Here is a 113,728-nt window from a genome sequence, read left to right on the forward strand (position 1 = left end):
CACCCCGCCTTTGGCCCATAATTGCGCTCGCTCAGCCCACTTGTCCAATGCGTCAGTTGAATAAGCTGTTTCGATATTATCATCGCCTTTTTGAAGTCGTGCATAGACAAAATCGGACGTCACATCAGCGATCTCCGGATATTCAAAATGCTCGGCATAAACGACGGCCACGTTCTTCTTGCGTGCCAAGGCAATGAAATCAGGATCGATAAAAGATGGATTGCGCACTTCAACCGCGTGCCGCAACGGCAAGCCCGCTTCCTTTCGGGGAAGAAGGTCGAGAAAAGCGCCGAAATCCTCAATATCAAACTTTTTTGTCGGCGCGAACTGCCAGATAAGCGGTCCTAAACGGTCACCAAGTTCTGCAAGTCCCGATTTGATAAATCGCTCCATGGACTCTCCAGCCTCCGCCAGCACCTTTCGATTGGTGACAAAACGATTTCCTTTAACGGAGAAAATGAAACCATCCGGCACCTGGCCAGCCCATTTGGCGAAGGTCTCCGGTTTTTGCGTGCCGTAATAGGTGCTGTTGATTTCTATCGTCTGGAGATGCTGTCCTGCATAATTAAGCTCCTTGGCCTTTGAAAGACCTTCCGGGTAGAAGGTCCCGCGCCAAGGTTCAAATATCCAGCCGCCGATGCCCGCCCGAATAGTTCCTGCAGTCATAGTTTCCTCCCTGACCGTATCCAGACCAACGCCACGACATCTCTGCAAGCAGCTATTCCGCCGCTGCTTGCACCCTATGTCCCGGACGGCGCCGCAAAAGCTCCTTCAGGAATTGACCCGTATAAGAACGCTCAACATCGACAATATCCTCAGGACGACCAACCGCCACGATTTCACCGCCGCCGTCGCCGCCTTCCGGACCAAGATCAATCACCCAATCAGCGGTCTTGATGACTTCGAGATTATGCTCGATCACGACCACCGTGTTGCCTTGATCTACAAGCTCATGCAAAACTTCAAGAAGCTTGGCTACATCATGGAAATGCAAGCCTGTTGTCGGCTCATCAAGAATATAAAGCGTTCTGCCAGTTGCCTTGCGGGACAGTTCCTTGGCGAGTTTGATTCGTTGCGCCTCACCGCCGGAAAGCGTGTTTGCCTGTTGCCCGACATGAATATAACCGAGGCCGACCTTCGCCAATGTTTGCAACTTATCGCGAACGGCAGGAACGGCGGCGAAAAACTCCGCGCCCTCTTCAACAGTCATATCGAGCACATCAGCGATTGATTTGCCCTTGAACAGAACTTCCAGCGTTTCGCGATTATAGCGCTTGCCATGGCATACGTCGCACGTGACATAGACATCCGGCAGGAAGTGCATCTCAATCTTGATGACGCCATCGCCCTGACAGGCTTCACAGCGCCCGCCTTTGACGTTGAACGAAAAACGACCCGGCTGATAGCCACGCGCCTTGGCTTCAGGCAAACCCGCAAACCAGTCACGGATTGGAGTAAACGCACCCGTATAAGTTGCCGGATTGGACCGGGGTGTACGTCCGATTGGCGATTGATCGATATCGATGACTTTGTCGAGGAATTCCAGACCATCAATATGGTCGTGCTCCGCAGGATGCTCGCGGGAGCCCATGATCCGGCGTGAGGCGGCCTTGAATAATGTCTCGATAAGGAAGGTGGATTTTCCGCCACCCGACACGCCGGTTACAGCGGTGAAAGTGCCAAGCGGAATTTCTGCCGAGACATTTTTCAGATTATTGCCACGCGCGCCGACAACTTTAATCCGTTTCTTATTGACCTTGCGGCGTTCTGCCGGCACGGCCACCTCGATTTCGCCTGACAAATATTTGCCGGTCAAGGATTTCGGGCTGGCCATAATGTCCGCTGGACTGCCTTCGGCGATTATCTGACCACCGTGAATACCGGCGGCCGGACCGATATCGACGACATAATCTGCGGTCAAAATCGCATCCTCGTCGTGCTCCACAACGATAACCGTATTTCCGAGATCCCGCAGATGACGCAAAGTCTTCAGCAACTGCTCATTGTCGCGTTGATGCAGGCCAATGGATGGCTCGTCCAGAACATAGAGAACACCCGTCAGACCGGAACCGATCTGCGATGCAAGGCGGATACGCTGGCTTTCACCACCGGAAAGAGTGCCCGAATTGCGTGAAAGCGCCAGGTAGTCCAGGCCGACATCATTCAGGAAGCGCAGACGCTCGCGAATTTCCTTAAGAATGCGCGCAGCGATTTCTGTCTGTTTCTCATTGAAGCTTTTATCAATATCGCTGAACCAGGCATCCGCATGACGAATGGATTTTTCAGTAATCTGGCCGATATGCAGACCGCCAATTTTTACCGCGAGAGCCTCGGGTTTCAGGCGGTAACCCTTGCAAGCGGGGCAGGGCGTGCCAGACATGAAACGTTCGATCTCTTCGCGCGACCATGCTGAATCCGTCTCTTTCCAGCGGCGTTCCAAATTGGGAATGACACCCTCGAAAGATTTTGTTGTGCGATATGATCGCAAACCATCATCATAGGAGAATGCAATTTCACGGCTGCCAGTGCCGTAAAGTATGGCTTCGCGCGCCTCTTCATTCAAATCACGCCAGCGATCTGCGAGCTTGAAACCATAGGCTTCGCCCAGCGCCTGCAATGTTTGGCTGTAATAAGGAGAACTCGATTTTGCCCAAGGCGCAATTGCACCATTCTTGAGCGTCAGAGCCTCATCAGGAATAATCATCGTCGGATCAATCGCTTTTTGAGTACCCAGGCCATCGCAGGTCGGGCAAGCACCGAAGGGATTATTGAACGAGAAAAGGCGTGGTTCAATTTCCGAAATGGTGAAGCCTGAAACAGGACAAGCGAATTTCTCCGAAAACATGATGCGTTCATGTGTTTCGTTCTTGGATTTATTGGCTGATTCACTCGAGGTTTCATCAGCAGGCAGCGGCTTATCCGCAAATTCTGCGACAGCGATACCATCTGCAAGCTTCAGGCAGGTCTCGAGGCTATCGGCAAGACGTGCGGAAATATCAGGTCGGACGACGATGCGGTCAACCACAACGTCGATATCATGCTTGTACTTCTTATCGAGTGCCGGAACATCGGCAATTTCATAAAAAATACCATCGACCTTCACGCGCTGAAAACCGCGTTTCTGCAGATCCGCAAGCTCCTTGCGATACTCCCCCTTACGCCCGCGTACTATGGGCGCAAGGATGAATAGACGGGCGCCTTCCTCGAGCGCCATGACACGATCCACCATTTGGCTGACGGTCTGGCTTTCGATAGGCAAGCCTGTTGCCGGTGAATAAGGGACACCGACACGCGCATAAAGCAGGCGCAAATAGTCGTAAATCTCGGTGACTGTACCCACAGTTGAGCGGGGGTTGCGGCTGGTTGTCTTTTGCTCAATCGAAATTGCTGGAGAAAGACCGTCAATTTGATCCACGTCTGGCTTCTGCATCATCTCCAGAAACTGCCGGGCATAGGCCGACAGGCTTTCGACATAGCGTCTTTGGCCTTCTGCATAGATCGTATCGAAGGCGAGCGAAGACTTGCCCGAACCGGAAAGGCCGGTCATGACAATCAGCTTGTCGCGCGGCAGATCAAGATCGATATTTTTCAAATTATGTTCGCGCGCGCCGCGAATGGAAATGTACTTCTGATCGCTCATGTCGGTTCGCCTTTAAGAGGGCATGCTGTTATGGGAAATTGTTCTTTAAGAGAACAGTTCCCATTATCTAGTGCTTCATGGATAATTTACGAGGCCGGACTTTATCAGCCATCCTGAATCACCATAGCCATGTTGACATTATTAGAGCAAGTGTTAGAACAAAGAAAGAACAAATAATATTGACAACGGCCTTCGCCATATCCGGATGTATACGGCTGCGAATTGATTGTAAAAGGACGCTTTGAGCTGAGATAGTCGGCTGCATGATCGAAAAATGTCTCCTGACAAATCTGGCAGGAGAGTGATCGCAGCAGACGATGCCGATACGAGGTGTATATTGTGGATAGTGGCAATCAATTGCCCGCCACACCCATGGCTTCTGTATGATAGGCAAAATTTAAAATTGGAATTTGTGGAGTTTTGAACATGGCAGGCAGTGTCAACAAGGTCATTTTGGTAGGAAATCTTGGCGCTGATCCAGAAGTCCGGCGGCTCGGTTCAGGCGATCCCGTCGTGAATCTACGCATTGCGACCTCGGAAAGCTGGCGCGACAAGAATAGCGGCGAACGTAAGGAAAAAACCGAGTGGCACAGCGTCGTCATTTTCAATGACAATCTCGCAAAAGTTGCCGAGCAGTACCTTAAGAAGGGTATGAAGGTTTATCTGGAAGGCGCGCTTCAGACCCGTAAATGGCAGGACCAGACGGGCAATGATCGTTATTCCACCGAAGTCGTACTGCAAAAATTCCGGGGTGAACTACAGATGCTGGATTCACGCGGAGAAGGTGCGGGAGCTGGCGGCGGTCGGTCCTTCGAGAGCAATTCCGGGCGCGGACAGATGAGCGACGATCGTGGCGGTTCCGACTTTGGCCGGTCCAATGCAGGCGGGTCCTCGAGCTCGAGCGGCGGTAATTTCTCACGCGATCTCGATGATGAAATCCCGTTCTGAGTTGAGTTCAAAAGACCGGACTTGATCGTATTCTCATTATTATGCAGGCATCGGGTAGTCCAAGACTGCCCGATGTTTGTTTTTAGATGAGAAAACAACTTCTCCTAGTTTCCGGAGCGCTTCACCATTGAAATAATGATTTCATAGAGCTCATCTTTTGCCTGAGCAGGAGCGATATCCTCGTTTACTGCAGCATTTGACAAGCCTTCTGCAGCTCCGAGCATTCCCCACAGCCCAGCCGATGAAACACCTTCTGCGCCGGTAAACGCATTTAACAGATGCCTGCACTTTTCTATGAACACGGCCTCGAAGTCGTGCTTTATCTTATCAAGTTCCGGCGAGCCTTTTAATGCGGCAGTGATACCGGGAATTTCGCGTCCCTGTGTAAGAACGCAATCAACATAAGACGAGGCGATCACTTTGGCGACGTCGGTGAGATTGGGTGCGGCACGCTCAAGCGCCGCATCCATTATAACGGTCTGACGCGCATCGAACTCTTTGAAAAGGGCCGCGAGAAGTCCTGGCCTTGTGCCGAAATGGTCATAGACAACGGGCTTTGTAACACCTGACAACTCAGCCAGGCGACCAAGCGTCAAAGCTTCCGTACCTTCGTCACGAATTAATTTCCATGAAACATCCAGTAATTGCCGCTGGCGCGCCTCGCGGGAAAGACGCTGGCGGGGAGATGTTTGAGATGAGGAGTTTTTTGAAATCGAGCTTGACATCACTATATACCAAAAGTAACTTACTAAAAGTATATAAGATTTCGGCCGGTTCCACAATCTCTAATCATGGAGTAATCGACATGCATGCGCTTATTGTTACATCGCATCCAGAATCCAAATCACTGACCAACAGCATCGCGTTAAAGATTGGCGAAGGCCTGTCGCAGAGCGGCTCCCATACATTTGAGATCGCAGACCTTGCCGCAGAGGGTTTTGATCCGCGATTTAGCCAGGCAGATATTGCTTCCCACAAACGACGTGCCAAGACGCCGCCGGATGTAGCGGCCGAGCAAGCGCGGATAGACCGGGCAGACAGTTTGGTACTCGTATTTCCGGTCTATTGGTGGTCAATGCCGGGCTTGCTCAAGGGCTGGATCGATCGTGTTTTCTCGAATGGTTGGGCATATGACGACAATTTCGAAGGGAAGTTATTGAAAAAGCTTGGCCATCTTCAAATCCATCTCGTCGGCATTGGTGGTGCAGATGCGAGGACTTATGAGAAGCATGGCTATGATATCGCTATGGAAAGACAGATCGATCACGGTATTTTCGATTATTGCGGGGCTCGTGTCATATCATCTACACGGCTGCTGGAGGCAGATTCGCGAGACCCGCTTCAACATTTCAATACTGCTCGCAATATTGGTGCGTCAATTTTCGATAAGCACATGCAGGTCAAGCCAACAGTGGCAGCCTGAAGCTGCTCACTGGGACCAATACATAACGCATTGCTGTCCGGCGTTTGACGCAATTGTCGCGGAAAGGCTGGTCTGTTAGACCAGTCGCGATAGTGCATCGGAGCCCGGTTATGACACAAGTCGAAACACCAGTTGCATCTCGTCATCGCCTCGTGATCGTCGGCGCAGGTTTTGGTGGTCTGGTCACAGTTCAAAACCTTCGCAATGTCGATATCGATGTGACGCTGATCGATCAGCGCAATCACCACCTGTTCCAGCCGCTGCTTTATCAAGTCGCAACCTCAACGCTGGCGACCTCCGAAATTGCCTGGCCGATCCGGCATCTTTTGCGCAAATTCAAGAATGTGAAGACACTGCTGGGAACAGTCGATGGGGTTGATACCGCCTCAAAAACTGTTTCGACGCTCGACGGCGAGGTGATTGCCTATGACACGCTCGTCTTGGCTACTGGTGCGCGGCACGCATATTTTGGTCACGATGACTGGGAACCCTATGCTCCCGGATTGAAGACGCTCGAAGATGCCACGATGATCCGCCGGCGTATTCTCACGGCATTTGAAAAAGCTGAACGCGAACCTGACCCGGCAAAGCGCCAGGAACTTCTCACATTCGTGATCATAGGCGGCGGACCAACCGGCGTGGAAATTGCCGGAACTTTGGCTGACTTGTCACGTGATACATTGAAGGGTGATTTTCGCGTGATTGATCCAGCCACAGCCCGCGTGGTGCTAATCGAAGGCGGTCCGCGTGTTCTCGGCGCATTTAACGAGGATCTTTCTGCCTATGCGCAACGGGCGCTCGAGAAGCTCGGCGTTATCGTGCATGTCGGCAATCCGGTAACCGAATGTCATGCAGACGGCGTCGAATTTGCAGGACATTCCCTGCGCGCAAAAACAATCATCTGGGCAGCAGGCGTTCAGGCGTCGCCAGCCGCCAAATGGTTGAATGCGCAGGCAGACCGGGCAGGGCGCCTTGCCGTTAATCCTGACCTGACCGCACCAGGTCACCCCGAAATCTTTGTCATTGGCGACACCGCAACGGTGGCAAATGGCGATAAGGGCACTGTTCCGGGAATAGCACCTGCGGCCAAGCAACAAGGTGCGCATGTTGCGAAAATCATCAAGGCGCGCCTTGCTGGCGATACTGCGACGAAGCCTTTCCGGTATCGACATTCAGGCGATCTGGCAACGATAGGCAAGCGGGCTGCGGTGACAGATTTCGGATTCATAAAGTTGAAGGGCTACCCCGCATGGTGGTTGTGGGGACTGGCGCACATCTATTTTTTGATAGGTGTGCGCAACCGGCTCGCCGTTGCGTTAAGCTGGCTATGGATATCGTTCACCGGCGCACGCAGTGCCCGCCTGATCACTCAGCGGGAAGCTGCGGAAGAAGACAAGCCGCTATAGTGGTTGGCTCGGGCTATTTGATCAGGTCGTAATGAACGTCTTGATGCCATCCGCAACGAACTGCACTGCCAGCGCGGCAAGGATCACGCCCAGCAAGCGTGTCAGGATCGAGCGTCCTGTTTCTCCCAAAAAACGATCAACACGTTCCGCAACGAAAAAGACGAGATAAGCCGAGGCAATACATACGAGAATAACGCCAATAAGGGCGATACGCGAAGCTGGAGTGGCCATCGTTCCGGCCAACAGGATCGTTGCCGATATGGCTCCGGGGCCTGCAATAAGTGGTATTGCCAAAGGAAAGGCTGCAATATTTCGAATGTGATCCTTGGTGATTGCGACGGCGGCGCTCTTTTCCTTGCGGTCCTGACGTTTTTCGAAAATCATTTCAAAGGCAATCCAGAACAAGAGCAGGCCACCGGCAATGCGGAAAGCTCCGAGCGTTATGCCGAAAAGCGCCAATATTTGCGCGCCTGCAATTGCAAAAACCGTGAGTACAATGAACGCTGTAAGGCTGGCGCGCAACGCAACCTGGCCGCGTTCCTTCCTGTTCATGCCCTGAGTAAGGGCGAGGAAAAGCGGAGCAAGCCCCGGCGGATCAATCGTTACCATGAGGGTAACGAGCGCATTTAGAATTGTGTCATATAATGCCACGATTTTGCTTTTCTTTTCTGATTAATGCCATGCAAGCCCATGGCTGTCCCCGCCTTAACTTACCGGATTTGCTGTTCAGCGTCGATAAAGATGAAAATCCTTATGCAACTTTTTCACTGCATGAGAAACTCCATTTTATGTTCTTGATTTTAAAGGGTTTTCATCTGTGCATTACCGACGTGTTAATTGGCATTTGGTTTGGAAAGCCGCTATAAGATCAAAGATTGATTCTATTCGAAAGATGAGTGCCTCGTGTCTGATTTAACTCCACCTCCTGGCCCAGAAGACGACAAGACCGGACCTGGCTCCGGTATTGAAGCCATTTCCATCATCGAGGAGATGCAGCGTTCCTATCTCGATTATGCAATGAGCGTGATCGTCAGCCGTGCGCTACCTGATGTGCGCGACGGCTTGAAGCCTGTTCATCGCCGTATTCTTCATGCGATGAATGAAATGGGCCTCTCCTGGAACAGGTCTTATCGTAAGTCCGCCGGTGTTGTCGGTGAAGTGATGGGTAAATACCATCCTCATGGCGATGCTTCGATTTATGATGCGCTTGTGCGCATGGCGCAGGATTGGTCGCTGCGCGACCCGCTCGTGGATGGGCAAGGAAACTTCGGTTCCATCGATGGCGATAGCCCGGCTGCGATGCGGTATACCGAATGCCGTCTTGAAAAAGTTACGGAGTCTTTGCTCTCCGATATCGACAAGGAAACTGTCGACTTCCAGGACAATTATGATGGCCGCGAACAGGAGCCAACGGTTCTGCCGGCGCGCTTCCCCAATCTGCTCGTCAATGGCTCCGGCGGTATTGCCGTTGGCATGGCGACAAACATACCCCCGCACAATCTGACTGAAGTCATCAATGGTTGCGTTGCCTTGATCGACAATCCGGCAATCGACCTGCCGGAAATGATGGAATATATCCCCGGTCCAGATTTCCCGACTGGCGGTTTGATCCTCGGCCGCTCCGGTATCATATCGGCCTATAGCACCGGGCGTGGTTCTATCTTGATGCGCGGCAAGGTTGCCATCGAGAGCATGCGCGGCGATCGCGAAGCGATCATCATTACCGAAGTGCCTTTTCAGGTGAACAAGGCGACGATGATCGAGAAGATGGCCGATCTTGTCCGTGAAAAGCGGATTGAAGGCATCTCGGACATCCGGGATGAGTCGGACCGTGACGGCTATCGCGTTGTGGTTGAGTTGAAGCGTGACGCGGTTGCCGATGTCATCGTGAACCAGCTTTACCGCTTTACCCCACTGCAATCCTCGTTTGGTGCCAATATGGTGGCATTGAATGGCGGCAAGCCCGGGCTTTTGAACCTGCTCGATATATTGCGCGCTTTTGTCAGCTTCCGCGAGGAAGTGGTCAGCCGCCGTACTAAATTCCTGCTGCGCAAGGCTCGCGACCGTGCACACGTATTGGTTGGTCTTGCCATTGCTGTGGCGAATATTGACGAAATCATCGCGCTCATCCGAAAAGCTCCAGATCCAGCGACTGCACGCGATCAGTTGATGGAGCGTCGTTGGCCAGCCAATGATGTTGCGCCTTTGATCACATTGATCGCCGATCCTCGTCACAAGTTGAATGATGACAGCACATATAATCTGTCAGAAGAGCAGGCCCGAGCCATTCTTGATCTGCGCTTGCAGAGGCTGACAGCTCTCGGACGCGATGAAATCGCTGATGAATTGAATAAGATCGGTGTTGAAATCGCCGATTATCTTGAAATTCTCGCCTCACGTACCCGCATCATGGGCATCGTCAAGGACGAACTTATCGCCATTCGTGATGAGTTTGGAACGCCCCGTCGCTCTGTGCTGACGGAGGGCGGCGCAGATATGGATGATGAAGACCTTATCGCCCGCGAAGATATGGTGGTTACGGTAAGTCACGCCGGATATATCAAGCGCGTGCCACTCGCCACCTATCGCGCCCAGCGTCGTGGTGGCAAAGGCCGCTCCGGTGTGTCGATGAAGGACGAAGATTTTGTAACACGGCTTTTCGTTGCCAATACGCACACGCCTATGCTGTTCTTCTCGTCACGCGGCATTGTCTATAAGGAAAAGGTCTGGCGCTTGCCAATTGGCACGCCGCAGTCACGCGGCAAGGCTTTGATCAACATGCTGCCGCTCGAACAGGGCGAACGCATTACAACGATCATGCCTCTGCCCGAGGATGAAGCCAGCTGGGCAAATCTCGATGTCATGTTCGCGACGACACGTGGCACGGTTCGTCGCAACAAGTTGTCAGACTTTGTTCAGGTCAATCGCAACGGTAAAATTGCGATGAAGCTGGAAGAAGAAGGCGATGAAATTCTCAGCGTCGATACATGCAACGAGTTTGACGACGTGCTGCTGACAGCCGCTGGCGGTCAGTGCATACGCTTCCCGGTAACCGATGTTCGTGTGTTTGTCGGTCGCAACTCCATTGGTGTGCGCGGTATTACCCTCGCACCGGGAGACAAGATCATTTCCATGGCAATTCTTGGCCATGTGGATGCAAGTCCGGCAGAGCGTTCGACTTACCTGAAGCAGGCGGCAGCGGAGCGCCGGGCGCAAGGTGCTGATGATGTTGAGGAAATCGCACTGGTCGGCGAAGAGGCAACTGAACTGACCAGCCTTTCGGCTGAACGCTATGCAGAACTTCGCGATCGTGAACAGACAGTGTTGACGGTCAGTGAGTTTGGATATGGCAAGCGCTCATCATCTTATGAGTTCCGCGTTTCGGGCCGCGGAGGCAAGGGGATTCGCGCCACCGATACGTCAAAGACGGATGAAATTGGTAAGCTGGTAGCTTTGTTCCCGATCGCAGCAGCGGATCAAATCTTGCTGGTTTCCGATCGCGGTCAGCTCATTCGGGTCCCCGTAAACGGCATTCGAATTGCCGGGCGGTCCACAAAGGGCGTCACTATTTTCAATACTGCCGATGGTGAAAAGGTCGTTTCAGTGGAGCGTATTTCTGAAACCGAGTCCGAAGACATTGAGGACGAGGGGACGGTCGGAGAAGAAGTGGTTACACCGACATCAGATCAGGGTGCCAACGAAGAATAATACGCGACAACCTAGTTATCGCGTATGTGATAAACACCAAAGCGGGAGGTTCTTAACGGAGCTTCCCGTTTTTTGTTTTCTTCAACAATCATAATGATAGCGGACACTACCATTGCAATCATCATGGCAATACTCAGAAGAATAAACATTGGTCTTTCCCTTCGGGATCATTACGGTTCATTTCATGGTTAACAACGCAGTAACTATGAAATGGTTTCACCATTTGGGTTCACGCATAGTTGAAAGGGGATGAATGCTTACTGATCTGCTTGTTCATTTCCTGTTCAGGGCAATTGGCTCGGGCCATTGAAACCCCTTGGCAAAACCGCTAGTAAGCGCTCATGACGATAGCAATCTATGCCGGATCATTCGATCCCATCACCAATGGCCATATGGATGTCTTGCAAGGATCGCTGAGACTTGCCGACGAAGTGTTCGTTGCCATAGGTATTCATCCGGGCAAGGCACCATTATTTTCGTTTGAAGAGCGAATGGACTTGATTAAACAGGTTGCTCTCGATGTACTGGGCAAGGATGGTGCCAGGATCAAGGTCGTAGCATTCGATGGACTGCTTATTGATGCTGCCCGCAAACACAAGGCTTCGCTGATGGTGCGGGGCCTGCGTGACGGCACTGATCTCGACTACGAAATGCAGATGGCTGGCATGAATGGCAAGATGGCACCGGAACTGCAAACTGTGTTTCTACCCGCTGATCCATCGGTCCGCACAATTACTGCCACATTGGTCCGCCAGATTGCGTCCATGGGCGGCGACGTCCGGCACTTTGTTCCCGCGCTTGTCGCTGATGCGCTCAAGACTAAATTCAAATCCTGATCTGGAGTCTTTCATGTCCGTATTCCGCACCGCATTGCTTGTTGCTGCCGTTACGTCTCTATCTTTTGCTACTGCAAACTCGAGTTGGGCTGACGATGCCAACACAATGACGATCAAACTCAAGGATGGTGACGTCAAAGTGGAGCTTCTTCCCAATCTTGCGCCAAAACATGTTGAGCAGATCAAGGCGCTCGCCAAAGAAGGTGCTTATAATAATGTCGTGTTCCACCGTGTGATTCCAGGTTTCATGGCCCAGACCGGTGATGTTCAGTATGGCAATACCGAAAAGGGATACAACCAGGCAGCTGCCGGTACTGGCGGTTCAACCCGCCCGGATATTCCAGCGGAATTCTCCAAGGAGCCGTTTGTTCGGGGCGTGGTGGGTATGGCCCGCTCGCAAAATCCAAACTCCGCAAACTCGCAGTTTTTCATCATGTTCACCGAATATCCATCGCTCAACGGCCAGTACACGGTCGTCGGCAAGGTGACGAGCGGCATGGAAGCGGTGGACAAAATCAAGAAGGGTTCTGAGGCGGATAATGGTTCTGTCGATAACCCCGACAAGATGCTCAAGGTCACAGTTGGCCAATAATTACTAACAAGGAGATTGCCTGAAATGGCTTATAAAGACCCAGAAAATACCATCCTGCTGGAAACAACAAAGGGTAATGTTGTTATCGAACTGTATCCAGATCTTGCTCCTGGACATGTCGAGCGCATCAAGGAATTGGCACGTGAAGGCGCTTATGATGGCGTTGTATTCCACCGCGTGATTGACGGTTTCATGGCGCAAACCGGCGATGTCAAGTTCGGCAAGCAGGGCGGCAGCTCGTTCAATCCATCGCGTGCCGGTATGGGCGGTTCGGATAAGCCAGACTTGAAGGCCGAATTCTCCAACGCCAATCATGGTCGTGGCGCTTGCTCGATGGCTCGTTCCCAGAACCCGAATTCAGCCAATTCGCAATTCTTCATCTGCTTTGATGATGCTGCTTTCCTCAATCGTCAGTATACGGTTTGGGGTCAGGTCATTGAAGGCATGGACAATGTAGACAAGATCAAGCGCGGCGAGCCAGTGCAGGATCCTGACTCAATCGTTTCCATGCGCGTCGCAGCCGACGCTGAATAAGGCATTGTCTATCTATCATGCGTGTTGATCTTTTCGATTTCGACCTGCCGGAAGACAACATTGCATTGAGACCAGCAGAGCCGCGCGATTCAGCGCGGCTTTTGCTTGTGAAGAATGATGGTTCCGAATTTCAGGACAGCAGCGTGCGCAACCTTGGGGATTTTCTTCGGGAAGGCGATGCTCTGGTATTCAATGATACCAAAGTGATACCCGCTCAACTTGAAGGGTTTCGTGAACGCGACGGCGTGAAAGCGCAAATAAGTGCAACGCTGCATATGCGGGTCGGGCCTGATCGCTGGAAGGCCTTTTTGCGCCCGGCAAAGCGCATCAAGCAAGGCGAGCGTATCGATTTCGGACATGGCAATAATGCCTGCCTGCTCGGTTCGTTACAAGCGACTGTCGCCGAAAAAGGTGATGCTGGCGAAGCATTGCTCGTGTTTGATTTCAGTGGCCCCGATCTTGATCAAGCCATTGCCGCGGTGGGGCACATTCCCTTGCCGCCTTATATTGCCTCCAAACGCGCGGAAGATGAGCGGGACCAGGCAGACTACCAGACTGTTTATGCCCGTGAAGAAGGCGCTGTTGCTGCCCCGACTGCCGGACTGCATTTTACCCCGGAGTTGCTGGCGGAACTGAAAACGCGCGGGATTGAAGAACATTTTGTCACTTTGCATGTTGGCGCGGGGACTTTTCTGCCGGTTAAAGCCGATGACACGGCCGATCATAAGATGCATGCAGAGATTGGCACGGTCGATGCGGCAACTGCAGAGGCATTGAATGCCGTAAGAGCGCGGGGCGGGCGTATTGTTGCTGTTGGCACGACATCATTACGCTTGCTTGAAAGTGCGACGGATGTTGACGGAACCATAAAGGCTTGGTCCGGGCCGACCGACATATTCATTACCCCCGGCTATCAGTTTCGTGCAGTGGACATGCTGATGACCAATTTTCACCTGCCGCGCTCGACCCTGTTCATGCTTGTTTCGGCATTCAGCGGGTTTGAACGCATGCATGCCGCTTATGACTATGCGATCAAAAACCGCTATCGCTTCTATTCCTATGGTGACGCAAGCCTGTTATGGCGATCGGCATCATGACAAGCGAAAACTTTGAATTCAAATTGATAGCAACTGACGGCAAAGCCCGGCGTGGTGAAATCACCATGCCGCGCGGTACCGTTCGTACACCTGCCTTCATGCCTGTTGGTACGGCGGGAACTGTCAAAGCCATGTATATGGATCAGGTGCGGGATCTCGGCGCCGATATTATTCTGGGCAATACCTATCATTTGATGCTGCGTCCGGGCGCGGAACGTGTCGCCAAACTCGGCGGGCTTCATGATTTCGCTCGTTGGCCCGGTCCCATTCTCACTGATTCCGGCGGTTTTCAGGTTATGTCGCTGGCGCAACTGCGCAAGCTTGACGAGAAGGGCGTTACCTTCCGGTCACATATAGATGGTCGCGCCTATGAAATGACACCTGAGCGCTCGATTGAAATTCAGGGATTGCTGGATTCAGATATTCAGATGCAGTTGGATGAGTGCGTTGCGCTGCCTTCCACGCCAAAAGATATTCAACGCGCCATGGAGCTTTCGTTGCGTTGGGCAGAACGATGCAAAATTGCGTTTGGTATTCAGCCGGGAAAGGCAATGTTTGGCATTGTGCAAGGTGGTGACGTACCGGATCTGCGTATTCGCTCGGCGCAAGCTCTCAAATCTATGGACTTGAAGGGCTATGCCGTAGGCGGGCTTGCGGTTGGCGAACCGCAGGAAGTCATGCTCGATATGCTGGACGTGACTTGCCCCGAGCTGCCATCAGAAAAGCCCCGCTACCTGATGGGTGTTGGCACACCTGACGATATTTTAAAGTCTGTTGCACGCGGTATCGATATGTTTGATTGCGTCATGCCAACACGGGCAGGGCGGCACGGGCTGGCCTTTACCCGGCGAGGTAAAGTCAATCTGCGCAATGCGCGCCACGCGGATGACCCCCGTCCGCTTGACGAAGAGTCGACGTGCCCGGCAGCACGGGATTATAGCCGCGCCTACCTTCACCATCTCGTCAAATCAGGTGAAGCGCTCGGTGGAATGTTGCTGACATGGAATAATCTTGCCTATTACCAGCAACTCATGCAGGGCGTGCGTAGTGCAATTGAAGCAACACGATTTGATGATTTTGTCGGTGAAACACAGGCTGCCTGGGCGACTGGCGACATTCCTGTTGTTTGATTAATCTGCTGATTGAAAGAGCAGTTTTAAACGATCGATTGTTGCGATCTGCTCATCATGGCTTAAACCCTCCATCTCAAAGAGTTTGAGGCTGCGCATGCCTTCAATGGTCAGAAATGCCATCAGTGCAAGCGTCGGATCGTCTGAATTTTCACGAATACGTTGAAATAGCTGCTTATTATAACGACGGATCGGATCAAGAAATGTCGGGTCATTGGCAATCGCTGCCAGAATGCCCGATGGCTCTTTTTCATTGCAGATAAATTGCGCCCTGAAAACCGCAATACAAGCGAGAATGACGCTATTCCTGCCGTGATTTCTGGCTGCCTCTTCTTTCTTTAATGATTCGTCAAACTCAGCCATATGTTGTTCAACAAGGGCTTCCAGCAGTTTTGCCTTGGTCGGGAAAGTGTAAAGAAGCCCTCCTTTTGAAAGTCCCGCTCTGCGTGCAACCGCATCAAGCGAAAGATTAACCGGCCCGATCTCCATAGTTATTTCGGCTGCTGCCTGGAGAATTTTATCTTTCGTGGAGAGCGTGTCCGCCTTCATTCTAAAACTTTCGTTGTAGTCAACCTGCCAACTGATATTGACAATACCGTCCAGACGGTACAGTACATTACATGTGGCAATCAAGTCCACACCACGTTAATGTCATATGACAGGCTGGCAGAAATTTTGCTGGCCATTGTTTTGTTTCGGAGCGGTTTCCCCCATGATTAAGCGCTACATAGTCCCCGTGATCGTTCTGATCCTGGTCGTATTGCTCGGTGTTGGATTGGTTGGATTCAATCTGTTCCGGGACAAGGCTATCAAAGATTTCTTCGCAACCATGCAGCAGCCAGCCGCTCCCGTATCAACTTATACCGTTGAGCCTGGCGTGTGGACGCCCAATATCGAAGCAATTGGTACAGTTAGCGCCATTCAGGGCGTCGAGTTGGCCGTAGAGGTGGCTGGTATCGTCAAGGATATTCCTTTCAAAGCCAACCAGATGATCGAGAAGGGTGAAGCTCTGTTGCAACTCGATGATGCCATCGAAAAGGCGGATATCGTTGCTGCGAAGGCACAGGATGTTCTGGCTGACCAGACGCTGGAGCGCGCACGTACGCTTAATACACGCGGCGTCGGTGCGGTTTCGAGCGTAGATGAAGCCCAGTCGGCCTCCTTGGCCAAGAAGGCAGAAATCGCCAAGTTGCAGGCCGTACTTGATCAAAAGCTCATCAAAGCTCCATTCAAGGGTACGGTTGGTATCCCTCGCATCGAACTTGGTCAGTATTTGTCGCCAGGCACGGTCGTTGTTTCGTTGCAGGACCTTAACACAATGCGTGTTGATTTTACTGTGCCGGAACAGTCGCTTGCCTCGATCAACATTGATCAACCGATCAAGCTCAATCTGACAGACAATGACGAAAGCTTCGATGGCGTTATTACCGCTATTGAACCACGTATCGACCCATCGACCCGGCTTGTATCTGTACGTGCCAAGGTTGAAAACTCGTCCGGCAAGCTTCGTCCCGGCCAGTTTGCTCAGGTTCGCGTAACGCTTCCCAAGGAAGAGAACGTTGTGACCTTGCCTCAGACAGCGCTCGTTTCCAGCTTGTATGGCGACTATGTGTTTGTTGTTCGTCCTGCTCCAGAAAAGCCAGCTGAAGGCACGGCTCCTGCAGACGCTGCAAAGTCTGACGAAGCAAAACCTGCAGACGCAGCAAAGCCGGCTGAGGGCGAGAAGAAAGAAGAAAAGCTCGTCGTAGCTCAGGTCTTCGTTACGCCCGGCCGTCGCTCTGGATTGGTGGTTGAAGTCACCAAGGGCCTGAAAAAGGGCGATATAGTTGTAACCGCAGGTCAAAACCGCTTGAGCCCCGGCGCTGCGGTGAAGATCGACAACTCCGTTAACCCAGCCAATACAACCGACGCAGGACTGCCAAAGAAATGAATTTTTCCGAGATATTCATTCGCCGTCCAGTCCTCTCGACGGTTGTAGCATTGATGATCATTCTGCTTGGCGCCCAGGGTCTCGTGAACTTGTCCGTTCGCGAATATCCGAAGGTCGAGGAAACGGTTATCACCATTTCAACAGCCTATCCGGGCGCGAGCGCGGATCTGATGCAGGGCTTTATTTCGTCGCCTATCGCAAAAGCGGTAACGACGACTGAAAACATCGACTATGTGACCTCGTCCTCGTCGCCATCGTCCAGTAAAGTTACTGTACAGATGAAGCTTGGCGCTGACCCCGATGCTGCGTTGACCGAAGTTATCTCCAAGGTCAATCAGGTTCGCGGCGATCTGCCAACGGAATCCGATGATCCGATCATCACAAAGGGAACAGGTCAGGACTTCGCGACGATGTATCTCGCCGTGCAGAACCCCAATATGACCAGTGAGCAGATCACTGAATATCTCGAACGCGTTATTCAACCGCGCATGTCGACGATTCAAGGTGTTGCTGACGCCCAGATTCTTGGTGGTCAGGTATTCTCGATGCGCGTCTGGATCGATCCGATCAAGCTTGCAGCACGCGGTACAACCGCAACGGAAGTTCTGACTGCGATCAATCAGTCGAACTTCCTGTCAGCTCCGGGCAAGGTGAAGAACCTTTATGTCGCTTCACCAATTACCCTGAAGACAACATTGCAGACGCCTGAAGCATTCGGCGCGATGCCGATCAAATCCGAAGGCGACAATATCGTGCGTCTGCGTGACGTTGCGCGCGTGGAATTGGGTGCGGTAAGCAAAGACACAGTCGTGACCTTCAATGGTTCCAGCGGTACATTCCTGGGCATTTTCCCGACACCGGCGGCCAATCCGATTGATATGACCGCCGCTGTTCGAGAAGAACTTCCGTCGATTCAACAGTCGCTTCCAGAAGGCATGACAATCACCATGCTTTATGATGCTACTGAGCAAATCAGCTCGTCCATCGAAGAAGTGTTGAAGACTGTTGTTGAAGCGGTGCTGATCGTTGTCGCGGTTATCTTGCTGTTCCTCGGCTCGTTCCGGTCGGTTATTATTCCGGTCGTAACTATCCCGATCTCGCTTGTCGGTGTGTGCTTCTTCCTTTTCCTGCTTGGCTATTCGATCAATCTTCTATCGCTTCTGGCGATGGTTCTTGCGATCGGGCTGGTGGTGGATGACGCGATTGTCGTTTTGGAGAATATTCATCGCCATATCGAAGAGGGGCTGAAACCAGTCGATGCCGCATTGCGCGGTATGAAGGAAATTACCGGCCCTATCATCGCTATGACTGTAACGCTTGCCGCTGTGTTCGCACCGCTAGGCTTTACGGGTGGTCTTACGGGTTCATTGTTCCGCGAATTTGCGTTTACGCTCGCAGGCTCGGTTATCATCTCCGGTGTGGCCGCTCTGACCGTATCTCCAATGATGTGCGCTCTCCTGCTTCGCGGCGGCAACCATAGCCGGTTCCAGCGGATCGTCGATAGTGCTTTTGGCTGGCTTGAAGGTGCATATGAACGGCGCGTTGCCGGGTCGCTGGGCTTCCGCCCGGTAACATTGTTTATTGTTATCGCACTTGTTGCCTTGACCGGCTTCCTCTTCACCAAGACGTCTTCTGAACTGGCTCCGGAAGAAGATTCCGGCGCTCTGTTCTCAATCGTCAACGCTCCGCAATATGCTACCTCTGCTTATACGAAGCTTTATGCCGATCAGATCGACAATCTGACCAAAGATTTGCCGGAGCTAAAAGCCCGCTTCAATATTCTTGGATTGGGAACGACAAATTCGGCATTTGCGATCTGGGTGTTCAAGGACTGGTCTGATCGTGACAAGTCGCAGAAGCAATTGCAGGAAGAGTTGCAAGGCCGTATTTCGCCTATAGCCGGCGCGGAGGCATTCATCTTCTCACCACCAACGCTTCCGGGTACAGGCGGTGGCTTGCCTATCTCGGTGGTCATTCAGTCAACGGGACCGGCTGACAAGGTCTTTGAAGTTGCCGAAGAGATCAAGAACAAGGCGCAGGCGTCTGGTCAGTTCATTATCGTCCAGAACTCGCTGTCATTCAACGCACCTCAAGTCACGATCACGATCGACCGTGACAGGGCTTCGGCCTTGGGCGTTCCCGTCAGCGAGATAGGTCAGACGCTCGGTTTGCTCGTTGGTGAGCCGAAAGTGTCGAAGTTTGATCGCGACTCCAACAGCTATGATATCTATCCGCAGGTCCCGCAGGATTTCCGGTCCAATCCGGATAAACTGGGACAGTACTTCGTCAGGAGTGCATCGGGAACAATGGTTCCTCTGTCTGCGGTTGTGAAAATCAGCGAGAATGCATCCCCAGCGGCTATCGAGCAGTTCAACCAACTCAATTCCGCGACCATCTCGGCATTGCCACTGCCTGGCGTGACGACCGGTCAGGGCCTGCAAACGGTTATCGACACTGCACGTCCATTGATGCCGGATGGGTTCTTCATGGATTATTCAGGCCAGTCTCGTCTTGAAATCGAACAGGGAAGCACAATCCTGATCGCATTTGCTTTGGCTGTGGTGGTTATCTATCTCGTGCTTGCGGCGCAGTTCGAAAGCTTCCGTGATCCGTTCATCATCATGATGTCGGTTCCCCTGTCGATCTTTGGTGCTATCGTACCGCTGAATCTCGGGCTGGGCACGCTGAACATCTATACGCAGGTTGGACTGATCACGCTCGTCGGGCTGATTACCAAGCATGGTATTTTGATGGTGGAGTTCGCCAATCAGCAACGTGAGCTTCATGGAATTTCGCGACATGACGCGATTATTCTGGCGGCAAAGACACGTCTTCGCCCGATCCTGATGACAACTGCAGCTATGGCCTTGGGCGTTATCCCATTGATCACGGCAACAGGCGCAGGTGCAGCCGCTCGTTACTCCATCGGTCTGGTAATCTTCTCCGGTATTTTGGTCGGGACGATCTTCACACTGTTTGTGGTGCCGATGTTCTACACCTTCATTTCCAGAAAGGATTTGAAGTCAGAGGCCGCCGACCCTGAGCCCACTGCGGCGGGCCACTACGGCAGAGTAAACCAATAAACAAAAAGGCCTCCGGACCAGATCGATCCGGAGGCCTTTTTTACGGTACAGTAATCAGGCGCGTTTAACGGCGCGGATGATTACAAGCAGGATAATCGCGCCAATTGCTGCAGCGATAATCTGTCCGATTATGCCCGCACCCAACGAGATGCCGAGCCTTGGAAACAAGAACCCTGCAATAAAAGCGCCGATCACGCCGACGACAAGGTCGCCGACGAGGCCAAAGCCACCGCCGCGAACCAGCATGCTGGCCAGCCAGCCAGCAATCAGTCCAACCAGTAGAAATACGAGAAGACCTTCTCCGCCCATATCAAGTTCTCCAATAACCGGTTTCACCACGATGGTTCGCAGGCCTGGATTCCTCAATCCATAATCGGCAAGAGAATCATCAAGACGAAGTTTACGCTGAGCCCGTGCTTTTGGATAACGAAACTTGATCGAGCCAAAACCGCTGCTTAGTCAACAGTTCCAACGACAGCTACACAATCACCCGGTTTGACCAAGCCTGGGAAGTGTCGAGCCGCAAGAACGCCGGTTATTCTAGCTCTTATTTCCGCAGGAGCAGCACCAGTGCGGCCAATCGGATAGATTTGAGCAATCAATTGCCCTTCCTGAACTGCTTCGCCAAGATCGACCATGGTTTCAATGAGGCCTGCATCCTCGGCAAATGAGAAGCAGTTTCCAGATGGCATGTCGAGCCAACGGGTCTCACGATGTTCAATTGCGCCGTGCAAAATGCCCGCATGCCGAAGAACATTTGCTGCGCCGCGCTTTGCTATCGCCACCGTTTCGGCGCGAGCCGTACCGCCACCACCAAGTTCAGTGGTGACAAACACCTTGCCCATTTCTTCCACGGTCGTGTCATACATTCCGACGGCATCGATCTCCAACATCCGCATGGACCATGGGGCGGAAAATGCCTTGACCGCATCAAAGCCTTTGGCCTCCTGGACCTTGTCAGGCAGAATATGAGCCGCAGCGAAAGGCACGAAATCAAGCGTCTTGCCGCCTGAATGGAAATCCAGGACCACGTCCGCACGCGGGAGCAATTCCCGAGTGAAGTAGTCGGCGATCTTCTGCGTTACCGTGCCATCCGGCTTCCCGGGATAGCTTCGGTTCATATTGCCTTTATCGATGGGCGATGTCCGCGTGCCAGCCTGAAATGCCGGATAGTTCATCGCGGGCACAATGATGACGGTGCCATTGATGGTATTGATGTCGAGTGTCCGGGCAAGATCGAACAGGGCTATCGGACCTTCATACTCGTCGCCGTGATTGCCGCCCGTTAGAAGTGCCGTCGGTCCATCTCCATTACGCAGAACTGCTATAGGGATCATGACAGATCCCCACGCAGAGTCGTCGCGGCTATAAGGCAATCTCAAGAAACCATGCTGTACACCCTGCTTGTCGAGATCAATGGTGGGCGTGACAGGTGAGGGCCGAAGTGTCTGTAACTGCATCGTAGCCTCAGTTTTTGACGATAAGCTTGCGCGGGAAGTTGGCGAGACATTCAACGCCGGTATCGGTGATCAAAATGCTCTCGGTGATCTCAAGCCCCATCGTCTCCAGCCAAAGTCCGGTCATGAAGTGAAATGTCATACCCGGTTCAAGCACCGTCTTATCGCCGGGACGCAGGCTCATGGTGCGTTCGCCCCAATCCGGTGGATAGGAAATCCCGATTGGATAGCCGGTACGATTGTCTTTCACGATGCCGTATTTCTTCAAGACACCAAAGAAGCCGTTGGCAATGTCTTCGCATGTATTACCGGGTTTTGCTGCCGCAAGACCTGCCTCCATCCCTTCAAGCGTGGCTTTTTCCGCATCCAGAAACTCCTGTGTCGGCTTGCCGAGAAACACTGTGCGGGAAAGCGGTACGTGATAACGGTTGTAGCAACCTGCAATCTCAAAGAATGTCCCTTCGCCAAGCTTCATTGGCTTGTCATCCCAGGTGAGGTGGGGTGCGGAAGCATCCGCACCGGAAGGAAGCAAAGGCACGATGGCGGGATAGTCGCCGCCAAACTCTGGCGTTCCGCGAATTCCAGCATCGTAAATCTCTGCCACCAGATCGCATTTACGCATTCCGGGCTCGATCTTATCGACGATACGTTGATGCATCAGTTCGACAATACGCCCAGCCTTGCGCATATAATCAATTTCGGTGGGACTTTTGACTGCGCGCTGCCAGTTCACCAATGCGGTTCCGTCGACGAAACGGGCATTGGGCAGATGTTTTTGCAACGAGCCATAGGCCGCGGCGGAAAACCAGTAATTGTCCATCTCGACGCCGATAGTGAGCTTGTCCCAACCGCGCTCCTCAATAATTTGCGACAGGAAGTCCATGGGATGGCGTTCTGTTGACTGAACGTAGTGGTCCGCATAACCAATGATGTTGTCATGGTTCAGATAGGCTGTGCGTTTGGCGCCATTCGCATCCTGCCCGCGACCATACCAGACAGGCTCTCCTTCAGGCGGCACAAGGACAGCCTGATGAACGTAAAACGACCAGCCATCATATCCGGTGAGCCACGCCATATTGGATGGATCGCTGCAGATCAAAAGATCGATTCCGCGTGCCTGCATTGCAGCGCGTGTCTTCTTCAATCGATCGGCAAACTCCTGCCTCGTAAACTTCAGGTTAGGTCCGGTCATTTCTATTTCCTCATGCTTGGGCAAAAGCCCCTTATAAACTTTCGAAACTGGTTCCAGCATTTGCGTGGGCTGCGCGTTCCCGTGCCAGCGTGGCGATGGCTGTGTCCTGCACGCCCGTGCCCGTCAGGTCAGCCAATGTGATTTGGGACGATGAGGCGCGGCCTTTTGCGGAACCGGCAATGACTGCCCCGAGCTCACCATATGCAGCGTCTGGACCTACTAAGCCGGCTTTGATTGCGTGATGCAGTTCGCCCAAAATGCGGGTCTGCTTGAGACTGTCAGCAATGTAGAGATCAGCCTTAGTTATGATGTCGGGAGCCAGCTCGTTCTTATGTTCGGCGTCTGACCCCATGGCGGTGACGTGTTGCCCGGCACGTAGCCAGGCAGCTTGCAGAAGGGGATCGGAGGAGGGGGTAGTCGTGACAATAATGTCTGCAAGAGCCGTCGCATGTTCCGGATCGGCAATCGCTTTAACCGGAAAACCAAATTCTTTGCTTGCGCTATCGGCAATCTGTTCGGCCTTGGCGTAATCTCTTGCCCAGAAACATGCCTTCTCGATAGGCCGAACGAGAGTGAGCGCCTTTAACTGTAACAGTGCCTGCACACCCGCACCGAAAATCGTCGCGACGGTAGAATCGGGGCGCGACAAATGCTTGGCTGCCACTGCACCGGCAGCGGCGGTACGAATATCGGTCAAATAGCCATTATCGAGAAGCAATGCTTCTACGAGCCCGGTTTTACTGCTCAGCAAAACCATCATTCCATTGACGCTCGGCAAACCAAGTTTTGGATTGTCAAAGAAACCGGGGCTGATCTTTATTGCAAAACTATCAATGCCCGGCACATAGGCGGTTTTGACATCAACTTCGCCCCGATGTTCGGGAATATCGAGGCGCAAAATAGGCGGCATGGCCACTGCTTTGGTTGCGAGTGCCTCAAAAGCATTTTCAACGCAGGCGACAGCGTCAAGATTCAACCAGATGATTTTGCGTAGTTCTGCTTCTGTCAGAATGATCATGCGGGGCATTGTTCTGCTCTTCCACTGGACTGATCAGCGCAGATGACACTCTTGTGCTGATTCATATCGACGTTGCGCCCGGATAAAATGACAATGATTGGCCCGTCCGCGCGCACTTTGCCTGAAAGCAACGCGCCAATACCGACAGCAGCGGCACCCTCTATCACCTCGCGCTCATGTTGATAGGCATGACGCATGCCCGCTGCGATTTCCGGCTCGGTCAGTAAAATTACATCGTCAAGAAGGTCACGAGCCATTGCGAAGGTGAAACGATTATCGAGGCCGATACCACCACCGAGCGAATCCGCCAGACTAGCGCTTTCCTCAACGAGCACGGGTCTGCCTGCTTTCAAACTTGCGTGCATAGCGGCGCCATTCTGCATGGAAACACCAATGACTTTTGCATTCGGCTGCTTCGACTTGATCGCACAGGCAACGCCGGAAGCCAGCCCGCCACCTGACAGAGGAACAAAGACCGTGTGAATATTTGGAACGTCTTCGGCCATCTCCAGTCCGAGCGTGCCTTGTCCTGCAATGACATGTGCATTGTCGAAAGGCGGCACCATCACCAAACCGTCTTGAAGAACCAAACGCTCGACTTCCTCTTGAGCGTCATCCTGCGATTTGCCGACAATATGTATCTCGGCACCAAGGCGGCGAATTTCATCAACCTTGTTCTGGGGAACGAGACGGGACATGCAGATAACAGCTCGCATGCCTTCCAGTCGCGCAGCATAGGCAAGTGCACGGCCATGATTTCCTGTTGACGCAGCAACAACGCCGCGCCGCTTTTCAGCCTCGGAAAGCTGGCTCAATGCATTGGTCGCGCCGCGTAATTTGAAGCTACCGGTTGTTTGCCGATGTTCAAGTTTCAGCCAGACGGGGACGCCCAGCTGTTGAGTAAGATATGCGGATTGAACTGTAGGTGTTCGCACGACTTTAGCCGCAATGGCATCATGCGCCCGTTCAATATCGTTTATGCTGACGAGGTTTGAAGCCATTTTCACCAGCTTGCCATGGGCTGAGCCATCAGGCTGCCGCGTTCAGGCTTAAACGAGTGATCACCGCATATACGCAGAGTTGCCCATGCGGTTGCAAGATTACTGGTCACAACTGGCTTGCCAATCGCTTGTTCGATTTCTGCCGCCACAACCGCTGCGCGAACGGCAGTACAAGATATGAACAGGGCATCCGCATCGCTGGAGATTGTTTCGCGTGCAGCCAAGATCAATGACTTTGTGCTGATCCTTGCCATCTCCCGGTCATCATCCAGTCCAAAGCAGCTGAAATTCGCAATCTCAAAGCCCTTGTCGCTGAAATAGCTCGCCATTGGAGTGCTGGTCTCAAGCGTGTAAGGCGTAAGAATGCTGATCCTTTTCGCATCGAACGCCTCCAACGCCTTAACGGCGGCCAATGTGGGCGTAACCACAGGCACGTTCGGTTTGGCCTGCCGAATGGCATGTTCAATTTCATCATCGCCAATGACCACAGAGGCTGATGTGCAGGAATAACAGATTGCATCAAGCTCTTCGTCGGGCAGGATCATCCATGCGCCTTCGCTCATCGGACGAAGCATACGCCGCAGATTTCCAGGTGTGGTTGGATTGGCATAGGGAATGCGTGACGTGTAAAGGCCAATATTGCTGCTGGCCACCATACGCTGAAAGTCCGGCTCGGTCGTGTGATCGGTGGCAAGAATGAGGAGGCCGACGCGCTTTGATAAAGGCCGATCATCAAAATCAAGATGCAAGTCCGTCTGGCGAATAGTCGGGAACGAGTCCATCTTTGTACTCCTCAATCGATCTTGCCATATCGGCGTTCCAGCCAACGCAGCCCGATTACAGAAACGACACTAATGACGAGGAAGAACGCACCAACCATCGTGATTGGTTCAATATATCTGTAATTGTAGTTGGCGATGCTGCGAGCCTGGTTCATCAACTCAAGTACCGTGATCGCTGAAAGCAGCGGGGTTTCCTTGAACATGGCGATGAAATAGTTAGCCAAAGCCGGGATCATCGGCGGCAATGCCTGCGGCATGATAATCTGGGTCCATGTCTGGAAAGGGCTAAGATTGCATGCCTTTGCCGCCTCCCATTGGCCGCGCGCCACATTATCAATGCCAGCGCGGTACACTTCAGCCGTGTATGTACCGTAATGCAGCCCGAGCCCGATGACACCTGCGACGAGCGGCGAAAGCGTAACCCCGAGGTCCGGCAACACGTAGAAAATGAAGTAGAGCTGCACCAGCAATGGCGTGCCGCGAATGAACTCGGCAATAAAACCCATTGGCATTGATATCAGCCGGTTGCTGGAACGGCGTATAATGGCAATAACAAGCCCAACAATCGCGGCCAGGACCGACCCGAGCAGGGTGGCAATAATGGTAATTTTCACGCCTTCGATCAGCGTTGGAAGAATTTGAACGACGAAAGCCCAATCCCATTCCATTTTCGCCTCCTATGACCTGATGCCGTCTAGGCCGCGCGTCAGGTAACGCTCGAGACCACGGATTGCGAGGGAGATGATGCTGGCGATAAGAAAGTACAGCACAAGGATCGTAAGAAACGGGACGAGTGTATTGCCGGTTTGCGCACGTACGACTTGGGCCTGAAATGTCATATCCGAAAGCGATATGAGCGATACGACAGCTGAAGCTTTTAAAAGCTCAATGGCATTATTACCAAATGTCGGAAGCATCAGGACGAATGCCTGCGGCAGGATGATTTTGCGCAGGCCCTGCCAGCGTGTCAGATTGAGCGCGATACAAGCCTCGTATTGCTCTTTACCAATGGACTTGACTGCTCCGCGAACTACTTCTGCGCCGTAAGCACCTACATTCAGGCCCAGCGCAAGCACGCCCGCCTGCAACGGCGTGAGCGAAAAGCCAAAGAGCGGCAGCACAAAATAGGCCCAGAATAATTGTACGAAAATCGACGTGCCACGAAAAAATTCAATATAGGCCGTCGCAAGCCAGCGAACGGGAGCGATGCGAGATAATCTCCCAAGCCCGGCGAGAAATGCCATTACCAATGCCAGCACTGAGCCCATCAGCGTCAGCTGAATGGTGACGATTGCGCCGTCGAGGATAAGTTGCAGATAGCCGGCCCATTGGCCCATCGCTTCGCCACCTTTGTAAGAGTAAAGGAAAGAGCCGCTTCACCTTTAAGCGAAGCGGCATTACTTGCGGCCTTATTTGGCGGCGCAAAGCTTTTCGCGATTGGTCGAGATGGCTGCCGCTGCCGAGAAACCATATGGCTCTATGATTTTGGCAAATTCGCCAGATGTCTTCATCTCGGCAAGAACCTTGTCAAACTCATCACGCAGAGCAGTGTCGCCCTTGCGGAAAGCTGCGCCATCGCAATAAACAGGAGCACCCTGTACCGGCGCAATGACTTCGATGTTCGGATCATTTGCCTTTTTGACCAGATCATTGATTGAAAGAACGGGCAGGGAATATGTATCGATGCGACCGTCCTGCAGCATTTTCAAACCGCTCTGGCCGTCCGGCACAACAATAACGCGCTCACGTGGTACGCCTGCTTCAAGAGCCAGGCGCTCTTCCGTACCGCCGCCCGGCGCGCCGATTGTAGCTTTCTCATCCTTGGCAATATCCGCATAGCTCTTGAAGCCTTTTGGATTGCCTTTTTTAACGAGGAATGCCTCGGCGTCACAAAGGATCGGTTCCGAATAGGACACTGCATTGCAGCGTTCTGGCTTCATGAAAAGACCAGCAGTAACAACATCATGACGGCCAGCCTGAAGACCGGGGATCATGGCGCCATACTCGGAAATTGAAGCAACGACATCGTTGACGCCGAGCTTTTTGAACACCGCACGAGCAACATCCGGACCGGCACCCGATACGCTGCCATCGGCCTTAACGGCCGTGAATGGCGGTTCATTTGCAATTGCAATGCGGGCAAAGCCTTGCGCTTTCAACTTGTCGAGCGCTTCGTCAGCCTTTGCCGGCATTGAAGAAACCAGAGCAGACAATGCTGCGGCTCCCAACAATGCACTGATCGTTTGTAGTTTCATCATGTTCCCAACTCCTTGGTTTTCTTTTTTGTAGGATCGCCGAGGGCCTGTTAGATGCGGTGACCTGCGGCGATGATCTTTTTCAGGAAGGCCTGTGTTCTTTCCTGCTTCGGATGTCTGAAAATTTCGTCCGGCTTGCCATCCTCGACAATTCGACCGCGATCAAAGAACAGAACGCGATCAGCAAAATCATGGGCAAAACCCATCTCGTGGGTAACGAGAAGCATTGTCATGTCTGTTTCGCGGCACAGACGCCAAAGCACGTTCAGCACTTCCTCCACGAGTTCTGGATCGAGGGCAGATGTAACTTCGTCAAACAACATGATCTTCGGTTGGAGGGCCAAAGCACGGGCAATTGCGACGCGCTGTTTTTGGCCACCGGAGAGCTGCGACGGCATGGATTTCGCCTTATCCGCAAGCCCAACCATGTCCAGCAATTCCATTGCGTGCTGCTCGGCATCTTTTTTCGCGACGCCCTTTGTCAGCATGGGCGCTAACGTCACATTATCGAGCACGCATTTGTGCGGGAACAGATTGAACAACTGAAAGACCATGCCAATCTTTTCGCGCATTTTGTGAAGATGCGCGTCATCCGCTGGTTGCAGCTTTCCGTTACGCTCCATCTGATAAAGATTGTCGCCGGCAACGCGGATCGTTCCGGAATCTATTCCCTCAAGCGTCATGAGGATGCGCAGGATCGTAGTCTTTCCCGAGCCCGATGGTCCAATGAGAGCGAGCTTTTCGCCCGGTGCTACACTGAATGACAGGTCGTTCAAAACTTTGAACGCACCAAAACTTTTACTGATGCCGTCAATCTCGATGATTGGTGCGGCTGCGGATGGTGGCATGCGTGTCTCCCTTCTGGTTGAGACAACCTCATGCGCTAACGATGGGAGACTTATGAAATCATGTCAATTGTTAAAATTAAATCATGACAATTTAACTGATCGTGATGAAAAATCAGGCAGTTTGGTCAAATAGCAAGGAGCAGATGTTCAAGGTCTCCACGAAGAAGATTGGCAACAACACCAAGTCCGGACCGCAGCTCCTGCTCAGTTGTTGAGCCGAGCGAGATCCGTACCGCCGGATGCCACGGATAATTTGAGATGCGGAAGGACGCGCCGGGGGCGATGGCAACTCCTTGCAGCCTTGCATGCGCCACAAAAGCTTCTTCAGTCCGCTCCCCAGTTAGAGGTAACCAGATGTGCAGGCTTTGCGGATGTGACAAGAAAGGAATGCCGCTTAAGACTTCGGCAGCAACGGAATGTCTGGCCCGCAGCGCCTCACGCTGCCAGTTGACCAATTCCATGGCCGTGCCGTCCGATACCCATCGGCTCGCAATTTCTGCAACGATCGGTGTGGCCATCCAGTTTGAAACAAGATGCCTATTGGCAACAGCAGCGACATAGCGATCAGGTGCCACCAAATAGCCGATCCGCAGACCAGGTATGACGATCTTGGTGAAACTGGTGAAATAGAGCGTTCGCTCTGGCGCAATTGATGCGATGGGAGGCGGACGATGCTCGACAAGCGGGCCCAGCACATCACTCTCGATGATCGCGATGTCATGCTTGCGGGCAATAGCCACCAGAGCATTTCGCCGCTCCAGGCCCATCAGTGTCCCGGTCGGATTGATAACCGAGGGCTGAACGAAAACTGCTTGGATACCGGTGACCCTGCAGCATTCGTCGAGCGATTCCGGAATAATGCCCTGATCATCGATGGCAAGGCCTTCAAGCGTAAGGCCAAGATAGGAGGCTAGCGGCGTCAATGTGTGATGCCCTATCCCTTCCGTCGCGACCTTCGAACCGGGTGGCGCTGCGCTCATCAAGGCGACCGTCATGGCAGCAGTCGCACCGTTTGTTACACTGATATTCCCAGGCGCCACCTCCAGCCCGCACGCGCGCAGCCATTCCACTGCGATGGTACGGTGGCGTGGGAAAACAACATTTGGCCGGAATGACAAAGCCGAACTTGGAGGCAGGGTTTCCGACAGCCACGCCAGGGCTTTTTTCATGCGCTCCAAATGCATTGGCTCGCATATGGGCTTCAAGATGGACAGATCGATAACCTCGCCAAGTCGTTCCGGCAGATAGGGAGGATCCGGCTCACGGCTGTTTTGACAGACGAATGTACCACGCCCGGTTTCACCCGAAATCAAATTGCGGCGAATCAATTCTTCATAGGCGCGACTGACAGTCTGTACCGAAAGTCGCAAATCATCGGCCATTCGTCGATGCGTTGGCAGACGGGCGCCACCTTCCAGTTTGCCATCAGCGATAGCACGTGCAATCTGTTCTGCCAGCGATAGATAGGCTGGACGGCGAAGGCTTGTCGGATCTGGTTGCCACAATGTCATGATTTATAAGTGATCGAAGTCAGTGCAATTGACAATCAAAAAATCACAACGTCATGATTATAACATGAATCCAACGGGCGTATCATGACCTCAATCAAGCTAGATCCAATCGATATACGCATCCTTGATGAAATCCAGCGGGAAGGCCGGATCACCAAGCTTGCACTGGCCGAACGGGTAGGAATATCTCCGACACCATGCTGGACACGCCTGCGCCGCCTGGAAAAGGCAGGTGTCATTACAGGGTATCATGCCCGTATCGCGTTGCGGCTTATCGCGCCCATTACGACCGTGCTCATGGAAGTTACTCTGGGTGCGCACAAACAAGCGGATTTCGAGCGGTTTGAACGCGCAATCAAAACGCTGCCAGAAGTGGTTGCCTGTTGGTCGGTCGGAGGAGGCGTCGATTACGTTCTCAAAGTCATGACTCGCGATATTGATGCATATCAGCGACTGGTGGATGACCTTTTGCAACGCGAAATCGGCATAGACCGGTATTTTACCTATATCGTGACCAAGACCGTCAAAGATGACGCGGTATTGCCTGTGGCTGAGTTGTTGACCGACGCGGATAATAGCTAGTCAATCTCTCTTTCAGTGTTACGAAATAAAGACAATCTCTCTTAACCCGGCGTCTCATATAGGCTGTCTCTCTTCCGATTTGTGCGACCCTTGCACCGAACAATTCCGGGAGAGTTGAATGTCCGCTCACTTTGCACGACCAGATCGCCATGCCGCACTTGATCGCCTGACCGACCGGCGCATGCTGCGCGAATTGGCCTATGTCGATGGCCATTGGACTGCAGGTGACGCAGGACAGACCTTTGAAGTTTCTGACCCTGCGACCGGTGCTGCTATAGCCTGGGTATCCAAGCTCAATGCGGATCAAACTTCGATTGCCGTTGATGCTGCCGTGAGAGCTTGGCCGGCTTGGCGGGCGCTTCTCCCTCAAGAGCGAACGGCAAGATTGCGGAAGTGGTACGAACTCATATTGGCTGCGAAGGATGATCTGGCTTTGATCATGACCCTTGAGCAGGGCAAGCCGCTCAGTGAATCGCGCGGCGAAATCGAGTATGCCGCCTCCTTTATCGAGTGGTATGCGGAAGAGGCCAAGCGCTTAAACGCCGAGAATGTAACAAGTCATCTTTCCGGCGCTGAGATGATTGTTCGCCGCGAAGCAATTGGCGTTGTCGGGATTGTTACGCCCTGGAACTTCCCATCAGCCATGCTGACGCGAAAGGCAGCAGCCGCCTTGGCCGCTGGTTGTACTGTCGTTGCGCATCCATCATCGGAAACGCCGCTTTCGGCGCTTGCTCTGGCAGAGCTTGCTGATCGTGCAGGTATTCCTGCTGGCGTTTTCAATATTGTCACAGGCGACGCTGCAACAGTGGTTGGACGCATGTGCGAAGACCCGCGCGTCCGGGCGTTAAGCTTCACCGGTTCAACAGAAATTGGCCGGCTTATCGCGGCGCAATGTGCGCCAACCATGAAAACTCTCGTGATGGAATTGGGCGGTCATGCACCGCTTATCGTGTTTGCCGATGCGGATATTGATCGCGCCGTAGACATCGCCATTGATGCAAAGTTCGCCACTTCGGGACAGGATTGTCTCGCTGCAAACCGGATTTACGTTGAGCGCCCAATACATGCGGCTTTTGCTGCAGCATTTGCCAGGCGGATTTCTAAGCTGAAGGTCGCTCCGGGACTGACTGAGGGCGTTGATATCGGTCCTCTGATGCATGAACGCGCTGTTCAAAAGGTTGAAGAGCAGGTTGAGGATGCCGTGGCACGAGGCGCGAAATGCGCTGTCGGCGGCAAGCGCCATCACGCCGGTGCATTATTTTATGAGCCCACGCTTCTTTTGAATGTACCAGAAGATGCACTGATCATGCGCGAAGAGACATTCGGCCCTGTGGCGGCTCTTGCCGTATTTGATACGGAAGAAGAGGTCGTTCAGCGCGCCAACGATACAGAATATGGCTTGGTTGCTTATGCCGTGACCAAGGATGGGGCGCGAATGCTGCGTCTTGGCCGTAGCCTCGAATATGGAATGGTCGCGATAAACCGGGTGAAAATCACCGGCGCGCCAATTCCCTTCGGGGGCATTAAACAGTCCGGGCTGGGGCGCGAAGGATCGCGGCACGGAATCGAGGCTTTCACAGAACTAAAATATCTCTGCATCGACACTCACTGATTTAGAAGAACAGGATAGTACCATGCTTGAACGCTCGAACGAATTGAACGCCTGGGATCGGGACCACTTCTTTCACCCGTCAACTCATATGGGCGCTCATGCGCGCGGTGAAACACCAACGCGTATTATCAAAAGCGGTGAGGGCGTTCATATTACCGATAGTACCGGTCGCACCAGTATTGATGCATTCGCGGGGCTTTACTGCGTCAATGTTGGCTATGGCCGAACCGAAATCGCCGACGCCATTGCAAAACAGGCTCACGAGCTCGCTTATTACCATGCCTATGTCGGGCATGGCACGGATGCATCAATAACACTTTCCAAGATGATCATTGATCGCGCGCCGGAAGGAATGAGCCGGGTCTATTTCGGGCTTTCCGGCTCTGACGCCAATGAAACCAACATCAAATTGATCTGGTACTACAACAATGTTCTGGGTCGTCCTGAAAAGAAGAAAATCATTTCCCGTTGGCGTGGCTATCATGGCTCGGGAATCATGACCGGCAGCCTGACAGGGCTTGAGCTTTTCCATAATGCCTTTGATCTGCCGCGTGCGCCAATTCTCCACACGGAAGCACCCTATTACTTCCGCCGCGAAGATCGTTCGATGAGCGAAGAGCAATTTTCGCAACATTGTGCCGACAAGCTGGAAGAGATGATCCTTGCAGAAGGACCGGAAACAGTCGCAGCCTTCATCGGTGAGCCAATTCTTGGGACAGGCGGCATTGTCCCGCCGCCAGCAGGTTACTGGGAAAAAATTCAGGCCGTACTCAACAACTACGACATTTTACTCGTAGCTGATGAAGTGGTTACCGGATTTGGCCGTTTGGGTACAATGTTCGGATCGGATCATTATGGCATTAAGCCCGATCTGATCACCATCGCGAAGGGGCTCACCTCAGCATATGCACCGCTCTCGGGCGTCATCGTTTCAGACAAGGTTTGGCAGGTACTGGTCAAGGGATCCGATATGCTTGGTGCAATCGGGCATGGTTGGACCTATTCAGCACATCCGATCTGCACTGCGGCTGGTATCGCCAATCTCGAACTTATCGACAAGCTCGATCTTGTGACAAATGCCGGTGAAACCGGTGCTTATTTCCGCAAGCAGTTGACTGAAGCCTTGGCAGAGAATGCCATCGTCGGTGAAGTGCGCGGTGACGGGATGCTCGCCGCCGTAGAATTTGTTGCTGACAAAGACGATAGGAAATTCTTTGACCCTGCATTGAAAGTCGGACCACGCATTGCGGCAGCTCTGGCTGAACTTGGCGTGCTTGGGCGGGCCATGCCGCAAGGCGATATTCTGGGCTTTGCACCACCATTATGTTTGACCCGGGACGAGGCTGATACGGTTGTCAATGCCGCGGCCAAAGCGGTCGAGTCGATTGCAAAAACGCTCTGAGGTTCACCATGAAAGAGCAAAACATTCCGCAGACCATGGCCGCTATACAACTCATTGGCCATGGCGGGCTCGACAAGCTGATTTACAATGAGAACACGCCGGTTCCTACACCTGCGCCGGGCGAGGTTCTTATCGAAATAACCGCTTGCGGTATGAACAATACGGATGTCTGGGTGCGGGAAGGCGCCTACGGCACCGAGGAAGATGCTGGCGCCGTTTCAACCTGGCGCCGACAAGAGCCGACATTAAGATTTCCGCGCGTTCAGGGGACTGACATAGTCGGGACGATTGTTGCTGTTGGCGAGGGCGTCGACAAGGCGCGTATCGGGCAACGCGTAATGGTCGATTTTTCCATCTATAATCGCGATGATGATAGTCTTGCCGATATCGATTATATTGGTCATGGACGCGATGGCGGTTATGCCGAATATGTAACCGTGCCGGTTGAAAATGCTCATTACGTCAACACGGATTTGAGTGATATCGAACTTGCCACCTTCTGCTGTGCATATTTAACCGGCGAACAGATGCTGGAACGCGCCGGATTGCGGGCAGGAGAGCGAGTGCTTGTTACTGGCGCATCAGGTGGCGTGGGCTCCGGTATTGTTCAACTTGCAAGGGCACGGGGTGCAATTCCCTATGCGCTTGTGGGAGCGGGCAAAGAACAGGCATTGCTCGACATTGGCGCTGAAGCAGTGATCACACGGGGCACCAATGACCTTGTGACAGCGGTGAATGATGCGACCGGCGGAGAGCCAATTGACGTCGTAGCCGATCTTGTTGGCGGTTCAATATTCAACGATTTGCTGCGCATTCTCAGGGCTGAGGGTCGTTACACCACAGCCGGAGCAATTGCTGGACCTGTTGTGCAGCTCGATCTTCGCACCATGTATCTTAAACAACTGGCTTTGCATGGCTCATCGCAGGGCACGCGGGGAGATTTCCGCCGGATCGTGCGCTATATTGAAGAAGGCAAGATCCGGCCGCTTGTTGGCGGCGTCTATCCGCTTTCTGAGTTTCACCGCGCACAAACGGATTTCATGGCCAAATCCTTTGTCGGGAAACTGATTGTCGTGCCGGATGCCAAATTCGACAATATCCGAATTAATGGAAATCCCTAGATTTCGGCATTATGCGAACATTTCTGGGATGACGCGCCCGCGCGTCTCCCTGGACAGAATGGTTGACTTCGTCACTGCGTGATACGGGCAAAATGGCCCGCTGCTCAGAGAGACGATAAAGGTCGCCAGTCCGATCGATAAGCTTTCTGGCAACGATGTGCACCACATTATCGGCGCTTTGAACTATTCCTTCGATCTGGATCAGCCGAGATCCCATCACTTCCTTACGATAAATGTTGAGGAGCTTTTGCCAGATGACAATGTTGGAGATGCCTGTTTCATCTTCAATAGTCATAAAGACTACGCCTTTTGCAGTTCCAGGCCTTTGCCGAACAGTCACCACTCCAGCCAGTTTGACGCGCTTATTATTCGCTAGACTATTTGCAAATTGGCATGTGGAAACGCCTTCTGACACAAACATTTCTCGCAAAAACTGCATCGGATGCCCTTTGAGCGAAAGCCTTGTCGATTCGTAATCGGCAATGACGTGCTCAGAGAGTTTCATTTGAGGAAGAACCGTTTTGACTTCCGTAGCTAACTCATTTGTTTCAGCCGCTTGAAATAGGGGCAACGTCGTGTTGTCAGGGAAGCGGCGCACGGCCCAAAGTGCCTCTCGCCGGTCGATACCTAGCGAACGAAATGCATCTCCATCGGCAAGCAAGACAAAAGCCCGTCTTTCAAGTTTCGTCAGACGCCTTACCTGTTCAATATCGGTATAGGCTTGCTTTCTTCTCTCACAGATCAAGTCGGCCCAAGGCTTTGAAAAACCGTCGACCTGACGAAAACCGAGTCTTGTGCATAAAACACCATTTTCCTTTGATTCCAATGTGTTGTCCCAATGACTGAAATTAATATCTACAGGACGTACTTCGACATCATGCTTGCGCGCATCGCGAATAATCTGGTCTGGCGGATAAAAACCCATAGGCTGTGAGTTCAACAATGCCGCCGCGAAAGCAGCGGGATAATGACACTTAATCCAAGATGAAATATAGACCAGGATGGCAAAACTCGCAGCATGGCTTTCAGGAAAACCATACTCGCCAAATCCTTTGATCTGGTTGAAGCAGTTTTGAGCGAAATCCCTTTCATAGCCTCGGCGAACCATGCCTTCCACCATCTTGTTTTCCAGTTTGTGTATAGTTCCCACATGCCGGAAAGTTGCCATGGCGCGGCGCAATTGATTAGCTTCATCGCCGGTAAAACCTGCTGCGACGATGGCAATACTCATCGCCTGCTCCTGAAAGAGAGGAACTCCAAGCGTCCGGACAAGAACCTCTTTCAATTCGTCTTTATGTCCGTGATCAGGCGAGGGTGAAGGATAAACAACAGAATCAGGATTGTTGCGCCGCTTCAAATAGGGATGAACCATATCCCCCTGAATGGGTCCCGGTCTTACTATGGCGACTTCAATAACCAGATCGTAAAATTTCCTCGGACGAAGGCGCGGCAGCATATTCATCTGTGCACGGCTTTCCACTTGGAAGACCCCAAGGGAATCTGCCTTGCAGAGCATGTCGTAGACGTCGTCATCATCCAATGGGATGTCCGCAAGTCCATAGCGTTTACCACCGTGTAGATGAATGAGATCAAAGGCCTTGCGGATACAAGTGAGCATGCCAAGCGAAAGAACATCGACTTTCATGATATTGAGTTCGTCAATATCATCCTTGTTCCATTCGATGAAAGTACGGTCTTTCATGGCGGCGGGCCCTATCGGAACGGTCAAATCAAGACGTTCCTGCGTGAGGACGAAACCGCCAACATGTTGGGAAAGATGACGTGGGAAACCAAGCAGTTCCTTGGCAAGCCTTATGGTGCGGCGGATCATGACATTATCAGGATCAAGTCCAGCCTGCTTTATTTCCTGCTTTTCAACGACCGATCCCCAACTACCCCAAACCATATTGGCCAAAGCGGCAGTGACATCTTCTGTCAGGCCCAGTGCTTTCCCAACATCACGGATTGCACTGCGCGGCCGATAACTGATGACGGTTGCAATAATAGCAGCATGGTCGCGCCCATATCGCTCGAAAATCCATTGCATGACTTCTTCGCGGCGCTCATGCTCGAAATCCACATCAATATCGGGCGGTTCTTTACGTTCTTTCGAAAGAAACCGGTCAAAAAGCAGGTTGCTTGTGGCGGGATCAACGGCCGTAATGCCCAGACAATAACAGACAGCAGAATTGGCCGAGGAACCGCGCCCCTGACAAAGGATATTTTGTGAGCGGGCATAGGTAACAATGTCATAAACAGTCAGGAAGTAGGGCGCATATTCCAACTCCCCGATCAGGGTCAGTTCTTTTTCCAGGATCGTAGACACATTTTTGGGAATGCCATCCGGATAGCGTTTATTGGCGCCGATCCATGTTTCATCGATCAGATGTTGCTGGGGTGTTTTGCCGGGTGGAACAGGTTCATCAGGATATTGATAGCGTAAATCATCAAGAGAAAAACTGATCGGCTTCACAAAGCGCTGCGTCTCTTCAAGTGCTTCCGGAAAAAACCGAAAGAGATACTGCATGTCGGTTGGCGATTTCAGATGCCGCTCTGCATTCTTTTCCAGTTTGCGGCCAGCTGTCTCTATCGTAACATGCTCACGGATACTGGTCAGCACATCCTGAAGTGGCCGCCGGGCAGGAGTGTGATAAAGCACATCATTAACTGCCAAAAATGGAATGTTTGCATCGGCTGCAATTCGAACCAGTTTTTCACCGTGACGCCTGTCGGCTCCCTTGCGCGGCATCACCAGACCAAGCCAAACGCAATCCGCCGCCGCAAAAGCTAGTTTTTTTAGGAAGTCCGTGAAGCTTTCGTCGGGATTTTCGGGAGGCATTACAGCTATCTGAAAATTGTCTGCCTTGAACAGAAAGTCTTCGAAAAGCAGATGGCATTCCCCTTTGGTCTTGGCACGGTGCTTTCCCACACTCAAAATCTGGCAGAGATGACCGTAAGCAGGGCGATCTCGCGGATAAACAACAAGGTCAGGCGTGCCGTCAGTGAAACTTAGCCGACAACCAATATAGAGGTCTATTGAAAGACCCTGTTCTTTTTTGATTTCTTTTCTGGCGCTATGGGCTCGCACCACGCCAGCAAGTGTATTGCAATCGGCAATACCAATGCCTTTAAGCCCCAGAAGAGCTGCAGCCAGAACCAGTTCCTGGGGTTGCGACGCCCCCTTGAGGAAGGAAAAATTGCTGGTGACGGCAAGCTCAGTATAATCCATCAGGCAAAAATCCCATGCAAATACCATCGGGGGGTGGGATCGCCTCGCTCATAAAGACCCTCGCGGAATACCCAAAAACGCTTTCCCTGATTGTCTTCAACCCGGTAATAGTCGCGTGTGAGAGCACCCGCATGCTCGCGCCACCATTCTGGTGCAATACGCTCGGGTCCTTCAGCTAAAACAATCGTGTGCTGTACGCGGCGCCACGTAAAGCGCGCCGGTGCACCGTCAGGAACTCCCGATGTCGTTTCAATGCGTTCGGGTGGATTAAACAGTCTGATTGGTCTTTCGGGAGGATTTCCAGGGTAATGTTCTGGTGACCACTGAACTGATTGATCCGATCTATTCCCGGCTGCAGCTTCAAGCATGACAGCACGTTCAGGAATGTGCGTATCAATAGCAACAGGTCGCAACACACGCGAACTGCCCAATCTTATAGAAAGTCTATCGATGAGCGCATCAAATGCTTCTGTCTCTTGCCGCGTATTGTCGAGACTTTTCTGCAGCGCATGTGTTTGTTCTGTTCGAATAGCAGAGAGCCGAACAATATCAAAGCCATAGCCTGCATCCAGAGGTTCTGCCAAGCTTGATAGCCTCTCCTTGAGCAATCGCAGTAATGTTTTTGTCTCTACAAGCGGCCTTCCGGATTCAATACGAATCCGTCTCACATTTCCATCAACACGAAAAAAACTCGCTTCGATTTCACGCGCACCTTGAACACGGGTTTGCAATTGCCTGAAAAGTTCATCGCCAAGGGATTGAAGTAAAAGCTCGACGGAATCCATAACAACCAAAGGTTCGGCCATGCGTCGCTCAACCATACAGACAGGCACAATACGGCGCGGAGAAATTGGCTGGTCTTGCCTGCCAAAAAGACTGTCCAGGCGATTGATCAGCGCTTTTCCGAAACGGGCAACAAGGGCAGCACGGGGCAGAACCTCGACTTCGCCAACATGCAGCAGACCTGCGCGCTTCAGACCAGCAAGATGTGCTGCTTCTATCTCAAGACAGGCAAGGTGCAGTTTATATAGTCTCTTTTCTTCATCATCGCCGATGACACCGCCGGATGAATAGCGTGCAAAGGCACGGGCAGAGGCTGCATTGCTTGCGATGGCTGATTTTACTGCCACGCCCTGTTGATTGAGACGATTGTGAATATCCTTGAGCATAGTGTGCTCATCCCCAAAAAGATGAACACAGCCTGTAATATCGAGGATAAGACCATCCGGATCGTCAAAAGCGGCCAGAGGCGTGTATCGATCACACCAATCTGCCAGACGCTCCAAAAATGCGGAATCCTGACGAGGTGAGGCAAATGCGATATCCAGCTTTTCAAACTGCGCACGTGCATCAGCCAAAGTCATGCTTTTGTATAGACCTGCTTTTGCAGCTCTCTGATCAACCGCTACCAGCCGTAAAGTATTGGCAATCTTGTCAACAACAATGAGATACTGATCAGAACGGTCGCGCTGCGAATTTTCGCGTTTGAGACGATCCGTAGGAAGATGTGGAAACCACAGAGCCAAAAACCTGCTCGATCCGTTGGAAAACATGATTTTCACTCTCCCATTGTAATAGCCATTGGCCTGTGTTGCCCTGCCTGTTGCGAATGAGTTGGACTTGAAAAACAGGGTTGCCCGGCGCGTTTGCACCAGGGGATTGTGAGGTTGCAGCACGAATTAACCACCGTGTGACGGCAGCATTTTCACCCGGAACAGCTCCCAGCCTCAGGAGAAAGGCGGGCACTTCGGCCTGTTGTGCGCTAAGCAGTAATTTTCGCGAGGCAGTCAAATCCAGACATTTGGGATGGCCCCACGGCGCAATAATAACTGCTCCCATACCGCGAATGCCAAGGCTGTCTGCTGCAGCCTTTAAAACATTATGAGGCGAGGAGCACCGAACGAAAACCACCCGCTCCGGGTCGAGACCCAAATAATGCAGGCCGGGAGCATAGGGAAAGCCATGTTCATTGCCTGTAAAATCCTCTTCAATCCAAAGAATGGGGCTTAGGTTGGCTGATGCGCGCAAGGCGAGGGCAATAACAAAACCTGTTGCGGCTCCTGCGTCCCCACTTTCCTTCGCAAAAATCTCATGCAGAGCGCCTCGCTGAAGGCCACCCCGAAATACGCCGTCTACAGCCCGGCAGCCAAGATCAAAGGCAGAGCCAGACACACCTTGCGTGCCTTGCTCATTTAGAGACGCAATATCGCGTCTTAACGCCGTTAGATCGACGATCGCCACTATAGAACCCCTGTTTGTTCATGATATGTTCCATTATCAAATTTAAGGTATCCAGTGTCAAGCGCTTCCCGATACGAATGGTTAGAATCAGATCATCAATTGCAGATTTCAGAGTCATCCAGCCTTTCGCTGTTGAGACTCATGGGAAGGATTTCTGATCTGGCTCTGAAGCCCTTCTTCGCGATAATGGTTGTGTTATAGATTGAGGTGAAACTACGCTCAAAGTCATAGAAATGATCGCATGTCTGCCAAATCCACCGCTCCCATACCTAAATCGGAAAAGAGACATTCACTATTATTTCGGTGGATGTTGAGGCGGAATGCTCGGCAGGCGTTAAAGCTGCCACAGGTCAGAGCCCGAGAAACAGAGCTGTTTCGTGAAAGTATAAAGGGAAATTTGCCAAATTCAGGTAATGTTCTCCTGGCAGCATGCGATGATCGCTATTTCTACAATTTTGCTCTGGGGCTGATCAAATCCATCGAACGTCTAGGTCAGCCTGAGGCATTCCATCTTCTGCTTCTTCAACCTTCCGGCAAGGTCATCGAGGAAGCGGCTACCCTTTCCAAGACTCTCAAGCACGTGAGGCTGACCTATTCTATTGATCCATGCGCACTGGCAGAGGGGCTGCCACGCCGTGAAATCTATTATACCGCCGCACGCTTCCTGCTAGCGCCTTTAATTCTGGAAGCTGGTGTCGAACGCCTTCTTATGATTGATGTCGACGCCGTGATGAATCGGTCTCCCTGGCCAATAATTCCATCTGATTTCGACCATCAAAGCGGAGCATTCATATTTAGAAGGAATGAAAAACATCCGTGGCGCAAAATTCTTGCATCTGCCGTTCTTTTAAATAATTCGCCAGGTTCAATGCGATTGGCAAATGCAATTGCCGTTTCGATAGCAGTTAGCTTGGGGAAGAAACCCAAATATCATATCGACCAGATTCTACCGTTTTACGTCTGCGACTTTGCAAGCAAAACGATTCAGAATTTTTCCACTGTGGATATTCCCCCCAAACTCATGGGATATGATTACGAGCCGGAAGCCGCTTTCTGGACAGTCAAGGGTCATCAGGCGCTTGATACTTTTATAAGCGAAAGAGACAGGCTTCTTGGCCCAACGGAACAAGAAAACTAAGTCCGCCTGAAAAGTTAGGCGCGGCAGTTAAGCCCTGTGTGAGTGCCGATAGCGCGAATAATGTCATCCCAATCCTCAAGGTGAATTTCATGGCCGCCACCTGGAACACGGAGAAGTTCTGCACCTGGAACGCTTTGTGCCAGCAATTCGCCGTGCTCGATCGGAAAAATCGGGTCCGCTGTGCCGTGGACAACGAGAAGAGGTTTAGCTAATTCGTCGCGCTTGTTGTCCCAGCTGTCACCACCTTTCAACATGAAATGATTGGTAGCGCTGGCGAAGTTTTTAGCACGCTTCACATCATGCTCCACGAGTTTACGGGCCTGCATCTCATTATAGGGATGCCGTGTACCTGCAATCATCTGCGTATCTTTAACAATAAAATCTATGACCTGAGCGCTATCGGTCCAATCAACACTCTCGCCTGTCGCTGCGTGCTCCATATAGGCACTACTCGTCTGCGGAAGGTTGGAGGTATCAACGCCGATGGGCGTGGTTGAGATCAAGGTCAGCGTTTTTACGCGTTCAGGATGGGCGAAAGTGGCCATTTGCGCGATCATACCACCCAGCGACATACCGACCAGATGTGCGGTTTTGATATTGTAGGCGTCGAGCACGCGAAATGCATCCTGAGCCATGTCGTCCATTGTATAGTCAGGGTTTCCCGGCTCATAAGCGGTCGAAAGGCCGGTATCCCGATTATCATAACGAATGACGTAGCGATTTTGGGCGGCGAGTTGCTTGCAAAACCCCTCCGGCCACCACAACATGGAAGCCATGGCGCCCATGATAAGCAGAACAGGCTCATGGGTTGGATCTCCAAAAGCCTGCGTGGCGATCTCAACATTGTCAGCAATGATGATCCGTTCATTCATTTCGTCATCCCCCTGCACAGCATCTGAGGTGTCAATGCCTCGAGCCTCGTCTCAAACGAACAGCAACTACATTGGTTGTGAACTTACATAACTGATCCTATAATGCAACCAGTCTTGCTAAAGAAGCAACCGCCGGCAATGACAGCAAAAACCAGAAGAGGTTCAAATGTTGGATCGTGCAGATTTCTATGACGCAGAATTAAAACGTCACACCAAACACTTGATTGCCGCTGCCAGCGTTGGAGTGAGTGACCATGTGCTTGATGTGGGTTGCGGGGCAGGGCAAACCACGCGCGATGCCGCCAGCCTTGCTGTCAATGGCAAGGCGATTGGTGTGGATACGTCAAGCGATATGCTGGAAGTTGCCAGGCAACGGGCAAATGATTCTGGGCTCAAAAATGTTTCATTTGAGCAGGGCGACGCCCAAAGCCACGTATTTCCCCAAGCCAGATTCGATCTTTGCATCAGCCGGTTTGGCGCTATGTTCTTCTCTGATCCGGCTGCCGCGTTTGCAAATATTGCCAGCGCCATGCGTCCCGATGCGCGACTGGCATGGATGGTATGGCAGAGCCAGGATAAAAATGAATGGTCTGGCGCCATTCGGCGAACCGTAGCTCCGACCACGATGGCCTCACCGGAAACCCGGAAGGCGTTTTCCCTTGGTGAACCTGCTAGCGCCAAAGAGCTTCTCAATACCGCAGGGTTTGTATCCGTCGATTTTATCGACGTGCGGGAACCGGTATTCTACGGAGCATCTGTCGACAGCGCGTTTGACGCTCTCATGAAAATCTTCTCCATAAAGGATATGCTTGCTCAAACGAATGAAGCACCCGAACCTGCCTTGCAACGGCTGCGCAATCTGCTTGAGGCTCATATGACCACTGACGGGGTGCTCTTTGACTCCCGCGCCTGGGTAATTACCGCTCGAAGAGAATAGGATATTTTGCGGGAATGATGGTGAGCGCGCGGGGGTTCGAACCCCGGACCTACTGATTAAAAGTCAGTTGCTCTACCGGCTGAGCTACGCGCTCCCTTGAAAGCCATAAACTGGCCTCGGGAAGTGCGGCGGAACATAGGTGCGAGATGGCAATCGGTCAACAGCTATTGTGCATAGTTTCTGTGATAAAAAGCGTTGTTTTTACAGCTTTCTTCAAATTTCCCCGGCAGAGCTACCCCGTAATGCGGTATTTGATCAGAGGAATGGCGAAAAGGTGATTGGAAATCCGAACAGATTCGGCTTAATCCGGCGCAACCTGAATGACCATGAAGGAGCGCATATGGCGCTGGATGTTTCCTATCTGACTGCCGCCGGGGCCGGGGCGCTCTCATTTCTTTCACCTTGTGTGCTGCCTCTCGTGCCGCCGTACCTGTGCTACATGGCAGGGGTGACTGTAGAAGACTTCCGAGCTGATGCTTCCACCGCCAAAATTTCACCGGTCAGGCGCGCGCTCCTTTTATCGTCCTTTTGCTTCGTCTTGGGATTCACCACAGTTTTTGTTCTACTGGGTGCAGGCGCATCGACAATTGGGGCATTCCTGCGCATGTGGCAGCAGGAAATAGCCATCCTGGCCGGAATCATCATCATCATTATGGGATTGAACTTCCTCGGTGTGTTCAAATTAGCTTTTCTATCCCGCGAGGCACGCTTTCAAAGCAAAGGAGCACCGGCCAATCCCTTTGCAGCCTATATTATGGGATTGGCATTCGCATTTGGCTGGACCCCATGCATAGGACCGGTGCTTGGTCCAATTTTGGCTCTGGCTGGCGCACGCGATACTGTCGCTGACGGGGCGCTACTGCTTGCGATCTATTCTCTTGGGCTCGGCATTCCCTTCATTATTGCCGCACTATTTTCCGGTGTGTTCATGCGATTCCTTTCCCGGTTTCGCATGCATCTTGGCAAGGTCGAAAAAATCATGGGAGGACTGCTGGTGATTACAGGAGTACTTTTCCTGACCGGAGGGCTGCAGACATTTTCATTCTGGCTGCTTGAAACATTTCCCATCCTCGGCCAACTTGGCTAAAGAGGCGCAAGTTACCAAATTGCAACCAGCATTGTGCCATGTTGCAGCCTGATAACGCTTTGGCCAAACTGAAAGTCTGAACCATGACATCACGCACTTGTCTTACGGTTATTCTCGCTGCCGGAGAGGGCACGCGGATGAAGTCCTCATTGCCGAAAGTGCTGCATGAAATAGCCGGATTACCAATTGTGGGACACGTCGCCAAGGCAGTGCAAGGTGCTGGAGGCAGCGATATAGCCTTAGTGGTGGGCCGTGGCGCCGACAAGGTTGAAACCTCCGTGCGCGCGCTCGTCAGCAATATCACCGTTCACGAGCAGGTGGAGCGCCTTGGCACGGGACATGCCGTTCTTGCCGCACAATCTGCCATAGAGGCAGGTTACGACGACATCATCGTGGTTTTTGGTGATACCCCGCTCATCGAAACATCTGCGCTGGAAATGGCTCGTGAGAAACTGGCTGGCGGTTCAGACATTGTGGTGATGGGATTTCGGCCTGAAAACCCCCATGGATATGGCCGCCTTATTGAACAGGATGGCCGCTTAATTGCGATTCGTGAAGAAAAGGACGCAAGCGAGTCCGAAAAGAAAATTGGGTTTTGCAATGGCGGTCTGATGGCTTTGCGTGGTGATAGTGCCTTGGCATTGCTTCACATGATTAAGAATGAGAATGCAAAAGGTGAGTATTATCTGACCGATGTGGTGGAGATCGCCAATTCGCAAGGGAAGTCTGTTGTTGCCATCGAGATTTCTCCGGACAATGTGATCGGCATTAATACGCGCCTGGAACTGGCGGAAGCGGAAGCGATTTGGCAGAACCGCAAACGCCGCGAAATGATGCTGGCAGGCGTATCCATGCAAGCGCCGGAAACAGTATTTTTCTCTCATGATACAGTGATTGAGGCAGATGTTACGCTGGAGCCCAATATTGTTTTTGGCCCGGGTGTTTCGATTGCGTCCGGTACTGTAATCCACGCATTTTCGCATATTGAAGGTGCAAGCATTGGAGCAAACGCAAGTATTGGCCCGTTTGCCCGTCTTCGTCCGGGTGCAAATCTCGCGGCAAAAGCAAAAGTGGGCAATTTCGTTGAAGTGAAGAACGCCAAGATTGGGCAGGGTGCCAAACTAAATCATTTGAGCTACATCGGAGATGCTACCGTTGGTGCGGACGCAAATATTGGCGCAGGCACGATTACGTGTAATTATGATGGTTACAACAAATACCATACTGAAATTGGAACCAACACATTTGTAGGGTCCAACTCGTCTCTCGTTGCGCCGGTATCGATAGGTGATAATGCATATGTTGCTTCAGGCAGTGTGATTACAGAAAACGTGCCGGCAGATGCGCTGGCCTTTGGTAGAGCGCGTCAAGAAATTAAGGAAGGGCGTGCCGTCCAATTGCGGGCGCGATATGCTGCCTTGAAGCTGTCGAAAAAGGCAGAGTAGGGCAGTCCCTTTAAATCATGCAAGGGTTAGGTAGGCTTTCTGCCATGGCGACGCGCCATAGGCAGAAGTGGTAAATTGAGGCATCGGAGTTTTATATGTGCGGAATTGTAGGAATAATCGGACGGGAACAGGTTGCCCCCCTTCTGATCGATGCGCTCAAGCGGCTCGAATATCGTGGTTACGATTCTGCTGGTGTGGCAACGCTGGAAAATGGCCTGCTTGACCGTCGCCGGGCCGAAGGCAAGCTTATAAACCTCGACAACCTGCTCAAAGAAAACCCGCTTGGCGGAACAATTGGTATTGGCCATACGCGTTGGGCCACGCACGGCGCGCCCATCGTCCGCAATGCTCATCCACATACAACGCCGCGCCTTGCTGTCATTCACAATGGGATTATCGAAAACTTTGCTGAGCTTCGCTCCATGCTGGAAGCTGACGGCTATGTTTTCGAAACGGAAACAGACACAGAAACTGTCGCCCATCTGGTGACGCGTGCTTTAGATCGTGGCCTTGCCCCGATCGAAGCTGTTCGTGAGTCACTGCCCTTGTTGCGGGGCGCTTTTGCAATCGCCATCATGTTCAAGGGACAGGAGGATTTGCTGATTGCAGCCCGCAACGGGCCGCCGCTTGCCGTAGGGTACGGGCAAGGCGAAATGTACTTGGGTTCCGATGCTATAGCGCTTGCGCCCTTCACGGATAATCTATCCTATCTTGAAGATGGTGATTGGGCAGTTTTGACCCGTAACGGCGTGACGATCTACGATGAGTCCGGCGCAACAGTGCATAGAGCCATGCAAAAATCCGCCGGCTCGGCATTTTTGGTCAGCAAGGGCAATCACAGACATTTCATGGAAAAGGAAATCCATGAGCAGCCGGAAGTTATTTCTCACACGCTTGCCAACTATCTGGATTTTGCCAACGGAACCATTCGGGCCGATGCCGCGCCAATTGATTTTGCAAAAGTTGACCGGATTGCAGCTTCGGCTTGCGGCACTGCTTTTTATGCCGGTCTCGTTGGTAAATACTGGTTTGAACGCATTGCAAGGTTACCAGTAGACATCGACGTTGCCTCTGAATTCCGCTACCGCGAAATGCCGCTGTCGAAAGACAGTCTTGCTCTGTTTGTTTCGCAGTCGGGAGAAACAGCCGATACGCTGGCCTCGTTGCGTTATTGCAAGGAGCAGGGCCTCACAGTCGGCACCATCGTCAATGTCAAAGAATCGACGATGGCGCGTGAGTCAAACACAATTTTCCCGACTCTTGCCGGACCAGAGGTGGGTGTCGCATCCACCAAGGCGTTTACATGCCAGCTTTCTGTCTTGGCTTCCCTGGCGATAGCTGCCGGAAAAATGCGTGGGACCATCACCGATCAGGAAGAACGCCAGCTTGTGCGTGAGCTATCCGAGATCCCACGTTATGCCACCCAGGCATTAAAACTTGAGAGCCAGATCGAGGGGATCAGCCGTGAACTCAGCCAGGTCAAGCACGCGCTTTATCTGGGCCGTGGCACGAATTATCCATTGGCTCTTGAAGGAGCGCTGAAGCTCAAGGAAATTTCCTATATTCACGCAGAAGGCTATGCCGCAGGCGAATTAAAGCATGGACCAATCGCGCTGATTGATGAATCGATGCCGGTTATTGTCATTGCTCCACATGATCGTTGGTTTGAAAAAACCATATCCAACATGCAGGAAGCAGCGGCGCGTGGCGGCAAGATCATCCTCATTACCGACGAAAAGGGCGCGGCGGCCAATAGCTTGAAAACCTGGCACACGATTGTCCTGCCGGACATGCCGGAGATTATCATGCCGATCATTTATACGCTGCCGATCCAGATGCTGGCCTATTACACAGCCGTTTTCATGGGAACGGATGTTGATCAGCCACGCAACCTAGCCAAATCGGTCACAGTGGAATGATTAGCCAGCGCGAAGCAGCCTGACTGCTTCGTCTCGCTCAAAAAGATATAGCAGAACGCGTAGGGCCTCGCCGCGCGCGCTCTGCAGTTCCGGGTCTCGCGTCAGAATATAGCGCGCATCCTTGCGGGCGACTTCAAGAAACTCCGCATGCGCTTCGATATTTGCAAGCCGGAAGCCGGGTACGCCGGATTGACGTGTACCTAGAAGTTCACCTTCACCGCGTAATTTCAGGTCTTCTTCCGCAATACGGAAGCCATCTTCAGTCTCGCGCATGATCTTCAAGCGTGCTTGCGCGACCTCGCCAAGCGGGCCTTTGTAGATCAAAAGACAGGTGGAAGGCTTGTCTCCACGACCAACACGCCCCCGTAGCTGATGTAATTGCGCGAGGCCAAAGCGTTCTGCATGCTCGATAACGATAATGGTTGCATCGGGAACATCAACCCCGACTTCAATGACGGTAGTGGCAACAAGCAACCGCGTTTCACCACTCTTGAAAGCAGCCATTGCCGCATCTTTTTCGGCACCGCTCATTCGGCCGTGAACCAGCCCGATGCGACTGCCCAACAGTGGCTGCAAAGATTGAAAGCGCTCCTCGGCAGAAACAAGATCGACCAATTCGGATTCTTCCACCAAAGGACAGATCCAATAAATCTTCTGCCCCTCATTGATGGCTGTACGCATGCGTTCGACAAGTTCGCTCAACCGCTCCATCGGCAGGATTGCTGTGGTAATCGGGCGGCGTCCAGCAGGCTTTTCCGTCAGTTTTGACACATCCATATCGCCAAATGCGGTGAGTACCAAGGTACGTGGAATTGGAGTTGCTGTCATAACCAACATGTCAGGGGCAGTGCCTTTGGATGTCAAAAGCAGGCGCTGGTGCACTCCAAAACGATGCTGTTCATCGACAATCACCAATACCAGATCGTGATAATTGACCTTTTCCTGGAAGAGCGCGTGCGTTCCAACGATAATATGGATCGCGCCGGTTCTTAGTCCCTCAAGAATCTCCTCCCGTTCGCGGCCCTTTTCGCGCCCCGTCAACAATGCAACCCGCAGCCCGGCCTTTTGCGCGAAGGGAGAAATTGTTGCAAAGTGCTGCCGGGCAAGAACCTCCGTTGGCACCATGAGCGCTGACTGGCCGCCAGCCTCTGCTGCATGAGCCATGGCCAGCAGACCAACAATAGTTTTGCCGGAACCAACATCGCCTTGCAACAGCCGCAGCATGCGGTCCGGCGCACGCAGATCGGTTATGATTTCCTCGATTGCCTGTTGTTGACTATTGGTCAGCTTATAGGGAAGTGCAGCGATGATCTTCGCCTTGAGATGACCGTCTCCCTCAAGCTTGCGACCGGAAAGCCGGCGCGTTTTCATACGAACCAGAGCAAGCGCCAATTGCCCGGCCAGAAACTCATCATAGGCTAGCCGCTGCCTTGCGGGGTGATCAAGCGCGATATCACTTGGGTCTTGCGGATTATGCAGCGTTTGCAAAGCCTGGCGGTGGGAGGGCAAATTGTATTTTTCAATGATGGGTGGATCAATCCATTCGGGCATGTCTGGCGTTTTGCCGAGTGCCTCCTGAACGCTTCTTGCCAGGACTTTGGGTGACAATCCGGCTGTCAGTGGGTAGATCGGCTCAACCAATGGAAGTGAAGCCGCATCCTCCAAACTTGCAATATGATCCGGATGGACCATCGTCGGTCGTCCGTTGAACCATTCCATGGTGCCGGAAACGATAATTGTTTCACCAACAGGCATGACTTTTTCCAGCCAGGCTTGCTTTGCATGAAAAAATGTCAGGCTGATTTCACCTGTATCATCATGGGCGTAAACGCGATGGGGGACGTTGCTGCGACCGCCTGGCGCTGGCTGGTGGCGGTCGATGCGGACTTCAAGGGTCACAATCGCACCTTCGGGCGCATAGGCGATGCCGGGACGATTCCGACGATCTATGACGCTATGGGGCGGCAAGTACACAAGATTGCCGACACGCGGCTCGGCTCCCGGCGGCTGTGTTCCGAGCAATGTCCCCAAAAGGACGGATACTTTCGGGCCAATACCCGAAAGCGAACGAACAGAGGCGAATAAAGGATCAAGCAGGGAAGGACGCATATGTAACGTTTAACGCGTTCGATTTGCGTTGCAAGGCTGACAGATGCCACAAGGCAGGCTATACCCAGCCGCATCAGTTGATCGGTGCCTTGAATATTACAAACGGAGCTTGCTCATGACTGGAAGCAGTCGCACAACCGCTGACTTGCCACCAAGGCAAAGACGGATACTTTTTCGCTGCTGGCATCGAGGCATGCGGGAGATGGACCTGATTCTTGGCCAGTTTGCTGATGCACATATTGATACCTTGTCTGACGAAGAACTTGACCAATATGAGTCTCTTATGGAGGCACTGGACCGTGACCTGCTAAAATGGGTGACAGGCGAAGCAGAAGTACCCGCCGAATTCGACACGCCGATTTTTCACAAGGTTGTCGCCTCTCGCCATAATCTGAAATATTGAGGTCGTGCCAAGGCCTGACTCCGAAATGAAATCCTGAAATCGAAATGACTGCTTTTACCAAACTCGGACTGAAACCGGATGCACGTGGACACATTGTTGTTGACGGCGTTGTCGATGGTTATGAGGCATTTGCTCTGGCAAAGGTCGTTGCGGAAGCGGGGGCCGGTGGACCCGTGCTTTTCATCGCGCGTGATGGACAACGTATTGCGGATATTGAGCAGGTATTGGGATTTGTCTCGCCGGAATTGCCAGTGTTGCAACTTCCTGCGTGGGATTGCCTTCCCTATGATCGCGTTTCCCCCGGGGCGGATACCTCTGCTCGCCGTCTGAGCGCACTTGCTGGCCTTGCTGCCATGCGGCAGGGCAAGCATCCGGGCGTAATTCTGGCGACTGCCAATTCGGTCCTGCAAAAACTTCCGCCACGAGAAATACTTAGCAAACAGCTATTTCTGGCAAAGCCAGGCAATAGAATCGATATGAACTCTCTCGTGCAACGCCTTGAAAGCAATGGTTTTGAGCGTGTTCCGACAGTTCGTGATGTTGGTGAATATGCGGTACGCGGCGGCATATTGGACCTCTTCGCACCGGGCGCCGAAGAGCCGCTTCGTCTGGATTTTTTCGGCGATACGCTCGAAACGATCCGCACATTCGATCCCGCGTCGCAACGTACATCCAGCCAGAAAACTGAATTTTCGATGCAGCCGATGAGCGAAATTACGCTGTCGCCTGAGATCATCAGCCACTTTCGCACTCAGTATGTTCTAAAATTCGGCGCACCGTCACGTGATGACGCGCTCTATCAGTCGATTTCGGAGGGCCGCCGTTTCGCGGGCATGGAGCATTGGTTGCCGTTATTTTACGATAACCTCGAAACCGTTTTCGACCATGCAGGCGATATGCCCGTTGTGTTCGATCATCTTGCACATGAATCCATGGCTGAGCGCCACAAAATGGTGGTCGATCACTATGAAGCCCGCAAGCGGCAGTCCGATGGCAAGGAACCGGGCGATACAATTCCATACAAACCTGTTGAACCGGAAACGCTCTATCTAACGCCGGACCAGGTTGAAGCAGCAGCACTTAGTTCAGGACTAAAGATAGACTTTACTCCATTTGATGCGCCATTTGTAACGGGGCGCTCGACGATTCACGCGGGTGTGCATCGCGGACGTACTTTTGTAGAAGAACGAACCGCCAAGGATACCAACGTCTTTGACAGTGTGGTCAAGCACATTTCCGATGAACGTGCTGCCGGTAAGAAAGTTCTTGTTGCTGCATGGAGCGAGGGAACGCGGGACAGGCTCGTTCAAGTTCTGAGCGAGCATGGTCTTGAGAAGATCGAGTTGGTCGAAGATTTGCGCACCGTTAAAGCGCTTGCTCGCGACAAAGTTACAGCAGGCGTCTTGTCGCTTGAAACTGGATTCAATGCAGGCGAGCTCGTTGTTGTCGCCGAACAGGATATTCTTGGTGATCGTCTCATTCGCCATTCCAAGCGGCGTAAGCGGGACCGGGACTTTATCAGCGAAGTTGCTGCCCTGAATGCCGGAGACATTGTCGTTCACGTTGACCACGGTATCGGCCGCTTCATCGGCTTGCGTACGATTACGGCAGCGGGGGCGCCACATGACTGTCTGGAACTGCATTATGCTGGTGATGATCGGCTTTTTCTACCTGTCGAAAACATCGAGCTTCTATCGCGGTTCGGCTCGGAGACATCGACTGCCATTCTGGACAAGCTCGGCGGCGGCGCATGGCAAGCCCGTAAAGCCAAGCTCAAGAAGCGTCTCCTCGATATTGCGGGGCATCTGATACGCATTGCTGCCGAACGGCAAATGCGCGGCGCACCGGTATTACTGCCACCTGAGGGTCTTTATGGTGAGTTCGCGGCTCGCTTTCCCTATGACGAAACCGAAGACCAGGACCGCGCGATCGATGCGGTGATTGATGATCTATCGCTTGGAAAACCGATGGACCGCCTGATTTGCGGCGATGTGGGATTCGGCAAAACAGAAGTGGCGCTGCGCGCAGCTTTTGTAGCAGCGCTGAACGGCGTTCAGGTCGCGGTGGTCGTACCTACCACCTTGCTGTCCCGGCAGCATTTCAAGACATTTACGTCCCGGTTTCAGGGATTGCCAGTCAATGTTGTGCAAGCCTCACGACTGGTCGGTTCGAAAGAGCTTGCCGAGAACAAAAAAGGCATCGCCGAAGGTCAGGTCGACATAGCGGTTGGTACGCATGCGCTGCTCGGACAAGGCATCAAGTTCAAGAATCTGGGCCTTCTGATTATCGATGAAGAGCAGCATTTCGGCGTCAAACACAAGGAACGGCTTAAAGAACTGAAATCGGATGTTCATGTGCTCACTTTGTCGGCGACACCAATTCCGCGGACTTTACAGTTGGCTTTGACCGGCGTTCGCGAGCTATCGCTTATCACGACACCGCCAGTGGATCGCATGGCTGTACGTACCTTTGTTTCGCCTTTCGATCCGCTCGTTATTCGCGAGACATTGTTGCGCGAACGCTATCGTGGCGGGCAAAGCTTCTACGTCTGCCCGCGCATTTCGGATCTCAATGAAATCAAGGAGTTCCTTGATGCACAGGTGCCGGAGCTCAAAGTGGCTGTGGCTCATGGGCAAATGGCACCGGGCGAGCTCGATGACATTATGAATGCATTCTACGATGGCCAGTATGATGTGCTTCTATCGACCACGATCGTTGAGTCAGGGCTTGATATTCCCACTGCCAACACGTTGATTATTCATCGTGCCGACATGTTCGGCCTATCTCAGCTTTACCAATTGCGTGGGCGTGTGGGGCGATCGAAACAGCGCGCCTATGCTTTGTTCACACTACCTGCAAACAAGGTTCTCACCCAGATGGCGGATCGCAGACTGAAAGTTCTGCAATCTCTTGATACGCTTGGCGCAGGTTTTCAACTTGCGAGCCACGATATGGACATCCGCGGAGCCGGTAATCTGCTCGGCGAAGAACAATCGGGCCATATTCGTGAGGTCGGTTTCGAACTTTACCAGCAGATGCTTGAAGAGGCAGTCGCCGAAATCAAGGGAACAGGTGAGGTTGAAGATGGACATTGGTCACCGCAAATTGCTGTAGGCACTGCTGTAATGATACCGGAAACCTATGTTCCTGATCTGCAATTGCGCCTCGGCCTTTACCGCCGTTTGGCAGACCTCGAAGAACTTCAGGACATTGACGGCTTCGGTGCGGAGATGATCGACAGATTTGGTCCCTTGCCGGAAGAGGTCCAGCATCTGCTTAAAATCGTTTACATCAAAGCGCTTTGCCGCCGGGCGAATGTGGAAAAGGTCGATGCTGGACCAAAGGGCGTCGTCATTCAGTTCCGCAACAAGACGTTCAACAACCCTGCTGCCTTGGTGAAGATGATTGGCGAACAGGGGTCTATGGCGAAGATTCGCCCCGACCAGAGCGTTGTTTTTGTTCGCGATTGGCCGACGGCGGAGAAGCGGCTTAACGGAGCGGCAGTCGTAATGACCCAGCTTGCCAAATTGGCCGAGGCGTCCTGATCAAACAGGACGCGGCTCATAACCATCGGCAGTCTGGCGAATGGCATCGGCAAGCGCATCTGCTGACTGCGCGCCCATGACCGCATATTTCTGGTCGAGAATAAAACAGGGAACGCCGCGCACGCCCACCTGATTGGCGGTATCAATTTCCTGTTGGACACCGACAGTGTCAGCATCCGTAGCAAGCAGGCTATCGACAATGGCGACATCCATGCCTGCTTCTTCAGCAGCTTCAAGCAGAACCTGGCGATCACCAATGTCCTTTCCCTGTTCGAAATAATATGAAAAGAGAATTCCAACCACGGCATCCTGAACATTGGGCGTGGCTTGTGATGCCCATCGGATCAGCCGATGCGCATCAAGTGTATTCGGGCTGATTTTGATCGCCTCAAAATCAAACTCAATGTCTTCTTCCTTGCCAAGTTCAATCAGTTGCTGATGGATTTCGAATATTTTGTCGGAACTGCCGAATTTCTCCTGCATATACCGATTGCGATCCTTACCTTGGCGCGGAATGGTCGGATCAAGCTGAAACGGCCGCCAATTCACGGTAGCCTCGATATCAGGGTTCATTGCCAAGGCGTTTTCCAGACGCTTTCTACCTAGAAAGCACCACGGGCAAACAACGTCGGACACAACATCTATTATGAATTTCTTTTCGGTCATTATAGGGGCCTATTTTTTGTCTGACCACCAGGTGGTGAATTGGTAGCCATTAAGCGATGTCTTGTCTGGATGTTTGATATGGGTCCATCTTGCCACCCACTGTGATGGCTGAAAATAGATCGGTACAAAATAATTTCCGGACATGAGCACTCGATCCAGCGCGCGTACTGTATCGACAAACTCATTCTGCTTACGCGCCGAAAGCATTTTGCCGATCAAAGCATCAACTGCAGCATCGGCTACGCCAGCATAATTGAAACTGCCATTAATATCGCGGAACTGGCTGCTCCAACGTCGGAATTGCTCAAAGCCAGGCGATAATGAACCGGAATAAGCGCCCAATATCATGTCATAATCGAATGTTTCGAGCCGCTTTTGGTATTGCGCATCGTCAACAGTGCGAATGGTGACTCCAATGCCCAGCCGTTCGAGCGTGCGCTTATAGGCAAGTCCAAGACGCTCTTCCGCCACGGACCTGGTTAATATCTCGAAGCTAAGAACGTTACCTTTGGCATCCTGCATCTTCTCATCTTTGATGGAAAAGCCTTTATCCGTCAGGATATCAAAAGCACGCTTCATCTCCTTGCGGTCGCGTCCGGATCCATCTGTCTTGGCGGGCACATAGGTGCCGTCCATTACGTCAGGTGCCACGGCATCAGGATAAGGCGCTAGCAGTTGCCGCTCTGCTTCATTGGCGGGGACACCCAACGCCGACAAATCCGATCCTTGCCAGAAGCTGGCAAGACGCTTGTAACGATCCGCATAGAGATTTCGGTTGGTCCATTCAAAATCAAACATCAATCCCAAGGCAGCACGCACATCACGATCAGCAAATTTGGCCCGTCTCGTATTGAAAACAAAACCGAACATATTGGACGGTGCTTTAGTTTCGAACGTCTCCTGGACGACACGGCCTTCTTTAAACGCAGGGAAATTATACGAAGAGGCCCATTTATTGGGATCACCCTCCATGAAAATGTCGAAGACGCCTTTCTTGAAGGCTTCGAATTGCGATTGCTCGTTTCGAAAATACTCAACAGTAATTGTATCGAAATTATTAAATCCACGTCTGCTGGGTATATCGGCGGCCCAATAGTCGGTATTGCGCTTGTAAATAATTCGCTGGCCTGGCTGAACCTTGGAAATGATATAGGGGCCACTGCCTACCGGAATACGCAAAGGAGACTGGTCGAATTTCTCTGGATCTATGGCGTGTTTCGGTAAAACCGGCATTAAACCAAGCACCAGCGGAAATTCCCGGTCAGCCTGATCGTTGAACGTGAACCTGATGCCACGCCCCCCTATCTTCTCGATCTTGTCGATGCGATCCATGCGCTGTTTATATTGCGGCAGGCCTTTTTCGGCGAGAAGCTCGAACGTGAAAATCACGTCATCTGTGGTGACAGGTTTTTCATCGGACCATCTGGCTTTTGGATTGAGTGTAAACTCAACCCATGTCCGCTCGTCATTGGTTTCAACTTTTTCCGCCAGCAAACCGTAAAGCGTAAAAGGCTCATCGGCACTCCGCTGCATCAGCGTTTCGTAAACCAGGTTTCCAAACTGCGGATCGTTGAAGACACCGCGTGCCGTCGTTCGCAAGCTTTTGACCAGAAAGGAATTCAGGCTGTCGAATGTACCAACCACACCATAGGTTATAGACCCTCCCTTGGGAGCATCAGGATTGGCGTAAGGAAAATGCGTATAGTCAGCGGGCAGGGCGGGTTCGCCCCGCATTGCAAGGCCATAACTCGGCTCGGCTATTGCTGTGGCTATTGTCGCCAAAAAGGCTAAAGCCAACGCCAAAACCTTGAAACTCTGCCTGATCATTCTTTGGACCCTGTGCCCGTTCAGTCTGCGCTCTTTCGAGCGGTTTATTATGATTCGTGTCAAAGACTATCATTTGACGACAATTATAGGGCGTCACGCCGCTTAACCCGGGATTGAATCGATAAGTACAGCAAAAGGTGGCTGGATTTGCGTTGTCTTGCAGTGTAACACGGCGTTCGATAACAAGGGTCACTCTGTTGCCTTATTTGGCACCCAAAAGCCAGACAAGCAATTTTAAGTGATCAAGTCACACTTAGGATAAGTGCGCTGAAAGGAACCAGTTGACCATGTCCAGCCCAAGAATTTTCGCTGCAACCACATCTATTGCGGGTGCCATTGCATTGCTCGCCGTCGCGGCAGTCCCGGCATCAGCCCAGCAGCAGAGAGCGCCGCAGGGCTGGTTCAAGGTTTGCTCCAAGCAGGAAGACAATGACATCTGCAATACGCAGAATATCGTAACTGCCGACAGCGGCCAGCTTTTGACAGCCGTCAATCTCATTGAGATCAAGGGCAAAGTTAACCGCAAAATCTTCCAGATCTCAGTTCCAACCGGGCGCTTGATCGGTCCTGGCGTCGGACTTCAGGTTAATGGTGCCAAGGCGGTCAAGGTTGATTACGCCATCTGCTTCCCGGATCGCTGCATTTCCGAAGTTGCCCTGTCCGACGAATTACTTGCTTCCTTCAAGAAGGGCAGCCAGCTTACGCTAACTTCGGTCAATTTCCAGAACAAGCCAAATCCGATCAATGTTGCGCTGACGGGTTTCACACAGGCTTATGATGGCCCCGGCCTTCAGCAAAATGAACTCGAACAACGCCAAAAGACACTTCAGGATGAAGTGCAGAAGCGTCAAAAAGAGTTTGAGGAAAAAATGAAGGCGGAGCAGGAAAAAGCAAAAGCACCGCAATAATTTAGTCTTGCAATAAAAAAGGGATGCATCTGCATCCCTTTTTTATTGGCCGAAAAGGGTTCTCAGTTGATATGCGGCCTCTTCACGCGGTAGGAGCCGTCTTCGGATTTATCGAACATTGCCGCTATTTGGGCATGCCTGAGCGGTATTCCTGTCGTATCAGCCACCAGATTTTGTTCTGAAACATACGCCACGTATTCGCTCTCTGCATTTTCAGCAAAAAGATGATAGAAGGGCTGATCGCGCCGAGGACGGATATCCTCAGGAATTGAGCGATACCACTCTTCCGTATTGTTGAATTCCGGATCAACATCGAAAATCAGGCCGCGAAACGCAAAGATTCGATGGCTGACCACCTGGCCGATCTGAAATTTTGCATGTCGTATCTGTGTCATTGTGTTCATTCGTTATAACTATCGGTTTCTGTTAAAACACGCGAGCATAAATCATGGGTTCTTGCCCGCTACAACGATAAAAGCCCATCATGCTCAGCGTATTCAATCTTGTACTGCCGTTCTTTGGACTGATTTTTCTCGGCTTTTTCGTGGCGCGAATCAATCGCCAGCCGCTTGAAGCGCTGGGATGGATGAACACCTTCATCGTATATGTGGCGCTTCCTGCCATGTTTTTCCAGATATTGTCGCGCACGCCAGTATCTGAATTGACGCAATGGGGTTTCATTATTGGTTGCACTGCATCCACTTTCTGCATTTTCGCGATCATGTTCATAATCGGATTGGTACGAACCCGCAGGATTGATGAAAGCACAATTCAGGGACTGGCCGCCGCATATGGCAATATCGGATATATGGGGCCGCCACTGGCGATATTGGCGTTTGGCGCTCCCGCCGCTGTGCCGGTAGCGCTAATCTTTTGCTTCGACAATATATTTCACTTTGTCATGTCACCTCTGATGATGGCTATCTCCGGAAATGACAAGCGTTCAAAATCTGAGTTGATGCTCGGTGTCTTGGAGAAGATTTTCTTCCATCCCTTTATTATTGCTACAGTTTTTGGCATTGGAGCTGCCGTTGCCGAGCTAACGCCTCCATTGGCAATGACCAGAATGATCGACTTGCTGGCAGCAGCCGCCGCGCCATGCGCCTTATTTGCAATGGGTGCCACTCTCGCATTGCGGCCGCTCAAAAGAGTACCAAAGGAGCTATATCTTATTGTACCGCTAAAGCTCCTGGTCCAACCGCTCATGATTTACGCCATGCTGAATCTGACCGGAGATTTTCCACCAGTCTGGATTCATACGGCAATGCTCATGGCTGCACTACCTACAGCCACGAATGTATTTGTCATAGCGCAACAATATGGAGTTTGGGTCGAGCGCGCATCAAGCAGCATTCTTGCCACCACGCTTTTTTCGATCCTGACTTTGACGCTTTGGCTCTATGCCATGACGAACGGACTTATCCCATAAAATATTCAGATTCTTCCGGCGATAACTTGCAGTCGGCAATTTGGAATGCTTATAATTGCAAATGATTTGCAGTTGCGGATAAATATCATGGATCAGCAGAAAGAGTTGGACGTCCAGCCGGAAGGTTGGCTGCGCAAGCGAGGTGAGGCCTCGTTGTCGGATGTCCACCGCTCCATCGCTGTCCAGACCCGCGGCCCCGGTTGGCGTAGGGTCGCTGCCTTTGTAGGGCCGGGATATCTCGTCGCGGTCGGATATATGGACCCTGGTAATTGGGCGACTTCGCTCGCTGGCGGTTCAAAATTCGGTTATACGCTGCTGGTCGTCGCGCTTGTTTCGAATATCATGGCTATTGTTCTGCAAGCGCTATGTGCCCGACTGGCTATAGGCTCTGGAAGGGATCTCGCCCAGGCGTGCCGTGATGCGTTTCCCCGGCCGGTCGCCTATATCCTTTGGTTTCTGGCGGAAATAGCCATTATCGCGACGGATATTGCTGAAGTAATCGGGACAGCAATTGGCCTCAATCTGATATTCGGAATACCGCTGGAAATTGGCGTTCTGATCACTGCGCTTGACGTTTTTCTCATTCTTTATCTGCAGAAACTCGGATTTCGTTGGGTTGAAGCGCTGGTTATCACTTTACTCGGCGTCATCGCCGTCTGCTTCGGTATACAGATTTTCCTTGCCGATCCCGTATGGGGCGAAGTTATCAAAGGCTTCGCGCCGACAACTGAAATTGTCCGCAACCCGGAAATGCTCTATCTGGCCTTAGGGATTCTTGGCGCAACCGTCATGCCGCATAATCTCTATTTGCATTCAGGTATCGTACAAACGCGCGACTATGGGCACTCAATTCCTGAAAAGCGGCAGGCATTGAAATATGCCACGATAGATTCGACGGTCGCCCTGATGTTTGCTCTGCTGATCAACGCATCGATCCTTATTCTCGCGGCAGCTACCTTTCATAAAACCGGTCAAACCGAGGTTGCCGAACTTGGCGATGCTCATTCGCTACTTGCGCCCTTGCTGGGTTGGTCGCTCGCGCCAACGCTGTTTGGCATTGCATTGCTGTGCTGCGGTATCAATTCGACCGTGACAGCGACATTGGCTGGCCAGATTGTGATGGAAGGCTTTCTTCACATCAAATTATCACCCTGGCTACGCCGACTGATCACCCGTGGCATTGCCATCGTTCCCGCAGCTATCGTTACCATTTGGTTTGGCGATGAGGGGACGGCCAGACTATTGATCCTGACGCAGGTGGTGCTTAGTCTTCAGCTATCATTTGCCGTGTTTCCATTGGTGATATTCACGGCAAGCAAGTCAAAGATGGGCGAATTGGTTTCGCCGCGCTGGCTTTCGACCTTTGCCATGTTTATCGCGATCGTTATCGCTTTACTGAATGTGAAGCTGCTAAGCGATTTTGTTATCGGCTGATCACTGCTGGTCCGCGCCGCGGCCGGAAAGGCGAAAGCCACTTCCGGGCCGCAAACCCTCGCGCATGACAAAGCTGCGCAATGGCGAAAAAGCCCGCAAGAGTTCCAAGCCTCCGCTGCGAACCATCTGAACGGGTAAAAAATCTGAGAGCAGGGAACGGTTCAAGGCATCGACTGCCCCTGTTCGCGCAAGAATGTCGGGACTACGCTTGCGGTTATAAGCCGAAATTACGTTTGCACCGCCAAGGTCACTACCGTCTTCAGGCAATATTTCGGTCAGCGCTTCGACATCACGAATGCCGAGATTGAGACCTTGTGCGCCGATGGGCGGAAATACATGGGCTGCTTCCCCAGCCAGAAATATCCGGTTACGCGCAAACGAAGTTGGTACGAGACCCGACAGCGGCCAACTCTGCGGCGCAACTTCAATGGTCACGGCCCCGAGCATGGATTGCATCCGATCCTCTACGCGTCTTGCAAGCTCGTCATGGCTGATGGCAAGCAGTTCCGCTGCCATTTCCGGCGTTGTAACCCAGACAAGGCTGGAGCGCTGCCCTTGCAACGGAACAATGGTAAAGGGGCCATATTCGGTATGAAATTCGGTTGAAATATCATGGTGATCGCGGGTATGGGCGAAACTCAGCACGACAGCGGTCTGATTGTAGCTCCATGTACGCGCGTCGATCCCCGCGGCATCCCGGGCCAGCGAAGAGCGCCCATCAGCAGCAATGACAATATTCGCCGTTAATGTTGAACCATCGCGGGTTTCCACGCGAATTGTATCGCCAACATGGCTATATTTCACGACCGACACTGGCTTATGGTCTACCGTCGATCTCTTCAACGCATCACTAAGCACTGCGGTAAGTGTGCTGTTCGGTACGTTGTAGCCGAAAGCAGTCTCACCTATTTCGCTGGCCTCAAACGTGACCGAAGGGCTTCTGACAAGCCGCCTCGTACCGTCGAGGATTCGCATGGTCGTCATGGGCGCAGCATGCGGCTCAATATCCTGCCAAAGATCAACGCTTTGAAGAAAACGGATGGCCGGCATCATCAAAGCGGTGGTCCGCTTATCGCTTTGACCGGGTGTTTCGCCAAGATTGACAACGTTATGGCCAGAGCGCGCCAAGGAAAGCGCAGCAATCAATCCAACATGACCTGCGCCGGCGACAATAATCGGATCGGTTCTGATATCGGTCATGGTTTTCTCCATTTCATAGCTTTCAACAGCTTATATAAGCTTCTTTGCTTGCACTTTGGGCCGTTTTCAAGAAAAGCTTCTCACAAATTGCTCATCTCCTCATAAGATATGATGGTGAGCAGAAAATTATCATGCAGCAGATTGGCGCGGACTGTGAAAAAACCGACTTTACCCAAAGGCATGAAGCCAAAGAAGGTCACCGCACCGCAGGCAAAGGCATTTTCCGTCCATCTTCTTACAGCTTCCGGCTCTTTCCTGGCTTTTTTATCCGTAGTCGCCGCCAGCGAAGAAAGCTGGACTGCAATGTTCTGGTGGCTGGGGCTGGCCCTTTTTGTCGACGGGATTGATGGGCCGATTGCCCGTAAGCTGGACGTGAAATATGTCCTTCCCAACTGGTCTGGCGAATTGCTGGACAATATTATCGATTATATGACCTATGTGCTCATACCCGCCTTCGCGCTCTATCAGCGTGGTTTCATGGGCGAGGGGCTGTCATTTCTTGCCGCTGCGATTATCGTCGTTTCAAGTGCAATTTACTATGCCGATACGGGCATGAAAACCAAAGAGAACTTCTTCAAGGGGTTTCCTGTTGTTTGGAATATGGTGGTTTTCACCTTGTTCATAGTTCGGCCCGGCGAATGGGTCGCATTCGCCATCGTACTGGCTGCCGCAATCGTTTCCTTCCTGCCGATTTATTTTCTTCATCCAGTGCGCGTTCAGCGGCTACGCCCGCTTAATCTGGCGATATTTTTCATCTGGTGCGCACTTGGTGCTCTATCCCTGTATCAGCAGCTGGATTCGCCGCTATGGGTGCGCGTCGGCATTTCGGCGACCGGTATTTATCTCTTCTGCATCGGCGCGGTGATGCAGCTATTTCCCAATCTGGGACGGACGGAGAAGGCATAATGGTTAAAGCTATTCGAGTTCATCACACAGGCGGTCCTGAGGTTCTGACCTATGAAGATATATCGATTGCCGCTCCCGGGCCCGGCGAAGTTCATATCCGCAATGAAGCGATAGGCTTGAATTTCCTCGATGTTTATTTTCGCACTGGACTCTATCCCGCGCCTAAGGGCTTGCCCTTTGTCCCGGGCAATGAGGGTGCCGGTGTCGTTTTGTCTGTTGCAGCTGACGTGCAAGATTTTAAACCTGGTGACCGCGTGGCCTATGCCGATCCAATGGGCTCCTATGCCGAAGAACGGCTGATCCCGGCGGTACGGCTCGTCAAACTGCCCGACGCTATAGCGTTTGAGCAGGCCGCTTCCATGATGCTTAAGGGAATGACCGCGCAATATCTTTTGCGGCAGACTTTTCCGGTAAAACAAGGCCACACTATTCTGTTTCACGCTGCCGCCGGAGGCGTGGGATTAATCGCAGGGCAGTGGGCAAAACACCTCGGAGCGACAGTGATCGGGACTGCCGGCTCTGATGAAAAGGTCAAGCTGGCGCTGGAACATGGTTACGACCATGTCATCAATTACCGAAGCGAAAACTTTGTTGAGCGGGTTCGAGAATTAACCGGCGGCAAGGGTGTCGATGTCGTTTATGATTCTGTCGGCAAGGATACATTTGAAGGCTCGCTGGATTGCCTGAGGCCCCTGGGCATGCTGGTTTGTTTTGGGCAATCTTCAGGACCGGTTCCGCCATTCGACCTTGGCGTGCTGGCACGGAAAGGTTCTCTCTTCCTGTCTCGCCCAACACTGGTAACTTATGTAGCTGCGCGCGAAGCGCTCGTGAAAGCATCAAGCGAACTGTTTGACCTTGTTGCGAAAGGCATTATTCGCATAGAAGTGGGGCAGAGCTTTCCGTTAAAAGACGCTGCTGAAGCACATCAGCAACTCGAATCGCGCAAAACAACAGGCACGACGGTGCTTATTCCTTAATCCTTTTTTGTTGATGCACGAATAATGTGCGCAAATAGCCGCAACTTACAGTTTGCACTTCCCAAGCGGAATATGCCTGACGTAGGATCAATCCCGGTCTTGGCCGCGGGGAACGATGACAACAACAACAACAACAAAAGACGGCTCTAAAAATCCGCTACTGGAAGCAAACAAGCTCACCAAAATTTTTGGAACGTTGAAAGCGTGTGACGGGATCGATTTATCAATCGGCGCCGGTGAGATTCATGCGTTGCTTGGGGAAAATGGTGCGGGCAAATCCACGCTCGTTAAAATGCTGTTCGGTGCATTGCAGCCAACATCCGGCGAAATCTTCTGGAAGGGGCAGCCGGTCACGGTCGCAAGCCCTGCTGTGGGAAGATCGTTCGGTATCGGCATGGTTTTCCAGCATTTTTCGCTTTTCGACGCGCTGACTACAGCGGAAAATATTGCCCTGTCGCTCGACGAGAAAGCGCCGCTCGATAGCATTGCCGAGCGCGCCAGACAGATTGGTCAAACCTATGGATTGCCGGTTGATCCGGAAGCGCTGGTGGGTGATCTTTCCGTTGGGGAGCGTCAACGGATCGAGATTATTCGCTGCCTCCTGCAAAACCCTGACCTGATCATTCTTGATGAGCCTACTTCAGTGCTCACGCCACAGGAGGCTGATCTGCTATTCCTCACGCTGGAGCGGCTGCGTTCTGAAGGAAAGTCGATCCTTTACATCAGCCACAGGCTCGAAGAGGTGCGGCGGCTCTGCGACCGGGCAACGGTATTGCGGCACGGTAAAGTAGTCGGTCATTGCGACCCGCGTGGCGAAACAGCCTCTTCACTGGCACGAATGATGGTTGGAAGCGACATTCATATCATTGAACGACCGGCAGTAGAAAAATCGGATAACAAGCCGCTGCCGCTATTGCAGATAAACAGCCTCTCACAAAGACCACGCGGACCTTTTTCCATCGCGTTGCACGACATCAACCTTGTAGTGAATGCGGGCGAAGTTCTTGGTATTGCTGGCGTTGCCGGCAATGGGCAGGGTGAATTATTCGACGCAATTTCCGGCGAGATACGACAGGAACAATCTGGCAAAGTGACAATTCGCGGGATTGATGCCAGTCAGATCGGTATTTCCGCGCGTCGCAAGCTTGGCGCAGCATTCGTACCGGAAGAGCGCCTCGGGCATGGAGCCGTGCCGGACATGGCATTGACGCAAAATTTGCTGTTGTCGCGCCATTCTACCGATAAGAAAGTATTCGTTTCCGGCGGTTTGTTCAAACTTATTGCCCAATCAAGCCTTGCAATGGCAGCCAAACGTATAGTGTCTCGCATGGATGTACGCAAAAGCGCCGATAATCCCGATGCTTCGGCACTTTCAGGCGGAAATTTGCAGAAATTCCTCATCGGTAGGGAGCTTGACCGCAATCCGTCAGTGCTGGTCGTCAATCAGCCAACATGGGGTGTCGATGCGGGTGCTGCTGCGCTCATTCGGCAAGCTTTGGTCAATCTTGCCCGTAACGGCGCCGCTGTCGTGGTCATAAGCCAGGATCTTGATGAATTGTTTGAAATTTCCGACATGATGGCAGCCATGGTCCATGGAAGATTGTCCCAGCCCATACCAATCGAAGCCATGACAATGGAGCGCGCAGGGCTGATGATGGGCGGCGCGGATATATCGGCTACTTCACATGCAGGAGCGGCTTGATGCGGATAGAACTTGTCAGGCGCCCGCAGCATTCGGCTTTGTTCAGCGCATTATCTCCTTTCATCGCGCTATTCCTGACTCTGATAGCAGGCGCGATCCTGTTTTCCATTCTTGGCAAAAACCCGTTTGCTGCTCTTTATTCCTATTTCATTGAGCCATTGACCGAAGTCTGGTCCATTCACGAGCTACTGATAAAAGCAGCGCCGCTGATCCTCATTGCGGTTGGCCTATCGGTTTGTTTTCTTTCGAATAATTGGAACATTGGTGCGGAAGGGCAGTTTATCGCCGGTGGCATTGCTGGTTCGTTTCTTCCAATTGTTTTTCCTGACTTTCAAGGCTGGTACGTCTTGCCACTGATGCTTCTGCTGGGCATGGCCGGTGGCGCGGCCTATGCAACAATTCCGGCTTTCCTGAAAGTGCGGTTCAACACCAACGAAATCCTGACAAGTCTGATGCTGGTTTATGTAGCGCAGCTGTTTTTGGATTGGCTGGTGCGCGGTCCATGGCGCAATCCGCAAGGATATAATTTTCCCGAAACAATACAGTTCAACGCAAGTGCGGTTCTTCCGGAAATCTGGACAGAATCGGGCAGGGCCCATTGGGGTTTTATACTGGCGTTGATTGCTGCCCTTGCCGTGTGGTTCACGCTCTCGCGCACGCTAAGCGGCTTTGAAATAAAGGTATTCGGGCGTAGCGCTCGGGCAGGGCGTTTTGCTGGATTCAGCGCAGGGCGACTGACCTTTTTTGCGTTCCTGATTTCAGGTGCCCTGGCGGGACTTGCAGGAATAGCTGAAGTATCCGGCGCCGTCGGGCAACTTCGCACCAGTATTTCGCCGGGCTACGGCTTTACGGCGATCATCGTGGCATTTCTCGGCCGGCTCAACCCGCTGGGGATAGTTGCTGCAGGTTTAGTGCTCGCGCTAACTTATCTTGGTGGCGAAGCAGCCCAGATTTCATTGGGTATTTCGGAAAAATCAGCCCGAATCTTCCAAGGGATAATGCTGTTTTTTATCCTCGCCAGTGACACCTTGATTTATTATCGCATCCGGATTGTGTCCCATTTGGGCGATGCAGCGGCGAAAGGCGCGTGAAATGACGATGTTCGAGGCCATTCTTCTGACGATTGCAACGGCTGCCACACCGCTGCTGATCGCTGCCTTGGGCGAGCTCGTCGTTGAACGTTCGGGCGTTCTCAATCTCGGCGTTGAGGGCATGATGATCATGGGGGCGGTTTCTGGCTTTGCTGCCGCGCAAATGACCGGCTCTGCTTGGCTTGGCCTTCTGGCTGCCGTGCTTGCCGGCGCTGCCTTTTCACTGCTTTTCGGTTTTCTGACATTGACCCTGGCGACCAATCAAGTTGCTACCGGTCTGGCACTCACCTTGCTTGGCCTCGGAGCTTCCGCAATGATCGGTGAAAGCTTTGTGGGATTGCCCGGAATACGCATGCAGTCTCTTTATATTCAAGGGCTTACAGACTTACCCTATATCGGAAAGTTCTTCTTTGGACAGGACCCTATCTTCTACATTTCCATTCTTCTGACCATCGGCGTCGCGTGGTTCCTGTTCAAAACTCGCGCCGGATTGACGCTTCGCTCTGTCGGCGACAACCACACTTCAGCCCATGCTTTGGGGGTTCCGGTAATCCGGATTCGCTACCTCGCCGTGCTGTTTGGGGGCGCCTGCGCCGGTCTTGCCGGTGCACAGCTATCGCTGGTTTACGTGCCGCAATGGGTTGAAAATATGAGTTCCGGGCGCGGTTGGATTGCATTGGCGCTGGTGGTTTTTGCTTCGTGGCGGCCCTGGCGCATCATGGCAGGTGCTTATCTGTTTGGAGCAGTTACCATTGGGCAGTTGCATGCTCAGGCTTTAGGTATCGGTGTCCCGTCGCAGCTCATGTCAGCATTGCCCTATCTTGCAACGATCATCGTTCTTGTCTTGATTTCTCGAAACAAGCGTCTGACGCTGATGAATACGCCAACATCGCTTGGCAAAGCTTTTGTACCTGATCGCTAGTGGAGTGAATTAACATTCACATCCCTCGCGCGGGAACAGGACCAAAACAACGCATTGCTTTAACAGAGAGGTGAACTTTAATGAAAAAACTGATTATGGGGCTGACAATAGCTGCGACCCTTGGGGTTACCAGCTTTGCTGTGACAGGCGCTGCCTTCGCAGCGGAAAAGCTGAAGGTTGGCTTTATCTATATCGGACCGCCCGGTGATTTTGGCTGGACATACCAGCACGATCAAGGCCGCAAGGAGATGGAGAAGGCGCTCGGCGATCAGGTTGAGACGACATTTCTTGAAAGCGTTCCAGAGGGCGCAGATGCAGAGCGTTCAATTGAACGCCTTGCCCGTGCTGGTAACAAGCTGATTTTCACAACATCTTTTGGTTATATGGATCCGACTATCAAAGTCGCGCAGAAGTTCCCGGACGTGAAGTTTGAACATGCTACGGGATATAAAACTGCTGAAAATGTTTCGGTCTATAATTCGCGTTTTTACGAAGGCCGCTACGTACAGGGCGTCATAGCTGCGAAAATGTCGAAGGCAGGCATTGCCGGTTATATTGGCTCATTCCCGATCCCGGAAGTCGTGCAGGGCATTAACGCATTCATGCTTGGCGCGCAGTCGGTCAATCCAGATTTCAAGGTCAAAGTAATCTGGGCGAACTCCTGGTTTGATCCTGGCAAGGAAGCCGACGCAGCTAAGGCGCTCGTCGATCAGGGCGTTGATATCATCACCCAGCACACGGATTCGACAGCACCAATGCAGGTGGCATCTGAGCGCAAAATCAAAGCCTTCGGTCAGGCCTCCGATATGATCAAATTCGGTCCTGAAACTCAATTGACATCAATCGTCGATAATTGGGGCCCATACTACATTGAACGTGCCAAGGCTGTTATCGACGGCAGTTGGAAGTCGCACAATGTTTTCGAAGGCATGAAGGAAGGGCTGGTCGTCATGGCGCCCTACACAAATATGCCAGAGGATGTGAAGAAGCTCGCCGAAGAAACACAGGCGAAGATCACTTCCGGCGAACTGAAGCCGTTTACCGGCCCGCTGAAAAAGCAGGATGGTTCCGAATGGCTGAAGGCCGGTGAGACTGCCGACGACAAGACCATTTTGAGCATGAATTTCTACGTCGCAGGCGTGGACGACAAGCTGCCCAATTGAGCTTGAACCAACCAATAATAAAAAGGGCGCTTTTGGCGCCCTTTTTTGTTTTTACAACTCCGGGTGAAAAGCCCTTAGGCATTTTTCCCGGAACTCGTAAAAACGATATCAGCCGGCTTCGTCAGCCGAAGCGGCATTGAGCATGCCATAGCGCTCGATACCAATCGAGTTCAGCAAATCAAGCTGGGTCTCCAGGAAGTCGACATGACCTTCCTCGTCTTTAAGAAGTTCGTCAAAGAGTTCTTTGCTGACGTAGTCGCCCAATTCAGAGCAAATCTCACGGGACTTCTTGTAGGATGCCACAGCATCCATCTCGCCTTGTAGATCCGCCTCCAGAACTTCTTTGATGTTCTGGCCGATACGCAATGCGCCAATGGATTGCAGGTTTGGGTGGCCTTCAAGAAAAATAATGCGTTCGATAATACGATCCGCATGCTGCATCTCTTCAATGGATTCAGCGCGTTCTTTCTTGGCCAGCTTTTTGAAGCCCCAGTCGTCGAGCAGACGGTAATGCAACCAATACTGATTGACGGCTCCCAGTTCGAGGAAAAGTGCCTCGTTAAGCCGCTCGATGACCCTTGGATCGCCCTTCATGTCGTGAACTCCCGTATTCGTGTCGTAATGACCGCACACGGTCTATGAACGACACAGCATTGGAGTCGTTCGGACCATGGCGGAGGTGATAATCTTCCGTCACCTTTATGATGGTTTCAACGACGTTTGGGAAGCAACCGCAGCAGCGACCGCGCTTCTTCAGGGCATGGTAAATTTTTGCAGGGACAAGAAGCTGCCAAGGATCAGCATCGAGAAACTCAATGATAGTATTCTCGATCTCTTTCTGGGTAATGATATTGCAATGGCAAACTAGCATCGTGGTTCAATGCCGTTTTGCAAAGTAGACAAACTATTGGAAATGCTGAATCTTTTCTCAACAATACGAAAAATAAGCCGAGAATTGATCTCAAGCCAGTTTTTTGTACCTGTAAAGACGTTCCCGCAAGCGGGTAATACTTCCGAACCAGACAATGGTTCCTCCAATCGCAAGGGTTCAAGGCCCAAACATTAAAGGTTGTGCGTTTGTGCAACGCTGGCTCTATAAAACGGATTTTTGGGCAATGTGTCAAACGGGGAGGCCAGATTGCGCCATGATTTCAATAACTTAGAATAGTTCTAAACTAGGAAAATAACATAACCATTTCAATCATATTTGACCAAAATGGGCTGTAAAAGGTTGTAAAATTTAACGCGAGATGGCGTGTGTCATAACGTCTCAACCGGTGAAAATTGGCGTCATTTCCAGCTGCGAATGCCGAAGCATGCAACCCGGCACAATCATTTTACCACTTCTGATGGAAATTCTTCAGCAAAAACAATCAATTTTTGAGCAAAAACACTTCGATCTTCCCCGAATCGCTGGAAGCATCTGGCGAGTCGCCACAAAAATGGCGCCGCTATTGTCAAAATGCCGGGCAGGGCGCCCGGCTAATGCCAACTCAACTTGCAGTGGCTAGGCGCGGCGCAAGCGCATCTATTCCGAGCAAAGCGCGAACATCACGCTTGTCCACGATGTCGTCGATTGAATATTGGGCCAGCACTTCGAAGAACGCGTTGAGCGCCTTGCGCAGTGCCGAGTTCAAACCGCAGCTGTCGATCAGCGGGCAATCGGCGCCATCAGCTTCAAAGCATTCGGCCATTGCAAAATTCTCTTCAGTCACGCGAACAACATCAAACAGCGTAATGTCGGTCGCAGGCTTGCCAAGCTTCACCCCGCCATTGCGGCCGCGCACTGTTTCAATGAAACCATTTTCTACGAGCGGCTGGAGGATCTTGAAAAGAAAAAGCTCCGAGACTGTATAGGCCTGCGCAATCTCGCCAATACGGCTAAGCTTGCCATCATTGGCAGCGCAATACATGAGAATACGGATGGCATAATTTGTTTGACGTGTCAGTCGCATGGGAATGTCTTTCTCAACCTGAAGTTTCAGGTACGTTCACTCTCTACGCATTCTACTTTAGAACTATTCTCAATAAAGTAAATAAAAAAATATGACGACAATATTCATATTATCGCCATTGCACGATTATGATGTTGAATACGTCAGACAACGAGTACTGCTATAGAACCAGCGATCAGACCAATTGCAACGAGGAGCGAAAGACCGTAGAGCCGCGGCTTGTCAAAAAGCACGGCGAACCCCGCGGCCCACACGACTACGGCAGCACTCAGAGCCAGAATAAAGCCAGCCTTATGCATCATGGCTATGTGAACAGCCATAAGGCCGCCAATGATCAGTGCACCGAACACGACCATCAGAGCCAGTGCATAATTCTCGAACTTGTCCATCGCGGATATAACTCACTCTCGAACTGGCTATTTTGAAAACATAGCCTTCCAAACACAACCTCGGTACGAAGCCGATGAATTTCGCAATACATAAACTGTTCAGCCTTGCGAAAGCAATATTGGCGATGCAAGCCGGTAAAATAGTGGCAGGTTCAGTATCAACATAAAAAAGGCCGGGCAGAGCCCCGGCCTCGTAACGTATAAACCAATGTTGTTACTCACGATGCGGGCGAAAAAAACCCAGCTTCGCGTTCCCGGAATTTGCTTTAACGGCGATATGCGCTAAGGCCAATCAGCAGCCCGACTGCGGCCACGACGGACACAATAGCAACAGCTGTCAAAGGGTTTTCCTTGGCTTTTTCCGCCACATATTGCGCTTCATCACCAACAAACCGCACTGCCTTGCGCCCACCTTGCTTCACACTATCATATGTAGAACTGGCTTGATCATATAGATCATATCCCTGGTCAGACAAAGATTTGCTGATTGTGGAAAGCTCTTTGCGCAAGGAGGCGATCTGCGTTTCCAGATCATCTTCAATTGCGTCGCGAACTTTCGATGTATTCGTTGCCATTCCAAACATTCCTTTGTGATTTCCCGATCGCCGAATGCCTTTCTGCGGCAAATGGTGATCGTTCATTTATTCAAACAGCAAATTAGTCGAAAACCGAAATTCGGCATTTCGCTCCGCTGTTCTATCGTTTGGAAAACGTCGAAGGATATGTTTGGTTCCGCACAAAGCTGGAGAGCTATTTCCAGCAGCCATTATTCTGACCATTCAAATTGTGTGAATCGATGTCGATACCCGCAGAAAAATCATTCTTCGCTAGATAAACCGCTGTTTCAGCTTTAATTCTTATCTTGTTCCAGCCTGCGCAGTTCGAAGTTCTTGGCGGGTTCTTATCGGCCCAACGCATTGCTCCGCATCCCGTCAGCGCCAATACACATGGCAAGATAACAACCGTGGCAAGTATTTTCATCGTCCCAGACTCTCAATATGGCCGCCCGCAAACATGCCAAGGCTTGAAATAAGCATGACACATAACGTGCAACTTGCACCATGATACTTTCGTTGCAGATGATCGAAATCAATCATCATTGCTGGCATTGAGTTCTTGCGGCCGCAAACCTTCGGCTGCGACTTTTCCATCTACAGCTTGCGCATAAATAAGCCTGCTCGACTTCAACAAAGGCTTGTTCGCCTCGCGCACTTTGGGCATCCGAGGATTGGATTCGTGGGCGGTCACAGCCGCTTCATTTGCATAAAGCTCATTGACCATTACCTTGTTGGGTATGGGCGTTCCGTCACGTTGGACCGGCTTGATAACCTCAAAACGCAGACAACCGGGCTCTTCTTCAAGCGTCTTTCTGGCATGTTCGCGAATGCGCGTCAGGAACTCCTCTTCCTTGCCCTCGTTCGTTTCAAACTCAACGATAATGGTCCATGCCGTCATTTTTCTCTCCCCGGAATTTTTAGCCGCAACAGAGTCGCGGTTCTAACTCTTTGTTTTCTAACAGGTGAGGTGGCTTAAATCCAGACAAGGGCTTATTGTCGGCGGAGGAAAATCAACAAAAGCGCACCCATGATCATCGTGCATAGGCCAATGACCAACCAACGCGTCTGCCCGACCATGAAGCTGCCGCCAATCAGACTCAGTCCTTGCAACGTCCATATGCAACCAGCGATGATCAGCAAGGCTGCAACAACGCGTAAAACCATTTTCATTCGGTCCTCCACTACGCTCTCGGCGCAATCAATCTGTCTAAAAAATCTGGAACATCTCAAGATTCGAGACGTTAGTTTTTATCCGCTTATTTCAAAGCGGCGCCCACAGCCAACCTCACATGGAAGGAAACTCCTAATGAAATTTATCCAAGACCGAAACAGGAAAGGTGGAGCGTAAAATGGTGGACGTCATGCTGAACCGTCACACGTGGGTTATAGTGGCAGACGGTGAGAAGGCTTTATTTCTCCGCAACGAGCGCGAGGTAAACAATGTCGAATTACATACAATCCATGAAATGAACCAGTCTAATCCGGCAACGCGCGAGCAGGGGACAGATAAACCGGGCCGCTTTTCCGATGGACCAAGCGCACATAGGAGCGCCACTGAAGAGACAGACTGGCATGCAATTTCAAAAAAACGGTTTGCAAAGGAAGTCGCCGACGAACTTTACGGTTTCGCTCACAAAGGAGACTTCGAGCGGCTTATAATTATCGCACCGCCCGTCGTGCTCGGCCAGATGCGTCAGGAATTTCATAAGGAAGTTTCAGACAAAATCGTAAGCGAAATTCCAAAAACGCTGACCAACCATTCGATCAACGATATTCAGTCAATTCTCGCGGCGTAATGAATTCATCGCAAATATAAAGCAGTCAAACAAAACCCCTGGCCAATCGGTCAAGGGTTTTGCAAGTTGAGGCTTGATTCGGCTCTAACAAACTGGACTCTGGATAAATATATCGCGCATCGTTTCAGTGCGGCTCAGGCTCAAGACACCGCTACACTCAACTTACATATAGTCTAGCACAATCGTCAGTAGATTCAACAATCAGCTTGAGCACGTATTATTTCAATTGCGCCTTTAGCCGTTCATTTTCTTCTTCTAACGCTTTAATTCTTTCTTCCAAAGCATTGATGGCCTTAAATACTGCCACGCCCATACTTTTGAAGTCTCCACTGTGAATTGCAGCTTCAATTGCCTGTCTGGCATTTTCGAGCGACATCTTTCTCCTCCAAGGTCCCGTATAAACTGGCCCGTTAAAACCGCGCCTGCCAGAGCGCTCCAGCCCAAAAAGAAATGCCCAACCCTCAGGGGCATGAGGATTGGGCTATTGGCTTGTGGGGTCTAGCCAAAACTGGTTTGGGGGAACCAGTACATGCAGAATGCATGTGCCGAAAATTGGTTCCGGCCTTGGTAAAAGATATTTGGTTAATTTACACCGATGGCAAAAGATTGAAGAGTATCGCCAGATGGAACACCACAGCACCGGCGAAAATGAGAATAACGCCGAGACGATCCGTGCGAATAAGTTGCTGCCTTTTCAAAGGTGACGTTTCGCAGGAGGTAACATCAATCAGTGCCATGCCGAGATCTCACATTGAGTTGGAGGCAATATGCAACAGTTGATACACGATTGAAACGATAGAGATTACCCCGCACCCTGTATTATCGAACAAATTTTTTACTAAACGACCAAACAGCGAAAAAATTCACTGGAGAATTGCAGTTTGAGGGCGGTTAGCAGAAGGATTCGGGCGATCTGCTGTCCGCCCCACCGCCCTGGCGTCTCAAGTGACAATATTGGTCACTGAACCGGCAATCATTACAAATGAAACAAACAAGATCAGCCCGTAAAGCCGCGGCCGGTCGAAAATAACTGCGAAACCGAGAAAAAAGGCACTGCAGGCTGCAGCAAGCGCGAAGATAAATGCCGGCTTGTCGCCGGTGGAAATGGCGAAAGCCATCAGGCCAGCAATGATGAGCGCCCCGAAGACAATAAATATCCACGTTGCGAAAGTTTCATAGCGGTCCATATTTCACTCCTGCAGTCCATGCGTATCAATCGGCGGCGATTACAACTGAATAAGTCTACACAGTCAAATCAGTTTGCGCTCTTGCCCGGCTTCGTCCAGCAACTGCAACTGAATTCCACAATTTGCACAAAAACAGGAATTGCCTACCCCATTTGTCATGGAATTTAACCGGCCCATCGTTCTGCTGTCATGAACAATGCCTATAATTAGGGAAAATTGAATCGTGGACAGAAAGCGTAACCAAGATGAACGAACGAGTCGTTCCAAATGAAAATCCGGCGGTGGCCGGCGAAAAGCTTCTGGCATCTGTGCTGTCAGGGCAGGCAATACGCACGACCATCAATACCAAAATGCGTCAGGCGCTTTCCCGCATCGACGCGGCCAAACATCAGGTTTCCATTGCTAAAATTGCGGCCGATCAAAGCCTTTTGCGCGCAAAATCTGCACCACGGCCGCATGAAATCAGCAACCCCGCCTTTGTCGAGTTATTTGAGGCTCATCAGCGCGACAGGGAAGTGCTATTTGCGGCAATGCGCGCTTTAGAAAATGCGCGTGCAGCACTGGATTAGTGCGGGCTGAATTGCGACCGGCAATTCAGCAAATATAGACGACCAAAGCTGCGAAGGCGACACCGATACCGAAGATCGCAAGATACCAACCCTGGGAATTATGAACAGCCCATGCATCTTCATCGTCTTCATCAAAATCATCTACTACCAAGTATCCAATCCTTTCGGGATGGGCCGGGACCGGGATTATAACGACCCCGGCCTCAGATTATTTATGGTGTAGGATAACGCTTCTCAATGCAAACAGTTTCAACACTGCCTGATTGTGAGCTTCATGCTGGACGTTTGGGGATATCCAAACCACGTTGCACAGCGGGGCGAGCCAGGCCACGCTCCAGCCAAGCTGGAACATTCTTGAGCGCGTCGAACTGCACGATTTCGCGAGCTCCATAAAAGCCGATAAGGTTTCGCACCCAACCAAGCATCGAAATGTCTGCGATTGTGTATTCTTCGCCCATAATCCATTCACGCCCTTCGAGGCGCGTTTCAAGAACACCAAGCAGACGTTGCGATTCAGCGCGGTAGCGCTCAAGCGGCCGCTTGTCTTCATACTCACGACCGGCAAACTTGTAGAAAAAACCGACCTGACCGAACATTGGCCCGATGGCTGCCATCTGGAAGAATACCCATTGGATGGTTTCATAGCGCTTGGCAGGATCAGCGGGAAGCAATTTGCCGGTCTTCTCGGCAAGGTAAAGCAGGATCGCGCCTGATTCAAACAAGGCTAGTGGCTCGCCGCCAGGCCCGTTCGGATCAATAATCGCCGGAATCTTGCCATTTGGGTTTAGCGACAGGAACTCCGGCGTCCATGTCTCATTGGCACCGATATTGACCGTGTGGGCTTCATAGGCCAGGCCAAGTTCTTCCAAGGCTATGGAAACCTTCACACCATTGGGCGTGGCAAAGGAATAAAGCTGCAAGCGATCAGGATGTTGTGCCGGCCACTTTTTAGTAATGGGGAAGGACGATAGATCAGTCATTTGATATTCCCTTGAAAAGACCTGTTCTGGTGTGTGCGACTCGTGGAAAAGCTACCACAATCATCCACTAAAATGTTCCGGCGAAATGGGGGCTTTGCCGGAACATTTTTGCGTCATCAGGCGGTCTTGGCAAAGGACGCGAAAAATTCTTCCGGGCTTTCAACCTCAATCAGGCGACGCTTCTCGATAAGCCAGAAGCGATTGCCTATTGCCCGAACGAAACTGCGATCATGCGAAACAACCAGACAGCTTGCCTCATGCGCCATCAATTCGTTTTCCAATGCTTCCTGACCGTCAATATCCAGATGATTTGTCGGCTCATCCAAAAGATAGAAGTTGGGGTTTGACAGGCGCGGAACCAGCATTCCAAGCCGGGCTTTTTGTCCGCCCGAGAGAATGCTGTTTGGCTTGTTTTGGATATCGATTCCCAAGCCAGCACCTGCAAGAAGCGTGCGAACCCGCTGATCGCCAATATCAAACCGGCGGCTGATTGTATTGAACGGCGTTGAGCTGTCAGAGAGGTCTGACAATGCTTGATCGCCATAGCCAAGAACCAGAGAAGGCGTTGCCTTTACCCCAACCTGAGATGTTGCCGGATCAATGATAGACTTGCGGATCATATCGACAAGCCGTGACTTTCCCGCGCCGTTCAAGCCCAGAAGGACGATACGGTCACCCTGACATATCCAGCGTTTTCCTGAGTTGAACAGAAGCATACCGTCGGGCGTTGACACGGCTGCCTCATCCAGCGTTACCAGAACCTTTGCATGAGTGCCGCTATTGGCAAGCTTGATTGCCCCGGAAGAGCGTTCCTGATGCGCCGGTCGGGCGGCATCCTCCAGCCGCTCCGCCCTTTGCTTGAGTTGCTTGGTCTTGACTGTCAACAGATCGCTACCCGAATTGATGGCGATGTTGTTGAGTTTTGCAGCCTGTTGGCGCAGTTGCTGCGCGACCTTCATATCGCGCTGGAAACGCCGCGCTTCCGATGCATCAATCTCGTCCAAAGCCTGGCGGGCAGGGCTATAAGGCAGCGAGAATATCTGCGAGTTCTCAGGTCGAAGAAACAGCGTCCGGTTTGTCGTCGCATCGAGAAATGCGCGGTCATGGCTGCAGATGACAAGCGGCACATCGCGCGGCAGATCATTGATCCAACGCTCCAGCTGGTTGATCTTGGAGAGATCAAGATGATTTGTCGGCTCATCCAGCAACAGAACATCCGGTTCTGTCACCCAAATGCGGGCAAGCATGGCCAGCCTTTGCCAGCCTCCGCTGAGTTTCGATAGCGCACGCTGGCGAAGCTCTTCGGGCACATCGAGCGAGTCCAGTACAATATCAACCCGCCAACTCTCACTGTCGATCTGGTCAGCAGGCAGGGCAAGGCGCACCGCCTCATAAAAAGCCACGCCCATGAGTTTGTGCGGAACGACCTGCTCGACATGCCCAACCCGCAGACCTCGTGTGCGGGTGATATCGCCGGTCGTTGGTTCGAGATCGCCGTTAAGACAGCGTAAAAGGGTGGATTTACCCCGCCCGTTGGCCGCGACAATACCCAGGCGGTCGCCATTTGCGATGGAAAGATTAAGTTTGGAGAAAAGTGGCGCACCAAGGGTGATGCCGAGGTTTCTGACGTTGATCAAAGTCATGTTCATTCTCTGGTCTGCCGAGCAGATACTGCATCTCTGATGCGAATCCATGGCGGGATATTCCCGCGATTACTCGGTGATTATCGATTGGCAGCGCGCCTGAATTTCAGGTTGGGCGCTGCTCTCAACGAAGGGCAGACCAGGATATGAAGTTGAAATAGATTTCCGGTCAGCCCTGCAAACGCGATTGCAGGGCGTAGACAGGGCCGCGCCGACGATGCTGGTGGAATGGTCCGTTCATGTGCAGCCCTCCTTTCTTGGTAAAATACTCAATGTTCGACGCATGGATAACATTGCTTTTTGATAGGCGCAATCGCTTCAGCGTAATGCAAGCGCAATCTGACAGCCCTATCTGACTGTGTAGTTCATAGTGGTCGGGGGAAATATGTCATGGCTTTGCTGCGGGCCTCACAGCAATGATGATCTTTTCATCGAAAATCGCCAGAGAAGAGCGCTTTCTGGCTAACTTGCACGGTACCGAATATGAATATTACAGGCGGCACGTCCGGCGATTCATTCCCGGATTGCGCCACTGGCACCCCGGAAGACTGCCCAGCTATTCAACTGAAGCCGCAGCCACCGGTCTTCTCGACTCGCTTCACTATTTCGCAGCCTTACCATTCGCACTATTGCTGCAAGCGCTGCACGCATCCGGCCATTTGCCGGTATTGCTGGTTCTGCCTTAACTCGCGTGCGGCCGGCTCAAGGCACAAAAACGGCGATTGCCTTTTCACGGATGGTAAAGCGAACCGGCGTTTCTGTTTTCAACTCACCGTCGAGATTAACGCGACGTGGTTTGCGTGTGCGAATCGTCAGATCCTTAGTGGAAAAGGCCCGCACATCATCCCATTGACCATGGGTGCCTTTCCGCAGACTTGGCAGCAGAGTGAGCAAACGCCACCAGTGATCAACCTCAAGACTGTAAAAATCGAGCAGGCCATCGGTCGCCGTCGCATCCTCATGAACAGTCATGCCGCCACCATAATGCCTGCCATTGCCTACCGCGATCTGTAAGGTGCGCAGCTCTTCGCTTATCCCATCATGTTCGAGAGTTGCGGTAAAAAGGCGAGAGTCCGCCAGAAGCCGCGCTGCAACCAGACCATAACCAAGCTTGCCCCAATATTTCTTGGCTTTTTCTGTCAGTGACATAGCCAGATCTGCACTGAAACCAATGCTGGCAACGTTGAAAAACGGAAATCCATTGGCGTCGCCGAGATCGACCAGTGTCGTTTTGCCCTTGACGATGCTGTTGATGGCAGCGGGAATATCCAGAGGAATGCCAATTGTCCGGGCAAAGTCATTGGCGGTACCGAGCGGTAGGACACCCAGCGGAAGACCGGTATCGAGCAAAGCCTTGGCGCAGTCGTTCAGCGAACCATCACCGCCTCCGACAATCACCAGATCAATGTTTCCGGAATGTTTGTGAATAAGGTCGGAAAGGGGTTGGCCGCGGCTGGGCGTATCTTCGATGACATCAATGTCAGCCTGATCGAGCAGTTGCCGGACTTGAACAATGCCGGCCTTGCCACGGCGTGCATAGGGGTTCACCAGAACCAAAGCTCTTTTCGCTGTCAAACCGGTCTCCAGATTGGGGATTAAATTCATCAATCACACTGCCAATATGATTCTGGTCATTTTCCGGCAGTCATCCGCATATGTGGCGGGCAGGGGCTATATTCAACAAATGGTCTCGTCGGGGAGGTATTTGCGAGAGGAAAACAAAGGAAAAGGCGGCTTCGAAAAGCCGCCTCTCACGCATCGCTATCAATTATAGGGTGAATAACACTGGGCGCGCGGGCCGCCATAGGGCTGATAGCTATTGTCCGATGAACGGTACGAGCGATATTTGTTATAGCACCACTCCACATGGGCGCTGCCGCGGGCCGGGGCAACCCGGCGAGGCTGATTGGCGATTGCACCTCCAATGATCGCACCCGCGCCAAAGGCAGCCAATGGATACCACCAGCCATCATTGTGGCGGCGATAGCCTGGACGGGAGTGGCGATAACCGCGATGGCCCCGCCAGCGCCTGTCATGACGGTATTGAACCTGCTCGACACTCGATTTGATTTCGAGCGGGGCAGGGACAAATGGAGCCGCCGATGCCGGAATGATGGAGGTGACGCCCATTGCTAAGCTTAAAGCGCCTGCGAAAACTCCAGATACTATTTTCCTCATGCTTATTCCTCCTGAATGAGGCGTCCAGAATGAGCTTTTTCAGATGAATATTGGATGAATATAATAGACGTTCAGCCCCACTTCATCTCGCCCTTTGCCACCTTCGCGCCGAGTTCGAGCGAAGAGACATCGGCGAGGTTCGGGTAAAGCTTGGTCATGGCTGCGATAAGTTCCGCGCTGTTTTTCGTGCGAGCCATCTCTTTGTCAAAAGCAATAAGATAATCACGCGTAAACATGACGGCATCAATGCCTTGCGGGGCCCCTTCGACCTGATGTCCAGGAACGACGATTTTCGGTGCGCGCGCGATGATTCCGTCGAGCGCCTTGACCCATGCCGCGCGCAGTTCGGTCGTTGCTGTATCTGCGATCCAGACATGATTCCCGGAATCGACCAGCACGCCGCCGAACACCGCTTCGAGTGCGGGAACGTATAGATAGCGACGGTCGTGCATGTCCGGGATTTCAACGATCTCGATCGTATTTCCCTCAAGGTCAAGCGAGGCAGCGCTCGATGCTTCCGGAATCACGACGTCTGCGAGTGTCTGCGGACCGTTTTTCTTTAATTGCGGTCCCCAAACACCCAGCTTGGCCTCAACATTGGCTTTGATCGCCGCGACAGTGACCGGCTTGGCAATGACCGCCGCCTTCGGAAAGGCTTCAACAATCGGGCGTAGGCTGAAATAATAATCCGGGTCGTTGCAGCTCACATAGATCGTAGTCAGGTTCTTGCCAGTCGCCTTGATGGCGGCCGCGACGGCTTTACCGTCGGAAAGAGTGAAACCACCATCGATCAGAATTGCGTCTTTCTCACCGGTCAAAAGCACCGGCGTGCGGCGGAATCCAGCTTCGTTTGCCTGGAAAAACGTCCATGCAAGGGCACTGCTGCTAGAGCGAGCGGAGGCGAGGGGCAGGACTGTCGCCAAGCCGGCAATAGCGGCGAGCTTAAAGGTTTCGCGGCGCGTGATCATGAGATGTTTCCCGAGGCTGATTTCTCTTTCTGCTTTATTTCACGCCTTGATGCGGTAATAAATATCACTCAATCATACAGACTGTACGATTTAATGAGACAAACATGCGTGATCTTCTCAATCTGAACCGGCTCATCTTCTTTACTTCGGTTATCGAAGCGGGCTCATTCACAGTGGCTGCTGATCGTCTCGGCGTCGCCAAGGCGGTCGTCAGTCATCAAATCGCGCGCCTTGAGGAGGAACTGGGCGTAACGCTGCTTTTGCGTACGACACGCCGTCTACATGCAACCGAAGAGGGCAATCTGTTCTATAAGCGTTGCATACTCATCTTAAGAGAGGCGGAAGCCGCCTACGGGGAATTGTCGCTTCGTAGCACGGAGCCTTCAGGAACGCTGACGTTAACGGCCCCGCTCGACTATGGCACGGCTGTCGTAGCACCCACGATTGCATCGTATATGCAGGCATATCCGCAGATGCGGGTCGACGTGATCTTCGACGACAGCGTGAGCGATCTGATCGCTGACCAAATCGACTTATCGATTCGAGTCGGATGGCTAACCGATACCAGTCATCAGGCACGTCGGATCGGCACGTTTGAACAGATACTTGCCGCAACACCGTCTGTTGCCGCTCGCATTCCAGCTGACTTAACCCCAGCAGAGGCGTGCAACCTACCATGGATCGCCAATGGGGCTTTGAAGAACCCTTTTCGCTGGACGTTTTCACGCGGACAAACGGAAGCTTTGACCGTTGAAATTCGTGCCATCATGATGGCCGACAAGACACCGTCAGCCTATGCCTGCACGCTGGCAGGAATTGGAGTTTCGGTTTTTCCCGACTACTTGGCCAAGGCCGATATGCAAGCTGGAAAACTCGTACGACTTTTCCCGGAATGGTCATTGCCGCAAGGAGGTATTCATGCCGTATTTCCTGCCGCCCGGTTTCGCCCCGCCAAGGTCAAGGCATTTCTGGACATGCTGGTGGTCGCAGAGCGTCAGCGCATGCGCGAAAGCGCAACACCCTCAAACTTGTAATCTTTGGTCGCTACGCCCAAACCCTAAGGGCACGTTCCATTCGGTCTGCGGCATATGTGACGATATAGGCGATGACCATGTAAACTACGACGGCGATGAGAAACGCTTCCAGATAATAGAAATTCAGCGCGGCGCTCAATTGTGATTGGGCAAAAATATCGACAACCTCGATTGCAAACCCCAGGGATAGCGCCTTCATGATCACCATGATTGAATTGGCAAGGTCCGGGATGGCCGCAACAATCACTTGCGGAAGCATGACACGCCGAAACACCTGGCTCTTCTTGTAGCCCAACGAGTAGGCCGCATCAGCTTGGCCAGTGTCAAAAGAATTCAGCGCACCCTTCACGACCTCAGCCTGAAATGCTGCAACACAAGCGGTCAAGGCGACAATGAGCGTCACCCAGTTTGGAGTTGCATGGCCATTGTAATCTAACCCGACAAGGGAAGCGAGGAAACGCGTGGCTGGCGGGAGCCCGTAATAGGCGAGGAAGATCACGATAACCATTGGGACACCCTTGAAAGCGACCTTATAGGCGACCACAATTTCACGCAGTACGGGAATCCGTCGGTATTCGATCATCGCGAACAAACTGCCGATAATCGTTGAGCAAATAAAGATGATCAGCGCCATGCCGAGTGTAACGGGAACAGCGCCGAGAATGTCGTACAGATCGGGGAGGAGGACTTCGGAAGCGAACATGTGATGAACTTCTCTTCAATCAGACGCTTGGCATCAGTGTGGCTGCGGCCGGCGTGGTGTTGGAGGTAAACTTTGCGTTTCGCGCTTCAAAAAAGCGTACAATCAGCCATGCCACCAAGCATAAGAGCGAATAAATTACCGCCAGCACGAGGTAGGTTTCGAACTGGTACTGGTTGTAATCCCGCTCCATAACAAGATGCGCCGTCGCCATCACATCAGCCGCGCCGATATACATGACCAGTGCCACGTTATGGATGAGATAGATGATGGCATTGCCGTAGCCGGGCAGGGCGATGTGGATAGCCTGCGGGCCGACGACGCGCAAAAGCTTCTTTAGAAATGTGTAGCCGAGACTGTCGGCTGCATCATGCTGGCCCCGGTCAATGGCGAGGTAGGCTGGACGCAGGACCTCTGACAGATAACCGCCATGATAGAGGCTGAGACCGACAATCGCAGCGACGTTCGGTGACACAAAATCCTCAACCTCGAACAGGGCTACCACCAGAGGAAGCCCGTAAAATGCCACGAACAACTGGAGCACCACAGGGACGCTCCGGGCATAGGACACGTAAAGATCAGCCAGTTGGCTGATCACTGGTATCCTGCGCACCCGGAACGTCGTTGCGATCAACGCCAGGCAGAAGCCGACGATCATGGCCGTGAATGTTATCGCGAGCGTCAGCGGCAATGCCTTCAACAACTCGGGAACCATTATCGAAAGATCCACCTTGCACTCCTTCTTTCAGTTTGGGCTTTGACCGTCAGGCGCGGCGTTATTTCATGTAGGTGGTGATGTCTTCGCCAAACCATTTCTGCGACAGCTTGGCGAGTGTGCCGTCCGCCTTGAGTTCCTTCAAAGCCTTGTCGATGCCTTCGGAGAGAGCCTGATTTTCTTCGGAGCGATGGATCAGGATAAAGGTGCTGTTGATCGCAATTGGTTCGCTCGCCTTGATGTTGAGCTTCTGCTGGTCGATCACAGTCTGCTCACCGAGATTGGAAGGCAGGACGAGCGCATCATACTTGCCGTTCTCGACTTCTTTCAGACGGTCAGGATAAGGGATGCCGGCACTGGATGCAGTGATCTCGATCTTGGTGTCGGGGTTCTTTTCCTGCCACGCCGTGGCAAACTTGTAGATGCCGCCGCCAGCCGTGACGGGCACGATCTTCTTGCCGACCAGATCTTTCATCTCGTTGATGCCGCTGTCCTTACGGCTGTAGATCTTAATCAGGCTTGCGCCGATTGGGCTTTCAGGGATGAGGAACTGCTTTTCGCGAGCGGGCGCCCGGTAGTAGCCGCCGGTTGCGATATCGTACTTGCCGGTGACGAGGCCGGTCTCTTGCGCAATATCTGCAGCGCCTTCCATGACGAACTTGTATTGAGGCAGCTTGGCATTGATCGCCTTGAGCACATCAGGTTCGTAACCCTGCGGCTCGACACCGATTGCACCCCAGGACAGCGGCTTGGATTCCGCTGCGGTGGCGATCTTTATCGTACGAACATCCTGGGCAAGAGCTGCGCCAGTGGTAACGACGGCAATTGCGACGCCAGCTACGGCAAGGCCAAAGGCTCTACGCGAGATTGATTGGAATGAAGACATATCGGGGTATCCTTTCTTTAAAAGGCGTGTTCAGAGTTGAGAAATTGCGTAAGACGCGGATTTGACGGCGCGTCAAAAATTTCGGACGGACTACCTTGAGATGCGACGACGCCGCGATCCATAAACACGATGCGGTTCGAGACATTCTTGGCGAACTGCATTTCATGGGTAACAAGGAGCGAGGTGATTCCAGACGATGTGACGTCACGAATAACCTTGAGAACTTCGCCGACAAGCTCAGGATCGAGTGACGACGTTGGCTCATCGAACAGCATGACATCCGGCTTGACGGCGAGCGCGCGCGCAATGCCGGTACGCTGAAGTTGCCCGCCTGAAAGCTGGGATGGATAGCTGTCGATCTTGTCGGACAGGCCCACACGGTCAAGCTCTTGCAGCGCAATGGCATGAGCTTCGTCTTTTGACTTTCGCTGTACAACTATGAGCGGGTCCATCACATTCTGGATGACCGTCATGTTCTTGAAGACATTGAACTGCTGAAAAACCATGGCCGTGCGAAGCCGGATCGCCTGGATCGCGTTTTTATCCGGTTTTTCATAGTCCATGCGGATTTGATCGAAGGCGATTGTGCCGGATGCCGGCTTTGCCAGATAATTGATGCACTTCAGGAGCGTGGTCTTGCCGGTACCGCTGGGGCCGATGATCGAAACCACGTCCCCGCGATTGACAACGAGATCAACGCCATTGAGGACCTGCGTCTTTCCGTAGGACAGCTTTAGGTTCTTGAGCTCAAGCATTTCAGATCAATGTCCTTTCGGAAGGTGTTGCACAATTCGTCGGGCAGTCATCCGCCAAGGTTTCGCTGTCGACCCACTCGTCTCCATTTAGTTCGGGTGTGTCGAACGCCTGAAGATCAGCGAAGTGACGCTCGCGATCTTCGACGAAGAGCGCTTTTACGATGCCGCGCGCGAGACGATCGGCGCCCTCGCTGACTGCGGGAATGTCACCCGTGAGCTTGCCGTGGCTCAGGGTCGCCGGGAAATTAAAGCAGTGAATCTTTGACAGGGCCGGGCATGCACCGGGTTCTTTTTCGAGGAATTCGAATGCTTCTCCAAGATCGGGCGACGCTTGCAGCTCGTTGTTTTGCATATCTGCCGGGACGGGGAACCTGTCGCGCCACAAGCGGATAGACGGTGCGACCGCAGCGAGTTCCGACCGATTGATCACGTCGATCCTGAAGCCTGTCCCGAAAATCAGGAAGTCGAGGGGATAACGCCCTTTCGGAGTCACCACCACGATATGGTCTCCGTGCTTCTCCAACGAGGTGACGGGGCTTCCCAGGTGAAGATGAGCTTGCGCGAACGCGCTGACCCGCAGAACACTCGGGCGGGGCGGTGGCGTCTGCTGGCCCATCGTATAGTCCAGAAATCGCCACTTCCACTCATCCGGAAGGCCCACAAATCCGTGCACAACCCCTTGGCTGCCAATGCCGGTGAACTTGTTGATCCGTGGCAGTTCCTTGCGGCGCACAAACATGTCCAGGCGTCCCGCCCCAGCTTCAAGCGCTGTCGCAGCATTGTCCATCGCCGATGCGCCAGCGCCTATAACCCCGACACGCTTGTTTTTCAGCGCCGCAAAATCAATCTCATCGGCGGTATGAGCCCAGAATTTCCGTTCAATGCCGTCGGCGATAGGGGGCACATATGGACCGCCCAGACCATCTCGACCCGTCGCGAGCACCACATGGCGGGCGACTATCGTTTCGGTGCGGACGTCTTGCTCACAAATCAGATCGAGCATGCCGTCGTCGCGCGGAAGAATTGCATCCACCGAGATATTGTTGCGGACCGGCAGTTCAAGCACCCGGCGATACCAGATCAGATAGTCCATCCAGATTTCGCGCGGCGCCCGGTCGAGAGCAGCCCAGGCCTCAATACCATAGCGGGCCTCATAATATGCCCGGAAAGTGAGGGCAGGCAGCCCCATGGCGGGTCCGGTCAATTGCTTGGGTGAGCGCAAGGTACGCATGCGCGCAAACGTGATCCACGGCCCCTCTTGTCCAGCAGGTGCCTTGTCGAGAACGATGTGGTTGGCAACGCCGAGCCGTTTGAGCATACCGGAGGCGACAAGGCCAGCCATGCCGCCGCCGATGATGACGACATCGACAACTGCTTTGCCATTTGCCATGCGCGGGGGAACCCAGGACTTGGCAGGCAGCTCCAGCCAGGCAAGATCCTGCCGCAGGCGTGCCTCCAATGCGTCGAGGCCGGTTGGCAAAATGGAAGGCTCGCTCATGACAGCGTTCCTTCCGGCACTATGCTATTTCCATAGATGGCTTCGGCCAATGCCCCGTCGCCACCCAACTCGCGCAGGCGACAGCCAGGCATGGCCAGTGCGACGGCACGGGCAGCGTCAATCATGGCCGCGACGGTCGGGCTCAGCGGATGTGCGGCAGGCGAGATCGCGCCGAACAGAAAGGGGATAGTTTGGTCGAGCGTTCGCATCACGATCCCCTCCAGCGGCACGCCAACAACGGTCGCTGGTTCAACGAGCGCCACCCCAAGTCCGACGCGGACCATCGTGAGTGCCGTCATGGAGGAATTAACGTCGATAATCCGCTGCGGCGCGACGCCCGCCCGCGCCAAAGCTTCGTCAATGCGATGGCGCAATCGGAACGGATTGGCCAAAGTGATGATACGGCGCTCGGCAAGATCGGCGAGACGCACCACGTCATTTCCTGCGAGAGGATCGTCTACGGCAAGAGCGACGACGCATGGCGCATCGGCAATCCAGTGCACATCCAGGCCCGGATGTTCCAAAGGGAGACTGGCAATGCCGAAGTCCGCCGAGCGGGCGAGAACGGCCTGCACGACATTTTCGGCAGCCAATGCCTGGATATGGAGATGGCGAGGAATGAGATCCGGCGAGACAGCCGCAAGTGCCCGCGGAAGAACGCCAGCTGCAAGCGAGGGCGTGGCGGCGATGGTGAGCGAGATTGGCTCATCAAGACCAATAGCGTTTGCCCGCTCGCGGATATGCGTCAGGCTGGCAAGGTGGCGTTCGACTTCCGCATGAAACTGCAAGCCTCGCGACGTCGGCGTGATGCGCGGTCCACTGCGATGGAGCAGTGCGTAGCCTAGATCGGCTTCTAGATCTTGAATCAATCTGCTGACGGCAGGTTGCGAGCGGCCAAGGAGCCTCGCTGCCCCGGTCACGCTACCAGCGGACATGACTGCTGCGAATGCTTCAAGTTGCCGAATGTCAAATAATCTAGAATGCATGTTTTATATTAAGCACCCATCTCAATGCACGTACAGTATAATGATGCTCAATTTAGTCACGAAATTGGATTATTATTCCGCATCATTAGCGATGTATCATGATAAATTGACATGATAACAGGTCGTGCCTAATTACATGGCACACCAGCCATCAATATGAGGAGCTAGTTTTGACACTCATCGAAACCCTTGCCTCCGTCAGGCCGGGCACCGCCCTGGCGGACGCTATGGAGAAACGCGCGGAAATATTGCGCCTCAGTGAAGCAGCGCACGACGCCGTTGTCCTACCGCGTGATCCAGGTGGTCTTTCGCTTGGATTAAGGGCATCACTTGCCGCTCGAATGGCGCGGCAGAACCGCAATGCCGCGCTCGCAGACCATTATGACACCCTGGTTGCGCGCGCTGACGAACCGGCCACGGCCCCGCTTGCTGATCCCGAAGCCACCGTTACCGAACCACGTGTCGCGGAGATTGTCCGCCATGCCGACCGGCTGACAGTCGCGCCACGAGATGCGACGCAGGCTCATATCGAGGCTTTGCGTCAGGTCGGCGTCACCGACGCCGATATCGTTCGGCTCGCGGAGCTTGCGGCCTTTGTCAATTATCAGGTGCGTGTTCTTGCAGGCTTGAAACTGATGGGAGAAATGCGATGAGCGAGGTTGTCCATACTTTTACTACAACGGTTCCGCGCTGGCAGCCCTATGTTGTCCCGGTGGATTTCGCGGCCGCGACAGAAGAGCAGCATGCGGCGATGCAGACAACGCCGTCGAACAAGGGCATTTCGCCCTATGTGCTTACTTTGGCGCACGATCCTGAGACACTTGCTGTTCGCTCGCCCCTGTTCAACCTGATCATGTATGGAAAAGACGGCTTGGCATCGAGCGAGCGCGAACTGGGCGCAGTTGCGGCATCCATCGTTAACCGCTGCGTCTACTGTGCCGCCGTTCACGCTTCGCGATTCACCGCCCAGACGAAACGCAGCGACGTAATTGACGCGATCTTCGCTGATGGGCTGAACGCAACGATTGACGAGCATCTACAAGCCATTTTTGATTTTTCAGCACATTTATCGCCGACACCGCCCGAGGCAACAGCGGCCGATGTGCGGGCTCTGGCGGATGTCGGGCTCAACGAACTCGAAGTTCTTGACCTCGTTCTCTCATCCGCAATCTTCGGCTGGGCCAACCGCCTGATGCACACCCTCGGCGAACCGATCAAGGATTAGGGGCGACTGTAGCGTAGTCTGATACCGGGATAGCGCCTGCGGACCTGAGGATCAGCGCAACACTGTTGCGTGCGATGCGCTCAAGTTCCGGCTGTTCTGTCCCGGCACGGGCGCGCAATGCAAGACTGTGCTGCAAGGCGGCGAGCAGGTCGGCGAGGGCATCTACATCGGTTTCAGGCGGTAACTGGACGTCGTCGCGTGCCACCGCGATACGATTGCGAAACCGCGCGTCGGTGCGTTCGAGAGCGGCAGACAGTTCCGCGCTCATCACAGGATCGGCCGTAGCTTCGGCGGCTATGACGCTGAGCATGGGGCAACCGAGCGGGCGATCATCACCTTCCGAATAGATAGCAACAAGTATAAGGAAATAGGCTTCGAGCGCTTTTGCAAACGAAGGTTCGTCGAAGAGGGCACGGTTCCAGTCTACGGCTTTGTCCTCGACATACTGTCCGACTGCCCGCAGATAGATGCTGCGCTTGTGACCGAAGGCGGCATAAAGGCTCGGCCGCGCCATTTTCGTGGCCTCCGACAGATGATCCAGCGACGTGGCGGTGTAGCCATGGCGCCTAAATTCCAGGAGCGCAGCGTCGAGCGCTGCCCTGGTGTCGTATTTGCGTGGACGCCCACGGGTGGATTTCTCATTCATTTTTGTACCGTATCGCAATAAATTCGTTGCGCCATATTTTTATGCGAACTAGTATAAAATAAGTGACTCAGAAAAAACACCCCTCTGGAAGAAGTCGGGCGAATAGGCGCTTGCATTCCGCCCTGCAGCGCTCAGGCCGCATACGCAAGCGGCGAACCGCCCCGGAAAAGGACAATCCATGACTGATAAAATCCGCATCGGCATTAACGGGTTCGGACGTATTGGCCGGACAGTTCTAAGGGCTGCCATGGCGCGCGACGACGTCGAGGTCGTGGCAATCAACGATCTGCTGCCAATCGATCATCTGGCTTATCTCCTCAAATATGACAGCGTGCATGGCGGCTTCGGGGCCAGTCTAGCCGCTTCGGATAACGCCCTCGATATCAATGGTAGCAAGGTCAGGGCTTTCGGCGAACGGGAACCGGGCGCGATCCGTTGGGGCGACGTCGGCGTCGATCTCGTCATTGAGTCCACCGGTCTGTTCCTGACAAAAAAGGCCGTGGAAGGACACCTTGCTTCCGGTGCAGGTAAAGTATTGCTCTCCGCACCGCCAGAGGACGACACACCTGTCTTTGTGATGGGTGTCAATGCGGTCAACTACGCCGGTGAAAACGTTGTTTCGAATGCGTCATGCACGACGAATTGTGTAGCGCCGCTCGCCAAAGCACTGAATGACGCTTTCGGCCTTGAGGAAGCGCTGATGCTTACGGTTCACGCGACAACGTCGAGCCAGAACACGGTCGATGGCGTGGCGCGCAAGGATTGGCGTTTCGGGCGTGGCATCCTTGAAAACATCATCCCGGCGACCACCGGTGCGGCGCGCATGGTGGGCAAAGTTATCCCCGAGCTGAATGGACGGATCAACGGCATGGCGGTGCGCGTGCCGGTGTCGGACGTCTCGATGATTGATCTTACATGCCGGCTTAGGGAAAGCGTGTCTTATAAGGACATTTGCGCGATGCTCCGCGAGCAGACGGCAAGCGCGATGCATGGCATTCTCGCTTATTGCGATGAGCCTGTCGTCTCTACCGATATGCGCGGTAATCCGCATTCTTCAATCATCGACGCGCTCGCCGGCATGCAGATTGAAAGCGGACTGACCAAGGTCGTTGCCTGGTATGACAATGAATGGGGATATGCCTGCCGTTGCCTCGACTTGGCAGCGCATGTTTCGCGCGCGAGGTAGCAGCCGGATTGGAACGATTAGAAAAAGCCGAACGAAAGTAAACTCTGCCTTTGTCCGCTAACCTGCCTTTTTATCATTTACTGCAATAAAATGGCGGAGGGGGTGGGATTCGAACCCACGGTAGGCTCTCACCTACGCCGGTTTTCAAGACCGGTGCCTTAAACCGCTCGGCCACCCCTCCAACCTGTTGAAAACACTTGATGACCTGGTTCAGGATCATTTCGGAGATAAAGCAATTGCGATTGCTTTTCTGCCGAATGTTGTTCGGGGGCCTTTATAGCCTTTCGGATTGCCGCGTCAACCTGTTCTACAGCGACTATTTGCGTTGGCGATATTAGATGTGAATAAAGGCCAGACGAGCCGCAAATGGGAAACAATGTCAGGCTCTCGAGATGGGACTGAAACCACACAAAAGTGAGGCCCAGATTGCCGCATGATTTTATTCATGGACGATACTGAGCCTCTATCAGGATGCTTTCCGAAACATGTTCGATGCCGTCCTGATATAGGTAAAATCCATCACCGCACGATTGGTTCCAGTAATTAATTCACTATTGACGAATTTTCTGATTCCAAAAAAATCGGCGAAAATCAGAACGTTCAATTATGAAGGGACCAGCGCTCACCATTCAGTGTCGTGTCAGCAATTGCCTTCAGACAGGTCACGTCACAACCTGAAGAAGGACAAGACCATGAAATCCATTTTTGCCGCTTTGACACTTTCTCTCGTTGCCAGCACCGCAATGGCTGCCCCAAAATGCGATACCCCTAAAGAGAAGTGGCGGCCAAAAGAGGCGCTGCAGAAACAGCTTGAGGGTGAGGGATGGAAAGTCAAAAAGATCAAGATAGAGAATGGTTGCTATGAAGCCTATGCGACCAAAGCGAGTGGTGAGAAGCTGGAAAGGTTCTTTGATCCAGCAAGCTTCAAGGCCATGGGCGATGACAAGTGAGTTATCAGAAATAGCGTCGCAAGAGCGACAATCCATCAAGACATGGCCCGGATATATCCGGGCCATGCACTGGACACTCGCATCCTGTGTATTGGGCGCCTGGATAATGTCCGAGAATATCCGCTGGGTTCATGAATATCTGGGCTATGGCGCCGTTACCATCGTTACCATCCGTATTTTTGCCGGTTTTTTGGATGGTGGCTTTGTCAAATTTACAAACTTTGTGAAAGGACCTGCCGAGACAGTTGGGTATCTCAAGCAAATCTGGCGGGGAAAAGAAGAGCGTCATATCGGGCATAATCCTGCCGGTGGCGCAATGATCCTGGCGCTATTGCTCACCATAAGCATGACAGGGCTGACCGGCTGGCTGTTAACAACAGATCGTTTCTTTGGCGAAGAGTTACTTGAAGATGTGCACCAGTTTCTTGCCAACGGTGTCATTTTTCTTGTGGCGCTTCATTTGGCCGGCGTCCTTCTCGCCAGTGTTCGTCACAAGGAAAATCTCGTCGCAGCGATGATTACGGGGCGGAAGAGACTGACCTAGGGCACTCAGATTCTCAGAAATATACTGCAACGCTTGGAAAAGGGTTGTCGTCATTGGGAGAATGCGACCAGACGTCATTTTCAGTTGGGAAACAGCATTAACAATTGTTTATGGAGATGGCAGTCTGGAGGCCATCGCCTAGACGTCGGGGCGCGTGCTCAAGATCACCTGCCTTACGCTTGCAAATCCATCCATAAACATGCGTAATATTATCAATCCCGCAAAGCATTTGTTAACAACGTATCAACCTCTGGATGACATTGATGGACGTCGTACAAATCTGGTTATGTGTCTCGGCTTTGCGCAGATGTTTCAATCTGGTATTTATGCCTTGATGTAAAATTGTGGGGACGGCCGTGCAGGCCGGTGGTTTGCATTGCCAAAAGCCAAAACCTTCCGAGTTTTCGAGTTCAGCCGCATTGCGGGCGTCGTGGCCATGGGTGTTCTCATGACAGCCTGCGCTTCGCCAAAGGCCAAGATCACCAAGAAGTCCCACGGCAAGGAATATTTTGCTGAATCCAAGTATGGTGTGAAGGCAAGCCCGCGCGTTTGGACCGGCGGAAAGATCACACGCGGCGGTGGCCGCAATCAGGTCGGACGTCCATATCAGGTTGCAGGCAAGTGGTATTACCCCAAGGAAGAGCCGGGCTATGTGCGCAAGGGCAGGGCCTCATGGTATGGTTCGGCATTTCACGGGCGCTTGACCGCCAATGGCGAAGTCTATGACACGGCACAACTTTCCGCAGCGCACCCAACTATGCCGCTGCCAAGCTATGCACGCGTCACCAATCTTGGAAATGGCGCGTCAGTTATTGTGCGCGTCAATGATCGCGGACCCTATCATAGCGACCGGGTAATCGATCTGTCGCAGCGTGCTGCCACTATGCTGGACTATCAGCATACAGGCACTGCAGATGTAAAAGTTGAATATGTTGGCCGCGCACCGCTTGAGGGCGATGATGATCGTTTTCTCATGGCATCCTATCGAGGACCAGGCGCATCCGATCCTTGGGGGCAACCGGCATCCGGCGTCATGATCGCAATGAATGGCACCACGCCAACAGCGAGAAAGCAGACGCCCGTTCCTGGTATGGTGCGTCCTGAACCAGCCGGTATTCAGGTCGCGAGCCTTGGCACACAGCCAGTTTCTTTAGGGGAGCAGGCCAACCAATTGGCGATGCCGCAATCCCAGCCAAGTCTGGTCGATGACACGGGCCTGTCGTTCAACACGGATATTGATCCGGTTCTGCCTCTGATCGGGCCATTTATTGCCGATAAACCTGCGGTACTCGTAGGCTCATATAAGGCCCAGAAGCCTACATCCTCACCCTTCGTCAATTCCTATGCCAGCGAGCGTATAGAAATGGCGCATGCGCCTGCCGCAGCGACGGAAATGCTGTTGACGCCGGAAGCTGTAACAAGCACTTGGAAATCAATGAGCGCCTCGCAAAGCGCATTCCAGGGCGAGTATGTTGATATTGGCCTTTTTGCCGACAAGGAAGAAGCCACGCGCTTGATGAACACACTTGCGCCACTTGGCAAAATAAAACTTTCCGAAGTCGCCAGCCCGGCAGGTAGCCGTATCGCGCTCGCCGCGAAGGCTGACACCGCAAAACAAACTGATGCATTGTTACAGGCAGCCTGGAAGGCTGGCGCAACAGACGCATTTGTTGTTCGCGATGACAGAAGCTAAGCCCGGCAGGACATTCTCTTATCTGACAAAGCATATTCATACCTGTGCTTTGAGTATTGGTATTTTGCTCACGCCCTTGGTTGCCAATGCCGAGGAAGCGCTGTTTGACACCAAAGCCAAGCAGGCTCTTATGGTCGAAGACCAGACCGGAACAATATTATTCGCCAAATCGCCCGACACGCTGATCGAGCCGGCGGCTCTGGCAAAGCTCATGACGATGGAAGTGGTGTTTCATGAGTTGAAGGCGGGCAGGATTTCACAGTCGACGCAATATACTGTCAGCGAGAATGCCTGGCGCACGGGCGGCGCGCCATCCGGTGGCTCGACCATGTTCGCCAAACTTAAATCCCAGCTCGCGGTCGGCGATCTGATACAAGGCGTCATCGTGCAGTCGGCTAATGATGGCTGCATCATTCTCGCGGAAGGAATTGCGGGCTCAGAGGCGAAATTTGCCGAATTAATGAACGCGCGCGCCAAGGAAATAGGGCTTACCGCTTCGACATTCGTCAATTCCACCGGGCTGCCGGACCCAAAGCAGCGGGTATCGCTAACCGATCTTGTGAAGTTGGCGCGACACATAAAAAAGGAATACCCCGAATATTACAAAACCTATGCGCAGGACAATTTTACCTGGAACAACATTTTTCAGCGCAACCGCAATCCGCTGTTGCGGCTTGATATTGGCGCAGACGGCATGGGTACCGGCTACACCGAGCAATCCGGTTATGGCATTGTCGGTGCGGCAGAGCGGGGCGGCCGACGTTACATCGTTGCATTGAGCGGCCTTGCGACAGACAAAGAACGTGCCGAGGAGGCCAAGCGCATCTTTGAATGGGCTTATCAGGCCTTCGAAGAAGTCGACATTTTCGCACCCAACGAATCTGTTGGCGAGGCCAGCGTATTTGGCGGTGTAAAGTCCGGCGTTCCACTAAAAGCGCATGAGAAAGTCAGCATACTTGTTCCCGTGGCTAACCGCGACCGCCTCAAGGCACATGTGGTCTATAATGGACCATTGGTGGCACCGCTCGAAGCGGATCAAAAAGTTGGCACATTACGTATCTGGATTGGCGATGCGCTCGTGCAGGAAACGCCGGTCTATACAGCGGAAGCGGTAGAAAGCGGCGATCTCACGGAACGCTCGCTGAATGCGGTATTCGAGCTGACCACTGGCTGGATGCGTCGATTGAACTTTTAAACTTCTTGGCAATTGCCTCCCAATATCAGTAGACATGCCATATTGCATGTTTGCAGTACGTGGTTCATGCCAGTAACGAAGAGATCGAGGCGTGCAGGGATTGTTCATTACATTTGAAGGCGGCGAGGGCGCTGGCAAATCCACCCAGATTGCCCGGTTGAGCGAGTATTTGCGTTCTGACGGCGAAGACGTGCTGGTAACGCGCGAGCCCGGCGGGACGCCCGGAGCTGAAGCTGCCCGCCACGTTATTCTGAGCGGTGCGGCAGAATCACTGGGGCCCGCAATGGAAGCAATTTTGTTTGCCGCTGCGAGAAATGACCACGTGGAGCAGGTTATCCGTCCGGCATTGCAGTCTGGGCGCACGGTGTTATGCGATCGTTATATTGATTCAAGCCGCGTTTATCAGGGCGTTACGGGAAATCTGGACCCTCAGCTTATGCGTGCCATCGAACGGACAGCCATTAACGGCCTGATTCCGGATCTGACGATCATTCTCGACCTACCTGCGGAACTTGGCCTTCAACGGGCCAATAAGCGGCGCGGCGCTGACATTGCGGACCGCTTTGAAAAAGAGACCGTGGAATTGCATATAAAACGGCGCGAGGCATATCTTGCTATCGCCAATGCAGAGCCGAAGCGCTGCAAAGTTATCGCTGCGGATCGGCCTATCGATATAATATCGGCCGAGATCATCGCTTATGTTGATCAGGTGAGGGCTGCAAACAAGCACAAAGACACTCAAACAGTTGAGGCGGCGAAGTGAGCGAGCCAGTTCTGGATGTACCAGCCACACATGACGCTATTGATGGCGTTCCGTCGCCTTCAGCAAATCCAGCACTGTTTGGTCATGTGGGGATACGAGCCTTTTTGGCTCAAGCCTATCAGTCCGGTCAAATGCATCACGCCTTGCTTCTTGAAGGTCCTCCAGGTGTTGGCAAGGCGACGCTGGCATTTCATCTCGCTGGACATATGCTGAAATATCCCCAGCCTGAAACCGCACCATTGACGCTTGCAACACCTGATTTCGCAACCGCACCCTACAGGCAAATTGCGACCGGAACGCATCTTTCCATTCTGCATATAAGCCGGCCATTTGATGCAAAAGGCGGAAAATTCAAGACCGGAATACCGGTTGAAGAAATTCGGCGCGTAGGACATTTTCTAAACCGGACATCGCATGATGGCGCATGGCGCATTGTAATCGTGGATCCAGCTGATGACATGAATCGTAATGCTGCCAATGCCTTACTAAAAACTCTTGAAGAACCACCCAAGCGAACACTTTTCATTTTGATATCGCATTCTTCAGGGCGGCTATTGCCGACAATTCGTTCGCGCTGCCAATCGATTCGTTTCGAACCACTGGCGAACGAGGATCTATCAGCGGCATTACAGGCGATTAATCTCGACACCCAAACACTGCCCGATGCAGATCAATTGATGGCTCATGCGGATGGCAGCGTGCGCAAGGCCGCGCTATTGCTCGCCTTTGGCGGCCTCGAAATCTCGGCGGCGGTGGACAGCATACTGGCAAAACGCGTTTTTGACGTGCCAAAGGCTCACGCCCTGGCAACAGCCCTCTCGGGCCGTGACGCGGAGATTCAATACGACTTGTTCCTCGATGATTTGCTGGCGCGGATCGCCGTCAAGGCACGACTTGCCGCCGAGCGGGGCAGTGCCGACGAAGCCAATCGCTGGTCATTGCTATGGCGGGAAATCCAGAATGAGGCGAGGGACGCTGCGGCCTTCAATCTTGATCGCAAACAAACCGTTTTGATTTTTCTTGAGCGTAGCCAGCGGGCATTCAATTAGAGCCGCACAGCGAACCCGCCCACTATGGCAATCACGTCTGACTTGCGTTATGTCAACTTTTCCCAAGATGCGGAAAGAAGAGACAAAGTCAGGTACCCATGAGCCGCGAAAAATTCTACATCACGACTGCCATCGCTTATCCAAACGGAAGCCCGCATATCGGTCACGCCTATGAGGTGATTGCTACCGACGCTATTGCACGCTTCAACCGCCATGACGGTAAGGATGTCATGTTCCTGAGTGGAACGGACGAGCACGGTATCAAGATGCTGCAGACGGCGCGCAAAGAAGGCATCAGCCCGCGTGAACTCGCTGATAGAAATGCTAAACTTTTCCGTGACATGGGGCATCTTTTGAATGCTTCGTTTGATGACTACATTCGCACGACGGAAGAGCGCCACTATAAATCTTCGCAAGCGATCTGGCAGAAAATGGCCGATGCGGGCGACATTTATAAGGGCGGTTATGCCGGCTGGTACTCCGTGCGCGACGAAGCCTATTATCAGGAAGAAGAGACGGAGCTGCGTGCGGACAATGTGCGCTACGGCCCGCAGGGCACGCCTGTGGAATGGCTTGAAGAGGAGAGTTATTTCTTCCGTCTGTCAGCCTATCAGGACCGCCTGCTTGCACTATACAGCGAGAATCCAAGCTTTATCGGACCCGACGAGCGACGTAATGAAGTTGTGTCCTTTGTCAAATCCGGACTGAAAGACCTTTCAATTTCACGAACCACGTTTGATTGGGGCGTCCCTGTTCCCGGCGACGAAAAGCATGTGATGTATGTATGGGTGGATGCCCTGACCAATTACATCACGGCAACAGGTTACCCGGACGAAAATGCAGATCTTTGGCATTATTGGCCCGCTGATGTGCATATTATCGGCAAGGACATTATCCGCTTTCACTCGGTTTACTGGCCAGCATTTCTCTGGTCTGCCGGGATCGAATTGCCTAAGCGGGTTTTCGGGCATGGGTTTGTCTTTAACCGCGGCGAGAAAATGTCGAAATCGGTTGGCAACGTGATTGATCCAACTGCGCTCGTGGAACATTACGGGCTTGATCAGTTGCGTTATTTCCTGCTGAGGGAAATACCGTTCGGTCAAGATGGCAATTACAGCCATGAAGCGATCGTCAATCGTACAAATGCCGATCTTGCCAATGATCTTGGCAATCTGGCGCAGCGTTCGCTGTCGATGATCGCCAAGAATTGCGAGGCCAAAGTGCCAAAACCTGGCGAATTGACTGAAGCCGACAAGGCAATTCTCGATCAGGCAATCGCGGCATTGGATACGGCGCGCAAAGCTGTTGGCGTTCAGGCACTGCATCAGGCCTTGGCGGCAATCTTTGGCGTCGTGGCCGAAGCAAACCGCTATTTTGCAGGGCAGGAGCCTTGGGCGCTGAAGAAAACCGATCCGGCCCGCATGGAAACTGTTCTTTATGTAACAGCAGAAGTGATCCGGCGTATCGGTATTCTTTGCCAGCCATTCATTCCGGGTTCGGCTGAGAAATTGCTCGATATTCTGGCGGTACCGGCCGACGAGCGCAACTTTACTGACCTCGTGGAAAGCCAACTTGTTCCGGGTGGCGATTTGCCTGCACCGCAGCCTATTTTCCCTCGCTACGTCGAAGCAGACAAAGCGGAATAGACTGATGCTTGTTGATAGTCACTGCCATCTGGATTTTGCAGATTTCGCCGAGGAACGCGATGCCATCGTTCAGCGGGCGCTTGATAATGACATCAAGCGCCTTGTAACGATTTGTACGCGTGTTCGTCGTTTTGATAGCATCATTGCGATCGCGGAGGCCTATGAGGGCGTTTACGCTTCCGTTGGCACGCATCCCAATAATGCCCACGAAGAGCTGGATGTGGCGGTTGAAGAGCTTGTCGAGTTGTCAAAACATCCAAAGGTCGTGGCCATTGGCGAGGCAGGACTTGATTATCACTATGATTATGCGCCGCCCGCAGCACAGGATCAGGGTTTCCGCACACATATCGCGGCATCCAGAATAACGCAGCTGCCATTGGTCATTCACGCGCGCAGCGCCGACGAAGACATGATCTCGATCTTGCGTGAAGAAACAGGGAAGGGCGCCTTCCCCTTCATTCTACATTGCTTTTCGTCGGGTGCCGAACTTGCACAAGTAGGCGTAGAGCTTGGTGGCTATATCTCATTTTCCGGTATTCTGACTTTCAAAAACTCGCCCGAAATTCGGGAGATTGCACGAAATGTTCCGCGCGACCGGCTTTTGGTGGAAACCGATGCTCCATATCTTGCACCCATGCCGCACCGCGGAAAACGCAACGAGCCGAGCTTCGTTCGCCATACGGCTGCTGTTCTGGCCGAAACGATTGGCGTAAGCGAGGCTGAAATCGCCAATATAACGTCTGACAATGTGTTTCGCCTGTTTACAAAGATGCCAAGGCCAGCCCATGCCTGATCGCTTGCGCTTCACTATCCTTGGATGCGGTTCGTCGCCCGGCGTGCCGCGGCTTAATGGTGACTGGGGCAATTGCGATCCGAACGAGCCAAAAAACAAACGCCGGCGCGCATCGATGCTTGTCGAGCGTATTGGCGATCATGGCACCACAACAGTCATTATTGATACGGGGCCGGATTTCCGCTCGCAGATGATCGATTTTGGTCACGGCAAGCTGGACGCCGTTGTCTATACTCACGCCCATGCCGACCATATTCATGGGCTCGATGACTTGCGCACCTTTGTCATCGACAGACGCGATCTTGTGAATATCTATGCCGACGCAGCGACGCAAAGACGCTTGATGGAGGGATTTTCTTACTGTTTCAAAACACCGGAAGGCTCAAGCTATCCGCCGATCTTGCGACCGCATGAGATTATCCATCACGAAGCCTTCGAAATTGACGGGCCGGGCGGACCAATCAGGTTTTTACCTTTGCCTCAGATACATGGCGACATTCTTTCCCTGGCTTTCAGGATCGCCGATGTTGCTTATTGTTCCGATGTGAATGCGTTTCCCGACACAACTGCAGCTCAGCTTTTCAACCTTGATACTTTGATCATCGACGCTTTGCAGTATCGTCCACATCCAAGCCATTTTTCACTCGAAGAATCAATGGATTGGATTGATAAGTTGAAACCTCGTCGAGCATATCTCACACATATGCATATACCCCTGGATTATGGAACTGTGCTGCGCGAAACTCCAGATAATGTCGAACCGGCCTATGACGGGCTGTCTTTTGAGGTCGAATTGTGAGCAAGAGCGTTGAACGTGTCCGGCAGGCCGCCGTAGCCGCCGGTCTCGACATCGAAATTCGCCAAATGGCTGATTCAACGCATACGGCTGAAGATGCGGCAGTACAATGCGGCGTTACGGTAGCGCAAATCGTCAAATCCTTGGTTTTCCAGGGTGCAGACAGCAATAGTCTTTATCTCTTCCTTGTATCCGGGCCGCGCAAGCTTGACCTCGACAAGGCCGCCAAACTGACAGGCGAGCCATTGCATCGGGCAGACCCGAAATATGTGCGCAAGGAAACGGGCTTTGCTATTGGTGGAGTATCGCCATTGGGCCATCTGATCGAAATCCAGACATATGCAGATGAAAGCCTAATGCAGTTTGATATTGTATGGGCAGCAGCAGGTGGAACGAACTTTGTTTTTCCATGTGAACCACACAGGCTGGCAACAGCCGCCAAAGCGCATATTGCTGACATTACAATTTAAATCTCGATGCATTAATCAAGGTTTTTGATCAAGCAAAACCGCGTCATAGCTGGGTTTTGGTCACCCCACTAGTTCCATAATCTATCTTATGCGACTTAAGTGTAAACGCAAAGCTGCGTGCTTTGTTTCTGTAAAGTTGAAATGTCACACTCCCCGGATCATACGACATCCAGGAAATTGCGGATGAGCAATCTCGCTCTTATACAGTTGAGTGTGGACGAACGCCGCACGGTCGCCCGGTTGTTTTTGGCGTCGACGTGCCAATTGCAATCCTACACCGGACTTGCCTGGAAACAGTCGGTTCCTTCGGCAAAACTCACCCAATGATGTTTTGATTGCTCGAAAACTGACATCGTCGGCGCCGGGAAATTTGGGTCAGCCAAAGTACCGACTGCTACACCAACAATTGTTGGATCCGCATCGGGTTTCCAATAGACCGTTGAACCACAGCTCGGGCAAAAATACATGCGAACCTTGCGCCCGCTTTCGGCAACACGGCTGTACTCCGTTGCAGCTCCCGAAATCTCGACACTATCAGCCGCATAGAACGCATTGACGCTGAATGATGTGCCTGTTCGCCTCTGGCAAGCGAAACAATGACACACGGCAACCAACTTTGTTGGCTTTCGCATTGTCAGTCTAAGTCCACCGCATACGCATTGAGCATCAGTCATGGGAAAACCCTCCGTCTTTTCGGTAATGAAATTTTGGGATTTTGGTGAGGCGCAGTTTGATCGCTGTCACAGGCGGACAGCATGATTTATCGGCCCGTAGGACCGGGATGCGCAGTATCAACGATTGTATAGCTTCACGGAATTGTCAACCGCCGCATCTAAAACCTGTCCGCGCCCTACCTTGAAAAGCCGCACATCATTTGCATTTCATCGCAATTTAACAGATCAAGGCAGCATGCAAAGACAGCAGACCGAGACAAACGAAATGAACATGCAAAAACCTGAGCACCAAGCGGCGATTCTTCACCTAGACACGGTCAGCAGACGCTTTGGGGCAGTTGATGCGCTTAAAGACATATCGCTGTCGATCCAGGCGAGTGAAATCATCTGCCTTGCAGGTCATTCTGGTTGCGGCAAGTCCTCGCTTCTAAGAATTATTGCAGGCGTCGACAGCCCCGACAGTGGCGTCCTGTTAATGCAGGGTGAGGAAATCGCCGGGCCGCAGTGTTTCGTTGAGCCTGAAATGCGCAAGATCGGGTTTGTATTTCAGGATTACGCCCTCTTCCCGCATTTGACGGCCGAACAGAATATTTTGTTTGGTTTGAAGGCTTTGCCCAAGCAGCAAGCGCTTAAGCGCGCCCAAGAAGTCATCGAGCATGTAGGAATCGCATCGCTTATCACGCGCTACCCGCACATGCTTTCCGGCGGCGAACAGCAACGCGTGGCATTGGCGCGCGCGCTCGCCCCCAGCCCTGATATCCTGCTCATGGACGAGCCATTCTCCAGTCTGGATTCGGGATTACGGCAGAAAGTTCGAAACGATACATTCGGGTTGCTGCGGGAGTTGGGCACAACGGTCATCATGGTAACGCATGATCCTGAAGAGGCGCTCTCAACCGGAGATCGCATTATCCTTATGCGGCAAGGACGTATCGTTCAATCAGGGACAGGGTATGAACTGCACGACGCGCCAAATTCACCCTATGCAGCAGACTTCTTTGGAGATTTTAACAAGGTCCCGGGCATCTATCGCAACGGGCATATTGAAACGGCGATAGGCACCTATGCTTGTACAGCCTCGGTAAATGACGGGACAGCAGTCACCGCCTATTTGCGCCCTCAGGCGATTTCGGTCAGCACTGACCAGAGCCAACTGAGAGGGAAAATAGCCAAACGGATATTCCTGGGCGATACCGAACAGATCATGGTCAATGTTGAAGGGCTGACTGAGCCATTGCATGTGAAGACATTCGACCGGCTTCCCGGCACGGCAGACCATATAGGCCTTACGGTAAAAGCAGAAGGTTTGTTGGTTTTCCCAGCCCTCTAGCCAAAGACAAACCCAATCAACATTTCGTGATATGGAACCAGCTACATCCTAAAAACTTGATAAGATCAATCAAGTATGGTTTTGCCATGACTGTGTTTTTTCATTTTCCAAGGGAGTTACAATGCATCCATCCAATACGGCAAAATCAATTGTACTGGCCGGCGTTCTTGCCATTGGTGCGGGCGCAGCATCCGCTGCCGAACTCAATATTTATACCACCCGGGAACCAGGCCTGATTCAACCCTTGCTGGACTCGTTCAAGGCTTCGACAGGAATCACGGTCAATACCGTATTTATGAAAGACGGACTTGCTGAACGCGTTGCCAGCGAAGGCGAAAGCTCTCCTGCAGACATTTTGATGGCAGTTGACGCAGGCAACCTCGTCGATCTGGTTGATAAAGGTGTCACACAGCCGGTCGAATCCGCAGTTTTGACAGAATCCATTCCGGAAACTTTGCGCGATCCAAAGGGTAACTGGTTTGCCCTGTCCATGCGTGCCCGCGTTCTTTATGCGGCCAAGGACCTCGATCTAGCCAGCTTCAATTATGAAGACCTTGCAGACCCGAAATGGAAGGGCAAGATTTGCATTCGTTCCGGCCAGCATCCTTACAACACAGCGCTTTTTGCCAGCTATCTGGCCCATTATGATGCAGCCGAGACCGAAAAGTGGCTTGCAGCCGTAAAAGGCAACCTCGCCCGCAAAGCTGGCGGCGGTGATCGCGACGGCGCCAAGGACATTCTTGGCGGGATCTGCGATATCGCAATTGCAAACTCTTACTATGTTGGTTTGATGCGCTCTGGAAAGGGCGGCGAAGACCAGGTCAAATGGGGCGAAGCAATCAAGGTCGTACTTCCAACCTTCAAAAATGGAGGAACGCAGGTCAATATTAGCGGCGCAGCAGTTGCAAAACATGCTCCAAACAAGGCCGAGGCTGTCAAGCTGCTCGAATATCTGGTTTCTGATGAAGCACAGAAAATCTATGCCGAAGCCAATTTCGAATATCCTGTAAAGGCCGGTGCCAAAGCAGATCCGATCATTGCCTCTTTTGGCGAGCTCAAGATCGACTCAACCCCGTTGACCGAAGTTGTTAGCCATCGCAAAGAAGCAAGCGAACTCGTAGACAAAGTCGGTTTCGACAACTAATCAAAAAGGACGAGCGCCCGGCTTCACGGGCGCTCGTCCTTACCTTGAATGGATGCGCGTTTGACCACCCCGTTAACAACAAACCGGCGGCACAGCCGTAGCGGATCGGGATGGATCGTCTCGGCAGCAATTATAGCTGTTCTGGTTCTCCTGCCTGTTTTTGCACTGGCGCTACAGGCTATTCAAGGCTCAGCCGGATTATGGTCTCATCTGCTTGTGACCACCCTACCCACAGCACTCGCCGATACGCTTATTTTGCTTTGCGGCGTGGGATTGCTCGTCGCAATCTTGGGCACAGGAGCCGCCTGGCTTGTCACTGCCTATGATTTTCCGGGCAGGCGCATCCTCGAATGGGCGCTCATCCTGCCTCTGGCAGTACCAACATATATTATCGCCTACGCCTATCTGGATATTCTTCACCCGATAGGCGTTGTGCAAGGTGCGATACGCTGGCTCTTCGGCTATTCCAGCCCGCGTGAGTTCCGCGTTCCGGATATACGCAACATGACGGGCTGCATCATCCTGCTTGGTTTCGTCCTGTACCCTTACGTATATATTCCAACACGGGCACTTTTCCTGATGCAGTCGTCCAGTTTGATCGAGGCCGCCCGTACGCTTGGCGTTTCGCGACGTCACATATTCTGGCGGGTGGCCCTGCCCCTCGCCCGTCCCGCCATAGCAGTTGGTGTCAGTCTGGCACTCATGGAAGCGTTAAATGATATCGGTGCCTCTGAATTCCTGGGCATCCGCACGCTTACGGTCTCGATCTATACAACATGGATAACGCGCGCCGATTTGCCGGGCGCTTCGCAGATCGCGCTTTCGCTGCTTTTCATCGTCGTTGCACTGGTGGCAATGGAGCGTTGGGCAAGACGCGAACAACGCTACTCCATCAGCGCACAGAGAAGCCGCATTTCCGAGCCGCTGAAAGTAACCTCGCGGCAAGGACTGATATTTTTCTGCATCGGGTCCATTCCAGTTCTCATAGGATTTGTTTTCCCGGCCATATATCTTGCGACCGAAGCTTGGCGCCGTTTCCAATTTGCCGGGCTTTCGCCCCGATTTCTTATTGAGGCAGCCAACACTGTCGTTTTTGCTTTTACAGCGACAATAGTCACCGTGGGGCTTGGCGTCTTGCTTGCCTATGTTGCCCGTCTGCGGCCAGGACCAGCTTCCGCCTGGTTTTTCAGGCTGGCGACTATCGGTTATGCCGCACCCGGCACTGTTATTGCCATTGGTGTCCTTATTCTGCTGGCGGGGCTGGACCAGTTCATAAACAGAAATGCCATAGCCTGGTTCGGCGTTTCGACCGGTCTGCTTTTTATGGGATCAGGCGCAGCGTTGATTTATGCCTACGCTACCCGTTTCCTCGCCATATCGGCGGGCGGCATGGACGCCGGGCTGACGCGGATACCGCTTTCATTCGACCACGCTTCGCGCACGCTCGGTCAAAGCGCCAGCGGTACGTTCCGACATGTCCATTTGCCTTTGTCAAAAGCGGCTTTGACTGCGGCCGCCCTTCTCGTTTTTGTGGATTGCGTAAAAGAACTGCCAGCTACATTGCTGCTACGACCGCTTAACTTTGAAACCTTTGCAACGCACCTTTACGGTGAAGCTGCACGTGGCACTTATGAAGAAGCATCCATCGCGGCGCTTGCTATTGTTGTCATAGGCATATTGCCAGTCATTCTATTGTCGAAAATCGGGCGTAGAGCCTGATCCGCTTGTTGTGGACAATTGACCCGGCCTTTGCATGTGAGATGGCTGTAAGGAGTGACCTCGCTTATGGTCGTGCAATGAAACCATCGCGCGAAATTACACGTCTCCTCGACATCATGGCCGCCTTGCGCACGCCTGTTACCGGCTGTCCATGGGATATCGAGCAGGATTTCAAGTCAATCGCCCCGTATACGCTTGAAGAAGCGTTTGAAGTCATTGATGCCATCGAACGCAATGACATTGATGATTTGCGCGAGGAGCTGGGCGACCTGTTGCTTCAGGTCGTATTTCACGCTCGAATGGCGGAGGAAATGAAGGCTTTTGATTTTGGCGATGTGGTGCAAGCCATCACGCACAAGATGATACGGCGCCATCCGCATGTTTTTGGCGACGAAAATGCCCGTGGCGCAGGCATGGCCAAGGGCATGTGGGACAAGATCAAGGCTGAAGAGAAGGCAGAACGGCGCGAGCGACGGGCGGCATTGCAGCTTGAAACTGCCGAGCCGAGTGGATTTCTTGACGATATTCCTCAGGGCTTTCCATCGCTGATGCGGGCCCTGAAACTACAGCAAAAAGCCGCCAAAGTGGGCTTCGACTGGTCGGAAGCCCTTCCCATTCTTGACAAGATTGAAGAAGAAATCGCCGAGTTGAGACATGAAATAAGCATTGGCGACCAGCAAAAGACCGAAGAGGAATATGGCGACTTGCTGTTCGCTATGGTCAATCTTGGTCGACATTTGAAACTGGAACCGGAAAGCGCATTGCGCGGAACCAACGAGAAATTCCGCACACGCTTTCATTATATTGAGCGCAAGCTGACAGAACGCCAACAATCCCTTGAAGATGCTACACTGGACGAAATGGAGGCACTCTGGAGCGAAGCAAAGACCAAGAAGTGAATTAGGCTTTGTTTTTGGTCAGCAGTTTCTCTTGTAAAACGGCATTTGAAGTCACCGTCATATCCATGGTCAGTACAACCGAGCCATCATCCTCATCTTTGCGCTTCAGATTGCTGGAGTGCTGGTAAATCCAATCAATGAGGCCCATTTGCTCTGGCTTTAATGTAAGCTTCACATGAGCAAGCTTTCCGGCGATGCGGTTTTCAATTTCAGCCAGAAGGGTGTCTACGCCCTCTCCCGTGATCGCCGAAACAGGAATTGGGTGTTCGTTGCCTGTGGCAGCGGCACTAAGCCTTTGCGCAGATTCCCTGCCCGGCTCATCCAGTAGGTCAATCTTGTTCCAGACTTCGATAATGCGCTTCGTATCGCCTCGCTCAATACCAAGATCGGCCATGATGGCATGGACATCTTCGGCCTGCGCAGCGGTATCCGGATCGGAAATATCGCGTATGTGCAAGATCAGATCCGCCTCGACAACTTCTTCAAGTGTCGCCCGGAATGCCGCAACAAGATGCGTCGGCAGGTTTGAAATAAAGCCCACAGTGTCCGACAGGATAACCATTTCGCCATGTTCCAGGCGGATTCGCCGCAAGGTTGGATCAAGCGTTGCGAAGAGCATGTCTTCCGCGACCACTCCGGCGCCGGTCATGCGATTGAAAAGCGTGGATTTACCGGCATTGGTATAGCCTACGAGCGCAACGATGGGATGCGGAACCTTGCGGCGCTTGCTACGGTGCAAGGCGCGTGTGCGGACAACTGTTTCCAGCTCGCGCTTGATACGCAGAATTTTTTCCTGCAGTGCGCGTCTGTCAGACTCAATCTGTGTTTCACCCGGCCCGCCCAAAAATCCGCCGCCGCCACGCTGCCGCTCAAGGTGGGTCCAGCTTCGAACCAATCGGCCTTTCTGGTAGGTCAGATGCGCCAGTTCGACCTGCAACGTGCCTTCTTTTGTTTGGGCACGACGACCGAAAATCTCCAGAATAAGTCCAGTTCTATCAAGAACCTTGGCATTCCACGCTTTTTCAAGATTGCGCTGCTGTACGGGTGTCAGTGCGTGATCGACAATCACCAGTTCGGCATGCGTTTCTTCAATGATCTCAGCGATCATGTCGACTTTGCCTGAACCGAGCAGCGTTGCTGGTCGGGGCGCAGAGACCTGTACGATGTCGGAATGGACAATATCCAGATCAATGGCGCGAGCGAGACCTTTGGCCTCTTCCAGGCGTGCTTCATCGCTGCGTTGAAATTCGCGGTAGTAGGCAGGTGTTTTGTGATCTTCCTGCTTGCCACCATCTGCAAAGCGATGCGGCAACACTGGAACTATGACGAGCGCGCGAGTAGCTTCGCGGGCGGTATCGCCATCCTCGGCAATTCCGCCCCTTTTGTCTGCGTTACGCGTATTTTCTTTGGTCAAATGCGGTTAGTCACTTTCTTCAACTTCGAACATCTGCACAGGCTGACTTGGCATGATGGTCGAAATGGCATGCTTGTAAACAAGCTGCGAATGGCCGTCACGGCGCAAAAGCACGCAGAAATTGTCAAACGAAGTAACAATACCGGTCAGTTTTACACCATTTATCAGGAAGATTGTCAGAGAAATCTTCTGTTTTCTGACGGAGTTCAGAAAAAGGTCTTGAAGATTCTGCGATCGTTCAGCCATTGTTTTTATCCTTTTATGCGATCAGCAAATGTGTCTCGTGCAAAATTCTGCAGTGGAAACAGGTAACCCTGCTCCAACAGGAGGTGGAAAACAGCGTTTGTAAAGTCCCCTCACTCACGGGTTAACAGGATGGCGTTTTTTCCGCAATCTCAAAAAACGCTTCGCGTAACGAAAGTGTTATAGTACCGGGGTGCCCGTTTGCGACCACAACGCCATCGATGTCAACAACGGGCATAATTACAGTGGTTGCGGCACTGATGAAAGCCTCTTTTGCATTTTTTGCTTCGTCTACTGAAAATCCCCGTTCTTCAATTTTCAAACCAAGCTTTTTAGCCACATCAAAGATTGTCGTTCGGGTAATGCCGCGCAAAATACCGGTTTCCGCTGACCGCGTAACAAGAACACCGTCCTTTGTGACAATCCACGCATTGGTGGCAGCGCCTTCCTTAACGGTCCCATCCGGATCCACAAACCAGGCTTCCTGAGCCCCCTGCTCTTTGGCTTGCTGGCGGGCAAGCACGTTTGGAAGCAGCCCTACCGATTTGATATCCACCCGCTCCCATCTGTTTTCAGGAACTGTGATTACCTTGATGCCCTTTGCAGCACGTGCTGCGGATGCCGCCGGGCTGGTGCGCTTGGCAGTAATGACGAGCGAGGGCGGCGTATCAGCTGACGGGAACACATGGTCGCGGCGGGCAACGCCGCGTGTCACCTGCAAATAGACAAGACCATTGTGAACCTTGTTCCGTCGCACCACTTCCCTGATGATGAGCTGCAATGCCTTGCGCTCCATCGGCCAGGCGATCTTCAGTTCTGACAATGAACGACCAAGCCGGTCTAGGTGCCGCGTCATATCCATAATGTTATCGCGGGCAATCTCGCATACCTCGTAGACGCCATCAGCGAATTGGTAGCCGCGATCCTCAATATGCACCCCGGCATCTGAATGCTGCACATATTGTCCGTTTACATAGGCAATTCGGGACATTCTGAGGCTCCTTAAAACGTGCCGAAGACGATACGCATGGGTGTCGGCAAATCAACACGCTTGCCTGTGTCTTCCAACGCTCCCGTCTCGATATCGCGTCTGAACACTGCAATACCGCCGCCCTTCTGGTTCGACACCAGCATGAATTTTCCGGAAGGATCGATAATGAAATTACGCGGGCCAATACCTTGCGATGGCGTCCATCCGACCAGTGAAATCTTTCCGGAATCCTCGATGGAATACGTTACAATGCTGTGGTGGCCACGGTTTGATCCGTAAAGGAAACGACCATCGGCACTGACAGCAATCTCCGCGCATGTATTTGTTTCGGTGAAATCGTCAGGAATTGTTGGCAAAGTCTGCAATATTGTCAGGCTGGCTTTTTCAGCATCATAATCCAAAACAGAAACAGTGCAGTTTAATTCATTGATAACGTAGGCAATTTTGCCATTGGGATGAAATGTCAAATGGCGCGGCCCTGCACCTTCCGGAAACTGGGTAAACGGCGTCGCGGCGAGTTTCAGCTTTTCGCCGTGCTTGGGCATTTCATAAGCAAGGATCTGATCCAACCCAAGATCACAGACAAATAATGTCCTATTATCCGGACTAGCCACCGCACAATGACCATGCTGTCTTTTCTTGGTCGGCAGGATGGCATTTGGGCCTTCATGGCAAGCGGCTGCAAAGGCAGGGTCAATAGCGCCATCATTACGAATGGCGAAGGCAACAATTGCATTGCCCGGACGCTCTCCCAACGGAGCCACGGTGTAATTGGATGCGAAAATCTTCTCACCCGTCTGATCAAAGCCCAGATGGCACGTGGTATTCCCGAGTGTGGACTGCATGTTGATGTAGGACAGCGCACCGTTTTCGGGATCAATGTCGAACGCGGCTACGAGATTTTCATTCCACTCGGGAATTTCAACTGCTGCATAGAGACGCTTGCGCTGCTCATCTATTGCCAGATAACCAGGATTATCGATTGCCAGATACTCACTCGCAAGCGCGAGATCGCCGGTTTCGGTATCGAACTGATACACACTGATGCCCTTGCCCTGACCGGGCAAAGCATTGCGATTCAGGTTTCCGACGAAAGCAAATGTTTTGGGCATTGTCATACTCATGGATTGGAAGCTGTGAGATGGAGGATTTCTTGAATGCAGGTCTACAATGCAACTCTTTGTTTTTATTCAGCTCAACTACGCTAGAAGAACTCGAGACTGACCCGGAACATCTGCTCAACCTGCTTGACTGTCTCCGCCGTGGCAAAAAGCACCACTCTGTCTTTTGGTTTTATGCGAACGTTACCATCGGGCTTGATAACTTCACCATTGCGATAGATTGCGCCTATCCGCAAGCCAGCCGGCAAATCAAGCTCGCGCAAAGGAGCACCAACCATCGGCGAGGTTTCCAACGCTTCCGCTTCAATGATTTCCGCCTGCCCTTTCTGCACGCTATGAACAGCGCGAATTCGGCCTCGGCGGACATGCTGCAACACACGGGAAATCGTGACGCTGCGCGGGCTGATATGCGCGTCTATGCCAAGTGATTTGCTCAAGTCGAGATAATCAGGATTGTTGATCAGCACGAGATTGGACTTGCAGCCCATGCGCTTTGCCATGACACCTGCAAGCATGTTGACCTGATCGTCATTCGTCAGGCTGACCATCAGGTCGGCATCCTGTATCTCGGCTTCGTAGAGAAGTTTCTGATCCAGCGCACTGCCGTGCAGAACCAGGGACCGGCGAAGCTCGTCCGCGATCGTGTTGGCGCGTTTGAGATTTGGCTCTATCAGCTTGACCTTGGTCTTTGGCTGCTTCGCTTCGATAGTCTGCGCAACATGAAGGCCGATATTGCCGCCGCCAGCAATGACAATGCGGGTCGCCTCAGGTTCTTCATGGCCAAATAAAGCTAATGTTCGATGGATCTGCGATTTAATGGAAGCGACATAAGCGATATCGCCGCTAAACATCTGGTCTGTCGAGTGAGGTATGAACAGCTTGTCATTACGCACAATTGCCATGACTGTCGCAACCAGATCGGGGAAAAGATCGGTAAGCTGAAACAAGGGCGTGTTGATGACCGGGCAGTCCTCAAGGCATTCGATGGCCAATACCGCTACATTCTCATCGGCAAACCGAACGACATCGCTAACACCGGGAAGCGCGATGCGCCGCAACACCATCTCGCCCACTTCCAATTCCGGCGAAATGATCACGTCGATAGGCATGTGATCGCGTGAGAATAGATCCTGATAGTGCGATTGAAGATAGGCCTGCGCGCGGATACGCGCAATCTTGGTAGGCACATTGAACAACGCGTGCGCGACCTCACACGCAACTATATTCACTTCGTCATAAAGCGTCGCGGCAATAATCATATCCGCCTGATCAGCGCCTGCAGCCGCCAAAACATCCGGATGAGCGCCATGTCCAACGAAGCCGCGTACGTCCAGCGTATCGCGAATAACCTCAATGAGTTCCGCAGACGTATCGATGACGGAAATATCATTATCTTCGGCGGCAAGCCGTTCAGCTATGCCATAACCTACCTGGCCCGCCCCGCAGATAATTACTCGCATTTTGCTATACCCCGAGGGACTTCAACTTCCGGTGCAGTGCCGAACGTTCCATACCAACGAATTCCGCCGTACGCGAGATGTTTCCGCCAAATCGGTTGATTTGCGCGATCAGATATTCCTTCTCAAAACGCTCACGCGCCTCGCGCAGCGGCAAGGCCATAATGTGCTGGTCAGATTCTGTAGGAGCCTTGGGCAAAGTATCGCCAATTTCTGCTGGAAGCAGATCTGCGGTGATAACAGCGTCAGGATCATCGCCGCGAGCAAGGATGATCAATCGCTCAACATTGTTGCGCAACTGCCGAATATTGCCCGGCCAGGAATGCGATTGCAAAACCGCCATCGCATCGGGGCCGATCTTGCGTGGCTTGATACCAGCCTGATCAGCGATCTGTGCCATGAAAAAGTCCACCAGAGCGGGAATATCATCGCGGCGGTCCGCAAGCGGCGGAACAATAACCGGAACAACTGCAAGCCGGTGAAACAGATCCTCGCGGAAACGGCCCTCTGCGATCATCGCCTCAAGATTTTGCGCCGTCGACGAGATGATCCGCACATCAACCTTGATCCGCTTGGTACCGCCCACACGCTCAAATTGCTGATCGACGAGAACACGCAGAATCTTGTTTTGCGTTTCACGCGGCATATCAGCGATCTCATTGAGATAAAGAATGCCGCCATGTGCCTCCTCCAACGCACCAACCTTGCGTTCTCCGCCATCGGATTCCGTACCGAAAAGTTCAACCTCCATACGTTCAGGCGTGATGGTCGCAGCATTCAGATTGACGAATGGACCCTTCGACCGGCTGGACAAGGCATGAATTGCCCTGGCCGTCAGTTCCTTACCGGCGCCTGATGGACCGGTAATCATGATTCGGCTGTTGGTTGGCGCCACGCGCTCAATTGTTTGCCGCAAATGATTCATGGATAGCGAAGAGCCTAAAAGCTCGAAGCTCTCCGACGAACGCTTGCGCAGGTCGGAGACTTCGCGGCGAAGCTTGGAGGTTTCAAGCGCGCGCTCGGCAATCAGGATAAGCCTGTCAGCCTTGAATGGTTTTTCAATGAAATCATAGGCACCCCGGCGGATTGCCGAGACAGCTGTTTCGATGTTTCCGTGACCCGAAATCATGACAACGGGAATTTCCGGATGACGCAGCTTGATCTCATCAAGCAGGGCCAGACCGTCAAGACGGCTACCCTGCATCCAGATATCAAGGAATATGAGACGCGGAATTCGTTCATCTATGGCAGCCAGAGCGCTGTCGGCGTCCGATGCCACGCGCGTATCATAACCTTCGTCGCTCAGTATGCCTGCAACAAGCTCGCGGATATCGACTTCGTCGTCGACTACAAGAATGTCAGATGCCATTTGAATTCACCTGTTTTGCCGTTTTATCGGGATTTTCTGAATCTGCGGAAGCAGATTGGTTCATTGGAAAAATCATGCGGATCATTGCGCCTCGCCCCCCGTAAAAATCGTCTGGCGCATCGTGTAGTTCTATGTGACCGGCGTGGTCCTCAACGATCTTCTTGACGATAGCAAGGCCAAGGCCAGTCCCTTTTTCGCGTGTCGTCATATAGGGTTCGAGCAGACGTTGACGATGCTCGCGCGGCAATCCTTTGCCGCTGTCGAGAACTTCAACAACGATCGAACCCTCCTGCGCGCGTGATCTGATGAGGATATGGCCGTCAACGTGCCCTTCCTTGACAACCGCCTCCACCGCTTCAGCGGCGTTCTTGATAACATTGCCAAAGGCTTGCCCCAAAAGACGGCTGTCAAACTGACCAATTAACGGCACGGTACCGAAATCTCGTTCAAAACGGATATCGCTGCGGCTTACTTCCACGAGGAACGAAGCTTCACGAAGCGCTTCACGCAAGTCCATCGCCTTAATCTCCGGCTTGGGCATGCGCGCAAACGACGAAAACTCGTCAACCATGCGACCAATATCGCCGACCTGCCGGATAATGGTTTCAGTGCATTGGTCGAAAACTTCCCGGTCTTCAGTGATCACCTTGCCAAAACGGCGGCGCAAGCGTTCTGCCGATAGCTGAATGGGCGTAAGCGGATTCTTGATTTCATGCGCAATGCGCCGCGCCACATCGGCCCAGGCAGATGAGCGTTGCGCTTCAACCAGATCCGTTATGTCATCGACGGTCACAACATAGGAGTGTTCTATGGATTCAGCATCTTCCACGGTAATCTGAACGTTAAATGTCCGGGCGCTGCCACGACGCGACATGGTTACCTGTTCACGATAGACGGATCGTCCGGTGGCATGCGCCACTTCAAATACCAGACCGATTTCCGGAACAAGAGCGGACAGGTTTTTACCACGCGAGGCAATCGGATCGAGTGCCAGCATGGTTTCAGCAGAGCGATTTAAAATGCCGATCGCGCCATCAGCATTGACGCTGATGACACCTGCGGTAACGCCTGATAGCACAGCCTCTGAAAAGCGGCGCCGCTCGTCGATCTGATCTTTCGCCGAAACAAGGTCTTTGCGCTGGCTGCCCAATTGACGGACCATTGTATTGAACGTCTGGGACAATGACCCGACATCACCGTCAGAGCGGTGAACAGGAACAGAAACATTCAGATTGCCAGTCGCAACATTATCGGCTGCACCTATGAGCAAGCGTATTGGGCGAACGAGACGATCCGCTACCGCAATGCCGGTCCAAATTGCAGAGAGAAGCAGAGTAAGCGTCAATCCGAAGTACAG

General features: G+C 52.5%; 109 protein-coding genes and 2 tRNA genes (2 of these 111 only partly in view). 52 read left to right on the forward strand and 59 right to left on the reverse strand.

The annotated features are described in order from the left end of the window. Together ACTJI9_RS14945 and uvrA are read right to left on the reverse strand one after the other, a co-directional pair. Positions 1-666: the 5' portion of a DUF72 domain-containing protein gene (locus ACTJI9_RS14945; protein ID WP_440808989.1), read on the reverse strand. Its footprint begins 135 nt before the window's first position; the window shows 666 of its 801 coding nt (coding positions 1-666); it begins with the start codon at positions 664-666; its stop codon lies beyond the left edge, outside the window. Between the two features lie 52 nt (positions 667-718). Continuing rightward, positions 719-3,640 carry an excinuclease ABC subunit UvrA gene (gene uvrA, locus ACTJI9_RS14950; protein ID WP_115053152.1) on the reverse strand — a complete coding sequence of 974 codons (2,922 nt, stop codon included), beginning with the start codon at positions 3,638-3,640 and terminating at the stop codon, positions 719-721. 426 nt (positions 3,641-4,066) lie between these two features. Here uvrA and ACTJI9_RS14955 point away from each other — a divergent pair, with 426 nt between their 5' ends. Continuing rightward, positions 4,067-4,588, forward strand: coding sequence for a single-stranded DNA-binding protein (locus ACTJI9_RS14955; protein WP_115053151.1), 522 nt, complete (start codon positions 4,067-4,069; stop codon positions 4,586-4,588). Between the two features lie 104 nt (positions 4,589-4,692). Here the strand turns inward: ACTJI9_RS14955 and ACTJI9_RS14960 are convergent, their stop codons facing one another. Further along, complete coding sequence (locus ACTJI9_RS14960) at positions 4,693-5,313, reverse strand: TetR/AcrR family transcriptional regulator (protein WP_440809350.1); 621 nt, start codon at positions 5,311-5,313, stop codon at positions 4,693-4,695. Positions 5,314-5,393: 80 nt separating this feature from the next. On the opposite strand from ACTJI9_RS14960, the gene ACTJI9_RS14965 reads away from it, so the two are divergent. Together ACTJI9_RS14965 and ACTJI9_RS14970 are read left to right on the forward strand one after the other, a co-directional pair. Further along, a complete protein-coding gene (locus ACTJI9_RS14965) occupies positions 5,394-6,011 on the forward strand; it encodes an NAD(P)H-dependent oxidoreductase (RefSeq protein WP_440808991.1) in 618 nt (205 codons plus the stop codon). Positions 6,012-6,121: 110 nt separating this feature from the next. Next, the gene (locus tag ACTJI9_RS14970; protein WP_354343622.1) at positions 6,122-7,417 is read left to right on the forward strand and encodes an NAD(P)/FAD-dependent oxidoreductase; all 1,296 of its coding nucleotides are present in this window, start codon (positions 6,122-6,124) and stop codon (positions 7,415-7,417) included. Between the two features lie 21 nt (positions 7,418-7,438). Here the strand turns inward: ACTJI9_RS14970 and ACTJI9_RS14975 are convergent, their stop codons facing one another. Further along, positions 7,439-8,068: a MarC family protein gene (locus ACTJI9_RS14975; protein WP_115053147.1), complete on the reverse strand. Its 630-nt coding sequence runs from the start codon at positions 8,066-8,068 to the stop codon at positions 7,439-7,441. A 339-nt stretch (positions 8,069-8,407) separates the two neighbouring features. Here ACTJI9_RS14975 and gyrA point away from each other — a divergent pair, with 339 nt between their 5' ends. The 6 genes from gyrA (at position 8,408) to tgt (ending at position 15,314) form a co-directional block, all read left to right on the forward strand. Next, on the forward strand, positions 8,408-11,125 hold the full coding sequence (gyrA, locus tag ACTJI9_RS14980) for a DNA gyrase subunit A (RefSeq protein WP_370878866.1): 2,718 nt from the start codon (positions 8,408-8,410) through the stop codon (positions 11,123-11,125). 341 nt (positions 11,126-11,466) lie between these two features. Continuing rightward, complete coding sequence (coaD, locus tag ACTJI9_RS14985; RefSeq protein WP_115053144.1) at positions 11,467-11,961, forward strand: pantetheine-phosphate adenylyltransferase; 495 nt, start codon at positions 11,467-11,469, stop codon at positions 11,959-11,961. Positions 11,962-11,974: 13 nt separating this feature from the next. Then, positions 11,975-12,553, forward strand: a complete 579-nt coding sequence (locus ACTJI9_RS14990) for a peptidylprolyl isomerase (RefSeq protein ID WP_115053143.1) — start codon at positions 11,975-11,977, stop codon at positions 12,551-12,553. Between the two features lie 24 nt (positions 12,554-12,577). Continuing rightward, a complete protein-coding gene (locus ACTJI9_RS14995) occupies positions 12,578-13,087 on the forward strand; it encodes a peptidylprolyl isomerase (RefSeq protein ID WP_115053142.1) in 510 nt (169 codons plus the stop codon). A gap of 17 nt (positions 13,088-13,104) precedes the next feature. Beyond that, positions 13,105-14,184 carry a tRNA preQ1(34) S-adenosylmethionine ribosyltransferase-isomerase QueA gene (gene queA / locus ACTJI9_RS15000; protein WP_440808995.1) on the forward strand — a complete coding sequence of 360 codons (1,080 nt, stop codon included), beginning with the start codon at positions 13,105-13,107 and terminating at the stop codon, positions 14,182-14,184. Beyond that, positions 14,181-15,314, forward strand: a complete 1,134-nt coding sequence (gene tgt, locus ACTJI9_RS15005) for a tRNA guanosine(34) transglycosylase Tgt (RefSeq protein ID WP_440808997.1) — start codon at positions 14,181-14,183, stop codon at positions 15,312-15,314. Before queA ends, tgt begins: the two co-directional genes overlap by 4 nt. Here the strand turns inward: tgt and ACTJI9_RS15010 are convergent, their stop codons facing one another. Further along, positions 15,315-15,953, reverse strand: a complete 639-nt coding sequence (locus ACTJI9_RS15010; protein ID WP_307284839.1) for a TetR/AcrR family transcriptional regulator — start codon at positions 15,951-15,953, stop codon at positions 15,315-15,317. A 73-nt stretch (positions 15,954-16,026) separates the two neighbouring features. On the opposite strand from ACTJI9_RS15010, the gene ACTJI9_RS15015 reads away from it, so the two are divergent. Together ACTJI9_RS15015 and ACTJI9_RS15020 are read left to right on the forward strand one after the other, a co-directional pair. Beyond that, positions 16,027-17,244 carry an efflux RND transporter periplasmic adaptor subunit gene (locus ACTJI9_RS15015; protein WP_336440162.1) on the forward strand — a complete coding sequence of 406 codons (1,218 nt, stop codon included), beginning with the start codon at positions 16,027-16,029 and terminating at the stop codon, positions 17,242-17,244. Next, positions 17,241-20,327, forward strand: coding sequence for an efflux RND transporter permease subunit (locus ACTJI9_RS15020; RefSeq protein WP_440809000.1), 3,087 nt, complete (start codon positions 17,241-17,243; stop codon positions 20,325-20,327). Before ACTJI9_RS15015 ends, ACTJI9_RS15020 begins: the two co-directional genes overlap by 4 nt. A 54-nt stretch (positions 20,328-20,381) precedes the next feature. On the opposite strand, the gene ACTJI9_RS15025 is transcribed toward ACTJI9_RS15020, so the two are convergent. The 11 genes from ACTJI9_RS15025 to ACTJI9_RS15075 form a co-directional block, all read right to left on the reverse strand. Further along, positions 20,382-20,636 carry a GlsB/YeaQ/YmgE family stress response membrane protein gene (locus ACTJI9_RS15025; RefSeq protein ID WP_008123031.1) on the reverse strand — a complete coding sequence of 85 codons (255 nt, stop codon included), beginning with the start codon at positions 20,634-20,636 and terminating at the stop codon, positions 20,382-20,384. A 146-nt stretch (positions 20,637-20,782) separates the two neighbouring features. Beyond that, positions 20,783-21,787: a N(2)-acetyl-L-2,4-diaminobutanoate deacetylase DoeB gene (doeB, locus tag ACTJI9_RS15030; protein WP_115053137.1), complete on the reverse strand. Its 1,005-nt coding sequence runs from the start codon at positions 21,785-21,787 to the stop codon at positions 20,783-20,785. Positions 21,788-21,794: 7 nt separating this feature from the next. Beyond that, positions 21,795-22,976 carry an ectoine hydrolase DoeA gene (doeA, locus tag ACTJI9_RS15035; RefSeq protein WP_307284850.1) on the reverse strand — a complete coding sequence of 394 codons (1,182 nt, stop codon included), beginning with the start codon at positions 22,974-22,976 and terminating at the stop codon, positions 21,795-21,797. Between the two features lie 31 nt (positions 22,977-23,007). Further along, positions 23,008-24,003 carry an ectoine utilization protein EutC gene (gene eutC, locus ACTJI9_RS15040; RefSeq protein ID WP_440809005.1) on the reverse strand — a complete coding sequence of 332 codons (996 nt, stop codon included), beginning with the start codon at positions 24,001-24,003 and terminating at the stop codon, positions 23,008-23,010. Continuing rightward, the gene (eutB, locus tag ACTJI9_RS15045) at positions 23,991-24,995 is read right to left on the reverse strand and encodes a hydroxyectoine utilization dehydratase EutB (RefSeq protein ID WP_440809008.1); all 1,005 of its coding nucleotides are present in this window, start codon (positions 24,993-24,995) and stop codon (positions 23,991-23,993) included. Before eutB ends, eutC begins: the two co-directional genes overlap by 13 nt. Before the next feature lie 2 nt (positions 24,996-24,997). Then, positions 24,998-25,777 (reverse strand): ectoine utilization protein EutA, encoded by a 780-nt coding sequence (gene eutA, locus ACTJI9_RS15050; protein WP_440809011.1) that lies wholly within the window; start codon positions 25,775-25,777, stop codon positions 24,998-25,000. Positions 25,778-25,788: 11 nt separating this feature from the next. Then, the gene (ehuD, locus tag ACTJI9_RS15055) at positions 25,789-26,445 is read right to left on the reverse strand and encodes an ectoine/hydroxyectoine ABC transporter permease subunit EhuD (protein WP_115053133.1); all 657 of its coding nucleotides are present in this window, start codon (positions 26,443-26,445) and stop codon (positions 25,789-25,791) included. Positions 26,446-26,454: 9 nt separating this feature from the next. Further along, complete coding sequence (gene ehuC, locus ACTJI9_RS15060) at positions 26,455-27,114, reverse strand: ectoine/hydroxyectoine ABC transporter permease subunit EhuC (RefSeq protein ID WP_115053132.1); 660 nt, start codon at positions 27,112-27,114, stop codon at positions 26,455-26,457. 72 nt (positions 27,115-27,186) lie between these two features. Then, entirely contained in the window at positions 27,187-28,035 is an 849-nt protein-coding gene (gene ehuB, locus ACTJI9_RS15065) for an ectoine/hydroxyectoine ABC transporter substrate-binding protein EhuB (RefSeq protein WP_370878820.1), read from the reverse strand. Positions 28,036-28,082: 47 nt separating this feature from the next. Further along, a complete protein-coding gene (gene ehuA / locus ACTJI9_RS15070) occupies positions 28,083-28,880 on the reverse strand; it encodes an ectoine/hydroxyectoine ABC transporter ATP-binding protein EhuA (RefSeq protein WP_115053131.1) in 798 nt (265 codons plus the stop codon). Between the two features lie 125 nt (positions 28,881-29,005). Beyond that, positions 29,006-30,391 carry a MocR-like ectoine utilization transcription factor EhuR gene (locus tag ACTJI9_RS15075; RefSeq protein ID WP_115053130.1) on the reverse strand — a complete coding sequence of 462 codons (1,386 nt, stop codon included), beginning with the start codon at positions 30,389-30,391 and terminating at the stop codon, positions 29,006-29,008. Positions 30,392-30,475: 84 nt separating this feature from the next. On the opposite strand from ACTJI9_RS15075, the gene ACTJI9_RS15080 reads away from it, so the two are divergent. The 4 genes from ACTJI9_RS15080 (at position 30,476) to ACTJI9_RS15095 (ending at position 35,108) form a co-directional block, all read left to right on the forward strand. Then, positions 30,476-30,973 (forward strand): Lrp/AsnC family transcriptional regulator, encoded by a 498-nt coding sequence (locus ACTJI9_RS15080; protein ID WP_307284872.1) that lies wholly within the window; start codon positions 30,476-30,478, stop codon positions 30,971-30,973. Between the two features lie 118 nt (positions 30,974-31,091). Next, positions 31,092-32,585, forward strand: a complete 1,494-nt coding sequence (locus tag ACTJI9_RS15085) for an NAD-dependent succinate-semialdehyde dehydrogenase (protein ID WP_440809017.1) — start codon at positions 31,092-31,094, stop codon at positions 32,583-32,585. Positions 32,586-32,607: 22 nt separating this feature from the next. Further along, a complete protein-coding gene (locus ACTJI9_RS15090) occupies positions 32,608-33,987 on the forward strand; it encodes an aspartate aminotransferase family protein (protein ID WP_440809018.1) in 1,380 nt (459 codons plus the stop codon). 8 nt (positions 33,988-33,995) lie between these two features. Beyond that, a complete protein-coding gene (locus ACTJI9_RS15095) occupies positions 33,996-35,108 on the forward strand; it encodes an alcohol dehydrogenase family protein (protein WP_440809021.1) in 1,113 nt (370 codons plus the stop codon). On the opposite strand, the gene ACTJI9_RS15100 is transcribed toward ACTJI9_RS15095, so the two are convergent. Genes ACTJI9_RS15100 through ACTJI9_RS15110 form a run of 3 tightly spaced genes read right to left on the reverse strand, consistent with a single transcriptional unit; the run spans position 35,092 to position 40,578 of the window. Beyond that, complete coding sequence (locus tag ACTJI9_RS15100; protein ID WP_440809353.1) at positions 35,092-38,340, reverse strand: error-prone DNA polymerase; 3,249 nt, start codon at positions 38,338-38,340, stop codon at positions 35,092-35,094. The genes ACTJI9_RS15095 and ACTJI9_RS15100 overlap by 17 nt on opposite strands. After that, complete coding sequence (locus ACTJI9_RS15105) at positions 38,337-39,890, reverse strand: Y-family DNA polymerase (RefSeq protein WP_440809024.1); 1,554 nt, start codon at positions 39,888-39,890, stop codon at positions 38,337-38,339. The genes ACTJI9_RS15100 and ACTJI9_RS15105 overlap by 4 nt, the downstream gene beginning before the upstream one ends. Then, positions 39,793-40,578 carry an ImuA family protein gene (locus tag ACTJI9_RS15110; protein ID WP_440809026.1) on the reverse strand — a complete coding sequence of 262 codons (786 nt, stop codon included), beginning with the start codon at positions 40,576-40,578 and terminating at the stop codon, positions 39,793-39,795. The genes ACTJI9_RS15105 and ACTJI9_RS15110 overlap by 98 nt, the downstream gene beginning before the upstream one ends. A gap of 241 nt (positions 40,579-40,819) precedes the next feature. Here ACTJI9_RS15110 and ACTJI9_RS15115 point away from each other — a divergent pair, with 241 nt between their 5' ends. Beyond that, complete coding sequence (locus ACTJI9_RS15115; protein WP_440809029.1) at positions 40,820-41,716, forward strand: hypothetical protein; 897 nt, start codon at positions 40,820-40,822, stop codon at positions 41,714-41,716. Positions 41,717-41,730: 14 nt separating this feature from the next. On the opposite strand, the gene ACTJI9_RS15120 is transcribed toward ACTJI9_RS15115, so the two are convergent. Further along, positions 41,731-42,588 (reverse strand): alpha/beta fold hydrolase, encoded by an 858-nt coding sequence (locus ACTJI9_RS15120; RefSeq protein WP_440809031.1) that lies wholly within the window; start codon positions 42,586-42,588, stop codon positions 41,731-41,733. Positions 42,589-42,754: 166 nt separating this feature from the next. On the opposite strand from ACTJI9_RS15120, the gene ACTJI9_RS15125 reads away from it, so the two are divergent. Beyond that, positions 42,755-43,525: a class I SAM-dependent methyltransferase gene (locus tag ACTJI9_RS15125; RefSeq protein ID WP_440809034.1), complete on the forward strand. Its 771-nt coding sequence runs from the start codon at positions 42,755-42,757 to the stop codon at positions 43,523-43,525. A gap of 18 nt (positions 43,526-43,543) precedes the next feature. On the opposite strand, the gene ACTJI9_RS15130 is transcribed toward ACTJI9_RS15125, so the two are convergent. Continuing rightward, a tRNA-Lys gene (locus ACTJI9_RS15130) sits at positions 43,544-43,619 on the reverse strand. A 246-nt stretch (positions 43,620-43,865) separates the two neighbouring features. Between ACTJI9_RS15130 and ACTJI9_RS15135 the strand changes: the two genes are divergently transcribed. The 3 genes from ACTJI9_RS15135 (at position 43,866) to glmS (ending at position 47,976) form a co-directional block, all read left to right on the forward strand. Then, positions 43,866-44,612, forward strand: coding sequence for a cytochrome c biogenesis CcdA family protein (locus ACTJI9_RS15135; RefSeq protein WP_440809037.1), 747 nt, complete (start codon positions 43,866-43,868; stop codon positions 44,610-44,612). An 83-nt stretch (positions 44,613-44,695) separates the two neighbouring features. Further along, the gene (gene glmU / locus ACTJI9_RS15140) at positions 44,696-46,057 is read left to right on the forward strand and encodes a bifunctional UDP-N-acetylglucosamine diphosphorylase/glucosamine-1-phosphate N-acetyltransferase GlmU (protein WP_440809040.1); all 1,362 of its coding nucleotides are present in this window, start codon (positions 44,696-44,698) and stop codon (positions 46,055-46,057) included. A gap of 95 nt (positions 46,058-46,152) precedes the next feature. Continuing rightward, positions 46,153-47,976, forward strand: a complete 1,824-nt coding sequence (gene glmS / locus ACTJI9_RS15145; protein WP_440809043.1) for a glutamine--fructose-6-phosphate transaminase (isomerizing) — start codon at positions 46,153-46,155, stop codon at positions 47,974-47,976. On the opposite strand, the gene recG is transcribed toward glmS, so the two are convergent. Continuing rightward, positions 47,977-50,085 (reverse strand): ATP-dependent DNA helicase RecG, encoded by a 2,109-nt coding sequence (gene recG / locus ACTJI9_RS15150; RefSeq protein ID WP_440809044.1) that lies wholly within the window; start codon positions 50,083-50,085, stop codon positions 47,977-47,979. 115 nt (positions 50,086-50,200) lie between these two features. Between recG and ACTJI9_RS15155 the strand changes: the two genes are divergently transcribed. Together ACTJI9_RS15155 and mfd are read left to right on the forward strand one after the other, a co-directional pair. Continuing rightward, positions 50,201-50,488, forward strand: coding sequence for a succinate dehydrogenase assembly factor 2 (locus ACTJI9_RS15155; RefSeq protein ID WP_440809047.1), 288 nt, complete (start codon positions 50,201-50,203; stop codon positions 50,486-50,488). Between the two features lie 44 nt (positions 50,489-50,532). Further along, the gene (gene mfd, locus ACTJI9_RS15160; RefSeq protein ID WP_115053116.1) at positions 50,533-54,033 is read left to right on the forward strand and encodes a transcription-repair coupling factor; all 3,501 of its coding nucleotides are present in this window, start codon (positions 50,533-50,535) and stop codon (positions 54,031-54,033) included. Here the strand turns inward: mfd and ACTJI9_RS15165 are convergent, their stop codons facing one another. Both ACTJI9_RS15165 and ACTJI9_RS15170 read right to left on the reverse strand, forming a co-directional pair. Next, positions 54,034-54,699, reverse strand: a complete 666-nt coding sequence (locus tag ACTJI9_RS15165) for a DsbA family oxidoreductase (protein ID WP_440809050.1) — start codon at positions 54,697-54,699, stop codon at positions 54,034-54,036. Positions 54,700-54,708: 9 nt separating this feature from the next. Then, positions 54,709-56,526 carry an extracellular solute-binding protein gene (locus tag ACTJI9_RS15170; RefSeq protein ID WP_440809052.1) on the reverse strand — a complete coding sequence of 606 codons (1,818 nt, stop codon included), beginning with the start codon at positions 56,524-56,526 and terminating at the stop codon, positions 54,709-54,711. 287 nt (positions 56,527-56,813) lie between these two features. Between ACTJI9_RS15170 and ACTJI9_RS15175 the strand changes: the two genes are divergently transcribed. Beyond that, entirely contained in the window at positions 56,814-57,434 is a 621-nt protein-coding gene (locus ACTJI9_RS15175; RefSeq protein WP_440809055.1) for an invasion associated locus B family protein, read from the forward strand. Between the two features lie 62 nt (positions 57,435-57,496). Here the strand turns inward: ACTJI9_RS15175 and hspQ are convergent, their stop codons facing one another. After that, positions 57,497-57,829 carry a heat shock protein HspQ gene (gene hspQ / locus ACTJI9_RS15180; RefSeq protein ID WP_162802495.1) on the reverse strand — a complete coding sequence of 111 codons (333 nt, stop codon included), beginning with the start codon at positions 57,827-57,829 and terminating at the stop codon, positions 57,497-57,499. An 89-nt stretch (positions 57,830-57,918) separates the two neighbouring features. Between hspQ and ACTJI9_RS15185 the strand changes: the two genes are divergently transcribed. Both ACTJI9_RS15185 and ACTJI9_RS15190 read left to right on the forward strand, forming a co-directional pair. Further along, positions 57,919-58,863 carry an AEC family transporter gene (locus ACTJI9_RS15185; protein ID WP_440809058.1) on the forward strand — a complete coding sequence of 315 codons (945 nt, stop codon included), beginning with the start codon at positions 57,919-57,921 and terminating at the stop codon, positions 58,861-58,863. A gap of 87 nt (positions 58,864-58,950) precedes the next feature. Next, the gene (locus ACTJI9_RS15190) at positions 58,951-60,297 is read left to right on the forward strand and encodes an Nramp family divalent metal transporter (RefSeq protein ID WP_115053310.1); all 1,347 of its coding nucleotides are present in this window, start codon (positions 58,951-58,953) and stop codon (positions 60,295-60,297) included. Here the strand turns inward: ACTJI9_RS15190 and ACTJI9_RS15195 are convergent, their stop codons facing one another. Next, positions 60,298-61,497 (reverse strand): UbiH/UbiF family hydroxylase, encoded by a 1,200-nt coding sequence (locus tag ACTJI9_RS15195; protein WP_115053110.1) that lies wholly within the window; start codon positions 61,495-61,497, stop codon positions 60,298-60,300. It lies immediately after the preceding gene. Between the two features lie 180 nt (positions 61,498-61,677). On the opposite strand from ACTJI9_RS15195, the gene pcsA reads away from it, so the two are divergent. From pcsA to ACTJI9_RS15225, 6 genes are all read left to right on the forward strand, one after another. After that, on the forward strand, positions 61,678-62,403 hold the full coding sequence (gene pcsA, locus ACTJI9_RS15200) for a phosphatidylcholine synthase (RefSeq protein ID WP_115053109.1): 726 nt from the start codon (positions 61,678-61,680) through the stop codon (positions 62,401-62,403). Beyond that, positions 62,403-63,380, forward strand: coding sequence for a quinone oxidoreductase family protein (locus ACTJI9_RS15205; RefSeq protein WP_440809062.1), 978 nt, complete (start codon positions 62,403-62,405; stop codon positions 63,378-63,380). The genes pcsA and ACTJI9_RS15205 overlap by 1 nt, the downstream gene beginning before the upstream one ends. A 115-nt stretch (positions 63,381-63,495) precedes the next feature. Next, complete coding sequence (locus tag ACTJI9_RS15210; RefSeq protein WP_440809065.1) at positions 63,496-65,082, forward strand: ABC transporter ATP-binding protein; 1,587 nt, start codon at positions 63,496-63,498, stop codon at positions 65,080-65,082. Continuing rightward, positions 65,082-66,173 (forward strand): ABC transporter permease, encoded by a 1,092-nt coding sequence (locus tag ACTJI9_RS15215; RefSeq protein ID WP_440809068.1) that lies wholly within the window; start codon positions 65,082-65,084, stop codon positions 66,171-66,173. The genes ACTJI9_RS15210 and ACTJI9_RS15215 overlap by 1 nt, the downstream gene beginning before the upstream one ends. A gap of 1 nt (position 66,174) precedes the next feature. Further along, the gene (locus ACTJI9_RS15220; protein ID WP_115053105.1) at positions 66,175-67,095 is read left to right on the forward strand and encodes an ABC transporter permease; all 921 of its coding nucleotides are present in this window, start codon (positions 66,175-66,177) and stop codon (positions 67,093-67,095) included. An 80-nt stretch (positions 67,096-67,175) separates the two neighbouring features. Further along, positions 67,176-68,258: a BMP family ABC transporter substrate-binding protein gene (locus ACTJI9_RS15225; RefSeq protein ID WP_115053104.1), complete on the forward strand. Its 1,083-nt coding sequence runs from the start codon at positions 67,176-67,178 to the stop codon at positions 68,256-68,258. A 108-nt stretch (positions 68,259-68,366) separates the two neighbouring features. On the opposite strand, the gene bfr is transcribed toward ACTJI9_RS15225, so the two are convergent. The 8 genes from bfr to ACTJI9_RS15265 all read right to left on the reverse strand — a co-directional run bounded on the left by bfr (position 68,367) and on the right by ACTJI9_RS15265 (position 72,329). Next, positions 68,367-68,852 (reverse strand): bacterioferritin, encoded by a 486-nt coding sequence (gene bfr / locus ACTJI9_RS15230; protein WP_115053103.1) that lies wholly within the window; start codon positions 68,850-68,852, stop codon positions 68,367-68,369. Then, positions 68,818-69,129: a (2Fe-2S)-binding protein gene (locus ACTJI9_RS15235; RefSeq protein WP_115053102.1), complete on the reverse strand. Its 312-nt coding sequence runs from the start codon at positions 69,127-69,129 to the stop codon at positions 68,818-68,820. Before ACTJI9_RS15235 ends, bfr begins: the two co-directional genes overlap by 35 nt. A 622-nt stretch (positions 69,130-69,751) precedes the next feature. Beyond that, positions 69,752-70,213 (reverse strand): iron-responsive transcriptional regulator RirA, encoded by a 462-nt coding sequence (gene rirA / locus ACTJI9_RS15240; RefSeq protein WP_115053100.1) that lies wholly within the window; start codon positions 70,211-70,213, stop codon positions 69,752-69,754. Positions 70,214-70,356: 143 nt separating this feature from the next. Beyond that, positions 70,357-70,602: a hypothetical protein gene (locus ACTJI9_RS15245; protein WP_115053099.1), complete on the reverse strand. Its 246-nt coding sequence runs from the start codon at positions 70,600-70,602 to the stop codon at positions 70,357-70,359. Between the two features lie 266 nt (positions 70,603-70,868). Continuing rightward, complete coding sequence (locus ACTJI9_RS15250; RefSeq protein ID WP_162802494.1) at positions 70,869-71,177, reverse strand: hypothetical protein; 309 nt, start codon at positions 71,175-71,177, stop codon at positions 70,869-70,871. Between the two features lie 175 nt (positions 71,178-71,352). Next, a complete protein-coding gene (locus ACTJI9_RS15255) occupies positions 71,353-71,583 on the reverse strand; it encodes a hypothetical protein (protein ID WP_115053097.1) in 231 nt (76 codons plus the stop codon). A gap of 108 nt (positions 71,584-71,691) precedes the next feature. Beyond that, positions 71,692-72,057 carry a putative quinol monooxygenase gene (locus ACTJI9_RS15260; protein ID WP_115053096.1) on the reverse strand — a complete coding sequence of 122 codons (366 nt, stop codon included), beginning with the start codon at positions 72,055-72,057 and terminating at the stop codon, positions 71,692-71,694. Positions 72,058-72,149: 92 nt separating this feature from the next. Then, the gene (locus tag ACTJI9_RS15265; protein ID WP_115053095.1) at positions 72,150-72,329 is read right to left on the reverse strand and encodes a hypothetical protein; all 180 of its coding nucleotides are present in this window, start codon (positions 72,327-72,329) and stop codon (positions 72,150-72,152) included. Positions 72,330-72,508: 179 nt separating this feature from the next. Between ACTJI9_RS15265 and ACTJI9_RS15270 the strand changes: the two genes are divergently transcribed. Next, positions 72,509-72,955, forward strand: a complete 447-nt coding sequence (locus ACTJI9_RS15270) for a host attachment family protein (protein WP_336440116.1) — start codon at positions 72,509-72,511, stop codon at positions 72,953-72,955. A gap of 217 nt (positions 72,956-73,172) precedes the next feature. On the opposite strand, the gene ACTJI9_RS15275 is transcribed toward ACTJI9_RS15270, so the two are convergent. From ACTJI9_RS15275 to ACTJI9_RS15285, 3 genes are all read right to left on the reverse strand, one after another. Beyond that, positions 73,173-73,331, reverse strand: coding sequence for a DUF5320 domain-containing protein (locus tag ACTJI9_RS15275; RefSeq protein WP_162802493.1), 159 nt, complete (start codon positions 73,329-73,331; stop codon positions 73,173-73,175). 211 nt (positions 73,332-73,542) lie between these two features. Continuing rightward, on the reverse strand, positions 73,543-73,692 hold the full coding sequence (locus tag ACTJI9_RS15280) for a hypothetical protein (protein ID WP_162802492.1): 150 nt from the start codon (positions 73,690-73,692) through the stop codon (positions 73,543-73,545). A 204-nt stretch (positions 73,693-73,896) separates the two neighbouring features. Further along, positions 73,897-74,142, reverse strand: a complete 246-nt coding sequence (locus tag ACTJI9_RS15285) for a hypothetical protein (RefSeq protein ID WP_115053093.1) — start codon at positions 74,140-74,142, stop codon at positions 73,897-73,899. A gap of 245 nt (positions 74,143-74,387) precedes the next feature. Between ACTJI9_RS15285 and ACTJI9_RS15290 the strand changes: the two genes are divergently transcribed. After that, a complete protein-coding gene (locus ACTJI9_RS15290) occupies positions 74,388-74,711 on the forward strand; it encodes a hypothetical protein (RefSeq protein WP_115053092.1) in 324 nt (107 codons plus the stop codon). A gap of 25 nt (positions 74,712-74,736) precedes the next feature. On the opposite strand, the gene ACTJI9_RS15295 is transcribed toward ACTJI9_RS15290, so the two are convergent. The 3 genes from ACTJI9_RS15295 to ACTJI9_RS15305 form a co-directional block, all read right to left on the reverse strand. Beyond that, positions 74,737-74,862 (reverse strand): hypothetical protein, encoded by a 126-nt coding sequence (locus ACTJI9_RS15295; protein WP_307284959.1) that lies wholly within the window; start codon positions 74,860-74,862, stop codon positions 74,737-74,739. Between the two features lie 121 nt (positions 74,863-74,983). After that, positions 74,984-75,691, reverse strand: a complete 708-nt coding sequence (locus ACTJI9_RS15300; RefSeq protein ID WP_115053091.1) for a glutathione S-transferase N-terminal domain-containing protein — start codon at positions 75,689-75,691, stop codon at positions 74,984-74,986. A gap of 116 nt (positions 75,692-75,807) precedes the next feature. Next, positions 75,808-77,334, reverse strand: coding sequence for an ABC-F family ATP-binding cassette domain-containing protein (locus tag ACTJI9_RS15305; RefSeq protein ID WP_440809082.1), 1,527 nt, complete (start codon positions 77,332-77,334; stop codon positions 75,808-75,810). A 416-nt stretch (positions 77,335-77,750) separates the two neighbouring features. Between ACTJI9_RS15305 and ACTJI9_RS15310 the strand changes: the two genes are divergently transcribed. Next, positions 77,751-78,020, forward strand: coding sequence for a hypothetical protein (locus ACTJI9_RS15310; RefSeq protein WP_337354760.1), 270 nt, complete (start codon positions 77,751-77,753; stop codon positions 78,018-78,020). A 16-nt stretch (positions 78,021-78,036) separates the two neighbouring features. Here the strand turns inward: ACTJI9_RS15310 and ACTJI9_RS15315 are convergent, their stop codons facing one another. The 3 genes from ACTJI9_RS15315 to ACTJI9_RS15325 all read right to left on the reverse strand — a co-directional run bounded on the left by ACTJI9_RS15315 (position 78,037) and on the right by ACTJI9_RS15325 (position 80,480). Then, entirely contained in the window at positions 78,037-78,909 is an 873-nt protein-coding gene (locus ACTJI9_RS15315) for a lipid kinase (protein WP_115053308.1), read from the reverse strand. A 189-nt stretch (positions 78,910-79,098) separates the two neighbouring features. Further along, entirely contained in the window at positions 79,099-79,512 is a 414-nt protein-coding gene (locus tag ACTJI9_RS15320; protein WP_440809085.1) for a BA14K family protein, read from the reverse strand. 71 nt (positions 79,513-79,583) lie between these two features. Further along, entirely contained in the window at positions 79,584-80,480 is an 897-nt protein-coding gene (locus ACTJI9_RS15325) for an MBL fold metallo-hydrolase (RefSeq protein ID WP_440809087.1), read from the reverse strand. Between the two features lie 104 nt (positions 80,481-80,584). On the opposite strand from ACTJI9_RS15325, the gene ACTJI9_RS15330 reads away from it, so the two are divergent. Continuing rightward, complete coding sequence (locus ACTJI9_RS15330; RefSeq protein ID WP_440809088.1) at positions 80,585-81,514, forward strand: LysR substrate-binding domain-containing protein; 930 nt, start codon at positions 80,585-80,587, stop codon at positions 81,512-81,514. A 10-nt stretch (positions 81,515-81,524) separates the two neighbouring features. On the opposite strand, the gene ACTJI9_RS15335 is transcribed toward ACTJI9_RS15330, so the two are convergent. From ACTJI9_RS15335 to ACTJI9_RS15360, 6 genes are read right to left on the reverse strand one after another with little or no spacing between them, the layout of a single operon-like run. After that, positions 81,525-82,217, reverse strand: a complete 693-nt coding sequence (locus tag ACTJI9_RS15335; RefSeq protein WP_440809091.1) for an amino acid ABC transporter permease — start codon at positions 82,215-82,217, stop codon at positions 81,525-81,527. Between the two features lie 19 nt (positions 82,218-82,236). Further along, entirely contained in the window at positions 82,237-82,944 is a 708-nt protein-coding gene (locus tag ACTJI9_RS15340) for an amino acid ABC transporter permease (RefSeq protein ID WP_307284984.1), read from the reverse strand. 46 nt (positions 82,945-82,990) lie between these two features. Further along, positions 82,991-83,815, reverse strand: a complete 825-nt coding sequence (locus ACTJI9_RS15345) for an amino acid ABC transporter substrate-binding protein (RefSeq protein ID WP_440809094.1) — start codon at positions 83,813-83,815, stop codon at positions 82,991-82,993. A 17-nt stretch (positions 83,816-83,832) separates the two neighbouring features. Then, complete coding sequence (locus tag ACTJI9_RS15350; RefSeq protein ID WP_115053083.1) at positions 83,833-84,570, reverse strand: ATP-binding cassette domain-containing protein; 738 nt, start codon at positions 84,568-84,570, stop codon at positions 83,833-83,835. A 1-nt stretch (position 84,571) separates the two neighbouring features. Beyond that, entirely contained in the window at positions 84,572-86,068 is a 1,497-nt protein-coding gene (locus ACTJI9_RS15355; RefSeq protein ID WP_440809098.1) for an NAD(P)-binding domain-containing protein, read from the reverse strand. Continuing rightward, a complete protein-coding gene (locus ACTJI9_RS15360) occupies positions 86,065-87,054 on the reverse strand; it encodes a LysR family transcriptional regulator (protein WP_440809101.1) in 990 nt (329 codons plus the stop codon). Before ACTJI9_RS15360 ends, ACTJI9_RS15355 begins: the two co-directional genes overlap by 4 nt. Before the next feature lie 170 nt (positions 87,055-87,224). On the opposite strand from ACTJI9_RS15360, the gene ACTJI9_RS15365 reads away from it, so the two are divergent. Beyond that, positions 87,225-87,707, forward strand: coding sequence for a CMD domain-containing protein (locus ACTJI9_RS15365; protein WP_440809103.1), 483 nt, complete (start codon positions 87,225-87,227; stop codon positions 87,705-87,707). Beyond that, positions 87,704-88,279, forward strand: a complete 576-nt coding sequence (locus ACTJI9_RS15370) for a peroxidase-related enzyme (RefSeq protein ID WP_440809106.1) — start codon at positions 87,704-87,706, stop codon at positions 88,277-88,279. The genes ACTJI9_RS15365 and ACTJI9_RS15370 overlap by 4 nt, the downstream gene beginning before the upstream one ends. Here ACTJI9_RS15370 and ACTJI9_RS15375 read toward each other — a convergent pair. Then, entirely contained in the window at positions 88,269-88,925 is a 657-nt protein-coding gene (locus ACTJI9_RS15375) for a TetR/AcrR family transcriptional regulator (protein WP_440809109.1), read from the reverse strand. The two genes, ACTJI9_RS15370 and ACTJI9_RS15375, sit on opposite strands and share 11 nt — an antisense overlap. Positions 88,926-89,103: 178 nt before the next feature. Here ACTJI9_RS15375 and gap point away from each other — a divergent pair, with 178 nt between their 5' ends. Then, positions 89,104-90,111, forward strand: a complete 1,008-nt coding sequence (gap, locus tag ACTJI9_RS15380) for a type I glyceraldehyde-3-phosphate dehydrogenase (protein WP_440809111.1) — start codon at positions 89,104-89,106, stop codon at positions 90,109-90,111. A gap of 91 nt (positions 90,112-90,202) precedes the next feature. On the opposite strand, the gene ACTJI9_RS15385 is transcribed toward gap, so the two are convergent. Continuing rightward, positions 90,203-90,292: transfer RNA gene (locus ACTJI9_RS15385), tRNA-Ser, on the reverse strand. 511 nt (positions 90,293-90,803) lie between these two features. Between ACTJI9_RS15385 and ACTJI9_RS15390 the strand changes: the two genes are divergently transcribed. The 10 genes from ACTJI9_RS15390 to ACTJI9_RS15435 all read left to right on the forward strand — a co-directional run bounded on the left by ACTJI9_RS15390 (position 90,804) and on the right by ACTJI9_RS15435 (position 100,010). Further along, positions 90,804-91,061 carry a PepSY domain-containing protein gene (locus tag ACTJI9_RS15390; protein WP_440809114.1) on the forward strand — a complete coding sequence of 86 codons (258 nt, stop codon included), beginning with the start codon at positions 90,804-90,806 and terminating at the stop codon, positions 91,059-91,061. Further along, positions 91,051-91,605 carry a cytochrome b/b6 domain-containing protein gene (locus ACTJI9_RS15395; RefSeq protein ID WP_307285017.1) on the forward strand — a complete coding sequence of 185 codons (555 nt, stop codon included), beginning with the start codon at positions 91,051-91,053 and terminating at the stop codon, positions 91,603-91,605. The genes ACTJI9_RS15390 and ACTJI9_RS15395 overlap by 11 nt, the downstream gene beginning before the upstream one ends. A gap of 436 nt (positions 91,606-92,041) precedes the next feature. After that, positions 92,042-93,298: a septal ring lytic transglycosylase RlpA family protein gene (locus tag ACTJI9_RS15400; RefSeq protein ID WP_440809356.1), complete on the forward strand. Its 1,257-nt coding sequence runs from the start codon at positions 92,042-92,044 to the stop codon at positions 93,296-93,298. Next, positions 93,285-94,493 (forward strand): D-alanyl-D-alanine carboxypeptidase family protein, encoded by a 1,209-nt coding sequence (locus ACTJI9_RS15405; protein ID WP_440809117.1) that lies wholly within the window; start codon positions 93,285-93,287, stop codon positions 94,491-94,493. The genes ACTJI9_RS15400 and ACTJI9_RS15405 overlap by 14 nt, the downstream gene beginning before the upstream one ends. A gap of 91 nt (positions 94,494-94,584) precedes the next feature. Further along, on the forward strand, positions 94,585-95,256 hold the full coding sequence (tmk, locus tag ACTJI9_RS15410; protein ID WP_307285024.1) for a dTMP kinase: 672 nt from the start codon (positions 94,585-94,587) through the stop codon (positions 95,254-95,256). Beyond that, positions 95,253-96,305 carry a DNA polymerase III subunit delta' gene (locus ACTJI9_RS15415; protein WP_337354754.1) on the forward strand — a complete coding sequence of 351 codons (1,053 nt, stop codon included), beginning with the start codon at positions 95,253-95,255 and terminating at the stop codon, positions 96,303-96,305. The genes tmk and ACTJI9_RS15415 overlap by 4 nt, the downstream gene beginning before the upstream one ends. Before the next feature lie 98 nt (positions 96,306-96,403). After that, complete coding sequence (metG, locus tag ACTJI9_RS15420; protein ID WP_337354753.1) at positions 96,404-97,951, forward strand: methionine--tRNA ligase; 1,548 nt, start codon at positions 96,404-96,406, stop codon at positions 97,949-97,951. 4 nt (positions 97,952-97,955) lie between these two features. Beyond that, on the forward strand, positions 97,956-98,744 hold the full coding sequence (locus ACTJI9_RS15425) for a TatD family hydrolase (RefSeq protein WP_337354752.1): 789 nt from the start codon (positions 97,956-97,958) through the stop codon (positions 98,742-98,744). Beyond that, entirely contained in the window at positions 98,737-99,543 is an 807-nt protein-coding gene (locus tag ACTJI9_RS15430; RefSeq protein WP_337354751.1) for an MBL fold metallo-hydrolase, read from the forward strand. Before ACTJI9_RS15425 ends, ACTJI9_RS15430 begins: the two co-directional genes overlap by 8 nt. Continuing rightward, positions 99,540-100,010 carry a YbaK/EbsC family protein gene (locus ACTJI9_RS15435; protein WP_115053069.1) on the forward strand — a complete coding sequence of 157 codons (471 nt, stop codon included), beginning with the start codon at positions 99,540-99,542 and terminating at the stop codon, positions 100,008-100,010. The genes ACTJI9_RS15430 and ACTJI9_RS15435 overlap by 4 nt, the downstream gene beginning before the upstream one ends. 272 nt (positions 100,011-100,282) lie before the next feature. Here ACTJI9_RS15435 and ACTJI9_RS15440 read toward each other — a convergent pair whose 3' ends face one another. Beyond that, positions 100,283-100,684, reverse strand: a complete 402-nt coding sequence (locus tag ACTJI9_RS15440; RefSeq protein WP_307285044.1) for a GFA family protein — start codon at positions 100,682-100,684, stop codon at positions 100,283-100,285. A 271-nt stretch (positions 100,685-100,955) separates the two neighbouring features. On the opposite strand from ACTJI9_RS15440, the gene ACTJI9_RS15445 reads away from it, so the two are divergent. The 4 genes from ACTJI9_RS15445 to mazG all read left to right on the forward strand — a co-directional run bounded on the left by ACTJI9_RS15445 (position 100,956) and on the right by mazG (position 105,776). Beyond that, positions 100,956-102,014, forward strand: a complete 1,059-nt coding sequence (locus tag ACTJI9_RS15445; RefSeq protein ID WP_440809123.1) for an ABC transporter ATP-binding protein — start codon at positions 100,956-100,958, stop codon at positions 102,012-102,014. 121 nt (positions 102,015-102,135) lie between these two features. Then, positions 102,136-103,158 (forward strand): extracellular solute-binding protein, encoded by a 1,023-nt coding sequence (locus ACTJI9_RS15450; protein WP_307285050.1) that lies wholly within the window; start codon positions 102,136-102,138, stop codon positions 103,156-103,158. A 48-nt stretch (positions 103,159-103,206) separates the two neighbouring features. Then, positions 103,207-104,877 (forward strand): ABC transporter permease, encoded by a 1,671-nt coding sequence (locus tag ACTJI9_RS15455; RefSeq protein ID WP_440809127.1) that lies wholly within the window; start codon positions 103,207-103,209, stop codon positions 104,875-104,877. A 77-nt stretch (positions 104,878-104,954) separates the two neighbouring features. Continuing rightward, a complete protein-coding gene (gene mazG / locus ACTJI9_RS15460) occupies positions 104,955-105,776 on the forward strand; it encodes a nucleoside triphosphate pyrophosphohydrolase (RefSeq protein WP_115053065.1) in 822 nt (273 codons plus the stop codon). A 1-nt stretch (position 105,777) separates the two neighbouring features. Here mazG and hflX read toward each other — a convergent pair whose 3' ends face one another. From hflX to ACTJI9_RS15495, 7 genes are all read right to left on the reverse strand, one after another. Next, a complete protein-coding gene (gene hflX, locus ACTJI9_RS15465) occupies positions 105,778-107,190 on the reverse strand; it encodes a GTPase HflX (protein WP_440809130.1) in 1,413 nt (470 codons plus the stop codon). Positions 107,191-107,196: 6 nt separating this feature from the next. Then, positions 107,197-107,436 carry an RNA chaperone Hfq gene (hfq, locus tag ACTJI9_RS15470; RefSeq protein WP_008129219.1) on the reverse strand — a complete coding sequence of 80 codons (240 nt, stop codon included), beginning with the start codon at positions 107,434-107,436 and terminating at the stop codon, positions 107,197-107,199. A 121-nt stretch (positions 107,437-107,557) separates the two neighbouring features. Then, positions 107,558-108,424 (reverse strand): D-amino-acid transaminase, encoded by an 867-nt coding sequence (locus ACTJI9_RS15475; RefSeq protein ID WP_115053063.1) that lies wholly within the window; start codon positions 108,422-108,424, stop codon positions 107,558-107,560. 11 nt (positions 108,425-108,435) lie between these two features. Beyond that, positions 108,436-109,536, reverse strand: a complete 1,101-nt coding sequence (locus tag ACTJI9_RS15480; protein ID WP_440809134.1) for a lactonase family protein — start codon at positions 109,534-109,536, stop codon at positions 108,436-108,438. A 92-nt stretch (positions 109,537-109,628) separates the two neighbouring features. Further along, positions 109,629-111,005 (reverse strand): Trk system potassium transporter TrkA, encoded by a 1,377-nt coding sequence (trkA, locus tag ACTJI9_RS15485; protein WP_115053061.1) that lies wholly within the window; start codon positions 111,003-111,005, stop codon positions 109,629-109,631. A gap of 4 nt (positions 111,006-111,009) precedes the next feature. Then, positions 111,010-112,371, reverse strand: a complete 1,362-nt coding sequence (gene ntrX / locus ACTJI9_RS15490) for a nitrogen assimilation response regulator NtrX (protein ID WP_115053060.1) — start codon at positions 112,369-112,371, stop codon at positions 111,010-111,012. Next, on the reverse strand, positions 112,361-113,728 hold the 3' portion of the coding sequence (locus ACTJI9_RS15495) for an ATP-binding protein (protein ID WP_440809138.1). It continues 912 nt past the right edge of the window; the window shows 1,368 of its 2,280 coding nt (coding positions 913-2,280); its start codon lies beyond the right edge, outside the window; the stop codon is at positions 112,361-112,363. The genes ntrX and ACTJI9_RS15495 overlap by 11 nt, the downstream gene beginning before the upstream one ends.

The sequence above is a fragment of the Phyllobacterium sp. 22552 genome, from assembly GCF_052044585.1.
Classification (GTDB): Bacteria; Pseudomonadota; Alphaproteobacteria; order Rhizobiales; family Rhizobiaceae; genus Phyllobacterium; species Phyllobacterium ifriqiyense.

Excerpts from the sequence above, each read along its gene's own strand:
- uvrA (WP_115053152.1), bottom strand. The coding sequence starts at position 3,640 with ATGAGCGATCAGAAGTACATTTCCATTCGCGGCGCGCGCGAACATAAT.
- ACTJI9_RS14955 (WP_115053151.1), top strand. The coding sequence starts at position 4,067 with ATGGCAGGCAGTGTCAACAAGGTCATTTTGGTAGGAAATCTTGGCGCT.
- ACTJI9_RS14960 (WP_440809350.1), bottom strand. The coding sequence starts at position 5,313 with ATGTCAAGCTCGATTTCAAAAAACTCCTCATCTCAAACATCTCCCCGC.
- ACTJI9_RS14965 (WP_440808991.1), top strand. The coding sequence starts at position 5,394 with ATGCATGCGCTTATTGTTACATCGCATCCAGAATCCAAATCACTGACC.
- ACTJI9_RS14970 (WP_354343622.1), top strand. The coding sequence starts at position 6,122 with ATGACACAAGTCGAAACACCAGTTGCATCTCGTCATCGCCTCGTGATC.
- gyrA (WP_370878866.1), top strand. The coding sequence starts at position 8,408 with ATGCAGCGTTCCTATCTCGATTATGCAATGAGCGTGATCGTCAGCCGT.
- coaD (WP_115053144.1), top strand. The coding sequence starts at position 11,467 with ATGACGATAGCAATCTATGCCGGATCATTCGATCCCATCACCAATGGC.
- ACTJI9_RS14990 (WP_115053143.1), top strand. The coding sequence starts at position 11,975 with ATGTCCGTATTCCGCACCGCATTGCTTGTTGCTGCCGTTACGTCTCTA.
- ACTJI9_RS14995 (WP_115053142.1), top strand. The coding sequence starts at position 12,578 with ATGGCTTATAAAGACCCAGAAAATACCATCCTGCTGGAAACAACAAAG.
- queA (WP_440808995.1), top strand. The coding sequence starts at position 13,105 with ATGCGTGTTGATCTTTTCGATTTCGACCTGCCGGAAGACAACATTGCA.
- tgt (WP_440808997.1), top strand. The coding sequence starts at position 14,181 with ATGACAAGCGAAAACTTTGAATTCAAATTGATAGCAACTGACGGCAAA.
- ACTJI9_RS15015 (WP_336440162.1), top strand. The coding sequence starts at position 16,027 with ATGATTAAGCGCTACATAGTCCCCGTGATCGTTCTGATCCTGGTCGTA.
- ACTJI9_RS15020 (WP_440809000.1), top strand. The coding sequence starts at position 17,241 with ATGAATTTTTCCGAGATATTCATTCGCCGTCCAGTCCTCTCGACGGTT.
- ACTJI9_RS15025 (WP_008123031.1), bottom strand. The coding sequence starts at position 20,636 with ATGGGCGGAGAAGGTCTTCTCGTATTTCTACTGGTTGGACTGATTGCT.
- doeB (WP_115053137.1), bottom strand. The coding sequence starts at position 21,787 with ATGCAGTTACAGACACTTCGGCCCTCACCTGTCACGCCCACCATTGAT.
- doeA (WP_307284850.1), bottom strand. The coding sequence starts at position 22,976 with ATGACCGGACCTAACCTGAAGTTTACGAGGCAGGAGTTTGCCGATCGA.
- eutC (WP_440809005.1), bottom strand. The coding sequence starts at position 24,003 with ATGCCCCGCATGATCATTCTGACAGAAGCAGAACTACGCAAAATCATC.
- eutB (WP_440809008.1), bottom strand. The coding sequence starts at position 24,995 with ATGGCTTCAAACCTCGTCAGCATAAACGATATTGAACGGGCGCATGAT.
- eutA (WP_440809011.1), bottom strand. The coding sequence starts at position 25,777 with ATGGACTCGTTCCCGACTATTCGCCAGACGGACTTGCATCTTGATTTT.
- ehuD (WP_115053133.1), bottom strand. The coding sequence starts at position 26,445 with ATGGAATGGGATTGGGCTTTCGTCGTTCAAATTCTTCCAACGCTGATC.
- ehuC (WP_115053132.1), bottom strand. The coding sequence starts at position 27,114 with ATGGGCCAATGGGCCGGCTATCTGCAACTTATCCTCGACGGCGCAATC.
- ehuB (WP_370878820.1), bottom strand. The coding sequence starts at position 28,035 with ATGATGAAACTACAAACGATCAGTGCATTGTTGGGAGCCGCAGCATTG.
- ehuA (WP_115053131.1), bottom strand. The coding sequence starts at position 28,880 with ATGCCACCATCCGCAGCCGCACCAATCATCGAGATTGACGGCATCAGT.
- ACTJI9_RS15075 (WP_115053130.1), bottom strand. The coding sequence starts at position 30,391 with ATGACATTGTGGCAACCAGATCCGACAAGCCTTCGCCGTCCAGCCTAT.
- ACTJI9_RS15080 (WP_307284872.1), top strand. The coding sequence starts at position 30,476 with ATGACCTCAATCAAGCTAGATCCAATCGATATACGCATCCTTGATGAA.
- ACTJI9_RS15085 (WP_440809017.1), top strand. The coding sequence starts at position 31,092 with ATGTCCGCTCACTTTGCACGACCAGATCGCCATGCCGCACTTGATCGC.
- ACTJI9_RS15090 (WP_440809018.1), top strand. The coding sequence starts at position 32,608 with ATGCTTGAACGCTCGAACGAATTGAACGCCTGGGATCGGGACCACTTC.
- ACTJI9_RS15095 (WP_440809021.1), top strand. The coding sequence starts at position 33,996 with ATGAAAGAGCAAAACATTCCGCAGACCATGGCCGCTATACAACTCATT.
- ACTJI9_RS15105 (WP_440809024.1), bottom strand. The coding sequence starts at position 39,890 with ATGTTTTCCAACGGATCGAGCAGGTTTTTGGCTCTGTGGTTTCCACAT.
- ACTJI9_RS15115 (WP_440809029.1), top strand. The coding sequence starts at position 40,820 with ATGTCTGCCAAATCCACCGCTCCCATACCTAAATCGGAAAAGAGACAT.
- ACTJI9_RS15120 (WP_440809031.1), bottom strand. The coding sequence starts at position 42,588 with ATGAATGAACGGATCATCATTGCTGACAATGTTGAGATCGCCACGCAG.
- ACTJI9_RS15125 (WP_440809034.1), top strand. The coding sequence starts at position 42,755 with ATGTTGGATCGTGCAGATTTCTATGACGCAGAATTAAAACGTCACACC.
- ACTJI9_RS15135 (WP_440809037.1), top strand. The coding sequence starts at position 43,866 with ATGGCGCTGGATGTTTCCTATCTGACTGCCGCCGGGGCCGGGGCGCTC.
- glmU (WP_440809040.1), top strand. The coding sequence starts at position 44,696 with ATGACATCACGCACTTGTCTTACGGTTATTCTCGCTGCCGGAGAGGGC.
- glmS (WP_440809043.1), top strand. The coding sequence starts at position 46,153 with ATGTGCGGAATTGTAGGAATAATCGGACGGGAACAGGTTGCCCCCCTT.
- recG (WP_440809044.1), bottom strand. The coding sequence starts at position 50,085 with ATGCGTCCTTCCCTGCTTGATCCTTTATTCGCCTCTGTTCGTTCGCTT.
- ACTJI9_RS15155 (WP_440809047.1), top strand. The coding sequence starts at position 50,201 with ATGACTGGAAGCAGTCGCACAACCGCTGACTTGCCACCAAGGCAAAGA.
- mfd (WP_115053116.1), top strand. The coding sequence starts at position 50,533 with ATGACTGCTTTTACCAAACTCGGACTGAAACCGGATGCACGTGGACAC.
- ACTJI9_RS15165 (WP_440809050.1), bottom strand. The coding sequence starts at position 54,699 with ATGACCGAAAAGAAATTCATAATAGATGTTGTGTCCGACGTTGTTTGC.
- ACTJI9_RS15170 (WP_440809052.1), bottom strand. The coding sequence starts at position 56,526 with ATGATCAGGCAGAGTTTCAAGGTTTTGGCGTTGGCTTTAGCCTTTTTG.
- ACTJI9_RS15175 (WP_440809055.1), top strand. The coding sequence starts at position 56,814 with ATGTCCAGCCCAAGAATTTTCGCTGCAACCACATCTATTGCGGGTGCC.
- hspQ (WP_162802495.1), bottom strand. The coding sequence starts at position 57,829 with ATGACACAGATACGACATGCAAAATTTCAGATCGGCCAGGTGGTCAGC.
- ACTJI9_RS15185 (WP_440809058.1), top strand. The coding sequence starts at position 57,919 with ATGCTCAGCGTATTCAATCTTGTACTGCCGTTCTTTGGACTGATTTTT.
- ACTJI9_RS15190 (WP_115053310.1), top strand. The coding sequence starts at position 58,951 with ATGGATCAGCAGAAAGAGTTGGACGTCCAGCCGGAAGGTTGGCTGCGC.
- ACTJI9_RS15195 (WP_115053110.1), bottom strand. The coding sequence starts at position 61,497 with ATGACCGATATCAGAACCGATCCGATTATTGTCGCCGGCGCAGGTCAT.
- pcsA (WP_115053109.1), top strand. The coding sequence starts at position 61,678 with ATGAAGCCAAAGAAGGTCACCGCACCGCAGGCAAAGGCATTTTCCGTC.
- ACTJI9_RS15205 (WP_440809062.1), top strand. The coding sequence starts at position 62,403 with ATGGTTAAAGCTATTCGAGTTCATCACACAGGCGGTCCTGAGGTTCTG.
- ACTJI9_RS15210 (WP_440809065.1), top strand. The coding sequence starts at position 63,496 with ATGACAACAACAACAACAACAAAAGACGGCTCTAAAAATCCGCTACTG.
- ACTJI9_RS15215 (WP_440809068.1), top strand. The coding sequence starts at position 65,082 with ATGCGGATAGAACTTGTCAGGCGCCCGCAGCATTCGGCTTTGTTCAGC.
- ACTJI9_RS15220 (WP_115053105.1), top strand. The coding sequence starts at position 66,175 with ATGACGATGTTCGAGGCCATTCTTCTGACGATTGCAACGGCTGCCACA.
- ACTJI9_RS15225 (WP_115053104.1), top strand. The coding sequence starts at position 67,176 with ATGAAAAAACTGATTATGGGGCTGACAATAGCTGCGACCCTTGGGGTT.
- bfr (WP_115053103.1), bottom strand. The coding sequence starts at position 68,852 with ATGAAGGGCGATCCAAGGGTCATCGAGCGGCTTAACGAGGCACTTTTC.
- ACTJI9_RS15235 (WP_115053102.1), bottom strand. The coding sequence starts at position 69,129 with ATGCTAGTTTGCCATTGCAATATCATTACCCAGAAAGAGATCGAGAAT.
- rirA (WP_115053100.1), bottom strand. The coding sequence starts at position 70,213 with ATGCGACTGACACGTCAAACAAATTATGCCATCCGTATTCTCATGTAT.
- ACTJI9_RS15245 (WP_115053099.1), bottom strand. The coding sequence starts at position 70,602 with ATGGACAAGTTCGAGAATTATGCACTGGCTCTGATGGTCGTGTTCGGT.
- ACTJI9_RS15250 (WP_162802494.1), bottom strand. The coding sequence starts at position 71,177 with ATGGCAACGAATACATCGAAAGTTCGCGACGCAATTGAAGATGATCTG.
- ACTJI9_RS15255 (WP_115053097.1), bottom strand. The coding sequence starts at position 71,583 with ATGAAAATACTTGCCACGGTTGTTATCTTGCCATGTGTATTGGCGCTG.
- ACTJI9_RS15260 (WP_115053096.1), bottom strand. The coding sequence starts at position 72,057 with ATGACGGCATGGACCATTATCGTTGAGTTTGAAACGAACGAGGGCAAG.
- ACTJI9_RS15265 (WP_115053095.1), bottom strand. The coding sequence starts at position 72,329 with ATGAAAATGGTTTTACGCGTTGTTGCAGCCTTGCTGATCATCGCTGGT.
- ACTJI9_RS15270 (WP_336440116.1), top strand. The coding sequence starts at position 72,509 with ATGGTGGACGTCATGCTGAACCGTCACACGTGGGTTATAGTGGCAGAC.
- ACTJI9_RS15275 (WP_162802493.1), bottom strand. The coding sequence starts at position 73,331 with ATGTCGCTCGAAAATGCCAGACAGGCAATTGAAGCTGCAATTCACAGT.
- ACTJI9_RS15280 (WP_162802492.1), bottom strand. The coding sequence starts at position 73,692 with ATGGCACTGATTGATGTTACCTCCTGCGAAACGTCACCTTTGAAAAGG.
- ACTJI9_RS15285 (WP_115053093.1), bottom strand. The coding sequence starts at position 74,142 with ATGGACCGCTATGAAACTTTCGCAACGTGGATATTTATTGTCTTCGGG.
- ACTJI9_RS15290 (WP_115053092.1), top strand. The coding sequence starts at position 74,388 with ATGAACGAACGAGTCGTTCCAAATGAAAATCCGGCGGTGGCCGGCGAA.
- ACTJI9_RS15300 (WP_115053091.1), bottom strand. The coding sequence starts at position 75,691 with ATGACTGATCTATCGTCCTTCCCCATTACTAAAAAGTGGCCGGCACAA.
- ACTJI9_RS15305 (WP_440809082.1), bottom strand. The coding sequence starts at position 77,334 with ATGACTTTGATCAACGTCAGAAACCTCGGCATCACCCTTGGTGCGCCA.
- ACTJI9_RS15310 (WP_337354760.1), top strand. The coding sequence starts at position 77,751 with ATGATGATCTTTTCATCGAAAATCGCCAGAGAAGAGCGCTTTCTGGCT.
- ACTJI9_RS15320 (WP_440809085.1), bottom strand. The coding sequence starts at position 79,512 with ATGAGGAAAATAGTATCTGGAGTTTTCGCAGGCGCTTTAAGCTTAGCA.
- ACTJI9_RS15325 (WP_440809087.1), bottom strand. The coding sequence starts at position 80,480 with ATGATCACGCGCCGCGAAACCTTTAAGCTCGCCGCTATTGCCGGCTTG.
- ACTJI9_RS15330 (WP_440809088.1), top strand. The coding sequence starts at position 80,585 with ATGCGTGATCTTCTCAATCTGAACCGGCTCATCTTCTTTACTTCGGTT.
- ACTJI9_RS15335 (WP_440809091.1), bottom strand. The coding sequence starts at position 82,217 with ATGTTCGCTTCCGAAGTCCTCCTCCCCGATCTGTACGACATTCTCGGC.
- ACTJI9_RS15345 (WP_440809094.1), bottom strand. The coding sequence starts at position 83,815 with ATGTCTTCATTCCAATCAATCTCGCGTAGAGCCTTTGGCCTTGCCGTA.
- ACTJI9_RS15350 (WP_115053083.1), bottom strand. The coding sequence starts at position 84,570 with ATGCTTGAGCTCAAGAACCTAAAGCTGTCCTACGGAAAGACGCAGGTC.
- ACTJI9_RS15355 (WP_440809098.1), bottom strand. The coding sequence starts at position 86,068 with ATGAGCGAGCCTTCCATTTTGCCAACCGGCCTCGACGCATTGGAGGCA.
- ACTJI9_RS15360 (WP_440809101.1), bottom strand. The coding sequence starts at position 87,054 with ATGCATTCTAGATTATTTGACATTCGGCAACTTGAAGCATTCGCAGCA.
- ACTJI9_RS15370 (WP_440809106.1), top strand. The coding sequence starts at position 87,704 with ATGAGCGAGGTTGTCCATACTTTTACTACAACGGTTCCGCGCTGGCAG.
- ACTJI9_RS15375 (WP_440809109.1), bottom strand. The coding sequence starts at position 88,925 with ATGAATGAGAAATCCACCCGTGGGCGTCCACGCAAATACGACACCAGG.
- gap (WP_440809111.1), top strand. The coding sequence starts at position 89,104 with ATGACTGATAAAATCCGCATCGGCATTAACGGGTTCGGACGTATTGGC.
- ACTJI9_RS15390 (WP_440809114.1), top strand. The coding sequence starts at position 90,804 with ATGAAATCCATTTTTGCCGCTTTGACACTTTCTCTCGTTGCCAGCACC.
- ACTJI9_RS15395 (WP_307285017.1), top strand. The coding sequence starts at position 91,051 with ATGACAAGTGAGTTATCAGAAATAGCGTCGCAAGAGCGACAATCCATC.
- ACTJI9_RS15400 (WP_440809356.1), top strand. The coding sequence starts at position 92,042 with ATGGGTGTTCTCATGACAGCCTGCGCTTCGCCAAAGGCCAAGATCACC.
- ACTJI9_RS15405 (WP_440809117.1), top strand. The coding sequence starts at position 93,285 with ATGACAGAAGCTAAGCCCGGCAGGACATTCTCTTATCTGACAAAGCAT.
- metG (WP_337354753.1), top strand. The coding sequence starts at position 96,404 with ATGAGCCGCGAAAAATTCTACATCACGACTGCCATCGCTTATCCAAAC.
- ACTJI9_RS15425 (WP_337354752.1), top strand. The coding sequence starts at position 97,956 with ATGCTTGTTGATAGTCACTGCCATCTGGATTTTGCAGATTTCGCCGAG.
- ACTJI9_RS15430 (WP_337354751.1), top strand. The coding sequence starts at position 98,737 with ATGCCTGATCGCTTGCGCTTCACTATCCTTGGATGCGGTTCGTCGCCC.
- ACTJI9_RS15440 (WP_307285044.1), bottom strand. The coding sequence starts at position 100,684 with ATGACTGATGCTCAATGCGTATGCGGTGGACTTAGACTGACAATGCGA.
- ACTJI9_RS15445 (WP_440809123.1), top strand. The coding sequence starts at position 100,956 with ATGCAAAAACCTGAGCACCAAGCGGCGATTCTTCACCTAGACACGGTC.
- ACTJI9_RS15450 (WP_307285050.1), top strand. The coding sequence starts at position 102,136 with ATGCATCCATCCAATACGGCAAAATCAATTGTACTGGCCGGCGTTCTT.
- ACTJI9_RS15455 (WP_440809127.1), top strand. The coding sequence starts at position 103,207 with ATGGATGCGCGTTTGACCACCCCGTTAACAACAAACCGGCGGCACAGC.
- mazG (WP_115053065.1), top strand. The coding sequence starts at position 104,955 with ATGAAACCATCGCGCGAAATTACACGTCTCCTCGACATCATGGCCGCC.
- hfq (WP_008129219.1), bottom strand. The coding sequence starts at position 107,436 with ATGGCTGAACGATCGCAGAATCTTCAAGACCTTTTTCTGAACTCCGTC.
- ACTJI9_RS15475 (WP_115053063.1), bottom strand. The coding sequence starts at position 108,424 with ATGTCCCGAATTGCCTATGTAAACGGACAATATGTGCAGCATTCAGAT.
- ACTJI9_RS15480 (WP_440809134.1), bottom strand. The coding sequence starts at position 109,536 with ATGCCCAAAACATTTGCTTTCGTCGGAAACCTGAATCGCAATGCTTTG.
- trkA (WP_115053061.1), bottom strand. The coding sequence starts at position 111,005 with ATGCGAGTAATTATCTGCGGGGCGGGCCAGGTAGGTTATGGCATAGCT.
- ntrX (WP_115053060.1), bottom strand. The coding sequence starts at position 112,371 with ATGGCATCTGACATTCTTGTAGTCGACGACGAAGTCGATATCCGCGAG.